The organism is Psychrobacter cibarius (genome assembly GCF_016107535.1).
Taxonomy (GTDB): Bacteria; Pseudomonadota; Gammaproteobacteria; order Pseudomonadales; family Moraxellaceae; genus Psychrobacter; species Psychrobacter cibarius.
Window position 1 is genome coordinate 1 of the sequence record NZ_JABASQ010000004.1, and the last position, 115343, is coordinate 115343.

Genomic DNA, 115343 nt, shown 5'->3' on the forward strand with positions numbered 1-115343 from the left:
TAATTTAGAGAGCCCTGTTTGAAATAGTCTCTTTATTTTAAAGCCTTTATACTTACTTTTACAGATTAGGGACACGCCCTAGTAACTGTGCATCAACTGGGCTTGTGAGTGTGAATGGACATAAGTAGTCCAAATCCTGCCATCAAAGTGACGATCGCAGTACCGCCATAGCTAATGAAGGGCAGAGGAACGCCAACGACGGGTAAAATACCACCAACCATACCCACATTAACGAACACATAAACAAAGAAAGACATGGCAATTGCACCCGCTAGTAATCTACTATATACATCAGGATGGGTGAAAGCGATGTATAAGGCGCGCAGGAGCAAACAGGAATAAATGAACATTAATAAAATCACGCCCAACAAACCAAACTCTTCTGAAAAAGCCGCGATAATAAAATCAGTATGACCTTCTGGTAAAAAATGTAAATGCGACTGCGTGCCCTCTAAATAGCCCTTACCAGTGAGCCCACCCGCACCGATAGCGGTTTTTGACTGAATGATATTCCATCCAGCCCCTTGTACATCGGCTTCTGGATTGAGCAGTGTTAAGACACGGGTACGCTGATAATCATGTAATAGAAAATTCCAAGCAATCGCAATAAGCGGTATCGCTAATATGGCAGCAGCTGAAATCAATCGCCAAGACAACCCTGCTAAAAAAAGCACAAAAATACCACTGGCTGCCACCAATAGCGACGTCCCAAGATCAGGCTCTTTTGCAATTAATAATACAGGGACGATGATTAAGGCTAAGGTAATGACGATGCTAGATAGAGAGGGCGGTAGATCACGCTTGGATAAAAACCAAGCACACATCATTGGCATCCCAAGTTTCATAAATTCTGAGGGTTGCACACTGCCAAACCCTGGTAAATTAATCCAGCGCTGAGCACCCATACGTACTTCACCGATAATATCTACCAATACCAATAAAATTAATCCCATTACATAAAAGATGGGTGTAAAAGTGCGATAAAGGCTAGGCGGTATCTGTGCCATGATAAACATAACCGTAAAGGCCACACCATAGCTGACCATTTGACGTAATACCATACCGACATCTTGACCGGCCGCACTATATAAAATTGTCAAACCAATGCAGCAAACCGTCAATAAGAGAAGGGTCAACCATGGATCGATATGTATACGCTGCCATAACGATGGTGCATGGCCTTGGCCTAAATGATGGCTCTGACGTGAAAAACGGTATTGTGGATTAGAAGACATAGGCAAAGTGTGTCTGGCAATTGAGGTAAGAGGGAAGTTTCAAATCAAATCAACATTTAAAGGTAATCGCACCATATCTATATCTATGCAAGTAAAATATCGTAGATAAAGTAACACATAAGAAATAAAGTCACATAATTATAAAAATTATAAGGATAAGTGTTAATTACCAATAACACGCCTCTGATTAGAGGCGATAGTTTAGCTTGCTTGCTGAAAATTTGATAGTATCGATAAAACGTTTTTAGCGGTAGCTTGTTGCAATGACCAATACAAAAAAATATCCTTATAGGCAGATTCACAAGCCTATGCTTGCACTACTCATGTGTGCCAGTAGCATCTCTGTTCATGCCGCTATTATCAGCGATAATAGTGAGCGCCGTATCCAAGTACGTCAGGGTAGTAGCAGTAACGCTCACATCAGACCTTCGACGAATACTACAAGCTATAATTCTGGCGTTACCATGCTGAGTGGCGATAGCATGCAAGGATTGATTGCTCAAAAGCAGCGTGATTTTGAGTTCGATGACAGTCTGTCTATTGAAGAAAATAAGCGCATGAATGTCAATCGGCGCGCGCCTGCTTATAATACAACTTACAGTAATAACAGCTACAGCACTGCGAATAATACTTACAATAGTACTTATACTGATTCTATTAGTATGGATTTTAACGCGTGGTTGAATAGCAATAGCTACCGTGCTAGGCAAGTAGCAGATTTTCAACGCTACCTAAATTCGCGGGTAGGGGTACACAATGTACCGCCTATGTCGCAGTTGCTCACAACAGCGCGAAGCTGGAGCAAATGTGGTTATGAGCCTTATCAGTTGCCACCGCAAGAGTTATGGGCAAATATCGTCCCAACATTACGTTTGTACGGCGAATTGAAGCATCAAGGAATTCTACCTATCAGTAGTGAAATACGCTCGGTATATCGCAGTCCTGGTCTTAATGACTGTGCAGGCGGCGCCGATAGTAGCAAGCATATGAATGCCAGTGCTATCGACATCTGGGTGCCAGAATATGAAGATAACTTATGGCGGCTCAGTACGATGCAAGATGGCTTATGCCAGTTTTGGCAATATCAAGGACAATCTCATAATTTCGGTTTAGGACTATATGCTACAGGTGCGATACATCTAGACACGGATGGTTATCGTAAATGGGGCTTTAATCATGCCAGTAGCTCATCTTCGTGCCGTTATTAAGTCATTTATGATCTATCAAAAAATCAAATAAATATGAGCCAGAGGTAATTAAAGTAGAGTAAAAGCGCTATAATAATACTGATGAAAGGCAGCGCTAAATGATAAATAGTTTAGCATTAAAAAACTATGGTTAATGATCATTTAGTTTATGAAATCACATAGCGTCTATTGTAAGTAGGATTTATGAAGAAGCGGTATTCAACGATGGTGAAAACACATAAGTCTGATAAGCCAAAAAAAGCGTTTTTGCAATCAAATAACACATATATGGCTTTGTTTGGTTCAATCTTGCTATCTCTTTTATTGATCAGTGCTTGTAGCCCAGAAACGTTTTCTGAACAAGGCTCTCTAACGGCCGAAGATTCCGCTACTGATCCTGACAGAAACTTACAGGACGTTGAAGATATTGAAGATAATATTAAGAACTCTTATGCTCGGCTGGCTTCAAAGCGCTCAGATATCTGTCCAAAACTTATACAAGAAGAGATAGGTAGTCAGGTCGTTGAGCGTACTGCAGAAGTGATGGTGAATAATCATTGTGATTATTTCTTATACCCACGCAGTGGTCAGCAGATCTCGGTTAGCATTAACGACAGTCAAATTGAAGCGCTACTGATAGTGCCAGCCCTGCATGACTTCGCCAATGGTGATTATAAAGTAGACTCTTATGACAAGCACGTGATTCGATTGACCTATAATGGTGCAACTTATAAGCCTGAAAATTTCATGTATGACGTGGCAGTGACTATTTCTGGTTAAGAGCATTATTTTTTTATATGGACAACTCACTATCGACTTTTATTACCACTCATAAACAGTGTTATTCATAATTTATTACTACTCATAAAGAGTGCCAATCTATAAAGAAATGCTGGGCAATACTAAGTAGTGTTGCCCAGCATTTCTTTGTGCGGCTATTTATTAGTCTTTTTCTCTTTCCAAGGATCCTCTTGTCCAACGGTGACAATTAAGAAATCATCAGGCTTAAGGGTATCTTGCATGGTTTGATTGACTTCTGATAGCTTTACTTGATCCACACGTTTGACATAATCAGTTAGATAGCTGTTTGGTAATTGATAAAAATTCATCATCCCAAGTAAGCCATTAATTCCTGCATTGCTCGCAAAACCCATCGGAAAGCTATTCTTAAGATTGTCCGTCGTTAAGCGCATCTCAGTGCTGGTGATACCTTTTTCTAAAGTGTCATTGATGACGGCTAAGCTGGCATCAATGGCCGCGCGCGCCTTGTCATTACGCGTTGAAAAACCGATTTGGTACGGTCCTCGTGCCAGCATGGGATTCATAGAGCCTGATATGCCATAAGTGTAGCCCAAGTTTTGTCTAATCTCAGTCATGAGTCGCGCATTAAAATCACCGCCCGCAAGTACCTCATTACCAACCGCAAAGTTGGTTTGCTTCTGCTGAGACTGGGGATCGGTGGCGCGCTTATCTCCCAATTGTCCCATAAGTACGGTGGTTTGAGTACTTGGAAAGGGGATATGAATGTGCTTGGCTTGGCTCAGTGGTTTTGGTTCAGGCAGCTCAGTTGCAGGCTGACCTTTCGGTAATTTGCTAGTGATATCTTCCGCAAGTTTTTTTGCCTGTTCTAGGGTTAGATTACCAGTGATGGCAACAGAGGCATTCGCTGCGACTAAGTAGCGGTTTTTGAAATCTATCAGTTGTTGCTTTTCGATAGTAGGAACGCTTTCAAGCGTACCCGCTGATGGATGGGCGTAAGGATGCTCGCCATACAATGCTTCGCTAAATGCGATGCTAGCAAGGCTGTTGGGATCTTGTTTTTGCTGCTGCAAACCAACCAATAATCGTGCTTTATTACGTGCTAGGATGCTGTCGTCAAAAGCGGGTTCGCTGAGCATCTGAGTCATTAAATCAACGGCTGGAAGTAGATGCTTATCATCAGATAAGCTACGTAGCGAGACAATAAACATGTCTTTATAAGCACTACTATTTAGATTGATGCCCAAGGTTTCGACAGCGCGAGTAAATTCATTTTCGTCTAAGCGTTTAGAGCCTTGCGTCAACATAGTGGCAGTCATATTAGCAATACCAAAGCCTGTGTTACTAATACTGCCATCACGGGCGCTACCAGCGTTAAAACGCAAGTCGATATCGACAATCGGTAAGGCTGTTGTCTGTACAAAACGTACGGGAACGCCTGCCTTGGTTTTGAACTGCTGAATTGTTGGGATAGTAACGGTTAACGGTTTATCATCGTCAAGGCTGGTTAGCTTTGATAATGCGGCAATCGGTGCGCTGGTATCCACTGCCGCAGAGCCACGATATTCTTCAGCATCTGTTGTGTTTGCTTGTGCTGTCATCGTCAACGTTGTTAGACCTAGCAAGATGCCAACACTAAGATGCGACAGTTTTTGCATGGTGGCGGTTGCTGATGGTATTGAGCTGCACGCTTTTTTTCTATTTTGCAACAAATCACTATTTTGAGTCATGGTTTTCTTCTTATAAATAAGGTCTTTATGATTGGCGCTTGTATCGAATAAAGAGCTAACACGGCACAATTATTTCTCTGTCGCTTCTTGGTCTTTAGGTGGGATGACATGCATCACTGTTAAATTATCCTTTACCAAATACTTTTTGCTAGCAGCCCGTATGTCAGCAATCGTCACGCTATCGAGTTTGGTGGGCAATTTGGCAAGCAGCGTATCGTCAAGACCGATAGACTGTAATGAGCCAATCATCTGCGCCTGACCTTCCATGCTGTCTTGCGCATAGACGAGCCCTGTGACCGTATTGGTTTTGGCACGCTCGATTTCATCAGCAGCGATGGGATCGGTTTTGAGCTTTTCTATTTCAGCCATAATGGCTTGTTGTGCTTGCTCTAAGCTGACACCTTCACGTGGAGTCGCTTGTATCAAAAACAGTCCATCGCCACGATCTAGCAAGTCATATGAAGTGCCCACCGTGGTAAGTAGACCTTGCTCGCGTATCAATCGACTCTCAAGGCGGGCAGAGAGACCACCGTCTAATACATCTTGAGCCAGTGAGAGCGCATAAGCTTGTTTTTCATTAGCTGCACCAGCAGTGACGAGACTGGGTACGTTATAACCCATTAATAATACTGGCACTTGTACGGCTTGCTCGGAGTCAACTTTCTGATAGCCACGGAAGCCTTTTTGACTGACGGCAGGACGTTTAGGTAGATCGCTTGGTGTTAGCTCACCAAAGTAACGTTTGACTTGAGCCAACACCTCTTGCGGTTTAACGTCGCCAACGATGACTAACGTTGCATTGTTTGGTGCGTACCATGTTTTATACCAGTCTTTTAAATCTGTAAGGGTAATGGATTCAAGCTCATCCATCGGACCAATAACGGATTCGCCTTTTGGACTATTCGGAAGCGCCAATAAGCGAAATGACTCATAAGCCTTGGCAAGTGGATTATCATCAGTGCGTTGGCGGCGCTCCTCCATGACAACTTGGTGCTCTTTGGTAAATTCCTGCTCATTAAACAGTAGGTTTTTCATACGATCCGCTTCTAGCTCTAATGCCAAAGGAAAGCGGTTGGCAGGGAATAGCTCGTAATAGCCCGTATAGTCGTAGCTAGTAAACGCATTATTGACGCCGCCAAATTTAGCAATCAAGCGCTCATAGTCGTCGCTCGAAACGTTAGTAGTGCCTTTAAACATCATATGCTCAAGCAAATGCGAGATGCCCCCTTTATCCAGTGGCTCATCTGCTGACCCAACTCGATACCAGATTTGAGTCATTACCACAGGTGCGCGATGGTCTTCTTTTACCACTACCTTTAGACCGTTTTCTAATTGATATTCGTGTCGACCTGACATATCCATGGTCAATGCTGATGAGGGCTGAATGTCTTGACCTGATTTAGCGGTATTTAGCCCATCTTTACCCAAGGTATTTTGAATGACTGGCTTCTGAGCAGTCGACAATGTGTTGGCGCTGATAGTACTGGTTTGGCAAGCAGCAAGAGTCGTTGCTATTGCTAAGGCACAGGCAAGACGTAGAGAGGCGGCAGGTAAGGGCGACGGTGATAAAGGCAGTGGCATGGTATATTCTACTTATATAAAATGGCAACTTGTAAATTGATCAGTGGTTAGAACACTCTCAATACTAGCGATAGATAGCAGGTTTTATAAAGATTTATGTGCCCCAACCATCACACTGGCTGTTGGCTTAAATTCTTGGGTGGTATTGCATCCTGTCGCAGATAGCACCAGTGTTGCTACTAATAAAGCTGCGCTGATGCTGATTGCTTTTTTACCGTACGTTTTGTCAGTATTAGATAGTGATGGCATAGATAATTCCTAAAAATGAGGGTTGAGTGAGCGATAGTGAAGTAGTTGTTAAGTTTTGGAATAAGGCTTGTTCTACAATAAACTCTGGTAGAGTAGGCGAAGTTTAGCATGTGTAAGGTCAGATTTTTGTTGCCAAATCTTAAGCGAAACTTTCTAAAGGGATGGTATGACTTGCCAGATTTGCAAAAATTGACGATAGGCTATGATGGTAAGGTCTGAGCACAACTCGAATTATGATAAACTAGGCTAAAAATTGACTGTCGTGGGTCATGGTCCATGACAAAAACATGACGATATACCAACCCATTTAAAATAATCAAATAACTGACCGTGATAACTTTTAGGGCAAGCTTATGAATAACTCCAATAATAGCAGTCGTGTAATCATTAATCTCGATGGCAATCTTGATGACTTAGATGACGATGATATTACCTTACCCAGTCTGCCTTCGCAATCTGTGCCCATTATCGATGAGAAAGAAGATGCAGGCTCCATCCAAGCGCCCAATGATCAAAGCATCGAAGATCAGCAACAAGACAGCACGATAAACAAAGATGTCTCAAGTGCTGGTGCGGCACAAAACATTGCTTTGGGTGCGCCAATTGTGAGGACAGAAGAGCAAAGCACGTCTAAGAACGCCTCTGAAAGCTTTATAAGCGCTTCCTCAACTGATAACGATAATAATAAAAATATTGATACTAAGCTTAGCACTATTTCTACTGCCCCAACCATGCCATTACAAGAGCAACTTGGCGATAGCCCAAACGTCAGTCCTGCGAGTAGTGCGGTACAAGCGACCACTCAAGCAGAAATCGAATCTACAGAGCTGCAAGAAAATAAGAAAAAAGGCAGCTGGTTTAACCGCATGAAAACGGGGCTAAGTAAGTCGCGTAAAAATCTTGCCGAAGGTATGGTCAGTATTTTGATCGGTAGCAAAGAGATTGATGATGAGCTATTGGAAGAAGTTGAAGACCAACTGTTGGTCGCCGATATCGGTGTCAACGCGACCAATCGTATTATCAAAAGTCTGACCGATCAGACAGACCGTGGTGATTTGATTTATGCGCATTCATTATATAAAGCGTTGCAAACTGAACTGGTTGATATTTTAACGCCAAAAGTCGCACCACTAATTATTGATACCAGCAAAAAACCTTTTGTGATTTTAGTTGTGGGTGTCAACGGTGTCGGTAAAACCACGACGATTGGTAAACTTGCCAAGCGCTTACAAGGTGAAGGCAAATCCGTCATGTTGGCGGCTGGTGATACCTTCCGCGCTGCCGCGACTGAACAGCTGCAAATTTGGGGTGAGCGTAATAATATTCCAGTCGTCGCTCAAGGTCATGGCTCTGATAGTGCTTCTGTTATCTTTGATGCCATGCAGTCTGCCAAAGCAAAAAATATCGATGTATTAATCGCTGATACTGCTGGGCGTTTGCAAAATAAAACCCACCTAATGGCAGAGCTTGAAAAAGTGGTACGCGTCATGCGTAAAGCTGATCCAAGCGCACCGCACGAAGGTATGATTGTCCTCGATGCTGGCACGGGTCAAAATGCGATTAATCAAGTAGAACTCTTTAACAAAGTCGTCCCATTAACGGGTATCACCATTACCAAACTAGATGGTACTGCGAAAGGTGGTGTGGTCTTTAATATTGCCGAAACGACGGATGTTCCTATTCGCTATATTGGTGTCGGTGAGTCGATTGATGATTTACGTGCCTTTAGTCCAAAACAATTTGTCGCCGCCTTATTTGAGACCGATGATAAAGAGTAGCGCTCGATAGGTCATTTTAATAGATCATTTTAGTCGATGAACGATTTTTGAAAATATCATCATTTGAAAGGAAGCATCATGATAGTCACCACAGCCACTTTTGGCGCACACCAGCTAACGTTAATTGCGAGTGTCAATGAGCATAGTAGCCCTAAGCTGGTAGAAGTCAACTGGCTGCTAGCAGGTGACTCTTGGCATAGCTCAAAATCTATTCCCAAACTTAAGAAACACTATGGGCTTGTCGATCAGAGCTTTACGTTTATCAATGAGGATAGCCTAAGCGGAAATGAGCCTGCCCAAGCGCTACTCATAGAGACTATAGCGCAATTAAAATCGTATTTTAAAGGTGATCGTCAGGCATTCGATTTGCCATTAGATATCAGCTTAGGAACCAATTTTCAACAACAAGTTTGGCAAGCGTTACAAGATATTGGCTATGGCGAAACAATAAGCTACGCGACACTGGCACAAAATGTCGCTAGTCCCAAAGGGTTTCGCGCGGTTGCTAATGCTAATAGTAAAAACCCTTTTAGCATTATTGTTCCGTGTCATCGTGTCATTGCTAGCGATGGTAAGCTTGGTGGCTATACAGGCGGACTAGATAAGAAAACATACTTGCTAGCTCTCGAAGGTGTCGAGTTTAAGTGTTAGTTCTTTTGATTATACAAGTTTGATATCGTTTTTCCGATATAAATTTCCGATGCAAATAGTATCAATAGCATGCGTGCAAAGGATAGGCTAAAAGTAGAATATTATGAATAATACGACCACTAAAATATCGGCTATGAAAATATTACAACCTATCACCATTGGTGGTGTCATCTTTAAAAACCGTACGATGTTTCCACCATTGACGACTGGCTATGAAGACAAAGACGGCAATATCAGCTCACAGAGCCGTGCCTTTTATACTCGTCTTGCCAAGGGTGGCACAGGCTATATCGTGTTAGGTGACGTCGCACCTGTCCGTAGTTTTGCGCCGACGCCTAAATTATTTGATGATAGCCAAATAGACAGTTTCCGGCTACTTGCTGATAATGTGCATGCTTACGGTGCCAAGCTTGGCGTGCAGATTTTTTATCCTGAGTATGACGTTAATGTCCTTAACGCCTTGTTTGCTGCTGGCGAGATGCACAAGGTACGCACCCAGCTCAATCATGACATGCAACATTTCGTTAATGAGGTGTCAGAAGACGCTTTGATGGATATTATCGACAAGATATGTGCCTGTGCAGTGCGTGCACAAAAAGCGGGGGTAGATGTCATTCAGGTGCATGGCGACAGACTGGTCGGCGCGCTATGCAGCACACAAATGAACACGCGCACGGATAAGTTTGGCGGCTCTCTTGAGAATCGTACACGCTTTGCTTTGATGTTAGTAGAGGCACTAAAAAAAGTCGTACCAGATATGATTATCGATTATAAATTATCGGTTGTCACACCTGAACGCGGTAAAGGTGGTGTTGATGAAATCGACGCGCCAGAGTTTGCACAGTGGCTTGAAGCAGCTAACGTGGATATGTTGCATGTTGGGCAAGCGAACCATACGGGCAGTATGGCAGACACGATCCCGCCGATGGGCGTGCAGCCTTACTGCTTCTTTGCTGATATCACAGGTGCCGTTAAGCAAGCGGTTTCCATCCCGGTTAGCACCTCAGGGCGTATTATCGATCCTGACATGGGTGAGGGTATACTGCAAAATGGCAAGGCTGATATGATTGGGATTGGTCGTGCGCTATTAGCGGATCCTGATTGGGCGAACAAGGTGGGCTCAGATAAAGCCACTGATATTGTTCGCTGTATATGCTGCAACGAAGGCTGCGTTGATAATGTCTTAAATCGCTCGTTTATTGCTTGCGTGGTCAATCCTGAAAATGGCTTTGAAGAAACGCGTTTTATTATGCCTGCTCAAATGAAGAAGAATGTTGTGGTCGTCGGTGGCGGTCCTGCAGGGTTGGAAGCTGCCCGTGTGGCTGCAAAGAAAGGTCATAGTGTAACCCTGTTTGAAACCGCTACTGAGCTGGGTGGGCAGTTGCACATCGCTGCCGTCCCGCCGCGTAAAAATGAAATACGCCGAGCCATAGAAGACTTGGTACATGCCGTACACACTCAGGGTATAACGCTAAAATTGGGTCAAACAGCGAATATTCAAAGCATACTAGCGCTAGAGCCTGATGCTGTTATCGTCGCAGTCGGTGCGTCAAGTTTTATACCGCCAATTCCAGGTATAGATGGCAAAAACGTCTATGATGCGTGGCAGGTGCTGGCAGGTAAGTATAAAGTATCTGGGCGCGTGGCGGTAATCGGTGGTGGTGTGGTCGGTTGTGAGACCGCTGAATATCTTGCTACACAAGGCTGCAAGGTATCGATAATAGAGATGCGTGATCAGATTGGTAGTGATATCAGCGTGACTGTTTTACCTAGCATGCTTGAAAATTATAAGACATACGGTGTAGAACAATATACTGGATATATGGTAACAAGCATTAACAGCGGTGAAGTAAGTTGCGAAGATAAAAATGGCAGTATTGCCCAAATTCCATACGACTATGTCGTTATCGCTAGTGGTGCGCGTCCCGTAGTCTTCGATACAGAGGCTTTGAGCGTTAAAGGTATTGAGGTCGTGCAGGTAGGTGATTGTTGTGAGGTTGCTGATATATCATATGCAACCAAGTCAGCATACGATGCAGCGAATGCGCTTTAGTAAATCCGATTTTTCATTATTAAATGGTTGTTATTGCATCATAGAAAATATTGAGTCATAAAACATCAAAAAGCCAAACGTTTTAAACGTTTGGCTTTTTGATGAGTGACACATAAAGGGTTGCTGGATAAAACTATTGCTCAAGCTGGGTCATTACGTCAGCAGAAAAGTTTACATTGCTATAAACCTCTTGCACATCATCGATATCTTCTAACATATCAATCATTTTCATGACTTTTAATGCATCATCGACATTGTCTATTTCAGCACTGGTAGACGGTGCCATGGTCACTTCAGCATTGTCAGAGACCAAACCTGCAGCATTAAGCGCATCTTTGACATGACCGAAATTTTCCCATTCAGTGATGACGAGTAAGCTGTCACCATCATTCTCGATATCAAGCGCGCCTGCATCTAATGCCACTAGCATGACTTCATCTTCTAGGCTTGTATCATTAAAGATGATTTCACCGCGCTTATTAAATAGATAAGCGACCGAGCCAGTAGTACCCAGATTGCCTTCATTTTTGGTAAAGGCGTGGCGTACTTCACTGACTGTTCGGTTAAGATTGTCAGTCAAGGTTTCGACAAGTACTGCGACGCCGCCGATGCCATAGCCTTCATAGCTTACTTCGTCCATATTGTCATTGTCATCACCGCCTGTACCACGAGCTACTGCACGGTTGATGGTATCTCGTGTCATATTGACAGATAGGGCTTTTTCAATGACAGCACGTAGGCGCGGATTCTTGTTAGGGTCAGGATCACCTTGCTTGGCAGCAGAGACAATTTCACGAATAATTTTAGTGAATACTTTACCTTTTACCGCATCCTGACGGGCTTTACGGTGTTTAATATTTGCCCATTTTGAATGGCCTGCCATATAACATCCTTAAGTTTTGCGTATTATTTATTGTGCTTAAAACAAGTTTTAATAACAATCTTTTACTATGAGTGTGTCATGAATAAGAGTATTTATACATTTTAAGATTTTTCAATCTGCATGATGACACACTTCAGATCACCTGTTTCTATGATATAGCTTGCACTATCTCTTTGAAGTAACGAAGCAACAGAGCTACCGACACGTTAACGATTTGTATTTTGTTGAGAGTGCTTTTTTGCTACACTGTGGCAACTTAGTGATTGTATTCACATATGACCTGTGAGCAATATTATAAACCAATTTTATCTATTTTGACTAACTTGGCCTTATCCAGCGTATTTTAAATCATTGGTTGCCATCAAGCCATTAATTTTATATCGCTACTGACTCGATACTACTGACTATATGAAGCAACCGACGGCTGAAGCCATTACCCACCTGCGCAACCGCATTCATATTATTATTGAAGGCACAGATACCCGTTTGGGTAAACTTTTTGATATTGTATTATTGATTGCGATTTTGACCAGTGTGGCTGTGGTCATGCTGGACAGTGTGCTATACATGCGTCTGCAATATGGCACTATATTCTTCTATGCTGAATGGTTTTTTACCATTTTATTCACGATAGAGTATGCGCTCAGGTTGTTTTCAGCACCAAACCGCGTGCGTTACGTCTTTAGTTTTTTTGGGGTAGTTGATTTATTGTCTGTGCTGCCAAGTTACCTAAGCCTCATGTTTGTGGGGGTACAGTATCTATTAGTGATACGGGTTTTGCGTATTTTACGTGTGTTTCGCGTACTCAAGCTCAAAGCTTATATGCAACAAGCGGGATTTTTGGCCTCGGCGCTTAAAACCAGTCAGCAAAAAATCACGGTATTCTTTTTGTCGCTGGTATTATTGGTCACGATTTTCGGCTCGATTATTTACGTGGTAGAAGGCCCTGAAAATGGCTTTACCAGTATTCCGCTGTCTATCTACTGGGCAGTCGTCACCATGACCACGGTCGGTTACGGTGATATGTCACCCAAAACGCCGTTAGGTCAAGCGATTGCGAGCATGGTCATGATTACGGGTTATTCGATCATTGCAGTGCCAACGGGGATTTTTACTTCTGAGCTGGCACGTAATATGCGTCCGCAACTCAATCCCGTCACCTGTCCTAATTGTGGCAAGTTCGGTCATGCCATTGCAGCAGAATTCTGTGATCGTTGTGGACACGCTTTGCATATTTAGCCGTGTTTGTGCGTTGTTTACTTTCTTAACACTCTATATTTTATATCGTTATACATCAATGTATTCACTAACGAGCGGTGATAAGTCAATCTCAACACCGAGGTTGACCAAGTTCCAGTATTGTCCTGACACTGTGCGATCTAGCATCATGGTGGTTGCAGAAGGTTGGAATTGACCAAAGTACTTCAACGACGTCCGCATTTGAGCAATGACTTCGTGATGAACCTGACTTTGACCAAAATCAAAAGCGCCTTGTTGATAAGGTTGAATAGACAGAGGCTTTAGCCCAATGGATAGCCATTTTTCATAAAACTCTCCGGGGATATTTTTATCGTCATCACGGCGAATATCAAGGGCGATGAGGTCCTGCTCAAGGGCAGTCACATCTCCTTTAATGGCATGCTTGGCAAAACGGCGGAACAATTGAACTTCGCTGTCACTATAGCTACGAATGCCGCCAAAATCATAAGCCACCACACTGCCGTCTTTGCGAAAGGCAAAGTTGCCGGGATGTGGGTCACAGTGCATACGGTATAAGCCAAATAGTTGTCCTGCGGTAAAGTGGAACAGGCGCTTGGCTATGTCTTGTTTGATGTCATTGTCCCAAGTCGCCGCGACCGTTAGGGTTTCTCCCATCTCTTCTGTTAAGGTTAAAACCCGTTTAGAAGAGTGGCTGCTAATGACTTTAGGAATAATAAGACCTTTGTCTTCTGCATGAAATGCGCCAAACACTCGCAAGTTATGCGCTTCTTTAATATAGTCCAATTCATCATGTAAACTTTGGCGAATCTCGTTGAATAGTTGCTCTTGCAACTGCTTGCTCATATTGAGCACACCCGCGATTTTTAGTGCCATGCGTACTTGTTTGAGGTCACTATCACAGTTTTCATCGACATCAGGATATTGAACTTTAACCACCACTTTTTGACCAGATGGCAAAACGGCTTTATGCACTTGACCGATGGAAGCCGCCGCAAACGGTGTTTCTTCAAATTCGCTAAATAATTCTGCCACAGGCGCTTTAAGCTCGCGCTCGATTTGTGCACGTATCTGCGCATAGGGCATGGGCGGCGCATCTTTTTGTAGCTTTTCTAACGCTGTCGCTACTTCTGGTGGGAACACGTCTTTATATTGCGAGGCAATTTGCCCGACCTTCATCACCGCGCCTTTCATTTCACCCAACGTTTCGGCTATCTGAATGCCCACATCTTGCATCAGCTCTGAGCGTGCTTGCAAACGTTTTTCTTCGTCACTTGAGAGGTGCTTAAATGAGTTTTTAGCTGCTTTGCCGGCAATGCTTGCTGTCATGCCAGCCAATTTCATAAAGCGCTTTCCAGACGATTTTGCCATTCATATCACCATATAGTGGGTTGTTTGCTCAGCCATAATTTTAGTATTTTAGTCAAACAATTGCTGTTTAACTCGTGTGCTATTGATAAAGTATAGTTAGACAATTCATGATTTTCGGTAATCAGGATTAAGCATTAAGCATTAATCGCTGATTGTGACAGAGTAGAGGCTATCAAGCCAGTAGGACAATGCCATTTGATAACCCAGATGCCCCAAACCACAAATAACACCGACGGCGACATCGCTTAGATAAGAATGATGACGAAAAGGCTCGCGCGCATGCACATTGGATAAGTGTACCTCGATAAACGGTTTTTGTGTGGCCAAGAGCGCATCACGTAATGCAACCGAGGTATGAGTAAAGGCGGCTGGGTTAATGATAATGGCATCTACTTGCAGCGCTGTCTCCGCTAAAAGTCCATGATATTGGATGTCATCTATCAGATTACCTTCATGATTGGATTGTATACATATTAATTCAATACCGTGCTGAGCTGCGCGTGCGATCAGACGTTCCTCGATATCTGCTAGTGTCGTATGACCATAAATCTTAGGTTCGCGCTTACCCAATAAATTCAAATTGACCCCATTAACCAGCAATAACTTATGAGTGAGTGTTTTATCGGCATTTTGCTTCGAAGGCGTGACGGTTGGTATAGACTGAGAAGGAGAGGTCATAATGGTCTCTATAACGATGAAACGAGGTTGAGGATTTATTATTTGTTATAAGGTTTAGATACTGTATAAGCATAAAATGGCATAAGCGTAAAATTGCACAGTTTAATCAAACCTTTCTCTTTATGATAACAGCTTGATGACGAGGTTATAAAAAAATTACATGAAAAATAAAGCTAAAGCCAAAAAATCATGTTAAAAGTCTTTATGTTGCTAAAAACCCGTGCTATGATATTTTTTATGCAATAATTATTGCAATTTTGTTGCTACTGCCGCAGTAGAGCAATCAGTAAGGCAGTCGTTATGTTTGTAAGTACTCACTGTGTTGCTACATACCATTATTTGCTATAGATGCGGTATGTAGGTGATAGTAGTGAGGATAGTACTCTTAAGTTTTTGATTTCATCATCTTAGATCCCGTTTATATGCAATGTTGCAAAGGAATTTGGGGCTAAGCGGACTTTTTTAGGAAGCAATATTATGTCAGCTCGTGAGCAAGGTATCGTTAAGTGGTTTAATGACTCAAAAGGCTTTGGCTTCATTCAACGTGACAGCGGAGAAGATATTTTTGTCCATTTCCGCGCGATTCAAGGTGATGGCTATCGTTCTCTAAAAGATGGCGAAAAGGTCGAATTCAGTGTGGTAGAAGGTGATAAAGGTCTTCAAGCTGAAGAAGTCAGAAAAGTAGAAGAGTAATCTATCCAGTCATTAGAGCGGTTTAGCTATAATGTCTGTAGACACTACTGATATACTACTGAGTCAAGCCCGTTTTATCTTACCCATGTTGAGTCAAAATCAGCATGTTTGGTGGGATTAGGCGTTAGGCTTGGCTTTTTTTATGCCCGTATCTCAGTCAGCTATATATAGATTTCATATTGTTGTTGCTGCTTAATTTAGACAGCAATATAACGGGTTATCATGAGCCTATTTATCATGAGTCTACTTATTATTAGTAATGAACAAGTGATTAATTTAAAAGGATATTTTTTTGAGTAATTTTACCACGTTTACTGATTTGCCACTTTCAGCACCGACCTTACGTGCCGTAAGCGATCTAGGTTTTACGGCATTGACGCCCATTCAAGCACAAATATTACCGCATACCTTGGCAAATCAAGATGCTATTGGACAGGCGCAGACGGGTACTGGCAAGACGGCAACCTTTCTATTGACTATTATGGAAGCCTTGCTTAAACGTCCTTTTACTAATGATGAAGAGCGTTATTTGGGTGAGCCACGCGCAGTGGTTATGGCACCCACTCGCGAGCTTGCTCAGCAAATATTTGATGATTGTATCGCTTTGACCAAATATACTTCGCTACACAGCGTTTGTATTATGGGTGGCACCAATTATGAGACTCAGCAGCATGAGCTTGAGCGTCAATATGTCGATATTTTAGTCGCGACACCTGGTCGTTTGATTGATCTTGCCAATAAGGGCATGGTTTATTTAGATCGAGTGGAAGTACTGGTGTTGGATGAAGCAGATCGCATGCTGGATATGGGTTTTATCCCTGACATCAAGCGTTTGGTCGGTCGGATGCCAGCCAATACAGACCGTCAAAGCTTACTGTTTTCTGCCACCTTTAACCAAGATGTGATGAATCTAGCCTATCGCTGGTTGCATGAGCCGCAGTTTGTTGAAATCGAGCCAGAACATAAAACTAGTGAGTTGGTCGATCAGCACTTTTACTTACTGACAGAAGATCAAAAATTAGAAGCGTTGCAGCGTATCATCAGTGATACGGCAGTGGATAAAGTGATTGTCTTTGCCAATCGTAAAGACCAAGTCAAGCGTCTCTATCATAAGCTGCGTCAAGCACATAAAATTGTGATGTTGTCAGGCGATGTCATTCAACAAAAACGCGAAAAGTATTTACAGCGTTTTAAAGATGGTCATGCTTCTATCTTGGTGGCAACTGATGTCGCAGGACGCGGTATCCATGTCGATGATGTTAGCCACGTGGTTAATTATACCTTGCCTGATCAGCCAGATGATTACGTGCATCGTATTGGTCGTACGGGTCGTGCTGGACAAACAGGCATCAGCATTAGTTTTGTGAGTGAAGATGATGCTTTTAATATACCAGCGCTAGAGAAGCATTTAGATACTAAGTTTACCCTTGAGCAGTGGCAAGAGTAGTGATTTATAAGCCGTCAGTTCTACTATAGTGTGCAGCTGTCGGAATCATAAAAGCCCTCAACATCATGGTTGATGTTGAGGGCTTTTTTATATGGCAGATTTTGATGTTAAATGATTTTATATTTTAACAATATCTATTATCGATGATTCTATTGAGCTTGTTCCATCATTTCAGAATGTTCATCGTGGTTCGTGTTGATCGCGCCGTCACTCATATCATGCATACTATGATCCATACCTTGGGGAGTTGTGCTGTTATCAGTTGGCATCATATTATGGCTGCTGTGATCCATATTTGTATCCATCGGCATATCCATCATTTCTGAATCGCTCATTTGCATATGATCGCCTTGCATATTGGACATATCATGCCCCCCATGCATGCTAGACATTGCTATAGGGACAAACACAACGGCTAAGCCAGATAATACCATGACAGCGCCATTAAGCTGTCTCAAGCGAAAACGTCCAATCTTGTCACGTAACCAACCAACGGTTTCGTGCGTGGCGACTAGCATCGGTACTGTTCCTAAGCCAAACACAAACATGAGTGCAGCACCGCTTAGTGGATTGTGAGCGACCACTGCAAGTAATAATGCACCATAAACCAATCCGCAAGGCAAAAATCCCCAAAGCAGTCCAGCCGTTAATGCTCGCGGAAAGGTATTGAGTGGAAATACTTTTTGACGAAGTGGGCTGAGATATTGCCAAAATCGCATACCAAAACGCTCAAGATTTTTTAAAAATGGTGCGCCAAGCATGGTCACGCCGACGAATACTAACACCAAGCCTAGCAAGATACGTGGCGTACTATTACCTTTCATTAAGGGCTCTAGTACAGTGGTGCCAATCAATCCTGCTATCAAACCCAAAAATGCGTAACTGGTCAAACGACCTAAATGGTAAGTTGCCACAAGAGCACGGCGTTTGGTAGGGCTGACGTCTTTCATCGATAGCCCAAATGCTGTCACCAGACCGCCACACATGCCTAAGCAATGCGGTGAACCAAAAAATCCCATCAGTAGTGCCGCAACAAGTAAAGCGGTGGTCATGGGGCGATTCTCCTAAAAAATGAAAAGCAAACCTACGCATACAATCGGCGTTTAACTAACACTTAACAGTAGGTTGCACAGATAGTACAAGCCTTGATAAGTGGTTATGGCATCCACCTTGTTCAATGTACTCAGTCGTAATATTTGCGCTCGGTTGCCATATATTCACACTTTTAATAGCTTCTACTATAGATAAAGTGGCTCAATGCTAGATTTTTGGCTGTTTATCAAGGTCAGCATGATCGATTGACTCTATATCAGGATGGCTCACCTTATCATCAGCGATTATATCAGTCGCTGTGGTATCGTCATTCTGTGAAATAGGCGCTGAGTAATCATGAGCCTGTATGGTTTGCCGTCGCTCTTGGCGATCATCCAATATGATGCGCTGTGATGCATTGTCCAAATCTTCAAACTGATTTGATTTGACCGCATAGCGTACCGCCCAAATGGCAACCACAAACAGCATGAGACTTAATGGAATTAACAAAAATATACTGAGCATGGTAACTCTCTTAAATAGCATTTTCTTTTATTATTATACACTCATCACAAGTATAGTGGATGACCGGTAGTGATTAGGGTAAGTTCTCAAAAGATATTGAATTGGCTACCTGCTTGTATTGAATTCTATTCGTCAGTTTTTTTTGCTGCGTTACCTCTAGGAGTTAACAGCTGCTGTGAGGTCACGTCGTTGGCATGACGACAATTCATTTGAGGACGTATCACATCGCGTAAATAAGCGGCAACTTCATAAACAGCGCGTCGAGAATGACTTAAGTTTTGCGCAGGTTTCATCCAGTCACGGCTCACTGGTAAAGGGGCGCTAAGTGGTGTGCTATTGATACCGTTTAAGGCAAACTGTCTACGAGCACGTGCCATATGGTAGCTGTCAGTAATGAGATACACATGACGAAGTGGAATACGTTTGGCAGTAAAACGCGCATTTTCGCAGGTATTCATACTGGCATTTTCGCTTATCAGCCCATCAATACCATGCTCAATGAGCCATTGACCAAGCCACGGCGCTTCAGCACCGCTTAGCACAATAGGTAGGGGTAAGTCGTGATAAGCGCTGGCAGCGGTACGGGCGCGGTTGAGGCTGTAGCTATTAAGAATAATTTGATTGTCATGATCATTGGTTAGTCCGCCGCCTAACACCACATAAGCGGTAGGCGGTGAACTCAAGGCAGCAGAGGGTAGGCTGGGCAATGGCAAAAGCGTAAATAGATAAACAATCGCTTGGGAGAACAGCGGCGTGAATAGGCTGATGAGTACTAAAATAACAGTCGTTGAACCAAGTAAAAAGGTAATATTGATAATGCGAAATAGCTTTATCATACGCTCAGCTGAACGCAAGTAATAACGCCATAGTCGCTTAGATAATAGCCGCTTAGACCACATGCTCATCATACCCAATAGAGCCGTCAGTATTTACCCAAACTGGCTCACGCGCTAACTGAATCGCAAATTTTTCATAAACCGTATCGACGATATGTCGTTGGGCATCTGCTACATCATCTTGAGTGGCGTAATAAGGGGCATGATTGGTCAGCACCAAGGCTTGCTGCTGATGGGTGACAATCGGTGCAATACCACCACCTTTCAAGCCTGTCTGTTCAATCAACCAGCCTGCTGCAACCTTTACCATGGCATCAGGCATAGCGTAGCCGACGATAGTAGGGTAGGTCGATTGTAAAGCAGTAAAGTGCGATTGAGGAATAATGGGGTTTTGAAAAAAGCTACCACAATTTGGCAGTTGTTTGGGATTAGGGAGTTTTTGTTGGCGAATATCGATAATCGCTTGCATGATATCCGCAGGCACTGGCTGCGTACGATCGTCTTGCTCGGCATAGCGTTGTGCAACAGTTTGCACATCACCATAGCTGGCTAGGATTTTGGTTGCATCGGTATGTAATCTGAATCCAACACAGCTGATTAGCCAGGTATTAGGCGCACGTTTAAAAATGCTGTCACGATAGCCAAACTCGCAGTTGGCAGCTGTGAGATGATGCCAAGTTTGAGTGGGTAAGTGATAGGCTCGTACATACTGTAAGCAGTCTTCTAGTTGGACACCATAGGCACCGATATTTTGTACGGGTGCCGCACCAGTTAGCCCTGGGATTAGTGCCAGATTTTCTAGCCCATACCAACCTTGACTGACCGTATATACCACCAAGTCATGCCAGTTTTCACCTGCCATTACTGCGATATCGACGTGGCTATCTGTCTGAGCGGTTAGGCTGATACCGCGCATTTGGGGCTGCAATACGATAGCATTCAGATGCGCTGGCAATAACACATTACTGCCGCCAGACAACACAAATAATGGCTTATTTTGCGCTATGTCTTTTGTATAATTTGCCATAAAATCGTCAAGCTGTGCTTCAGCCGTCAGTGTCACGACAGTATCCGCGACACAGGCTAAGGACATGGTATTACCATGTGACAAATCGACTAATTCACGGGTCAATAAGCTCGCTGGCAAATCAGTGGTCATGGCAAATTGAGTACTAGAATCCAAGTGTGAAACTGAGGTCATAACATAGCCCATGTGGCAGATAGATAATGGATTACACAGTGTTTATTATAAAGGATGAAAGACACAAAGGTGGCAGAAAGTTAGCTTTATCGTTAGCAAGCTTTCCAGCTTTCAATCCACGCTTGTGCGCTTGACTCAATACGCTCAATTACCTCTTCAAAGTCATCGCCATCGCCTTTATAAGGATCTGGCACATCGTCGCCGCCATAAGTAGGATCTTCTTCACTAAATAAAGCCAACTTGGCCAAATTATCTTCTGTCTCTATCAAGCTGTCTTTGATGGCTTGTAAATCAGCTAAATTCTGTGTATCCATCGCTAGAATTAAATCAAAATTACGAAAGTCATCGGCACTGACTTGGCGAGCGACCAGTTTATTGATTTTATAACCATGCGCTTTTGCATGGCGTTGCGAGCGAGTGTCGGGCGCATGACCAATATGCGAGTCACTCGTTCCTGCTGAATCTACTTTGATTGACAATCCAGCAATCGCTGCTTGCTGACGAAAGACTTCTTCAGCCGTTGGTGATCGGCAAATACTTCCCAAACAAACCAATAATACAGAAGACGGAGTACAGGTTTTCATCAGCATAATATGACCTTGTATAACAAAAAAACATGCTATAAGAGATCGGCATGTTAGTGCGGCTTTTATTAGCATGCAATTAATTAAGTAAATCGGCTGTCAGCGTAACGGTTAATGCCTTGAATGGCAAGAGTAGAAGCTAAACAATATGGTCATCTGTTCACGAATTTTCGATGATATTATTTATAATCTAAGGTCGCACTTTGACCAGCTTATTCTTGTTTGTGCTTAAAGCGTTGAAGGTCACGGCGCTCTTTTTTGTTGGGTTTATTATCAGGCCGTGCAAGATTGGCAAGTTTGCGCTGCTCAGCATGATAAGCGCGGCGCTCTTTGCTTTCTTCAGTCTCTGAATACAAGACTTCAGCAGCGAGCGCATTACCACGTTGCGCCGTTAGTGCTTCAACGACGACGGTCTTTTCAGTCATGGCAGTGGCTGAGCCTTGACGAATCTGTAGTTCATCGCCAATCATAATCTCTTTACTGGTCTTTACGCGGCTACCCGCATAATGTACCCGTCCGCTTTCGATGGCTTCTTTAGCAAGGTTGCGAGTGCGATAAAATCGTGCTGCCCACAACCACTTATCGAGACGCATACGCACGACATCAGGTTGGCTATGGTTAGGCTGATTGTGGTTTTTGTTGTGTTTACTCATCAAAACCTCATCGATATCCATAAAGTAAGATAATAATAATGGTGGCTTTTTTGCAAATTGAAAGAGCCCTGCGCTATCGAAATGTTTAAAAATAGATTTTTATGGTAAAGAGAGAAAGTCTCGTCTTAGCCATTATTCTGATTGGCAACTTTCATAGCCATTTCTGCCGCATCATTTGTCTTTAATTGCGATAAACCATTAATCACACCTGTGATATTTTCTACGGTTTTATTTTGGCTTAATTTAAATTGGGCTTGTATAGAATCGATGGCCAGCTTAAAGCCAATAATCCCTCGGCACATAGCATCGATATAAGTAGCAGGTGCCTCATCTAATGACCAAGGATGGTCGGATAGCACCTCTTGCTGCGCAGTCATGGTTGCTAATATCCATTTCAGCGTATCGGCGTCTTCAAGCAGCTCAATTTTGGATTGAATATGAACACTTTGATAGTTCCAAGTGGGCACTTCTTTATGGGTTTTCGCTTTGCTAGGATACCAGTTGGGGCTGATATAGTGTCCAGAATCTTGAAAAATAATTAACCACGCAGTATCTGGTAAGGTGTTTTGATAAATAGGATTTTTACGACCGAAATGACCGTAAAGACAGCCGTGCTGAGCATTAGAGTTAATATCAGAACCAACACCAATAGCAACACTAGCATCAGGCATAAAGTTATCGTTATGCCAGAAGAGCGGTATATGGCAGGCTTCGATGCCATCTTTGGTTTGAGCAACTAAGGTCGCTAAGGGGTTGGCTGCGATAAACCCAATGATGTTTTCTAGGTTTTCTTCGGAAAAAATAGCAGGAGTATGCATGCTGTTCTCAGTTTATATTTGATATAAAATCAGCGACACCACTGCTGCTCACATGGGATACCATCCATTTTGGTATTCGTGCAGTGTTGTACAAAGTAAGTGGCTTCTGCGCATGACGTCATCTGAGAGCAATGCTTTCTGCCATCACAGGTAAATCTCGATGCTGACGACGTGAGTACTGGTTTTACTGTCGAGACTGATGTTGACGTTGCATCTGAATCGACGTACGTTGGCGGTATGTCATCCAGATCAGTTGAGGTAAAAGCGGCGTCAATTGAAGTATCAGTCGCAACGTCAGCGATAGGGCTACTGGTCGTGTTTTTAGGTTGCAGCATCTTATAACCCAAAAGTGCTAAAACCAGTAATAATACAAAGATCAATATCTTTTGAGTCACGGTTTACCACCTCATCATGGTCGCTATGAATTAATGAAAGCTACCAATGCATAATCACTGTTCATTCATCAATGGCGGCTTTTTAGTGATTAACAAACAGCCATTGATGGATTGATAGTCTATTTTTATTTCAAAAATAATTGATAACCAATATTGTCATTGAGCATGGTGCAGTCATAGCCGATATCGAGTAACGCGTCTTGTAATTGACGAGAATTACCTTCAGACGCTTGTAAACCGACCAATACGCGACCTTCAGCAGCACCATGATTGCGATAATGAAACAAAGTGATATTAAAGTCATCACCCAGTTTTTCTAAAAACTTCAGCAATGCCCCTGGACGTTCAGGGAAAACCACACTTAATAATTGCTCGTTTGCAACATGCGCATGACCACCAATCAAATGGCGGATATGTGATTTGGCAATATCATCATCGGTCAAATCATGAGCTGTATAGCCATCAGCTGCCAATTGCGTACGAATGGTTTCGCGCTCTTTGTCGCCTTCTTTTAGCGCGATACCGACAAATATTGCTGCAGGTTCCATAGAGTCAGGTGATTTTTTACTATCTGCGCGGTAATTAAATTCAGTGATATTGCGTCCATGTAAGCTACGGCAGAAATTTAAAAAAGCGCCTGTCTGCTCAGGAATAGTCACACCAAAGATGGCTTCTTTTTTCTCACCAATCTCAGTACGCTCAGCGATATAACGTAGGCGGTCAAAGTTCATATTGGCACCGCAAATGATACCGACGCAGTTTTTACCTTGTAGATTATGGGCTTCGATATATTTTTTCATACCAGCAACGGGTAACGCGCCAGCAGGCTCAACGATACTGCGATTTTCTTCAAAGATGTCTTTAACCGCCGCGCATACTTCGTCATTGGTACAAGTCACGACTTCAGGCTCGACTAAAGGACCTGATTTATCACTCTTTTGCATACGGACAATTTCAAATGGCAATTCGCCGATTTGAGCAACTGCCACGCCATCGACGAACAGTCCAACTTGCTCAAGCTTAACGCGCTCATTGGCTTCAAGCGCCGCTTTAAGAGAAGCTGATTGCTCTGCTTCTACCGCAATCACTTTGACATGCGGCGCAACTTCACCTAAGAATGCCGCGACACCTGAGATGAGACCACCACCGCCAACCGCGACAAACACATAATCCATATTGCGCCATTGCTGAGTTAGCTCAAGACCAATGGTACCTTGTCCGGCAATCACCAATTCATCATCGTAAGGTGGAATAAAGGTCAGACCTTCTGTTTCAGCGCGATTGATTGCATAACGGTTGGCTTCATCGAAGCTATCACCATACAAATCGACATTGCCGCCCAGTGCTTTAACGGCATCGACTTTAATGTCAGGGGTGGTGGTCGGCATCACGATGATATTGTTTAGGGCAAGTTTACGGGCGGAGTAAGCAACCCCTTGTGCGTGATTACCTGCTGATGCACAAATGACGCCGCGTACTTTTTGCTCATCACTTAACTGACTAATTCGATTATAGGCACCACGCAATTTAAAGGATTTGACCGGTTGCAAGTCTTCGCGTTTAAAACGAATGTCATTAGCAAAACGTTGGGTCAGCTTGGGTGCCGCTTCAAGTGGTGTTTGAATTGCCACGTCATAGACGGTGGCTTGCAAGATGGCTCGTACCCAATGTGACAGCATAATGTTCCCTAATAAAAAGTGTGGATGAATAGAAAAATTAAATAGATTAGCCTATGCTGATTTTAACGGTCTTGCAAGACCCTATTGCAGTTTTTGCAGCGATTTCAATTTTTGATGAAAGATAGGGGGGGGTATCTCAATATTATTTAAATAAAATATTGAATTATTTCCATATGTCTGTATTATTGGAAATATGGAAATAACTAATGCTATCGCCAGCTTTGCTGCGCTCTCTCAAGATACTCGTCTCAAGGCCTTTAGGTTGCTCGTCAGCCAAGAGCCCGTTGGTCTGCCAGCAGGTGAAATTGCTCGTCAACTGTCTGTGCCACATAATACGATGTCAGCACATTTATCGGTGCTGGCTCGTGCAGGGTGGGTGGTGTCTCAACGGCATAGTCGGCAGATAATTTATCGCGCCTCACTGTCACATATGGAGGAGGTTATTCAGTTTCTATTGCAAGATTGTTGTGCAGGACATCCAGAATTATGTGCGTCTCTTATGGACAGTTTGAGCGGATGTGAGCGTGCTAAACCTGCTGATGCAGACAGTCTTTCAAACAATCAGTAAGCCCATACCTGATTTAATAAATCTCTTTACTACTAGGGCGTGTCCTCATTTTTAGCTCATTTAGTCAATTTTTTTAAGATTGAGGACATACCCTAAGAATATTCATAAATATAGGTAAAATTACTATGACATCACTAATTTTTCACAATCCAAAATGCGGTACGTCTCGCAATACATTGGCCATCATGAAAGCATCAGGCGAAAATCCAGAAGTGATTGAATATCTTAAAACCCCGCCAAGCCGTGATTATTTAGTTGAGCTGTTGGCAAAGATAAACCTTTCACCAAGAGAGCTGTTACGAAGCAAAGAGCCTGTCAATGATGAGCTAGGATTAGACAATTCTGAACTGTCTGACGATCAAATCATTGATGCGATGATTGCCCATCCCATTTTAATCAATCGTCCTATCGTGGTCACCAATAAAGGCGCGGCATTATGCCGCCCCTCAGAACGCGTATTTGAATTATTAGAGAATCCTGTCAGTAGCTTCACTAAAGAAGATGGGGAAGTGGTTTATCATGGCAAATAACACAGCAGATTTAGATGTAGTCGATTTGGGTGATTTGCCCAATATTGATGCAGACAGTATACAGCCTATCGATATTGAGTCTTTAATTGGTACACATGACCCGCGCCATGCGCCAAGAATATTGGTGCTATATGGCTCTCTACGCCAGCGCTCATTCTCTAAACTGGCCAGTGAAGAAGCGAGCCGTCTATTGCGTTGGTATGGTTGTGAGGTTCGAACTTTTGATCCGACGGGGTTACCATTGCCTGATGCTGCTGATGCCGATCATCCAAAAGTACAAGAGCTGCGAGAGTTGGCGCAGTGGTCAGAAGGTATGCTGTGGGTGAGCCCAGAGCGTCATGGCAGTATGACCAGTATTATGAAAGCACAAATTGACTGGATTCCATTATCATTAGGTGGTGTACGTCCAACCCAAGGCAAAACTTTGGCAGTGATGCAAGTCAGTGGTGGTAGCCAAAGCTTCAATACGGTCAACCAATTGCGCATTCTGGGTCGTTGGATGCGGATGATTACCATACCTAATCAGTCCTCTATTCCTAAGGCCTTTTTGGAATTTAACGACGATGATCGTATGGATAAGTCTCCTTTATATTTACGTCTCGTGGATGTTTGTGAGGAGTTAGTGAAATTCACGTGGTTGACTCGTGGACGCTCAGCTTATCTGACCGATCGCTACTCTGAACGGGTAGAAAGCACTGAAGAACTATCGAAACGCGTCAATCAAAAATCACTCTAATGTATCCTCTCATCATTCATTTTCTAATACTTGCTCTTACATAATTGTTCTTATAATAATTAAGCCTAAAAAGGTTACCCAATGCTGGCATTAACTATCTTTATCGTGACTTTGGTTTTAGTGATATGGCAGCCCAAAGGACTGGGTATTGGCTGGAGTGCAATGGGTGGTGCGTTGATAGCCTTGGCTTTTGGCGTGGTAAAGCTCTCCGATATTGGCATTGTGTGGGACATCGTTTGGGATGCGACTTTTACCTTTGTAGCGCTTATCATTATCTCGCTTATCTTAGATAAAGCAGGATTTTTTGGCTGGGCAGCATTGCATGTGGCTAGGCTAGGCAATGGGCAAGGACGTTTGCTGTTTCCTATGATTGTGATTTTAGGCGCGTTTATCTCGGCGTTTTTTGCCAATGATGGGGCAGCATTGCTACTGACACCGATTGTCATCGCTATCTTACTGCGTCTCAAATTCTCACCACCATCTGCTTTGGCTTTCATTATCGCAACAGGTTTCATTGCTGATACCGCAAGTCTGCCGTTAGTCACTTCTAATCTGGTCAATATTGTTAGTGCCAATTATTTTGACATTGGTTTTGGCCGTTATGCAGCAGTGATGATACCGGTCAATATTGTTTCTGTATTGGCGACGCTGGCCGTATTATGGGTGGTCTATGCGCGGCACATTCCAAAACACTACTCCATTGCTGATTTGAGTGCGCCCGAGTCTGCGATTGAAGATCCGCTGGTCTTTAAAGTGGCCTTTCCACTGCTCGCGTTGCTACTTATTGCCTACTTTACGACTGAGTCATTGGGCATTGCCATTTCCTTGGTGACAGGAGTGGCGGCGTTACTGTTAATGGCTATCGCAGGTCGCTGGTGGCAAGGGGGTCGTGATGCCATTGTTTCTGTATCCGATATCCTGCGTCAAGCACCTTGGCAAATAGTATTATTTTCCATCGGTATGTACTTGGTGGTTTATGGCTTGGGAAATGCAGGGTTAACAGCCTATGGTGCTCAAGTATTGAATTGGCTAGGGCAGCAGGGTACGGTCATCGCAACAGTAGGAACTGGATTCCTCTCTGCTATTGTAGCCTCTGTTATGAATAATATGCCGTCTACTTTGGTTGGTGCACTGGCGATTGATAGCGCGCAAGTACCTGCTGCCACTCGAGAGCTCATGATTTATGCCAATGTGATTGGTAATGATTTGGGGCCGAAATTCACACCTATCGGTAGCCTTGCGACTTTATTGTGGCTCCATGTATTGGCAGAAAAAGACTATAAAATCAGTTGGGGGCAGTATATGAAGATTGGACTGCTCATTACCCCGCCCGTACTATTGGTCACGCTACTGGCTTTGGTTGTTTGGTTGCCTTATCTGTCTTCATTTTAAAATTTGAATCAATGTCAGCGTAATAGCCACGCTAATCGCAAGACATTCATTAAACTCATCGGGTATAATGGCGGCGCATTTTACCTTTTTACCCTTTACTTTTTTTAAAGCGATACGTTTATTTTGCCAAGGATTTATGATGAGTGATCAGCAAGCACAAAAGCAAGCCGCAGCCAAAGCGGCTCTAAGTTATATCGAAGATGACATGATACTTGGAGTAGGTACAGGCAGTACGGTCAACTGTTTGATTGAATTATTGCCAACTGTAAAGCTTGCTGGCGCGGTGGCTAGCTCACAGGTCACTGAAGACAAACTTCGTGCCCTTGGTATTGAAATCGTTGATTTGAATTTTGCTGGTACGCTTGATATTTATATCGATGGGGCAGATGAGGTCAATGAGCATTTGCAATTGATAAAAGGCGGCGGCGGCGCGCTCACTCGTGAAAAAATCGTGGCAGCGGCTTCTAACAAATTTATATGTATGGTTGATGAGAGCAAAAGCGTTGAGGTGCTAGGTCGCGAGTTTCCTGTTCCGATTGAGGTACTGCCGCAAGCACGTTCTTATGTTGCACGGCAATTAGCCCGTATGGGCGGTGAGCCAGTTTACCGCGAAGATTTTGTGACTGATTATGGTAATGTTATCTTAGATACTTATGATTTGGATGTGAGTAATCCAATAGAGCTTGAAAAAGAGCTGAATAATATCGTGGGTGTGGTGTGTAATGGTATATTTGCAGCCAATCAAGCTGATGTATTGCTTAAAGCAGGTAGTAATGGTGTGACGACACTTATTCGTTAAAAAATACTTACTCGTTAAAAATCGGTTAAGCAATGGCTTGTTATTAATCAGAAACGAAAAAGGCAGACCACATTTAGTGTGGTCTGCCTTTTTCGTACTTACTCTTCCATAAATAGGTTATGGCTATATTGTTTAAAGTTTGATTTTGTCTTTTAACAAAAATTCCATCAAGGCTTTTTGCGCATGTAAGCGGTTCTCTGCTTCATCCCATACCACTGAGCGTGGGTCGTCAAGCATATCATGAGAGATCTCCTCACCACGATGCGCGGGCAGACAGTGCATAAATACCACTTCAGGATCGGCTTTGTCCAATAGCGATGGCGTTACTTGATAAGCGGCAAAACGGCGCGCACGAGTGTTTTGTTCAGACTCTTGTCCCATGCTTGCCCATACATCGGTGACAATTAAATTTGAATCTTTCGCGGCTTCTTGTACGTTTTCGACAATACTGACGCAATGCGAGAAGCGTTTCATCAGCTCAGGGTCAGGCTCAAACCCATAAGGCGCAGCAACGCGTAGCTCAAAGCCAAACTGATGGGCTGCTTGCATATACGATGCACACATATTATTGCCATCACCAACCCAAGTAACGATTTTATTTTCGATACTTCCACGGTGCTCATAATAGGTTTGCATATCAGCCAGTAGCTGGCAAGGATGAAATTCGTCAGTTAAAGCATTGATAATGGGCACACTTGAGTATTCAGCAAAGGTCTCAACTTTTTCGTGACCAAAGGTACGAATCATGATGATATCGACCATGCTCGATATGACACGAGCGGAGTCTTCTAGCGGCTCACCACGCCCAAGCTGGGTATCATTTGGCGACAAAAAGATAGCACTACCACCAAACTGACCCATACCCGTCTCAAATGAGATGCGCGTACGGGTTGAGGATTTTTCAAATATCATGCCAAGCGTACGACCAACAAACGGCTGATATATCTCGCCTGCGTGTTGCATCTTGCGCAATTCGCTAGCGCGTTTTATAAGGTTTTCTAGTTCTTGTTTGGTTAAATCAGATAAGGTCAAAAAATGGCGCAAACTCATAGTAATCCTAGCAGTCGATCGCAGTCAGTGAAACGTCATCAGTCTTTAATAGCATCGCGTCAGTGCGTATACTGGGGTGACAACAAACTTTTAGTATAGCGCAATTAGGCTTAATGTAAATGTCCAATTTGCCGTGATTTATAAGTCTGGCAAACAGACATTACATGAACAGTGACGAGGTCAGCATAATTATACTTGTATGCGATTTGGGCGAATGCTTAGGCGGCATAGTAGCTCATAGCTAATCGTACCTGCATGTGCGGCGACTTCATCGACGTGCGGGGCATCGCCCCACAGTATTACTTTGCTGTCTAACGCAATGTCTTTTGGCGCGGTACTGACATCAATGACAATCATATCCATTGCCACGCGTCCAATGACTGCGCATCGGTAGCTTTGATCGTTGGCAGTATCTATAACAGTGACATAGGCTTCATCGCTGATGACACGAGGGTAACCATCACCGTAGCCGACACTCACCAGCGCTGTTCTAGTGTCTTTCTGCGCTGTCCAACGACTGCCATAGCCAATAGCATTGTCTGCCTGAACTGTTTGCAGAGCGATAATTTGTGCGCTGAAATCCATCGCTGGCTGTAAGTCTAACTCATGCGCGCTTTTATCAATGACAGGGGCGCTACCATATAAAATAATGCCGGGACGTACCCAATCATAATGATGCTCTGGAAAATTGACGATACCGGATGAATTGCATAATGAGCCTTTGATATCGTTGCTAACAGTCTCTTGCAAAGTGCTTAATACATCTGAAAAACGTTGAATTTGCATTGAGTTTAATGGATGAGTGTTGTCATCGGCATTAGCAAAATGCGTGGTTAGTATCAGCTGATATCCCGCTTCATGCAGACGCTTAGCCGCTGCCATAACACCTTCAGCGTTGAAGCCTAGACGGTTCATACCAGTATTATATTTAAGCCAAACCACTCTGGTCGCACTATTAGCTGGTGGAATATTGTCGAGTGCCCACTGCAATTGCGGCGCATGGTGAATCACGCAGCTAATATCATGCTCAATGGCTTGCTGCCACTCATTATCGGTAAATGCCCCTTCAATCAAACCAATCGTTTTGTCCCAGCCTAACTGCCGAGCTTCTAACGCCTCAGTCAAGGTCGCAACACCAACACCGTCTGCTTGTTGCAATGCAGGCAATACCGCTGCCACGCCATGACCATAAGCATTGGACTTGACCATGGCCAGGACTTTAGAGTTTGGTGCCATTTTCTTAACTTGGTTTAAGTTGTGAGTAATGGCTTGTGGTTTGATTGTGATAGTACGCATAATTGGCTTCTTTATAAGTAGAATTATGAAATTATAAAGCCAGTACTGCATCAATTGGGCTAATGCAGCACTGGCTATTTTATTAAAAACTATTTGTTCGCTTATGATTAAGCTTTAGTCTTTATCAGGCTCAGCTTTATTAGGCTAAAATTTTATAAGATTGATTACTCGTCGTTCTCGAAACTAACGTTTTGATAGTATTCTGGTGTTAGGTTAATAAAGCGGGTAAATTGCCCTTCAAAGCCCAAACGTATGGTGCCGATAGGGCCGTTACGCTGCTTACCAATAATGATTTCAGCCACGCCTTTGTGGTCTGTATTCTCATTATAAACCTCATCACGATAGATGAACATAATCAAATCGGCATCCTGCTCAATCGCACCCGATTCCCGCAAATCCGACATGATAGGACGCTTGTTAGGGCGGTTTTCTAGACTACGGTTAAGCTGCGACAAAGCGATAACAGGGCATTCAAGCTCACGTGCTAAGGCTTTTAAACTACGAGAAATCTCAGAGATTTCCCCAACACGGTTGCCATCTAGGTTTGGCACTTTCATCAACTGGAGATAATCGACGACGATAGCGCCAAGCTTGCCATCATGATTTTTGGCGATACGGCGGCAGCGTGAACGCATCTCAGAGGGTGGCAGCGCTGTACTATCATCAATATAGAGATGCTTTGATTGCAAGTGCTGAATGGCGTTCATCATTTTTGCCCATTCATCTTCATTCATTTGCCCAGAACGCAGATGCGTCTGATTAATCGCGCCCCATGAGGACAGCAAACGCATGACGATAGACTCAGCAGGCATCTCCATCGAAAACACCACAACAGGCAGATCTTCGTTAAATAAAATCCCTTCTGCCAAGTTCATGGCAAAGGTGGTTTTACCCATAGAAGGACGGGCAGCCACGATGATTAAGTCACCTGCCTGCAAGCCTTGGGTTTTATTATTCAACTCAGCAAACGGCGTCTGTAAACCAATCATGCCATCGGGATTGGATTTTAGCTCTTGAATCTTATCAATAACGTTGGTCAAAACAGCAGTAATGCCCACAGGTCCACGCTGTTCAGCGCGTTTGTTATGCTGCTCATTGATGCTAAATATCTTACCCTCAACACTGTCTAAAATATCACTGACGCTCTGGTCTTTAGGATTATAGGCGAGCGTGAGCATCTCATTGCCAGTCGTAATCAGTTGGCGTAGAGTAGATAGTTCACGGACGCGCTGAGCATAGGCGGTCAGGTTAAACAAGGTCGCAGGGCTTTGGCTCAAAATATCTGCCAAGTAGCTATCGCCGCCTGCACTTTTAAGGAGTTTTTGTGCTTCTAGCCAGTCGTGTACCATGACCGTATCATAGGGTTCGTTGACTGCTGCTAAATGAGCAATAGCATCAAAAATATACTGATGTCGCCCTGCATAAAAATCATCTTTGGTAACGATATCAGCAATCTTGTCGTACGCCTCTTCGATACTCATTAAGGACGCGAGCAATGCCTTTTCAATGTCGATATTGTGCGGCGGTGTCTGATTGAGTAAGTCGTCGGTTTTTTCGTTGTCTGCCATGATTGCCTAATGTGTCAAAAGTCGATATAAAAGAGGGTATAAATGGGTATGTGACATCAGGGTTTCATTGGGTGCTGATACAGCAAATAAAACGCCACGTGCCACTATAATTGAAGTACCAAAACCTGAGCTCGGTTTTGACTGGTAAATGCTATAATGAAAAGCGAAAGTTTAACACATAATAGGCTTTTTTCGTCACCGATAGACAACTATCTATTCTAGATGACGGTTGTAATAAGTAAAAAATCATCTATACAATATAAGTGTCAGTACTTATTTTTCCCATAAAAAATACAATAAAACTCACGACTCAATATAAATATAAAGGCGTAGTTACAATGCAAGATATACAAAAAAAATTGCCATTATTAATCACAACTGGTGAGCCTGCTGGTATTGGGATGGATATCGTGCTGCTATTAGCGGCTGAGGGTAAATTGCAAGATTTTGAACGTCCAATTTGGGTCACTGCCGATAGCACCGCTATGACAAAGCGCGCAGATGAGTTGGTTGCAGCTGATGTATTGAAAAATCCTCCCATCTGGCAAACTATTGATATCGATATTGATATCGATGCCAATGACTTTAATCTTAACGTTGTAGAGCAGATGTCGCAGCCAGATACGGACGTGGATAGTTCTTTTATTCTGCTTAATATATCTTGTGCTGAGCCAGTTTTCTGCGGACAAATTAACACGCACAATTCAGCAATGGTCGCTAAGCAGTTAGACATTGCCCATCAGTTGGCAACCAACAAGATAGTGGCGGCTATCGTCACTGGACCATTGCAAAAGTCTGCATTGATAGAAGCTGATATTAAGCTATTAGATGGCACGATGTTTAGCGGTCATACAGAATTTTTTATGCAGCAAAGTGGCTGTGATAAAGTGGTTATGATGCTCGCCAATCAAGCCATGAAAGTGGCGCTTGTTACCACTCATTTACCGCTAAAAGATATCCCTGCTGCAATCACGTCTGACAATGTACGCCAGACCGTACAAATTGTCGTCGATGAGATGAAAGCAAAATTTGGCTTAACGCAGCCACGTATTTTAGTCTGTGGTCTTAATCCACATGCAGGCGAGGGTGGGCATTTAGGCGTCGAGGAGATTGAGATTATCAATCCAGTGTTGCAAGAGTTCATCGATGTAGGCGTCGATATATCAGAGGCGATGCCAGCGGATACTTTATTTACACCCAGACATCTAGCCAACTGTGATGCGGTGATTGCTATGTATCATGATCAGGGGTTGCCGGTGCTGAAATCACATGGTTTTGGTGATACCGTCAATCTTACTTTAGGACTGCCGTATATCCGTACCTCGGTTGATCACGGCACGGCACTAGACTTGGCAGGAAGCGGCGGGGCGAGTGCGACTAGCTTATATCAAGCACTATCAATGGCAAACGAGATGGCAGATAAATCGCTTATTAATAGACCGCTTGCATAAGTCGGTGCCTTAGCGACATTTATCACGCAGTATTTATTGGTTAGCTTTATCGTAAATAATGACCATTTATAAATCATTGAACATACCCTGATATAAGTGGTTCCATTATACAAAAATTCTATTACTCGTCATCCAAGCAAAGAAGATGGAGAAGGTTTTGGTAATTAGATCACTTATACTACTTTTGTTTCTTTGCTTAGCATCAGCTTGTAGTAGTGAAGTAGAACAACCATTCAGTTTGGATTACCTATACAGTGCAGATCCTACAGCTGATGCTCTGAAAGCTATTTCGAAGGGTGATTTACACGTTTATGCCACTTACAGTGGTGGTCCCTACACTCCCGAAATAAAGCGAGGGTGCGTTAGCGATGAAAATATTGTTCCAATAAGAGGAACGTCACATGGATATGAAACTTATAAGCAGCATCAATTCAATACTTCAGTGGATTTATACGCTAAATATTATAATTTTCAAATTAAAGCTTATCTCATTAGAAACGGAGATAAATGTTTGAGCTGGACAGACTAAGGTTAATGAGACCATCCCATATTCTGTGTAACAGCCATTTAGATTAAATGCTTACTAATACGCTCATCAAATATAATCACTCTTATATGAATAAGGGCGGTTGTTTAGTGAGGACTTGAACTTTATCCTGTAGACTAATAGTATCAATGGTTTAAGAACAAAAAAGGCTCTGCGTCGGTTGCGCTAATGTATGGGTGGTTTAACAATAAAATATCTCAAAAATACAGCAAATTTACGAGCTGTGGTATAATTCGTATTACAAAACGAGCCAATAAAAGCGCATATAAAACCAGCACATTGCTGCCATAGCGCTATAGCCCATTTATCTTTTACCCATTAAGACTTTTTTATGTCCAAAATTTCGTTTGATGCCCAGTCTATTACCAACAGCCTACGCGCTGCCAAACACCAACCGCGTAAGCGCTTTGGTCAAAACTTCTTACATGATCGCAGTGTCATCCGTGAGATTGTTGAGAGCATTCGCTTAGAGCGCGATGACAATTTGATTGAGATTGGGCCAGGGATGGGCGCACTGACTGAGCCATTATTGGCAGAAGTAGATGCGATGACTGTGGTCGAGCTGGATCGTGATTTGGCAGATAGCCTGCGTATTCGTATCGGTGCCAACAGCCATCCAAACTTTACGATCATCAAAGACAATGCCATGCATGTCGACTATCGCGAGCTGTATAGCGATGAGCGTGGCAAGCTCCGTGTGGTTGGTAATCTGCCGTATAATATTTCTACGCCTATCTTATTTCATTTGCTCAGTTATGCCGATGTGATTCAAGACATGCACTTTATGCTGCAAAAAGAAGTGGTCGAGCGTATTACGGCGGATGTCGGTAGCAAAACTTATGGTCGCCTATCTGTCATTATGCAGTATCACTGCCATACCGATTATCTACTGACCGTACCACGTGGTGCTTTTAATCCGCCACCAAAAGTAACCAGTGCGGTTTTTCGTTTGACGCCGCATATCATTAAGCCAGTCGTCGCGGAGGACGAAGAGTATTTCGCGCTTGTGGTACGTGAAACCTTTAACCATCGTCGTAAGACGCTACGTGCCATCTTTAAAAAATCAACGTTGCTACCGACATTGAGCGAAGAAGATTTTGCAGCGTGTAGCATCGACCCACAAGCACGTCCTGAAGTCTTAAGTGTGAAGGATTTTGTGAATTTGAGTAATCAAGCGCGTAAAGTAGAGGTTTAAATCGAGTTACTGCCGATTCGTCGTCAAAGACATTTATATGGAAATGACGATATAAGATTTTCACATATAACTATCACGTAAAGACACTGAGGATTTATGAGATTTCGCCATCAGTATGTCATCGGTGACCTGCAAGGTTGCTATGCGGCATACCTTCATTTACTTGAAATATTGGATTTTGATCCTGCACAAGACAAGCTATGGTTTGCAGGGGACTTGGTGGCACGTGGTGAAGACTCGTTAAGTACCTTGCGTCATGTCAAAGCACTTTGCGAGCAAGGGGCAGCCGCGACAGTACTCGGCAATCATGATATCAATTTGATCGCTGTCTGGCGCGGTGCGGCAAAGATTAAAAAAAAGGATCAGACAGCGCCTATTTTTGCTGCCGATGATTGTGATGAACTGCTTGAATGGCTACGTCATCAGCCAGTATTGGCTTTTCCTGATGAGCAGACGGTATTGGTTCATGCTGGCATTCCACCGCATTGGACGGTTGAGGCGGCCGCAAATCACGCGCAGCAGTTAGAGTCACAATTGCAAAGTAGTTTAAAACAGCTGGATCGTCTATTGCCGAATTTATATAGCAAGACTGCTGATGACTGGCATCCAGATATTAGCGGCTTTACCAAAATGCGTGCAATTGCCAATTATTTCACTCGCATGCGGCTGTGCAAACCAGATGGCACGTTAGAATTTAGCTTTGCAGCAGGGTTAGAAGCGTCTATGCCAGAGGGTTTTTTGCCTTGGTTTGAATGGCAAGTACCGCGGACTCGCAAGGTATTATTTGGGCATTGGGCAGCGCTGAAAGGTGAGGTAGACTTACCGTATGCGCGTGCACTTGACGGCGGCTGCGTTTGGGGTAATGATCTATTGGCTTATCGCTTGAGTGATGGAAAAATCATCAGGTCAAGTGCGCACTGCTTACAGCCAGAAACATAATATTAGGGCATGGGCTCATTTCTATCTCCGTTTTTAAGATGAGGGCACGCCGCAACTATTTGGCTTATCCAAACGATTTGTTAAACCACCAAAACCTTCCCATTAGCTGGGTAGGTTCGGTGGTTTTTTGGGTTTAGGTAGTGAGGTTTTAGCATCGCCTGTGGCCTTATTTTCAGGGTTGCTGTTATCGTTTTCAAGATGGGCAGTCGTCTCATTACCCTCAGTAAAGGCGTTATGCGCTTTATCATATTGAATATCACTACTATAAGGAACGCTATTGAGCTCCTCATCTATCAGCCCATCATCGAGCTCAATGGTTTTTTTGGTACTGATATGATTGGTGGTGCTGTGTGTTTCCCGACTTTTTAGCGCAGCGTCAGTGTCAGCATTTGAGATGTTATTATCGTAATCTATATCTGTGATAGCCTGTTCATTTTGCATGCTTTTTTGCTTGGATTTAGGTAGGATTTTTACATCAGACAAACGGCGCACGACATAATTATTGGGAATAGTTTGTCCTCCTTTATGAGCGCTGGTATCGTCAAAAATCATATGTCCTTGGCTGTCGATACGAGCATACTTCATTGGCTTATCACGTGGCCAGAAAAAGTCTGAAGGATGGGTAAGCATATGGCTGAAAAGCTGCTTGGTTAAACGGCTCCATTCCATGAATTTGACTTCTTTAGAGCGTAGTGCCACAAATAAGGCGAGCGAAAAGCTGACCATGAGGTTCACCATGCCGATAAGGGCAACGCCTAAAATAGAGATAAACACAATCTGCCAATCCCACTGGTTGGCAGATATATTAAACAGTCCATGCGCCAAATTCGCCGAGGCAAACGCAATGTGGCGAATATCAATCGGTAAGCCAAATAAATAGCCAATTGTTGCAGTACTACCTAAGAACACCCCGAACAAGAAATTGCCCATAATGGCGCCAAGGTTGGCTTCTATAAAACCGCCTAAACGCTGTAACCAACTTTTTGGTAGTAGGTATTGAAGTAGCTTGTGGCGCTGAATACGGGCACCGATTTGGTTGTAGACTGCCAAGTTATCGTAGTAACCAGCAATAAGACCCGATAAAAATAAATAGACGCCAGCAATGGCCGCGTGGGGCAATGCCAGTGAGTGAAAGGGGTCAAGATCATGCAGTAAGTGTGCAGCCTTATCGGTATTGATCATCGGCGCACCAGTATATTGTAGCCATGCAAAAGAGATAATCAGAGCGACTGGTATCGCTAGCATGATATTACCCATAATCGCCACAAATTGGGTACGTAAAATATCGACCACCAATTCTGATAGTTTATTTAACTGGTGTGACTTTTTGCCAGAACCGTCCGAGATAGTAGAGGCGATTGCCGCCGCCGTCATAGCAGGCTGCTTGGTAGCAACCGTACCATGAACGATATGGATAAAGACAAAACCCAATCCATAAATCATACTATTTACAAAGGCGCGTCCCATCGGTGCGAGGGCTAGGTTATAGGCTAATATCTTAAGCGTTGCCATAAAAGCAATAATAAAACCACCGATAGAGGCTTTCTTGAACATTTTTTGGTAACCCGATTTATCGGTACTAATATAATGTTCACCCACGCGGCTGGCATTTTCAGTGACTTTGCGCGACAGCAGCTTGGTATTATTGTCAATTAAGTATCCAATACTATAACGGCGGCTCGCAGTGGTAATCAGCGCTTGAATCAACTCAATGAGCGCCTGATCGCGCTTATCATAATTATCTGCTACCAGTTCAGTTAAGATGCGCATACGCTGCAAGCTTTGGTCTAAACGCAGCATCATGTTGGTCAGGCGAATAGAGATTCCCGTTTTATAAATGCGCTTGCGTATGGTGGCAACGATATCTTCGCATTGTTCAATCATGACCAGTAACGGCGCAGGATCTACCGCTTTTTCGGGCGTGATATCCGTTAAAGTATCAAGCTCATGCGCTTCTCGGTACTGATTGACGTATAAGACCGCCTCTTGATTTTGTGCCACAAATGACGCTGAATAATTCAGCATTTGCGGATAAAATTCCATCAAATCTGGATGCAAGCCAATACCGCTGATACGGTATGACAAAATGATAATCGCGTTCAAAATACTGTTTTTTGCTGTCGCAACTAAGTTTAAATGCTGCTCATCGACTTTGAGTAGCTCAACCAGTTCATCCCATTTGTCTTTTTTAATATTGGCAAGCCAGCGCTCATCAGAGCGTTTATCAAATAAATAACCGACCAATTCTACGACAGAATCTTCTTGTGGCAATAGCGGTAAAAAACGGTGCCCGATAAGGCGACGTAGACTATTAAAAAAGCCCTGATCCGACATGATGCCGGTATCGGTATATAAAGCAATTTGGCGATATTCAATAATCAGTTTTAAGACGAAACTTGACAGTCCATCTGCATATTCTGGATGTTGACGTAAAATGTCAATCAGCTCTTGAATGTTTTGATTGGCTAATGTGGGCTCTTTATCACTCACTCGTAGCTCATCGATTAGGCGCTTGAGTACCGCAGGATCTGGCACATCACTTAAGGCTGTAATCTGTTGTAAAATGTGTTTTATTTCTGACACATTGCATCCCTTGTGGTGGTTATTTCAATCATTGTTATTATTGAGTATGAGCAAAGATATAAGTGCTTTGAATGGCTATATTGGCTATCAATGTCGCGATATCTAGCACTATTGATGATTAGGTTTCTAATTTACAGCTCACTAATTTGGAAGTTATTGGTTCAGAGCTTATTGGTTTAGGCGTTAAAGATATTTGTACCAATCTTAATGTTGTGACTTTGCGTTATTTTAATCGTAACAATGCCTGAGCGGTTAATTATTTTGTTAGCAGTTATTTTGTGGCGCTCATTATATCGATTGTGGAAACCATCGCTGTGATGATATTTTTGGCAAAAAAAGGGACAGTAGCGTGACTGTCCCCTTATCGTAGTGCGGTATTGCCTACTTTATTATAAAAGTAAGAAATTAGCTAGCAGGTACATCAAAGTAACTAAGATCAAAGTTCATCATTGGATCACTACCAGCTTTAACCATTTGTGCATGAGCATCAATGCGTGGCAAAATACGCCCGACGAAATAATCGGCAAGCTTGGCTTTATTGGTATAAAACTCACCTTCTTTACCGTTAGCGGCTTCTACCATCAACGCAAACATGTACGAATAAGCGAGGTAACCAAAGGCATGCATGTAGTCAACGGCACAGCCATTGACTTCGTTTTTACGCTCGCCAATGTTGCTAAGCACAGTGTTGGTCAATGCTTCAATCGTGTCAGCAGCATCTAGCGTTGCTTGCTTGATACCATGATCTGCTTGCATGTTATTGACGAAATCACGAATTTCACCTAAGAAATGGGTAACGTATTTGCCGTTATTTTTCGCCACTTTACGACCCAGCAAGTCAAGTGCTTGAATACCGTTGGTGCCTTCATAAATCTGGGCAATACGGGTATCACGAACGATTTGCTCCATACCCCATTCGCGGATATAGCCATGACCGCCAAATACTTGCTGGCAATCAATAGTGGCTTCTAGTGCTTTGTCAGTCAAGAACGCTTTAGCAACTGGCGTTAGTAGCGCAACGCGTGCAGCGGCAGCTTGAGCAGCTTCTGGATCGGTACTAAACTTCTCTTCGTCAAGATTTTTAGCCACATACATGGCAAAGCAACGTGAGGCTTCAGTATTGGCTTTGGCATTTAATAGCATACGGCGTACATCGGCATGATGAATGATGGCATCCGCTGGCTTTTCTGGGCTTTGTAGTTGGGTATCGCTACGACCTTGACCACGATCATTGGCGTATAGCGCTGCGTTTTGGTAAGCAAGCTCAGAACCACCAAGGCCTTGCAGACCCATGGTGACACGCTCATAGTTCATCATGATAAACATTGATGACAGACCCGTGTTTTCGGCACCAACCATCCAGCCTTTAGCGCTGTCAAAGTTCATGACACAAGTGGCTGAGGCTTTGATGCCCATTTTGTGCTCGATAGAGCCGACTGCTAAAGTGTTACGCTCGCCTAAGCTGCCATCTGCATTGACCAAAAATTTTGGTACGACAAATAGCGAAATACCTTTTGAGCCTTCTGGCGCGTTAGGGGTTTTTGCCAATACCAAATGAATGATGTTTTCGGTTAAGTCATGCTCGCCGCCAGTGATAAAGATTTTGGTACCAGAGATATCATAGCTACCGTCATCATTAGGGATAGCTTTGGTTTTGATGATACCCAAGTCGGTACCAGCATGTGGCTCTGTCAAGCACATGGTGCCAGCCCATTCGCCGTTGTACATTTTTTCTAAGTAAGTTTGCTTTTGCTCTTCAGAGGCAGCCGCGTTTAGGCACAGTGTTGCACCAACGGTCAGGTTAGGGTAGAGAGCGAATGATTGGTTGGCAGTGAATACCATTTCTTCAGTCAACATGGTCACCATTTTTGGGAAACCTTGACCACCGTATTCAGAATTACCGCTTAAGCCAACCCAACCTGATTCAGCATACTGTTTATACGCTTCTTTAAATCCAGTAGGAGTCGTGACGACGCCATTACCTTCAAAGGTTGCACCTTCTTCATCGCCGCTGCGGTTGATTGGCAAAAGAATGTTTTTTGACAGTTTTGCCATTTCTTCCAAAATCATATCGACTGTTTCCATATCGACATGAGCTAAGTTTTCGTTGTTTTGCCAAAATTTAGGCGCGTTAAATACATCATTTAAGATAAAGCGCATGTCATTCAGAGGGGCATTATAAACAGCCATAAACATTCCTTTGGTTCAAATAAATAAAATTAAAGTTGTTAAAGATATCAATTGTTCTTTTGGTCTAACCTTAGCGGTTAATAATCAAAGTTTAGCAAATAAGCTTGCGCACGGGTGTGTTTCTTCGTGAATTGTGCGTACACCAAAAGTATTGATAAAGGATAGCCTTTATAAAAATAAGGATAGATTTTTAGAAAAGGTTAGATTTCTTGAAAGTGTTGACTCTACTCGTTATTAATTTTAATAGCGCTAAGAAAATCGGCAACACACCTGAGTATGTTGCCGATAAAAATACAGTATTAGCAGTATTTAACGTCTAATTAAAAAGCGAACTGATCAACGTCCATGCTCATGTATGGTTCAACACCAGTGCTGATACGCTGTACGTGAGTGGTGGTACGTGGCAATAGCTTAGCAAAGTAGAACTGCGCGGTTTTTACTTTCGCGTCGTAGAAGGCTTGTTCGCTAGTACCGTTAGCAAGTTCAGTTTGTGCTACTAATGCCATGCGTGCCCATAAGTAGGCTAGCGTCACATAACCGCTGAAATACATGTAATCAACCGCAGCACCGCCAACCGCATCTGGGTTTTCAGTGGCTTGCATGCCGATGCGTGCAGTCAAGTCGGCCCATTCTTTAAGGTGTTTGGAAAGTGGGCGAATAAACTGACCCATCTCGTCATTTTCTTTGTTTTCTTCACAGAATGTTTGGATGATTTTGACGAAGTTTGCAAGCAGTTTGCCTTGTGAGCCCAATACTTTACGACCTAGTAGATCGAGTGCTTGGATTTCAGTGGTACCTTCGTATAAGCAAGCAATGCGTGTATCACGCACGTTTTGCTCCATGCCCCATTCGCTGATAAAGCCATGACCACCATAAACCTGTACGCCATGGTTAGCCGCTTCTAGACCAGTTTCAGTTAAGAACGCTTTAGCAATAGGTGTCAATAGTGACAACATTTGATCAGCAAATTTAAGCGCATCGCCTTCGCCTTTTGCGACGGTATCGGCAAAATGTGAGAGGTAGTAGACTAAAGCACGACCACCTTCAGCAAAGGCTTTTTCAGTCAACAGCATGTTACGAACCGCTGGATGTACAATGATAGGGTCAGCGACTTTTTCAGGGGCTTTAACACCAGATAATGAACGCATTGCTAGACGATCTTTGGCATATGTTAATGAGCCTTGGAACGCATATTCTGCTGCTGTTAAACCTTGCACTGCGGTACCAATACGCGCCACGTTCATAAAGGTAAACATGCACTGTAGACCACGGTTTTCTGGGCCAATTAGATAACCTGTTGCGCCATCAAAGTTCATCACGCAAGTGGCTGAAGCTTTGATACCCATTTTGTGTTCGATAGAGCCACAAACGACGTTGTTGTTTTCACCTAGGCTACCATCTCCGTTGACCGTTACCTTAGGAACGATAAATAGTGAGATGCCTTTTGTGCCAGCAGGCGCGCCTGGTAGACGAGCCAATACAATGTGAATAATATTGTCCGTTAAGTCATGCTCACCAGCTGAAATGAAGATTTTTTGACCAGTGATGCTATAGCTGCCGTCTTCTTTAGGCTCGGCTTTGGTGCGGATAATACCCAGATCAGAACCTGCATGTGCTTCAGTCAAGCACATGGTGCCTGACCATTCGCCGCTGACCATTTTTTCTAGGTAGGTTTGTTTTTGCTCGTCCGTACCGTGATGCTCGATGGTTTGAATGGCACCATGCGATAAACCAGGGTACATAGAAAATGACCAGTTAGCCGTACCAACCATTTCATTAATGACGGTTGATAATGAGAACGGCATGTTTTGACCACCGAAGTCTTCTTCAGCAGACAACGCTGGGAAGCCAAGCTCACAATACGCTTTGTATGCTTCTTTAAAGCCTTTTGGCGTAGTGACTTGACCATTGTTAAACTGGCAACCTTCAGCGTCACCACTTTGATTCAATGGTGATAGCTCATTTTCAGCAAAGCTTGCAGCCATCTCAAACAGGCTATCCATTAGCTCGCGATCCGCTTCTTGGAATGCTGGCAGGGTTTTATAATGGCTTTCGCTGTCGAGTAACTCATGCATCACGAATTGAATGTCACGTAAGGGCGCTTTGTATTGCATAACTTCCTGTCCTTTTGAGAATATAACCAATCATCATCAAGGGTAGGCACATGACTGCACTGTTACTTAGTGCACAAGTCCAGCCCATATTAATCTAACGAGCCCAAATAAATGCTAGGCAATAATGCAGATTGACGATGTTGTCGGCTATATAAAATAGTATTGAAAAGAATGGCGATGGTCAGAGTAAGCTTGAAACTTAATAAGCTCTAACAAATTCACTATAAAAGATAGGCTTTCAGAGGGGATTATACAAGTTTGGTGACAGCACTGATAAGTCATGAACCTATCTTGCATCGGTTATACAATCGACGTTAGGCGTTAAGAGGAAACGCGAATAACCATATGAAAATACTAATGATACTGGATAAATAAACATCCGTTAAATGGGGTTTATTTGGCGGCGTACTGCTGAATCAACATCTCAGTCGCAGCCTCTGCTGGCACTGGTTTGCCAAACCAATAGCCTTGTCCCTGTTGACAGCCCATTTTTAGCAACACATCTCGCTGTTGTTCGGTTTCGATACCTTCGGCGACTACCTGCATATCAAGTGCCATCGCCAAGTCTAAAATAGCTTTTACAATGGCATGTTGGGTACGATCGGTGTCGATGTTGGATATAAAACTTTTGTCAATTTTAATGAAATCAAACGGATATTCTTGTAAGTAACTCAAAGAGGCATAACCAGTGCCAAAGTCATCCAATGCCAGACAAATTCCCAGCTCTTTGAGCAGAGTAAGCTGTTTTTTGACATTTGAATGTCGCTGAATTAAGGATGATTCGGTGACTTCAATATGTAGCTGATGCGCAGAAATATGGTGTTGCACCAGTAAACTGCTCACCATCTCAGAAAACTCAGGGTGGCTAAATTCGGCGGCATCTGCATTGATACAGATATGTTGACAAAATCCTTGCTGTTGCCAAGTCGATAACTGCTTAGCAATTTGAACCGCCATGTGCGAGAACAGCTCAAACGACAGTTTATGAGTGATAATGGCATTGATAAAATGTATCGGCTTTAGCAGTCCGCGAGTCGGGTGTTGCCAACGTACCAGCGCTTCAAAACCAATAATGATGCCAGTAGCCAACTCAAACTTTGGTTGATAATAAGGAACAAATTGATTTTCAGTGGTGGCGGCTCTAAGTTCTGCCTCTAACTGCAAGCTACCCGCAGTGGCTTCGTCAATGGCCGTATCATACCAGCAAATGTCATCACCGCCTTGCTGCTTGACATAATGCAGGGCTTTTTCAGCCTTGGTCAATAATCCTGTCACTTCGTCGTCGTTAGTGGGAAAGTAACTGACCCCGACGGAAATATGACAATAAATCTTGGCATCTATCGCAGTGTTTTCATCTAAGGAGAAGGGGCGTTCACACATTTGCATCAAGCTATCTAGCTGATGACGTACCATATTAGCGTCATTGGATTCGAATAATAATGCAAAATCATCGCCGCCAAAATGGGAAAAACACTGTAAATTATCGAGCTTAAGGTTCTTCAGGCGTGTGACAAAGTTCTTTACCAAGGTGTTGATGCCGTCAGGGCCAAGCAAGCTTGCTAGATTGCGATAACGGTCAATATTAAAGCGCACAATCACGACTTCTTGATAGCTGTCCAACAATAGGTCGCTTGTCTGACTCAAGAAAACTTTACGGTTTGGTAACCCAGTCAATTGATCATAATTGAGTAAATGAGCCACCTGCTTTTGATCTTTGACGACCGCGGACATATCACGCACCATACCGATATAGTAAGTTCTATGATTGACACAGATTTTGCGATAAGTCATGTGACAGTCAAGTATTTGTCCATAACGGTTCAGCATCGAAAAGTCGTTTTCATAAAAACCATTGCAGTCTAGATGGTCAGTGATATCTGCTAAAACGGCCCTTTCTTCATCTGATAAAAATTCTGCTGCATAAACACCAAGTGGTCTGCCAAGCAAAAATGATTCACTGTAGCCAATGATAATCTCATAACTGGCATTGATCGATAGATAACGTAAATGGGCATCCAAGATGAATATGGCATCATCAAGTTGCTCGCATAACTCGACCAGCAGTTGCTGCTTGTCTGCGATTGGAATAGGGGCGAAAGCAGTCATAGTTGGACTCATCATATCGAAATATTGCAGCAGTTAGGATTACGCATAGGGTATTTACCCATAATAGCTCAAAGCATGCAGAGTCGCCAACGCCACCACGGGTGCGGTCTCGGTGCGTAAGATTCTTGAGCCAATTTGCCAAGGTTCAAAACCAGCTTTGGCTGCTTGCTGGCATTCATCAGCACTCAGACCACCTTCAGGGCCTATTAGCAGCTCAATATAAGGAGACTGTTGCGTTAAGACTGTTGGTAGCGACCTAGGCATTGCTGGTTGTCCTGCAGCTGGTACGCTCAGTTGCAGACGCAAATCTGCTGGTTGTTGTAATATTTGATAATAAGGGTCTTGGCTAAGGGTTGTGACAATAGTACTGGTAGTAGGAGGGCGCACGTCCATTTGCGCATCGGAAGAGTGGGTCGCTGACTTTTGTAACCAGTCATTTATGGACACAGGCGCAATAATAAGCGGTGGACGGTTAAGACCGCATTGTTCACACGCGGCAATGGCAACTTGCTGCCAATGTGCCAGTTTTTTTTCTACTTGGGCAGGCTTTAGATTGACCTCGCCATGATGGCTACTTAGCAATTGAATGGCAGTGACACCAAGCTCGGTGGATTTTTGAATCGCATAGTCCATGCGTTCACCGCGGCTCATCACTAGACCGATTTTAGTGAAGACAGCGGCACTTCGGTCAATATCTACATGTGCTAATAATGTCACAGTGGCGTGTTTTTTACTGATGGTATCGAGCTGCACCTGATACTCGCCGCCAAAGCCATCGAATAATATGCCTTGATCGCCAATATTGGCACGCAATACACGGCACCAATGATGGACGATACTCTCTGTTAATTCGGCACTATCTCCAATAGCCAAGGTGCTAAGTTGAGGATGGAGTGAGCTTCTTTCATCACTGATGTCATTGCTGGTGTCATAAAAAAAACGTCGCACAGTTGCTTAGTCCTATTGTTTGAATAATATTTTCAAATATCTTAGCAGAATATCGTTTGAGAGGGTAAAGGGATTATCTTTAGTAGAATTTGCATTAGTGCAATTCTTATACCAAAAAGACTGGCGCTCCTAGGAACGCCAGTCTTTAAAAAATACATTCGATAAATACGATGAGCAATTAAGCTAAGCCGAGTGCTTCAACCAAGCGCTTGTTTGGCTCAACCTTATTCATGCTATAAAAATGCATGGCAGGTACGCCCTCAGCAATTAAGCGCTCGCATAAACGATAGACGACATCAAAACCAAATTCACGAATGGCTTTGCGGTCATCGCCAAAGTCAGACAACTGCTTACGTACATAACGCGGAATATCAGCGCCACAGCTATCGGCAAAGCGTACCAAATTACTTGAGTTAGTAATTGGCATGATACCAGCGATTAAAGGCTGAGCAACCGTATCGATACCACGCTTCTCTAAGGTATCACGCAAATATAAGTAACTATCAGCGTTATAGAAAAACTGAGTAATCGATGCATTAGCACCCGCTTGGTATTTATTGACCAAGTTGTCAACATCAAACGCAAAGCTACGCGCTTGTGGATGCATTTCAGGATACGCTGCGACCTCGATATGGAAATGATCGCCTGAATATTCACGGATAAACTTCACCAAGTCTAACGCAAACGGCAGCTCGCCCATACCGACTTGACCTGATGGTAAATCACCACGCAGGGCGACTAAGCGCTTGATACCCAAATCTTTATACAGATCGAGCAATTCAGCGATTTCCGCCTTATCATCACCGATACAAGATATATGCGGCGCAATATCAGTATCGCCGCGTGCGCATAGTGCTTGGACGATATCTAAAGTGCGATTTCGGGTTGAGCCGCCAGCACCGTAAGTCACCGAAAAATACGCAGGTGATAGCTTATTCAACTCATCATAAGTACTGAGTAGTTTTTCATGACCTAGCTCGGTTTTGGCAGGGAAAAACTCAAAGGAGAAAGCAGGCTTAGTCACAGTCTGGCTCCTTTTAGTATTTGTAAGCGTCAGGCTTAAATGGACCTTCGACAGGCACACCCAAATACTCTGCTTGTTTTTCAGTTAGCTTCGTTAGAGTACCGTTAAAACCAGCAACCATCGCCGCAGCGACTTCTTCATCGAGCTTCTTAGGCAGTACTTTTACATATAAGCTGTCAGTACGTGCGTCGGCTGGCAAGTCTGCGAATTTCTCGTCAAACAAATACATTTGAGCCAATACTTGGTTGGCAAATGAGCCGTCCATCACGCGCGATGGGTGACCAGTGGCATTACCAAGGTTAACCAAACGACCTTCAGCAAGCAAAATCAAATAATCATTTTCGTCGTCCGAGCGGAAAATTTGATGCACTTGTGGCTTAATCTCAACCCAGCGCCAGTTATCACGCATGAATTGGGTGTCGATCTCAGTATCAAAGTGACCGATGTTACAAACAACCGCACCAGGCTTAAGGGCTGCTAGCATATGTCTGTCACAAACATGGTAGTTACCAGTAGTAGTAACAATCATGTCAGTGTCTTCAAGCAGACGGGTGTTGATGTTTTCTGCGCCGCCAGTGTTATCACCATTGATGTAAGGTGACAATACTTCAAAACCGTCCATACATGCCTGCATGGCACAGATAGGATCAACTTCTGAGACACGTACGATCATGCCTTCTTGACGTAAGCTTTGTGTAGAGCCTTTACCCACATCGCCATAACCGATGACCAAAGCGCGACGACCAGCAAGGAACATGTCAGTTGCACGTTTGATAGCATCATTTAAACTATGACGGCAGCCGTATTTGTTGTCGTTTTTAGACTTAGTAACCGCATCGTTAACGTTGATAGCGGGAACTTTAAGTGTGCCTTTATTTAGCATTTCGACTAAGCGATGGACGCCAGTAGTGGTTTCTTCTGAGATACCATGGATGCTGTCAAGAAGCTCGGCATAATCATTATGAATCAATGCAGTTAAATCACCACCATCATCTAAGATTAAGTTGGCATCCCAAAGCTGACCTGACTCTTCGCCGCCAACGTGGATTTGTTGACGTAAGCACCATTCGTACTCTTCTTCAGTTTCGCCTTTCCAAGCATAAACAGAGATGCCAGCAGCAGCAATAGCCGCAGCAGCATGGTCTTGGGTTGAGAAGATATTACATGAGGTCCAACGTACTTCAGCACCTAGCGCGACGAGTGTCTCGATAAGAACGGCAGTCTGGATGGTCATGTGGATACAGCCAGCGATTTTTGCGCCTTTAAGCGGCTGATCGGCTTCGTAGCGACGACGCAAACCCATTAGGGCAGGCATTTCAGCTTCGGCAAGGGTAATTTCACGGCGACCGTAGTCAGCAAGACTGATGTCGGCGACTTTATAGTCAGTGAAAGAGGGGTCGATCGTATGGGCAGATGGGGTGTTAGACACTGCGTCCATAATATGCTCCTATCAGTGGTTAAGGTATGATAAAAAGAATAAAAACGCAGGTGTCGTTATTTGCGCTGTGAGCGACCAAAATAGGGCGATCGACAGTTAACCGAGCCTAACATAATGATTGATTAACATGGCTTTGAAGCCTAGATGCAATAATCAATTATTATGGCGCAACACCTCTCGGAGGGTGTCATTGTAATAGATGACAGATAAAATGTCACCCATAAAAAAAGACCATCAATAGATGGTCTCTTTTAATAACAGAACGAATAACTCTAGTACCAGTTATAAGTTAATGAGGTGAAGAAGTTAGTGCCGTCAGTATTATAACCAGGGGCTGTTACATATTTTTCATTGAACACGTTATTTAAACGTGCAGTCATAGATAGGTTGTCAGTCAGTTTGTAATTACTACTAATATTTACTAAATTATAACTCTCAACTTTCGTATCATTAGTAGCGTCATAATAATAATCATCCACGTACTGGTATTCAGCACGGATATCTAGATCTGATAATTGATAGCCGACATAGACCAAGCCTTTATGTTCAGGACGAATAGCTAGTAAGTTACCATCATTACCAAGTCCACTATCATTTTCGGCTTTCTGGTAATCATAGCTTAAGCCAAATAAGTAATTATCAATATTCCAGTCAGTGCTTAAAGTAGCACCTCTTATTTTTGCTGATTCAATATTTTCATTTTGTGAACCAGACCAAGAGATAAGGTCATCAACTGTATTATGATAGCCTGTCAAGCGCGTAGATTGAAGCAAAGTATCATACTCAATAAAAGCTTCATAGTTGTCACTGGTTTCAGGCTTTAAGTTTGGATTACTTCCCCAACTAGCTGGACCAAATAATTGGGTAAAAGATGGTACGCGATAACCTTTAGCATAATTCGCTCCGACACGTAATTCAGGAGTGAAGTGATAAGCAGCGCCTAAGTTATAGGTGGTTTCACTATCAAAATCAGAATAATCATCATGTCTAACATTAGCCTGAGCGTCTATATTATCTTTAGATAGAATATATCCTAGATAACCACCAGTAACTTTACGGTCATCAGCTTCATAAACACTAGAGTCTAACTCTTGTTTTAGGTGCTCAATACCATAAACAGCAGTACCAATAGGTAACTTATAATCACCTGTTAAGGTGATCTGCTGTTGAGTGGTATCATATTTATCTGGATTGCCCACTTTGGATTCATATTCATAGGTAGAAGAGTCGGCAACACTGTATCCATAAGCTAGCTTAGCTGTTTTTTCAGCATCTTTGTACTGGATATAGGCGCTAGCAACCCCGTTTTTTTGATTGACATAAGCGTCATGTAGAGCTGTTTCTAGCTTTTCATAGGGAGATTCCCAGTTATACTGATCTGCTGAATCAATATCTGTGGTTGAGTCAGTATATAAGCCACTAATACCTACCGTGACCGCTTCATTCACCTTTTGGTTAAGATTCAAACTATAGTTATTGCTCTTAAATCCATCATCGTCTTTATTATAACCATAGCCATCGGGAGCAACGGCGCTAAAACCCTTGGTTTCATTACGGCTAGCAGAGAGACTTAGGCTCGTACCTTGATCGTTTCTGAACTGTGCAGTAGCACCATATAGGTAATGGTCGTGAGAGCCTGCTCCTGCAGTTACAGAAAATTGATTTTTTTCAATATTAGAGCCTTTTGTGAATATTTGAATCACGCCACCCATGGCATCAGCACCATACATACTTGAGCCTGAAGCACCGTATAATATTTCGATACGTTCAATTTGCTCAGCAGGCAATAAACTTAATGCTGCACCGCCATCATCAACAGAGCTATAACGTATCCCATCAACTAAAACTAAAATCTGTCTTTTGTCATAACCACGAATGTAGAAGTTGCCAGTAGTTCCCATGCCACCGTTAGAAAAGTTACTAAAACCTGGTTGCCGAGAGATTATATCTTGCACGGTTTGACCTTGATAACGCTGTAATTCTTCGCTATCAATAACCCTTGTTTGGGCAATGGTATTGCTGATTTTGGTAGGGGTGCGGGTAGCTGTTACAACGATTTCATCGAGTTCAACTTGTGGTAGCTCGCTATCGCTAATAGTAGCAACGTCAGGTGTCACTGCCATTGCTGTGTTAACCGCAAGTAAACCTAGTGCGCTTAAGATACTCAAACGAAGGTAGGTACGTGAAGATGAACGTGATAAAGACATAGTCAATTCCAAAATAATCATATTAGAAAATGCAGCGAAAAAGTAACCATATTGACGTTAATATGGCTAAAAATTACAAAAAACAGTGGACAAGCAAAACTGCGTTCATTATCTACAAAACAGACCGCTTTATAAACCACTTTAACCTAATGTTTATTCACGGTAAGCTGAGGAGTTTTCATGATAGATTGCGGTTTATTCATTTAATGATTATCACTCTTATTCATAGTAGACATCGACAAGGAGTGTCGTGAAAGGTGATAAAAAATTAGCAGCCATAAGCAAAGGTGAGAGCAGATAATTCACATAGATGACCATAAAAACGTGTAATCAAAAGCACTGCTGTTATAAATAATTGCTATTATAGGGAAGCACTCATTTGTTCTTCGTTGTACCATTCATAATGCTAAGAGGTTTGTTTTGTCTATTAAGTGTCGCCTGATTCCTATAATTCCCAGTCCCGAGTTGTCTTCACCATACTCAATCATCAAAATGCCACTAATGGCAATTTTGTTTTTTCTTGTGATGCTGTTGAGTGCGTTGTTGCCCAATAATGCATTTGCTGCTGAAGCCAGCGCATTGGGGATGGGTGGCAGTACCAGTGAGGAGTCGGCAAGTACGCCGATACCAGATTCATTCGGACGCGATACTCCGCGCCATACCGTACAGGGCTTCATCAGTGCGTTAGGTGAAAATGACTATCTGCTGGCGAGTAATTATTTAAACCTATCAAAGTCTGACAATCCAACCACAATCGTTCGTCAATTCAAGCAAGCGCTGGATGCAGGCGGGCGTTTTCAGCCTGATTTGCAGATTAATAATACGCCTGAGGGCAACCTAACTGATCAGCTACCGCCAAGCCAAGAAAACGTCGGTGCGATTAATGTGGGTGAAAAAAGTGTGCCACTGATACTTGAAAGAGTGGTGTCTAAGCAAGGAGAGCAGTACTGGCAGTTTTCTACGGATACGCTCAGCTCAGTACCAGAAGTCATAGAAAATACCGAACCAACGTTAGTGTCTCGCTATACTTTTGATTCCTTAGAAGGCAAAAAGCTGTTTGGTTATCAAGTGGCGGATTTAGCCGCAGCGTTAATGATGACTGTCGGCAGCTTTGTGTTTACTTATATCATGGTATGGCTGCTGTACCATCTATTACGAATCGTCTATCCTCGTGTACGCGGCGTACCATTGCCATTACCTGATAAGGTCGTATTGCCACTGGCAGTGGTCATTATGGCGCTGATACTGTCAGAAGTGATGGTGTATGCAGGCGTGTCGGTGACGCTACGTGAACCGATCAATCGTTTTACTGAGATTGCATCTTGGCTTGCATTAACTTGGTTGCTGTTACGAGTCATCGATGCCATATTCACTCGTGCGGTAAATTTAAGTTATAAGAAAAATTATACTGAACGTGTCTCAATCTTGGGGCTGCTACGCAAAGTGGTCAAAGCGTTGCTGCTGATCTTTGCCGTGATTGTTATCTTCGGTAATTTGGGTTTTGATTTGACCACGGGTATTGCCGCCTTGGGTGTGGGTGGTTTGGCATTAGCACTGGGTGCGCAAAAAACCATCGAAAACCTTGTTGGTAGTGTCGTGGTCGTGGCGGATTCGCCCGTACGTATTGGTGATTATTGTAAGTTTGGCACTTATGAAGGCACAGTCATTGATATTGGTATTCGCTCATCACGTGTGCGCACCTTGACGCGCACTGTTGTGACTGTACCAAATGGTGATTTCTCATCGATGCAGATTGAAAACTTTACGTCCCGCGATATGTTTCGCTTCTTCCATCAGTTATATATTAAACGCACTGCTGATATTGATGTAGTCTTTAAGATGGTCAAGGATTTGGATGAGTTTATAGATGAGCATTATTTGACCAACCAAGAATGGAATCAGGTCAATATTTTAGAGCTACGTCAAGACTGCTACATTATTCAATTACAGGCGTATGTTAATGCTAATGGCGTGACTGAGTTCTATGACAAACAGAACGTTTTGTTTGTTGATTTATTGAACCAAGTGGCGAAATATGATGTCGAGCATGCCTTGCCAACGCAGCAGCTTATTGTCAATAAAACTGAGCTTGAACATCACATAGAAAATGAAATGGAAAATAAGAATAAGGAAGACAACGTCGCCGAAACGACAAAAGACATGTCAAACGATGACCATGCTGATGATGATGCTAGCGACAATAAGGATAACAGCAACGATGATAAGCATGCCGTGGACTTGAGTAAAGGTAAAGATAACGTCAAGACAGATGAAAAAGGCAGCCAGCGAACCTCTAAATCAGTCAAGAGCAAAAAAGACAATGCGTTAAAGACATTGAGAAATAAAAGCCGTATGATAAAGAAAATCAAGTTCAAGTACGCAAAAAGAAAATCTGGCTTTTCTATATGGAATCAGCCATAAAGTTATGGATTAAAAACGGTATAAGATAAGCACTTGAGGTAAGTATCAAGCGTTCATCTTATACCATTCACAAAAATTAGAACAGCAAAGAAAACGAGTGCTAGGGCGTGTCTTCATTTCAAAAATGGTGATAAAAATGAGATAAATTGCCGTCAAACAAGGAAAATAGCTGGTTAATATCGGGATATTAACCAGCTATTTGACGATGTTTGGCAAGATTTAGCCATTTTTAGCCCATTTAGAGGACTATCGAGTGAATTGAAGACACGCCCTAGACTAAGCTTAAGCTAATCGAGTTTGACATAATGAATCGTCACTTGGATGTTTGGCATTATAAAGGGACAGCGGTTTGATTACGTAATAAGCCGTAGTATGACCATAGCAACAGACTGGCAGCGCTGCGATGTGGTGACCAATCTTGAGTTAGATTCTTTAACTGTTTCGGCGTTGGGCGTTCCGTTAAGTCTAATAACGCCATCGCCGCTACTTTAATCGCTAGATCATCGACCGCAAGTACGTCTGCACGTTTCAGAGAGAATAATAAATACATCTCAGCCGTCCAGCGGCCAATACCAGTAACGGCCGTCAGCACTTCTATTGTTTCTTCATCAGGCAAAATTTCTAACGCAGCAAAGTCTATATTATGATCGATTAATGAGCGAATATAACGGGTTTTTTGTTTAGATAACCCTTGCGCTCTTAAGTCTTCATCTGTTGCTTTGATAATTGCCTGTGGATTCGTTAAGGCGGCATCAAGTAATTTTTGCCAAATACTGGCTGCTGCTGTCACAGACAGCTGTTGACCAACCATTGCTCGCATCAACTGCTCAAACCCACCGATATTATGCCGTAGACTGGGCATACCAACCTGTTCATAGATAGACAAAAATCTTGGCTCGATAACAATCAAAGCCATGATATGTTCATGTAGCTGTTGCGTGTTCTGAATGGTCTGTATGCTCATAAATACTTATCCTGATTTATGTAAATACCGCTATCGCTAGATGTTAAATATAGTGTCTGTAGTAGATAAGAATTAAATAGTGATTTTAAAATGAGCATAACAAAAAGGACTGCCAATAAGCAGTCCTTTTGATTCTTCATACTAACTCTAACACTAAAAACTATTCACCATCAGCTTTAGATTTTTTGAGCAGTACCAATACTGCACCGTTACCACCATCTTTTGGCGGCGCAGAGCAAAATGCCAATACTTCTGGTAATTGACGTAGCCAACCGTTGACGCAGGTTTTTAAAATGGCCTCAGAGCCTTTACCATGGACGATTTTTACCATGGTTTCGTTTTTCTGTTTTGCTTGGCTTAGGAGTTGAGTCATTGCCACGCGTGCCTCTTCGATGGTACAACCATGAATATCTACGGCGTCATACCAACGTAGCTTGCCTTTTTTAAGCTGATCAAAGATTTTATTCTGCAAAGTCGGCTGTTTGTAAGATAAATAGGCTTCAGCAGCGACAGGGTTGAGTAGTGCTTGCATATCTGACAAGCCAGCTCCCAAATCACTCGCTTCACTACCTTGCGCAGCAGCACGTTTAGACAAGGTGGTCGCATCAGGTTTGCCCGCTTTGCTAGCATTGGCAGGTGAGCGTACGTTTTTGTCTTCAAGCTGATTGACGCCATGCATTGCTTGCATAAACAGCACTTTGTCATCGTCAATATGCTCGCTAGCCATTTGCTTGACAGTCTTGTTTACTTGCTTTTGCGTGGGCAATGATACAGGCTCAGTAGGCTTTTGGTTTTCATTTTCAGGCGAATTGGTATCGCGACCTTTGCTAAGCTGGCCTTTTAGCTCTTTGAGCTGGTCTTGCATTTCTTTTGAAAATAGAGAGTTTGACATAGAAGTTAACGTATCGTTGGTTGATGAATGATGGATTTATTTAAACTGTTCAATAGACTTAAGCCACTTTACCCGTCTGCTGCGACGCCTGCAAGTAAGGATTGTAACGCTTGTCCAGGATGGTCAGTCTTCATGAACTGTTCACCGATTAAGAAGTGCTGAATGTCATTATCTAACATCAAACGAATATCAGCGCTATTATGAATGCCACTTTCGGTGACGATAAGCGGTTTAAGCGTGCTATCCACATCAGCTGCCAGTGCGTCGATTAAAATATTTTTTAGATCCAGCGTGGTTTGCAAGTCGACATCGAAAGTATTCAAATCACGATTATTAATGCCGTAAATATTATGCGCTGAGCGCGGTAGCTGTAGTGCACGTTCAAGTTCGGCTTTAGTATGGACTTCTATCAATACATCCATACCCAATTCGATACTTAGCGCATGCAGCTCTTGTACTTGGATGTCGTCAAGGCAGGCCATAATGAGTAGAATACAGTCAGCGCCCATCAGATAAGATTGATAGATCTGGTACACATCTATCATAAAATCTTTACGCAGTATGGGTAAGCTTACCGCATTAGCTGCTTGAATAAGATAGCTATCATCACCTTGGAAATAATCGCGATCAGTCAATACAGACAGACAGCTGGCGCCCGCTTGCTCGTATTGTTTGGCAAATAGGGCAGGCGCGAAGTTGTGATTGATAACGCCTTTAGAAGGAGAGGCTTTTTTAATCTCAGCGATGATACCAATATCATGCTCTTTAGTGCTAGCCGCCCGCAGCGCCGCCGCGAAGCCACGACGTGGTTTGTTATCTGCCGCGACTTGCGCTTGTAAATCTTCAAGATATAATACCTCGCGTGCGGCATTTACTTCTTCCACTTTAGTGGCGACAATGCGTTGCAATACGGAAGGAATATCTGTCTTGGTTTCTGTATGAGTCATGCGGGTATCCGAATATCGTTAAATGTAAATAGACAAAATAGCTAGAGTGCACAGTAATGGTGCTTAGCCGTTAAGCAGGAGTTACCAGTTGCTGCGTATATGTGGCGAGAGACTCAAGCTTGAGTAGAGCATCACCATTCTGAATGACTGTTTGTGCCCGGCTCACACCATTAGCATAGTTGCTTGCAAGTCCTGCGGTATATATGGCCGCGCCTGCATTTAGTGCAATCATATCACGTGCTTTAAGAACAGCACGGTCTTGAGAGTTTTCTCCTGATAGAGCCGCGCGAATCAGCTCAAGACTTTGCGCTGGAGAATCTACATCGAGACCGATAAGGGTTTGTGACTCAATACCTGCATCTTCTGGCATCATCTCATAAACAGATATCTCACCGTCTTTTAATTCAGCGACAGTGGTTGAGGTAGCGAGACTGATTTCATCCAAACCGTCTTTTGCGCCCACAACCATGACATGACGTGCGCCTAAATTTTTCATGACTTTAGCGATAGGCTCGCACAGCTGAGCGGTAAAGACACCGATTACCAGATTGGGTGTGCCAGCAGGGTTGGTTAATGGTCCTAAAATATTAAAGATGGTACGAGCTTTGAGCTCGCGGCGTACTGGATTGGCATAACGCATCGCACTGTGATGATTGGGCGCAAACAAAAAACCGATACCTTGGTTTTCGATACATTCTTTAGATTGCTCAGGGGTAAGCGCCAGACTGATACCTGCTTGCTCAAGCAAATCTGAGCTGCCAGAGTTGGTGGAGACGCCGCGGTTACCATGTTTGGCCACTTGCGCACCAGCAGCGGCAGCAACCAATGCTGATGCAGTAGAAACGTTGAATAAATTGGCACCATCACCGCCAGTTCCGACGATATCGACTAAGTAATCACAGCCCCGTGGTTCGATATTGGCTGCTAACGCACGCATCGCACTGGCAGAGGCAGTAATCTCATCGATGGACTCACCTTTCATACGCAGACCAGTCAAAATAGCACCCATCATGGCGTCGCTACATCTGCCTTGCATGATAATCAGCATCACCTGATACATCTCATCAAAGGTTAAATCAATGTGCTGAAAAATTCGCCCCAAAGCAGTCGTCAGTAGCGTATGTGTCTCTTCATCAGACAGTTGAGTAATGTTAGTTGGGGTAGGGCTTTCATTTGTTTTTGTCGTACTCATTATGATCTCTCTTAATATTTTTATCCGTTAATCTTAAATTATCAATAGAATAGTTTTGATTTTAATTTTGTTATTAACGGCTTTTTTAGAACATACTTTAATAAACTGTTAGCCGACTTGTGGTAGTTCATCTGAGGTTAGTGCTGACAAATGATGCGTTTGCAAAAAATTGTTGAGCAGCTGATAACCTGCTTCGCTTAAGATAGACTCGGGATGGAATTGTACCCCTTCTATCGCAAACGTTTTATGATGGATACCCATGATTTCTTCAATACTGCCATCACTGTTTTGTGTCCATGCGGTCAGCTCAAGACAGTCGGGCAGGCTGGTTTTATCAATGACAAGCGAATGATAGCGCGTGACTTGTACGGGATTAGGTAAGCCTACAAAGACACCCTGGTCAGTATGATAGACAGCGGATAAGCGGCCGTGCATGACTTCACCAGCCTTGACCACTTGTCCACCAAATGCTTGTCCAATTGCCTGATGTCCTAGGCAAATACCTAGTATCGGTATCACGCCCTGAAAAGTCTTGATAGCTTCTAGAGAGATACCAGCTTGATCGGGATCGCAGGGACCGGGGCCAATGACGATCGCATCTGGCGCAAGGGTTCTAATATTTTCAATAGTGGTTTGATCGTTACGCCAGACGGTGATGTCCTGCTGTAATTCACCGAAGTACTGTACAATATTGTACGTAAAGCTGTCGTAATTATCGATCATCAGAATCATTAGCGTTCTACTTATTGAGTTCTACTTATGGAGATGGTTATATAACGCTGTTATCTTACCACTATTTTGCAGTCTATCAAATGTAGGGTGCAGGCGACCCAAATAAGTGGTGAATAACAATACATTTTGCTTGTTGGATGACATTCGTTAACATCTCGAACGCACTAAAAAAGCACATGATTTTTTATTTATACATATAATATGCACTAATTTAGTGCATAAATGCGTTATTAATGACTCTGGATAAATAATTTGTATGACCCCACTGACGATAAATCTACGGCTGAAATAGTTTCAAAGGTACTATAAGTTGCTGTAATTATTGTTAATAACTATCTTTTTATCCTCTATATTTTCATCGTTATAAAAAGCTGGCATAGCCTTTGCAGTATTACTGTTAAGATTATCTTTGGTGATAAAGTGGTTCAATAATTATTATTAACGAGTGCCTGAAGAGTTCAGCATAATGAGTGATATGTTGTTAGAATAATATCGAACCAAAACACTGGCGGGTCTTATTAAGCGCATAACTTAGATGACTATCTTGATTAATAATATTGACAGTGTTGAGAATAAGCATAATATTAAACAGGATATTTAGCGCTAAACGCAGCGCTGACTGTTATCAAACCAGAGATTTTTAACCAACAGATTGTACCTATAATTTTAAATCGCAATAATCTAATCAACACAACGGAGACTATTTATGTCGAACAAACTACTAGATCTTATCCAATCCTCTAATGCTAAATGGGTTGATTTTCGCTTCACTGATACACGTGGTAAAGAGCAACATATCAGCTTTCCAGCGCATAGCGTTGATGAAGAAGTGATGGAAGATGGCAAGATGTTTGATGGCTCATCTATTGCTGGTTGGAAAGGTATCGAAGCGTCAGATATGATCTTGCGTCCTGATCCAGAGACGGCTTTTCTTGACCCGTTCTTTGATTCACTTACCGTAGTTGTTACTTGCGATATCATCGAGCCATCAACGCTACAAGGTTATGATCGTGACCCACGTTCTATTGCGCGCCGCGCCGAAGAGTACTTGAAGTCAACGGGCATTGGCGATACTGCTTATTTTGGTCCTGAGCCTGAGTTTTTTATATTTGATGATGTGAAATGGTCAATTGATATGTCTGGCGTTAGCCATAAGATCACAGCCGAAGAAGCGGCATGGTCGACTAACAATGACTATGAGTGGGGCAACATGGGACATCGTCCACGTGTTAAAGGCGCTTACTTCCCAGTACCACCAATCGATAGCTCGCAAGACATGCGCTCTGTTATGTGTGAGCGTTTAGAAGAAATCATCGGTGAAGGCTGTGTCGAAGTTCATCACCATGAAGTTGCGCCTTGCCAGTCAGAAATTGGTGTCGCTTTCAATACGCTAGTCAAAAAAGCCGATGAAGTACAACAGTTGAAGTATGTTGTGCATAATGTTGCGCATCAGTTTGGCAAAACGGCTACCTTTATGCCAAAACCAATCGTTGGTGACAATGGTTCAGGCATGCATGTGCATATGTCAATCTCCAAAGATGGTGTCAATACTTTCTCAGGTGATGAGTATGCGGGTCTTTCTGAATCTGCACTGTATTTTATCGGTGGTATTATCAAGCATGCGCGTGCGTTGAATGCGATTACCAACCCATCGACTAATAGCTATAAGCGCCTAGTACCGCATTATGAAGCGCCTATCAAACTTGCGTACTCAGCGTCTAACCGCTCAGCGTCTATCCGTATTCCACATGTTAGCAGCCCAAAAGCGGTACGTGTTGAAGCACGTTTCCCTGATCCAGCAGCCAACCCATACTTAACATTTGCAGCGTTACTAATGGCAGGTCTTGATGGTATTCAAAATAAAATACATCCAGGTGAAGCGGCTGACAAAAACTTGTATGACTTACCACCAGAAGAAGAAGCGCTCATCCCAACCGTTGCGGAGAGCTTAGAAGTTGCATTACAAGCCCTGCGTGATGATCATGAGTTCTTGTTAAAAGGTGATGTATTCACTGAAGACATGCTAGAGGCGTTCATCGCTTTGAAAGAAGAAGAAGTGCAACGTGTCAATGTAACCGTGCATCCCGTTGAGTTTGACTTATACTACAGTTGCTAATTTATAGCTAATACGCTCATAGCAAGCTCAATTCATAAAACCAGTTAAGGCAATCTTAGCTGGTTTTTTTACGTCTCAATAATAATTTGCTAAATCAACGGATCTGTCTTCTTTGAAATTATTACTGATTTAACACCCAAAATATCGCATAATAGATATTCATAATATTAGGTACTCATTAGGTTGACTGACTATGACTTCATTATCAAAACCGGTTTTTTCAAACAGTAAGTTAGGGTTGGCACTGATTGCTGCTACGATGATTAGTATGGCGACTCTCTACGCCCCTTTGGCAAATGCTGCGCCTATTTATAAAGTTATTGACGAAAAAACTGGTCAAGTCACCTTTACCGATCGCCCGCAAAATTATGAGCAGCAGGCAGGTAAACAAATCAGCCAGACGGGTGTCATGACGAAAGAAAGTCGCGTCAGCTCAAGTAACAGTGATAACACGAGTAGTCCACCTCCTTCTAGTAATGTTAATACTACTACGCAAAATACGGCTGCTAAAAATAGCCCTGTCGCCAAACCAGCCGTCAATTACCAGCTTGCTATTGCTGAACCAAGCGCAGAGCGTGCATATCGTCGTCCAGCCCAAAGCATTGATATCAATGTGCAAGTGAAGCCGGAGTTACAAGCAGGTGATAGTGTTAGTATTTATTTGGATGGTAATGAAGTCGCGCAAGGTCTTAGCGCCTCGATTGCAACGGTAGATGTTTTACCAGGATCGCACAAGATAAAAGTCGTGTTAAAAAATGAGAAAGGTCAAACACTCAAACAAGTAGAGCGTACGGTGTATGTGATTCAAAACAATACAACATTGCAAAATAATAAGAAAATCGCGCAACAGCTTTTAGCTTATCAGAATCTACCTTGGTATCAAAAAGTACTGTTAAAAATGCGTCAAGAGGGCAAACAACCGAATATGCAATCATTTACTAAGCCTATAGTGGACAAACCCATGACGCTTGAGCAACCGGTGATAAATTAACTTGTAGGCAATGTGTCAATCATGGATAAGTATAAGAACCCATACAAAATAGAGTAACTTTATAAGTTGATTTCTTCTATATAAACATAAAGGCAAGCGCTGATTGCAGCGCTTGCCTTTATGTTTATCAGGATATTTATCAATTCTATATATTTATAACTTATTTAGTCAATTCAATCGTACCATTAGCAGTCACTGAGATAGTACTATTGCCAGATTCAAAACTTTGGCTAGGTACTGACTCGTCTGCTGCGCCTGATTTCATGCTCATAGCACTATACATCGGACGTGGGTAGTTGCTACCTGTATTTAGATTCACATTGACGACACGATAGCTACGAGCATCCCAAGCGCGTGTTAGGTTTTTAGCTTGTTGCTGAAAGGCACGAGACGCATTGGTCATCAGCTTTTGCTCAAGCGCATCCTTCTTGGTATCTGAGACACCAAAGTTCAGATTGTCCATCACCAGCGTTTCTTGTAGGTCAGCGATGAGTTGGCTGGTGGCTGCAAAGTCGGTACTTTTTAAATCGATGTTTGCTTGTCCTGTCCAGCCAATGATTTTGTCATTTTTATCATAGCGAGGGTAGGTGCGCTGTTGTCCGGTGCTCACGGTAACCGTTGGATAGCGCTTAGCAATTTTCATGGCATTATTAATTGAGGTGTTGAGCGTTGTCGCTAGAGTTTTAGAATCCGTTGCCTGCGCTTTTTTATATAAGCTGGCTCGTACTTCATCATTCTGGATTTCTTCTTTTACTTCTGTCTGAAAAGTAAGCTGATCGTAGCCTGTTGGTTCTGCATGCGCGCTACCCATCATAGCTGTGAGTAGAAATGCAGTACCAGTCGTTAGAGCAGCTTGATTAAGTAAAGTGGTTTTCACAATGATCTCCTGAGTGAGTTATATCAATAGTATTTAGGTGAGCCATACCATAGGTAAGACTCGCCTTTATATGAGAAGCTGTCCATTTTAGTTATTAGTTGATACCGAGTATGCTCAGCTTCCTCAACTAAAATAGCAAAATTTAACAGGCTTGCTGTGAGAATTTTGTCACCTAAGTTACAGGGCGTTTTGAGGTCATAGAAAGAGTTTTACGATAGGGGTTGTAATATTTAAAAATTCTTGTATAATTTGTAGCTGGTGGCTCCATTGGTAGCCTCGCAACATTGTTCTATGAACCCCGCCAGGACCGGAAGGTAGCAACGGTAATAGTCACAGTGTGTGCCGAGGATTTGCTTTTGGAGTCGCTTTTTTTTGTCTAAAATTTGATAACTGTTTTGATATTTAATTAGAAATGCTCATTTGATCTATTAAGCCCTTCATTGTAAAGGGCTTTTTTTCGACCTTTTTTTGTCCGATTTTGACCTTTGATTGATTAATATGGGTTAAAATACAATGTATTAACTTTTATTAACATTCTGGACACTTTAGGGTTTTCTTATGAAGATGTTTGTTTGGTTGTTCATTGCCTTCGTGCTACTAGCGATTGTGTTTGGCGTATCTATATTTAATAAGTTGGTACGCGCTCGCAACCAAGCGAAAAATGGTTTTGCCCAAATAGATGTACAACTGAAGCGCCGTCATGATTTGATTCCAAATTTGGTTGAAACCGCTAAACGCTATCTAACGCATGAAGAAGAGACGCTGACCCGTGTGATTAGTGCACGTAATCATGCCCAGAGCTTGCAAGACTCCAATACACATCAGCCAGACTCGCTTGAGCATATGGCGCTATTTGCCAAAGCTGAGAGTATGCTGTCTAAAGCGTTAGGGCAGTTTTCAGCGGTTGTGGAAGCTTACCCTGAGCTAAAGGCGGACAGCATGATTAAAGAGTTGATGGATGAGCTGACCAATACTGAGAACCGCATTGGCTTCGCCCGTCAGCACTATAATGACAGCGTGATGTTCTACAACAATGACCGCGAGGTATTTCCCAACAATCTTATTAGTACGACTTTTGGCTTTCGTCCGTTAAGCCCGCTAGTATTTGAAGACAGAAAGGCGATCGCTCAAGCACCTGTCGTCAATATGGGCTGATATTGCATTATATTCATATGTTCAGATGCGTTTAGCTATTTTTGAGTCAGGCATATAGATGGATTTTTTTGGTGAACAGCGCACCCGTACCCAGCGAAGTCTGTTGCTCTATGGGCTATTTTTTCTCATTGTCTTTGCCCATCTGGCAGTAGCACTGGGTATCATGGCGCTGCTGCTAACGATATTTACTGGTGGCATTTATCATTGGGTGTTGATACTGGTTGCTATCTGGACAATCGGTAGCTTTGTGATCGGTAGTTTTTTAGAGTACAGACGTTTAGAAGCGGGTGGTCGCGCTATTGCTCAGCGTGTGGGCGGGGTTCGGCTTTTTATCGACCACAGCCAAGATGCGTGGGAGCATAGTCAAGGGGTTTCCCATCAGCATGAGCCTATACCAAAGGTTCGTTTCAGCGCCCACCATATCGCCGTGCGTGATGAGCGAGATTTCCCGCCTGTCTACCGTCGTTACTACGAGATTGCCCAGCAGCTAGCCATTGCTTCGGGTGTACGTATGCCGATTCTCTATATACTGCCTGATGAGCAAGGCATTAATGGCTTCGTCGCTGGCCGTCATAGTCAAGATATGGTATTGGTCGTCACTCAAGGCGCGCTTGATAAGCTGTCCGATGAGGGGCTGTATGGGCTGATAGGGCATGAATATGGTCATATCTTGCATGGTGATGCGACGTTTAACTTACAGCTCATGGTGGTGCTGGCAGGCTTGCAATTACTCTATGACTGGAGTGATTCTATTAATAATTTTGGCACTGGTAATCAACGCAGTCATCAGAATAGCCATCACAATTATTTTGATGATGCGGTCAATCGACGCAATCCTCTGTCACAAAAAGTCGTCGATAATCATGCGCGTAGCACTGAATCTCAAACCGCCAATTTTACCACCCATAGTGAATGGGTAAGCTATTGGCAAAAGCAGTCCCAAAGCCAATCCCATAAAAATCAGTCGTCAGCTAAAAGCCAGTCACGATGGCTACAAAATAATAATAAGTTCGATAGTCAAGCACCGCGCAATATTTGGACGTTGTTAATACATGGATTGAGTTTTTCGAGTATGGCCAGTGCGCAACTGATTAAACACAGCTTTAATCGCCAGCGTGAATTGCTTGCCGATGCGACCAGCGTGCAGCTGACACGCTCGCCGGCTATTATGGAAACCTTACAAGCCATTCATCAAGATTCGCTTGGTTCGCGCTTAACCAGTATCGCCGATATCAATGGTCTTAGTCATTTCTTCTTTGCCAGTAGTGGTGCTGATTTGGGTGACGTCTCTTGGTTTGCCACCCATCCGAGCTTGGCTGAGCGAATGAGTGCCATTAATGCCCACGCTTATCATGATTTTGCGGTAAAAGTGGCTAAAGAAAAGCGCATAAATCAACAGAAAATAAAAGAGATATATGAGCAGCGGCGATTAGGGGATTGGGGCATCATAAAAGCAAATAGCCTAAGCAAAAATAAACAAGAAAAAAATACCCAGTCATCAATATTTGAAACTCAATCAGCGTTAAATAACAATAAAAGCCTTACTAATAACAGCAATGATGTTATAGACAAAAAAATTACTGCTTTTCCTGCAAATGAAATAAAGAATGAGTTGGACGAAGATAAGGGGCTAGAGTTTGTTATCGAGAAAGATGTCGTTGTTGCAGGACGTTTACAGGTTCAAGCGCAAAATACCGGTATTCATCAGTTGCTCAAGCCATGGCAAGCAAAACCTGATAGCGATTTTCCATCGGATACATTGATTGGTATCGACGATAGACAAAAAGTTTCACTGCCGCAGTATATACTCAATCACAGTTATCACTCGCTCGGGGCGCAAGCTTTGATTGAAGCAGTTATGTTGTGCCATCAAGGTTGTATATTAGCAACGACTGAGAGTTATGACTTGAGTGATATCTGGCTTGGACTTGCTAACGATAAAACGTCTGCTACTGAAATCAATAATAACGCTAGCGCTAATATTAGCAGCAACCCCCAATTTTTAGCGCATACGATAGATCATAAATTATTAGCGGCAGTGGCACATCTTGATAGGCGTTTAGACAACGCATTGATTGCATTGGCAATAAAGCAACTGAGTCAGCATGACCTGTCAGAAACTGTTATCAATGAATCACGCTTCAGATATGAAGCGAGTCATAGCAATCAAGATCATCAACATTATGTGCAGCAAAAAAAGTGTCGTACAATGCTGACGCGCTATCAACAGGGTATCATTGAGCTATTTGAACACTATCTAACGGCAGATTTAAGTCAACATTTCGCTGATAACATAGCCAGTGAAGATGGTGCTATGGATAAAATTACGCCAGTATCAACGCACTCAGGAAAAATCGACTCTCGGTTGCCACCGATTTTATCATTATGGCAAGCGCTACAGTTGCAGCAATTATTACCTATAATGTCTACTGTATTGAACGAGAAACACGTGCATGCTCAGCCTCAGCTATTATGGTTATGGCAGCAAACATTGCAAGCGGGTAGAGATGATATTTATGACCAGCTTGACCCTTCAGGACAGGTATTTGATGGTCTCGATGTTGCCGCGAAAGCAATGCTTATTTTATTGGCTTATCGCCTATCAAAAGATGTCAAGGGTCAGGTCGTATCAGCACTAGATAGCTCAGTACACATTTCAGCACCTACTTCAGTACTCGGCTATAATAATGACAGTGTTGCTCACTATCTTGTGGATTTGCGGCGTCATGCACGTTTGATTGATATTGACTTAGCCGCTGTTAGTGATGCAAATTTGCAATGGCTACTATTGACTGCGCAAAATATAAATAGTGTCCAATTATTGGCAGTGATAGAAGCGGTGCCTATTTTTATAGCGCCTGCCAGTCAGTCGTCTGCATCAGAAGCCAAAGGTAATGATAATTATCGACAGAGGCAACAGGGCAGCGATCAAATAGATTATAATGCTCATAGACAAGACGGCAATGCAGATAGTGTAGATAAGGCGGGCAATGATAGTCTGCGCCATTCTTTTGCTTATCATACTTACCAGCAATGGCTGAGCACATTGCATACGGTGATGTTACACGATACGATAGTCAGTCAAGATGAATATGATTGCTTGACCGAGCTTGCCAATCATTGGCTCGGCGTTCGGCAGCTTTTTTGAACAATATCATTGACGGCATTTGAGTAAGTATTTTGCTAGGAAGGAACTTTATATTAAGGGAATTGGTATTGAAGGAAATGTATTTTCTTAATCCTTTTTTTAATATGTTTATTTTCCTTGCCATTAAAAGTCAGTAAATCCATTTTAGATAAGTAGGATAGTAAATAAGCATGAGTGATATCCAAGACCCGCTAATTATATTGCAGCATCGTATGCAGCAGCGCCAGATTTTAGCGATGATGGGTATCACTCAGTGGGTGCAGCCGAGCTCTGAGACCCTGAGTATCGCAGATATTTCTGCGCCTACTCTGCCTGATCCGGCTACCACTCACTCGACTATCGTTAATACCAGCACGGCCTCTATTTCTGCTGCTGCGACCACTGAACAGCCAAGTGTTGAGTCTCCCAATGGTGAAGATATAAGCGTTGGGGTGTCGCATTCAGCATCTGCTGATTCGCTATCAGGTATAGTGGATGATGAGTCTGCTAATCACTATTATGATGATGCTAATGAGATAGGTTTAAACCATTCTGACCAGCAAAGCCCTGTTACCTATAGTTTTGACTCGACTACTCCTAATGCCCTTAATATAGCTAAGCCAGCCGTTACCTCCTTTGTAGATACTGTTGTACAGCAAACTTCTATTGCTGATATAAATGACGCTTCGAGCTTTGGAAATGGCAGTTTTAAAGAAGAGGGCTTTCAAGAGGAAAGCTTTAAAAAGGTAGCACCCTTTGATTTGCAAGGTGGTCGCTATGGCGATTGGGTGATTTTGGTGGACATCCAAGCCCTTAATCATGACAGCCAAAAACTGTGGCAAAATATCACCCAAGCCTTATCCATCAGTTGTGAGACGACCTCATTCCCTATTTGTGAAGGTATGGATACAGCGGAGCTTGCTAATGCCAGCCTTGCTGGATATGTCTTTAAAATTGGTCGCAGCGAAGAGATACAGGTAGTGACATTGACCGCACTTCCTGAAGGTTTGGAACATCCTAACCTGAAGACTGCACCCACGTTGGATGAAATGCTTACTGATAGTAATCTCAAACGTCAGCTTTGGGAGCTGTTATCGAGTCAGAGTTAAAGGCTTACCACTTACTATGATAGAGATTAAAAAATAACGATAAAATTCACCTTCAACATTTAACCTTTAATAACCACGATGACTTCATCATATTTAGGATATTGATTATGACCACTAAAGCCGCTCCTAACCGCGTACCCAATTTTTCAGCGGGACCTGCTACTATACCGACGGCCGTATTATCACGCGCTCAAGAAGAGTTGCTTGATTGGCAGGGACGCGGCATGTCGGTCATGGAAGTGAGTCACCGTAGTAAAGAATACATCGCCATTACCGAAAAAGCCGAAGCCAAATTGCGCTCGTTGATGGAGATTCCAGATAACTATAAAGTGCTGTTTTTACAAGGTGGCGCTAGCTTACAGTTTTCAGCGATTCCATTAAACTTGCTAAATGGTGGGCGCGCAGACTATCTAACGACGGGTGCATGGTCTGGTAAAGCGGTCAAAGAAGCACAGCGCTATGAAAAGCTTGGTCTTGGTGAAGTGAATCAGGTCGCAACGGGTAAAGACAGTAGCTTTACTGACGTACCAGCCCAAAGCGAATGGAACCTGAGCGAAGATGCCGCCTATTTCCATTACTGCGCTAACGAAACCATTCATGGTTTGCAAATATTTGAGCCGCCACAAGTCGATGCACCAATTGTCGTCGATATGTCTTCTTGTATTTTGTCACAGCCCATTGATGTCTCTAAATTTGGCATGATTTACGCAGGTGCGCAAAAAAATATCGGGCCAGCAGGTCTGATTATCGTGATTATCCGTGAAGACCTATTGGGTCAAGCGAGTGAATGGTGCCCACTGCTGATGAACTATGAGCACCAAGCTGAAAAAGAATCCATGTCAAACACACCAGCGACGTATTCTTGGTATTTAGCAGGACTAGTGTTTGATTGGTTAGAGGAGCAGGGCGGCGTTGCTGCTATTGGCAAAATCAACCAACAAAAAGCCGATTTACTCTATAAAACGATTGATGATGGCAGCTTTTATAGCAATCCAGTTGACCCCAAATATCGCTCTATCATGAATGTGCCTTTTACCTTAGCCGACAGCAGCCTTGATAAAGCATTCCTAGAAGAGTCGGAAGCGGCAGGCTTGATGAATCTAAAAGGTCACCGCGATGTGGGCGGTATGCGTGCCAGCATTTACAATGCCGTATCGTTAGATTGGGTACAGCAATTGGTCGATTTTATGATTGCGTTTGAAAAAAAGCACGCATAAATTATGCATAGACTTTAAAATAAAAGACGCAACTTTTATAAGCTGCGTCTTTTATTTTACGCGTTAGTATTCTTTTAAGATAAATGATGCATCATGTAGCGACTCTAACGCTGCAAAGCATTAGGTTAAAAAACCTAAGTTTGTTATGATAAAATTTTGCGGCACTTACTGCTTTACATTATAGAGCAGCACTTCAGTCAATTATCATCATATTCATTGGGCTAGCACAAGGGTTTGTTATAACTTTATTATGATAAAAAACACCATGCTAAAAGTCATCTTGTTAGTGGCAACACTAGGAGCAATGGCGAGCTGGATACCTGTTAGTATCGCAGCGCCAATCACCACGACTGCGCTTGGGCATAATAGTACCACTGAGTATATCGATGTGCCTTTTATGCCTTATGCCAACCCAAAGGCGCCCAAAGGTGGTACGTTATCGCTCGATGCGCGCGGCACCTTTAATGCGGCCAACAAGTGGATGGCCACAGGTGTGGCGATGGTTGGCACCGATTATCTATATGACACCTTGATGACAGGCTCATTAAATGAAGCCTTTACCATGTATCCGCAGCTGGCAACCAAAGTAACTTATGATCCTGATGACACCAGTTGGATTATCTATCATATTAATCCTGCTGCGCGCTTTTGGGATGGAACGCCAGTCACCAGTAGTGATGTCAAAGCGACTTATGATGCGCTGTTAAATAAAGGGCCAATGTATATCCGTAGTTATTTGGGTGATATTAAAGACATTCAGATTATTAATGACCAACAAGTGAAGTTTATCTTTGCCTCTGCTGACAATAAAGAGATTTTATTAACCGTCGGACAGTTTCCTATTTTTGCTAAGTCCTCAATCGATACGGATTTTGAAAAAATAACCTTGACGCCATTGATGGGCAGTGGGCCTTATAAGTTAGGGCGTGTTGATGCAGGGCGCTCGGTCAGCTATCTACGTGATCCCAATTATTGGGGTCGTGATTTGATGGTCAATCGCGGTCGTTATAATTTTGATATGATTAAGTTTGTTTATTATCAAAGCGATGATATTGCCTTTGAAGGTTTTAAGTCTGGTCAATATCGTTTTCGTCCGGAGAATAAAGCCTCTAATTGGGCAACAGGTTACAATTTTCCCGCCGTCAAGGCAGGTTTGATTCGTAAAGAAACCATCAGTAGCGAAAATCCCGTGCCAATGCAAGGTCTGGTCATGAATATGCGACGTCCCATCTTTCAAGATATTCGCGTTCGCCAAGCACTGAGCAAGGCTTATGACTTTGAGTGGATGAATAAGACCTTGTTTCATGGGCAGTATGAACGTTTGCAAAGTTTCTTTCATGGCTCCGAGCTTGCTGCAACAGGGATGCCATCTGCTGAAGAGATGCAGGTGCTTACGCCTTTATTACCTAAGCTTGAACCGCTGCAACGTCAAGCCGTATTAACGGAGTGGCAATTGCCAACCAGTGATGGTAGCGGCTTTAATCGTACAGAATTATTAAAAGCAAGGCAGCTATTGCTAGATGCTGGGTTTTATTATAACGATATGAAACTATATCAGCCCAATGGACAACTTGCTCAGATTGAGATATTGATGACAGGCGATACCATGGGTCGGGTGTTGCTGCCATATATTCGAAATCTAAAGCGCTTGGGCTTTGATGCCACGTTACGTCAAGTTGACGGACCACAATATTATGAGCGGGTACGCCGTTTTGACTACGACATGATAGTTGATAAATTTGCTCAGAGTTTATCCCCTGGTGCGGAACAAGTTGGTTTTTGGGGTAGCTCAGCGGCCGACCAAGCGGGCAATAGAAATACTATCGGCATCAAAAACCCAGAGATTGACACGGTGATAGAGCAGCTTGGTAATGCTAAAACTCGCGACGATACTATATTATATACTCAGGTGCTCGATCGCCTACTACGTGCTGGTCATTATTTAGTGCCTTTATACGGTAAATCAGCGACCAATGTCGCCTATTGGGATCAATATCGTCATACTGAAAAACTGCCCTCTAATGCCATCGGTATTGACTACTGGTGGACGGACAAAGAAGCAGAAGCACGTGTTAATCAGTACTTGAAGCAATAATTTAGAACAATAAAGGAAATAACGCTTCATCTTAAAATTTTATTTCGTTTAAAAAATCAATAAAAGACATCAGCAATAAAGATAACTACTGGTAAGGATTTAATATGACTATCCGCATTCACCCAATCAAAGCGTTTAATGACAATTATATTTGGACACTGATTAATGAAAATAATAAACAGGTGATCGTTATTGATCCTGGTCAAGCTGAGCCTGTCATGAGTTATTTGGAAGAAAATAAATTAGAGCTGACGTCTATCTGGACGACTCATCATCATCATGACCATATCGGCGGTGTCGCAGAACTGCAAGAGTCTTATCCGATGACGCATCTGGTTGCGCATACTGAGCATAATGTCGATGAAGATCAAACCATCAAAGATGGCAGTACCGTCAGTGCGTGGGGCTGTGCAGCACAAGTATGGGATGTGTCCGGTCATACTGCTAGCCACGTGGCGTATATTTTGGATATTGACGGGCTTAAACATTGCTTTTGTGGCGATACTTTATTTAGTGCTGGATGCGGACGGGTCTTTACCGGCACGATTGAGCAATTACACAACAGCTTTAAGCGTTTAAATGGTTTGCCAGCTGACACGCTGCTATATCCTGCGCATGAATACACTGCCAGTAATCTGCGCTTTGGACTATCTATTGAACCTACTAATGAAGCAATGCAGCAAGCACTGATTCAAGCAGAAGAAAAAACCGCCCAAGGTATTCCGACGTTGCCAGTCACTCTAGAACATGAGCGTGCGATCAATGTATTTTTACGGACGCAAGAGCCGAGTGTGATAGCAGGGGTGAAGTCTAAAACCACTATCGATGATGATAAATCTTTGGCTGTATTTGCTGCGTTACGTGAGCTTAAAAATAGCTTTTGAACCATAACGGGCGCTTCGACTGACGTTTTGATAGTTATTAGCTGCGTATTATTTCTGCCGTCATATTTATTATCTTAGGAAGCCACCGTTATGGGTCGTTATATCTTGAAAAGGTTACTGCTGATATTACCGACGCTTTTTTTGATATTGCTCGCAAACTTTGTGATTGTACAAGCAGCGCCTGGTGGTCCTGTCGAGCAGCAGCTGGCGCTTATCGAGCAAGGGGCAAAAGACAATGCGCTTGGCGGTAATATTGGCGCGGGTAGTGCGGGAAATAACAGTACCTATCAAGGTACGCGTGGCTTATCTGAGGAAATGGTTGCAGCGATTAATGCCCAATACGGCTTTGATAAATCGGCACCTGAGCGCTTTTGGCTCATGTTAAAGAATTACGCTCAGCTAGATTTTGGCGAGTCTTTTTTTAAAGGGCAGTCGGTAACGGATTTGATTATCGAGAAATTACCCGTTTCTATCTCGCTTGGGCTTTGGAGCACGCTGCTGATTTATATGATAGCGATTCCATTAGGTATCTATAAAGCCATGCATCATGGCTCGGGGATTGATAAAGCCACTGCCATGCTACTGGCTATCGGGCATGCGATACCTGTTTTCGTATTTGCCGTTATATTACTGGTATTTTTTGCTGGTGGTAGCTACTGGAATATCTTTCCACTGCAAGGCTTGACCTCTGAGAACTTCGATCAATTAAGCGCGCTGGGCAAAATCAAAGATTACTTTTGGCATTTAGCGCTACCACTGCTGGCAAGTACGATTGGCGGTTTTGCGGGCTTGACCTATTTGACTAAGTTTAGCTTTTTAGAAGAGCTGGGTAAGCAATATGTGCTCACCGCCCGTGCTAAAGGCTTGGGTGAGCGTCAAGTGTTATACGGGCATGTGTTTCGTAATGCCATGCTGATTATTATCGCGGGTATTCCAGCGGCTATCGTTGGTATTTTCTTTGCTGGTAATTTTTTGATTGAGATTATCTTTAAGCTTGATGGTTTGGGTCTCTTAGGTTTCGAAGCCATCCAACAGCGCGATTATCCGGTGATATTCGGTACGTTGTTTATTTTTACCTTGGTCGGACTATTATTACAGTTAATCAGTGATTTAAGTTATCACTTAATTGATCCTCGTATTGATTTTGAGGGACGATAATGTCAGATAAAATATCAAATCATCCATTACCTTCAACGCCTTCATCTGCATCTCCTGTCTCTATGCCAAAAAAACGTCGCCTAAATCCTATTTGGCAGGCACGCCTAAACCGTTTTCGCCAAAATCGTCTTGGCGTCGTATCATTATTCATTTTTGCGCTGATATTTGTCATTTGTATGGCAGCCAATGTGATTGCCAATGACAAGCCGCTACTGGTGCAGTATCAAGGCGATTATTACTTTCCTGTCCTAAAAGCCTATCCTGAAACGGCTTTTGGTGGGGTGTTTGAGACTGAAGCCAATTATAAAGACCCTGCGGTACAGACGCTGATTGATGAGCAGGGTTTTTACATTATGCCGCCCATTCCATTTGCTGATCAGACACCAAACGTTGAGCTGGGTATTTCATATCCAGCAGCGCCCAATAGCCAGAACTGGCTTGGTACTGATGACTTAGGCCGCGATGTGTTGGCACGGATACTTTATGGCATGCGCGTGTCGTTATTGTTCGGTTTAGCATTGACACTTGCTGGGGCAGTGATTGGTATTATCGTCGGTGCAATACAAGGTTATTACGGTGGTTGGATAGATTTGGCAGGGCAGCGCTTCATGGAAGTGTGGGGCGGTATGCCGCAGCTGTTTATGATTATTATTTTGGTCAGCTTGTTTAGCCCTAGCATTACTATGCTATTTGCGATGATGCTATTATTCGGTTGGATGGGGCTGGTTGGTTTGGTACGGGCAGAGTTTTTGCGCGCGCGTAACTTTGATTATGTGCGCGCTGCTCGTAATCTTGGGGTATCGGACAGTCAAATCATGCTAAGGCATATCTTGCCCAATGCCCTAGCGTCAAGCTTGTCACAGCTGCCATTTATATTGACAGCTAATATTATCGCTTTAACCGCACTAGACTTTTTAGGTTATGGCTTGCCGCCTGGGTCACCGTCTCTCGGCGAGCTGATGGTACAAGGGAAAAATAACCTCGATGCACCATGGCTTGCGCTATCTGGGTTCTTTAGTTTAACCTTTATTTTATCACTGCTAATATTCGTTGGCGAAGCGCTACGTGATGCCTTTGATCCGAGGCGTTCTTAAGATGACCATGATTGATACGCAAACTGACAGCCTAAACGAAAATCATAGCAATAGCCAAAATAAGCTTATGCTGAGCGTCGATAAACTTAGCATCGTCACGGACGCAGGCAGCGTTCTGGTCGATAAACTATCGTATGAGCTGCGGCAAGGACAAACTCTTGCTATCGTAGGTGAATCAGGCTCTGGCAAATCTATTGCAAGTCTCGCGCTATTAGGCTTATTGCCAGACAGTTTGACCGTTAGCGGTGAGGTGAAGCTGGCAGGGTCAGCAGGGTTGACTGTGCTACCGATAGCCAGTGCCAATGTTAGTGTTAGTGCTAAGGCACGTAACGCTGCGCTGCGCTCTATTCGTGGGCAGCGCATCGGCATGGTGTTTCAAGAACCGATGACGGCGCTCAATCCACTACATACAGTTGCCAAACAAATTGCTGAATCACTACGTCTAGTTGGTGTGCCCAAGAAACAATGGCAAAGTCAAACAATCGATTTACTAAATGATGTCAATATTACCAATCCGATTGATAAGCTGAACCGCTATCCACATGAGCTATCAGGTGGTCAGCGTCAGCGCGTTATGATTGCCATGGCATTGGCACAGCAGCCTGATATTTTAATCGCTGATGAGCCGACCACCGCGCTTGATGTGACTCTCCAACATGAGATTCTCGCTCTATTAGATGATCTCAAACGTCAGCATAATATGGCGATGGTGCTTATTAGCCATGACCTCAATCTGGTCAGGCGCTACAGTGATGAAGTAATCGTCATGCACCAAGGTAAAACGATTGAGCAGGGGCAAACCATAAGTGTGTTCAATCAGCCCAAAGCCGAATATACCCGCTCGCTAATCAAACAAGACTTTGGCCAAGCACTGAACTTCTCTAATGATGATAAAATTCAGCAATCAAGCGTATTGCAAGTCAGCAATTTACAAGTACAGTTTCCCATTGAAAAAAGTCTGTTTGGTGGTACTAAGCGCTGGTTTGATGCGGTAAAAAATGTTGATATGACGCTACAGAAAGGGTGGGCGTTAGGCATTGTTGGTGAGTCAGGCTCTGGAAAAACCACCATCGCCCTCGCACTCAGTCAATTACTGAGCAATCAAGCGCGTGTGGGTGGCGAAATAATGGTCAATGGACAAGATATTTCAGTATTGTCCAAACGTGATTTGCGCACCTTTCGCTCGCAAATTCAAATGGTGTTTCAAGACCCCTTTGCCAGTATCAATCCGCGCATGACAGTGATGCAAATCGTTGAAGAAGGATTGCTCGTACAAGGCGTTGATAAGGCAGTACGGCAGCAGGCAGTGATGGATAGCCTTGCTACCGTGCATCTGCCAGCTGAGTTTGCGCATCGTTATCCGCATGAGCTATCAGGTGGTCAACGTCAACGGGTAGCACTTGCGCGCGCACTCATTATGCAGCCGAGTCTATTGATATTAGATGAGCCGACGTCCGCGCTTGATAGTACTACGCAGGTCACTGTCGTTAATTTACTACGTGAAATTCAACAGAAATTGCAAATAAGTTATGTATTTATTAGTCATGACTTAAAAGTAGTGCGCGCCTTATGTCAGCATATTATGGTGCTTAAAGATGGCATATGTATTGAGTACGGACGTACTGAAGATATTTTTAATAGCCCACAGCATCCCTATGCGCAGCAGTTGCTGCAGGCGAGTATGATTTAGCTTAGCCAAAAAGAGTTAAGCAGATATAGCCAAATAAGTAGAACATGGCAGTTCATACTAATTGCGATATCCTAAAAATAGCAGTGATACAATAAGTTAAACAGACGTTCACTTTAGTTAGAGGCTTAAATTTGTTTAATTTTTAGTTAAATAGCCGTTTAAATTGCTGCTTTAAAGGATTGTCATCGCTATTGTTACCATCATTAAAAAGGATTTTTACTCATGAAAAAACAAAATAGTATTGCTAAATTAGTAAATAACAAGTTAGTAAATACCAATGGATTGCAGAATGTTGGTTATTTAGCCGTTGCTAAAACACGCGCTAAAGTCTTAAAAGCGTTCGCTTATGTTGTTCCAATTAGAAGACCAATGCTATTTGTTGGTGAGAGCTCTTGTGAAGAGCTATGTGATATGGCTATCAACGAAGGCAGCACCAATGTATTTATCGTCACTGATGCCGTGCTTAATAAGCTAGGTATCCCAGCCAAAGTGACTGATTATCTAGATAGCAAAAATATCAGCTATACCGTTTATGACGGCATTACCCCAGACCCTACTTTTAAGGTTGTCGAAGAAGGACTGCGCAAATCTATCGATGCTAAGTGCGATTCGATTATTGCCATCGGCGGCGGCTCTGTGATTGATGCGGCTAAGATGATTGCGATGTCACAAGGCAATAGCTGCAAGCCGCAACAGCTTATCGGCATTCTTAAAGCCAGAAAGCCTTCTATGCCGCTTTATTGTATTCCTACCACAGCGGGCACAGGTTCAGAAGCAACCCTTGGTGCAGTAGTATCAGACGATAAAACGCATCAAAAAGCGCTGTCTATTGACCCAAGAATGGTGCCATTAGCAGCGGCTATTGACCCTGTTATTATGAAAGGCATGCCGGCTCATATCACAGCGGATACAGGTATCGATGTATTGACTCATGCGCTTGAAGCTTGGATGAGTGCCAATGCCAGCGTCGAGACCGACTATTATGCGGCTTCTGCGGTCAAATCTGTGATGCAAAACCTACCGCTGGTCTATAAAGACGGCGGCAATCTTAAAGCCAGAGAAGCAATGGGTATTGCCGCTCATTACGGCGGTATCGCCTTTAATAAAGCGGGTCTTGGTTACGTCCATGCTATCGCCCACCAGTTGGGGGCGTATTATAGTATTCCTCACGGTCGTGCCAATGCCATCGTGCTGCCGTATGTGCTTGATGTCAATCGTCAAGGAAGTAAAAAAAGACTGGCAGAGTTGGCTAGAAAAACAGGTATGGTAAAATCGGGACAAGCTAGCAAGAGTGATGCTGAGATTGCCGACCACCTCATCGCGCAAGTACGCAAACTGATTGCTACTTTGAATATAGATCCAACGGTGAAAGGCATGCAAAGCAGTGATTTTGATAAAATTGCCAAAGCAGCAGCAAAAGAAGTCAGTGATACCTATGCCGTACCAACGTATCTATCAGCGTCTGAAATCAAGGCTATTTTAACCAAGATTCAGCAAGCCAGTGATGAGCATACTGCTGGAAAATAAAAGAGTAACTAAGCTACATAAGCTGCCTAAGATATATTGATATAATATAAAAGAGCACACTACGCTGTCCGTAATGTGCTCTTTTTTTAATTATTGTACTTTGTAGCAAACTTATCTTATTAAGAAATTGGGTATAATTCAAGATTATACTGTTTAATTATATTAAATAATATCTAATTACTGTTAAATTTTTATCACAATGTAGGTGTAGTTTAGTGAGGTCAAAGAGTTATCATAGTTATATTATATTACTTTTAGGAGGTATCGATGAATCATAAATTAAAGACGGGCGCTATTTCGATGGCTGTAGCAGCCATCAGTATGGTTTTCGTTGGCTGTGCTGCCACCGAAAATACGCCCGCTGTAAAAAATACTGCCATCGATAATCCTTATGCGCCAACGGACCCAAATCTCGCAGTCGCTACGGTCGCTGGCGGTTGTTTTTGGTGCGTGGAAGCGGGTTATGAAAAAATACCTGGCGTTGTAGAAGTGGTCTCTGGCTATACCGGCGGTCAATCGACCAATCCAACTTATAGCACTGTATCAGCAGGCGGCACAGGGCATACTGAAGCTGCGCAGGTCTATTATGACCCGACGAAAATCACCTATAATGGTATCGTTCAAGCGTTATGGCGAATTGGGGATCCTACCGATGATAAAGGTCAGTTTGTAGACCGTGGTACTCAGTATCGTCCTGCTATTTTTTATAATAATGCACAAGAAAAGCAGATAGCAGAAGCGGCTAAGCAATCACTGCAAGACTCTGGTATCTATAGCAAACCAGTTGTGATTGAAATTGTTGCTGCTAGCAAGTTTTACCCTGCTGAAGAGTATCATCAAGATTATTATAAGAAAAACCCAATCCGCTATAAGGCCTATACCTTTAATTCTGGTCGCTATCAGTTTATCGAAAGTGTCTATGGTAAAGACTACGAGCTGGATTTTAGCCAGTTTAAACCTACGGCGGCAGATAGCGTACAGGCAACATCAAACAATGCGTCAGCTACTAAAGCTAGTACAGGATTCAATCCAGATACCTTTGTGAAGCCTGCACAGGATGAGCTAAAGCAGTCACTCAGTGACATTCAATATAAAGTCACTCAAAAAGACGGCACCGAACGCGCTTTTGATAATGAATATTGGGATAATAAAGCGCCTGGGCTGTATGTCGATGTGATATCGGGAGAGCCACTATATTCCTCTCGTGATCAATACAAATCTGGCACTGGCTGGCCAAGCTTTACCCGTCCATTGAGCACGGATATGGTCGTTGAGAAGGAAGACCGAGGGATATTCGGAAGCCGTACCGAAATCCGTAGCCGCTATGCTGATTCACACGTCGGTCATGTATTTGACGATGGCCCAGCACCGACAGGCAAGCGCTACTGTATGAATTCAGCGGCAATGCGTTTTATTCCATTGGCGCAGATGGAAGCAGAAGGTTATGGCAATTGGATTGATGACGTAAAATAGGTTAGTTAAGCCTCGTTATATTGCAATTAATGGTTGATTGCTAATTATTAATGATAGCTATCTTGAAAGGACGCATTAAAAAAGGATACTTAAGTATCCTTTTTTTATTATCTATTATTACTTGAAGCGTTAGAATGCAGGCTGACGTCTAGGGATCGCACTCAAAAACTCATTGCGCGCTTGATTGTCATGTACGTACTCACCCAACATCGATGTTGTACGTGTGGTGGAGTGCTGCTTATTTACGCCGCGCATCATCATACACATATGTGCTGCATCCATCACTACTGCTACGCCGCGACAGCCAGTGACATCCATGATAGTTTGTGCCACTTGCTCGCTTAAATTTTCTTGAACTTGCAAGCGACGGGCGAACATGTCGACGATACGGGCAAATTTTGATAAGCCCAGTACTTGACCATTGGGTAGATAGCCTACATGAGCGATACCATGAAAAGGTAGCATATGATGTTCGCACAATGAATAAAATTCAATATTTTGTACCAATACCAGCTCGCGATTGCTCGATGGAAACAGGGCGTCGTTGACGACTTCATCCAAGCTTTGATGATAACCTTGGGTTAAATGTGCAAAAGCTTTTGCGGCACGCATCGGCGTTTCTTCAAGACCGGGACGCTGTAAGTCCTCGCCAGTTGAGAGAATAAGTTGACGATAAGACTCAACGCTTTCTTGGTAATTTGATGCTATTGTTGGGGTGTTACTCATAAGTTTGGCAGCCATCCAAAATGTGGGTGTAGCTTAACGCTAAATCCCTAATTACGAACAGTTACAAATAACTATTGTAAAGGATTTTTATAAAAATTGTGCAAGCTGGGAAGGGCTGTGATTATACTTGAAATCTACTTAACTTCATACTGCTGTGGCGAGCAGTTGGGCGTTTAATCGATATTAGACGACATTATAAGGGAATACAGTTTACGACTGTTTACTTAAATTAATTCGTGTATAATGACTTATTTTATAATTTGTACTTTTTATGCTGTGATATTCATCGTATCTAATCACTCTAAATAACTTAATATGATTAAACAATTTTGATCGACCCAAAAGGAAATATTATGCTACTACAAGGACAACGATTTGTCGTGACAGGCATTGCGAGCAAACTGTCTATCGCTTGGGCTATCGCTGAGGCACTGCACCGTGAAGGTGCCTCATTAATTCTCACTTATCCTAATGATAAGATCAAAAAGCGTGTCGATATGGCAGCGGAGAAATTCGAAGCAGATTTGGTACTTGAGTGTGATGTGGCGTCTGATGAGTCTATCGCTGCCTGCTTTGAGCAAGTCACTGCCCATTGGGGTGATGGAATCGATGGTGTGGTACATGCGATTGGCTTTGCGCCGATGGATCAGCTTGATGGCGATTTTGTTAAGGCGACGACCCGTGAAGGTAGTCAAATTGCCCATGATATCTCAAGCTATAGTTTTGTGGCATTAGCCAAAGAAGCCCGTGCTTTATTGGCCATGCGTCACGGTTCGATGCTGACATTGACGTATGAAGGTAGTATCTCGGTATTGCCAAACTACAACGTCATGGGTATGGCAAAGGCCAGCCTTGAAGCCAGTGTTCGCTATTTGGCTACTTCGATGGGCGGTGAAGGCATTCGTGTCAATGCAATCTCAGCAGGTCCTATTCGCACGCTTGCTGCCAGTGGCATCAAATCATTCCGTAAAATGCTCGATATCAGCGAAAAAATCGCGCCGCTACAACGTAATATCACACAAACCGAAGTCGGTAATGCGGCGCTTTTCTTGCTATCACCTTGGGCATCTGGTATTACCGGCGAGATTATGTTTGTTGACGCAGGTTTTAATACCGTTGCTATCAGTGAGCAATTAATGATGCTTGATGAGCCGAAATAATGCTTTTCAATAGTCGGTTGTAGGGTTTTATACATCAGGAAGGCAGCCAATCGGTTGCTTTTTTTGGTTATAATAGATGCTTTTTGGTGATAAGCCATTAGGCGGCGAATATGATAACCAAATTACCAAAGTGGATATTGTGGGGCGGGGCAGTACTGGCATTCAGTGCTGGCTGTGTTAACACTGCTGCGTTAATGGGGTTTACCAATCTATCGGTTTCTCACGTCACTGGCAACGTAAGCTTATTTGCAGCAGCTATTGCTTACTTGGATGTGCGTAGTATCTTGTATATTGGCGCGCTGCTATTGTCCTTTTTGGCAGGTGCGATACTGAGTGGTTATGTGATTGGGCAGACATCATTAAAGTTAGGTAGGCGCTATGGTAGTGCGCTATATATCGAGGCGGCACTGTTAATGGCCAGCTACTGGTTGTATCAGCAGCATGATTATTTAGGACAGTTGGCAGCGGCAATGGCATGCGGATTACAGAATGCCATGGTAGCGACTTATAGCGGTGCGGTTATTCGTACCACCCATTTGACAGGTTTGACATCAGATATGGGCGCAGCGATTGGCAACTGGTTGGCGGGCCGATCGATTAGCAAACCGACATTAGGGTTTCAAGCCATTATTTGGTATTGCTTTTGCGGTGGCAGCGCCGTTGGAGCATTTTTATTCGCCAAGGTTGGCTACGAAGCGCTATTTGTACCCATTGCTATCGTCTTGACGGCAGCATTTATATATAACTATGTCTCAGATCGCCTGCCAGAAAAAAGAGAGCCAAAAAATAAAAGGCACTCATCATAACGATCAGTACCTTTTATTTTTTGCTTTGAGGCAATAATAAAGCTGTGATTTAGTTTTTACCTTCTTCCTTATGGTCTTCATGTTCATGCAACCCTTGCATCATATCGAGTGCAGAGTCGTCGGTACGCTGCTGATCTTTTTTAGCCAAACCGTCTTGATTGATATCTCTTGGTGACATTTTAGTGGTTGAGTCTGTTTTATTTGCATCTGTCATAAAGTGCTCCTATTTATTGTTATTCATTTTCCGATATAAATACTAATAAAAAATAGTTGTTAAGCTATTACTGGTATTAGAAATTTATTTTGACTTATTTAGTATGAGATAGCACCATACGCTTGTACATACTAAGTGTACGCTTGTTTAGTGACGATGTGTAACCGCACATCACAAGGCTTGCTGTTTAATGAAAAGTAATTACTTGGTTATAAGTTGCTCTCACTCACTCTCGGCGTTTGGTTCAAAAATAAAAAACTCATGAGATAAATGTCATCTCTATAAAGTACCGTTTTAAAGTACCTTTCCTAAAACGCATTAAAGTAATTCTTTACCTATGAAATAACCATATTTATTGCAAATTTTATAGGGGCTTTTTTATAAAGGCTTTGTTGTATCAGATTTTTGTTATATATCTGTTATGATAACGGCGTATTTTTTGCGGTTGCTGGTTGAATAACCATTAATCGCTAACATGCGTTTTTATTTTAGCGTCTTTTTACACTGTCTTTGGGAAAATAAGGACATTTTATGTCAGAGCAAAAATTAGATAGCCATCTTCCTGATGATGGCAATGAGTATTTATTTACCGATACCTTTCCAAAGGGTACTGGTAAAGGGTTGATAGTGGTCGCTATTGCGGCGGTTATCAGTATGATTATTTATAATGTATTGCCATTCGATATCAATGCCAATAAGGGTCTTGCCTTATTGTTCTTCATCGGCGTATTGTGGCTAACGGAAGCGTTGCACGTCACGATTACGGCACTATTGGTAGTCGTGGTTGGTGCCCTAGTTGGTATACCAGAATTCGATGCCGAAATAGGCTTACAAAGCTTTGCCAATCCGACCATTTATTTGTTTTTTGGTGGTTTTGCTTTAGCGGCAGCCTTGCATGTGCAGCAATTGGATAAAAAAATCGCTTTAAAGATACTGTCTATGTCAGGTGGCAAATTAAGCACGGCGGTATTTTTGATATTTGGCGTGACCGCATTTTTGTCGATGTGGATATCGAATACTGCGACGGCGGCGATGATGTTGCCATTAGCGCTGGGTATTTTAACGCAAGTTGACCGTGAAAAAGACCGAGGTACTTTTGTATTTGTACTATTAGGTATCGCTTATTCAGCAAGCCTTGGTGGTCTAGGTACGATCGTTGGTTCGCCACCAAATGCTATCGCTGCAAAGGCGCTCAGTATTGCCTTTGTGGACTGGATGAAGTTTGGTGTGCCGATGATGCTGGTATTATTGCCGCTATTGTTAGGTGCGATGTATGTGTTTTTGAAGCCCAACCTGAATCGTAAAATTGTACTGGTTGAAGATGAGCCTATTGTATGGAATAAACCTCGCGTAGTGACGATTATCGTCTTTATTGTCACCGCATTGAGCTGGATTTTCTCCAAAAAGATTGGGGCTGCGCTTGATATTACAGATACTGACGCGGTTATTGCCTTATCAGCTGCCGCCGCTGTGGTCAGCTTAGGCTTGGTATCGTGGAAGCAAGTGTCTGATAATACAGATTGGGGTGTACTTATGCTGTTCGGTGGTGGTATTGCCCTGTCGACGATTCTGAAAGTGTCAGGTGCGTCCTTGGTGTTGGGGGAGACGGTCGCTAATGCGTTGTCTTCTGCACCGCTTATCGTGGTGATGATTGCGGTATCAGCATTTATTATTTTCTTAACGGAGTTTGCTTCTAATACCGCCTCTGCCGCCCTGCTGGTTCCCGTATTTGCTGCCATTGCAGAGCAGATGGGTTTACCGCACGAAGTGCTGGTATTGGTCATCGGTATTGGCGCATCTTGTGCCTTTATGCTACCCGTTGCGACACCGCCAAATGCGATTGTCTTTGGTACGGGGTTGATTAAACAGAGCGAAATGATCCGTACGGGTGTCATTCTTAATATCATTGCTACCTTTGTCGTCGGATTGTGGGCTTATTTCTTCTTAATATAGTTTATCAATTACATTAATCATAATTCATGAAACCCAATGTCTCAATAATCACGAGCCATTGGGTTTTTTGTTTCTCTTTTCTGTTCCTTTTTATGGTTAGTCGATGTATAACATAGTGATTTGTTAGGAAAATAAATAAGATGGCGCACTCTAACTCCAACTCTAATAACAAGCATTTAAATACTATCGCGGCTATTTCTGACATTCATAGTAATGTCTTCGCGCTTGAAGCTGTGTTGACTGATATTAAACAGCGTAATATTGATCAAATTGTTAATCTGGGCGATATTTTATACGGACCGATAGCCCCCAAAGATACCTATGCGCTCTTAATGGCACAGCAGAACGATATCATTACTATTCGAGGTAATCAGGATAGACAGATTTATGAAGCGACAACGGCGGAGATTGGCAACAACGCAACCATGGCTTTTATCATAGAGGACTTGCCAAAAGCAGCGGTTAATTGGCTACAGAATTTGCCATTTGATTGTCATCTGAGTGAAGATGTTTATCTGTGCCATGGGTCACCAACCGATGACATGGTATATTTGTTAGAAAATATCGAGACGGGTCAGCCGACCTTACGTGATAATCTAGACATTTTGGCACAGCTTAACGGTATTGGCAGTTCAGTGATCGTATGTGGTCATACTCATATTCCACGTACAGTCACGCTATCGACAGGTCAGATAATCATCAATACAGGTAGCGTGGGTTACCCTGCCTATGAAGATGACTTGCCTGTTTTGCATAAGATGCAAACCTATTCGCCCCATGCCAGTTATGCGCTTATCAAATGTGCTGATACTGAACAGGGCAAATACTGGCAAACTGAGCATATCAAAGTGCCTTATGATTATGAAGCTGCGGCTAAATTGGCTTCTATGAACGGTCGTGAAGACTGGGCGTTTGCACTGAGAACAGGGCGAGTATTGCCTTGATGAGCAATTAAATATATAAGTATCAGGATTTTACCTATTTTTAGCATGATTTACTAAGTTGCAAGCTATTATATGCATCAATATCTCTATGACCACACCAAACCTCTTTCAATGCGGGTAGCGCTTGAATATCTATTTGCCTAAAAAAACCGTCTACATTAAGCTGTCGATAATTTGGTCCTCGCTCCATTAGTTGATTAGAAAATAAAGAAAAGCTTGAAACTGGCGTCTCAGAATAGCTATAGATATGAATACTAATAACATTAGCTCCCTCTTTGCCGCCTAGACCTTTACGCCAAAAACCATGGCTTTGGCTGTTTATCTCATCGACTATGGCTTGCATTTTTTCAGGCTGATGCTTTGCGTCGTAAGATAGTAGAATAGGGTTTGAATAAGGGTTTTCAATTTCAACTTTGCTGATGTCATGATAAGTAGCTCTTGATGTTGAGCTTGATTCTTTATTTGTACAGGAAGTTAAACACAACACTATCGGTAAAAATATAGTCGCTATAAACGTCAGCTTAATAGCTATCAAAATGCCCATATTGATCCTTTTTATATGATTCATCTAACATCACACATTTTACTCAGAAGTTATTAACGTACAAGGTAATTCTTTATGCCAACACTCTTTGAACCGCCCCGTGATTGTCGGAGACCTAACTTTCTGAGAGAATACGACAATGAAAACACGAAACTACACACCCGAAATTAAAGAACGCGCCGTTCGCATGCTGATTGAAGCAGTAAATGACTATCCCTCCACATGGTCAGCGATTCAAGCCATTGCCCCTAAGATTGGCTGCACGCCTGAAACCCTGCGATCCTGGCATAAAAAGCACATCGATAAAACCATACCAGCTAATATTCAAGCTCAAGATCAAGCTGCACGTATTAAAGAGCTTGAACGCGAGAACAAAGAGCTCAAGCAAGCCAATGAGATCATCAGGAAGGCTGCGGCTTTTTTCGCCCAGGCGGAGCTCGGTCGCCCACACAAGTAATGGTCAACTTCATTGACGACTATAGAGGTAGTTATGGGGTCGAGCTGATCTGTAGAGTCCTACCGATTGCCCCGTCAACTTATTATCGTGCTCAAGACTTAAGCGACAACCCACACAAGCGTTCACTACGCAGACAGCATGACGACTATTATCTCAGTGAGATTAAACGTATTTGGCAGGACAGCAAATGCCGCTATGGTGTGCGTAAAGTCTGGCAGCAGATGAAATCTGACGGGTTAAAGATTGCTCGTTGTACCGTAGAGCGTTTAATGAGACAGCATGACCTACAAGGCGTCTGGCGTGGTAAAGGCAAGATTACCACCAACAGCCGTGACGACCAAAAACGCGCTGATGATCTAGTCAATCGTAACTTTAGCGCTCATCGCCCTAACCAGCTGTGGGTGGCGGACTTTACCTATATCAAGACGACAAGCGGCTGGGTCTATACTGCTTTTATCATTGATGTGTTTGCCCGCGCTATTGTGGGCTGGAAAGTATCGAATCGCATGAATATCGATATGGTGATGGCAGCGCTCAACCAAGCGATAGCAGACAGAAACAATCCCAAAGATGTCATTCATCACAGCGATCGAGGGGTTCAGTACTTATCTATTCGCTATACCGATAAGATGACGGGCTCTGGCGTGATTGCTTCTGTTGGTACAACAGGCGATTCATACGACAATGCGTTGGCTGAAACGGTCAATGGGCTGTATAAGTCTGAGGTCATTCATTATTTGAAAGAGAGCTGGACTGGCGTTAATGATGTTGAATTGGCAACCCTTGAGTGGGTGGACTGGTTTAATAAAACCCGTTTACATAGCACGATTGGATATGTGTCGCCCTTTGAGTTTGAAAAGCGGTATTATGATAATTTAAACTTGTCAGGCATCGCTGCCTGACTCAAGTAAATCAACCTCCGATAAAGTCGGGGCGGTTCACTTTATGGTACAGCTTGGTGGTCGCCCCAAAGGTCGTTTGATTGAGCAGCACGATATTTTCTTCGGTGTAGCCAATCAGGTAAGCGAGCTAATAGACGATATCAATAATCATTGGCCGGAAGTCAACAATAAATGGCATATTGATTCATACAGAGCGATTACCAAAGTGGGAAACCATACTGTTAAATTGATTGAGTCAGATAACCAAGCTGCGAATGATAACGTTTTAAAACTGTTCTTTATTAATTTAGGCGGCTATCAGCAGGGGAGTTTTGAAGAGTTTCATCATAAGCTACTTATCGTCGCTGCTACTCAAGCAGAGGCTATTAAACAAGCAAAGCAAAGTGAGTTTTATCAGCAATTCACTTATAAAGATAAAGACACACCTTTTAATGCCGCATCGCACATTGATGATAAATTCGAGGTAGATATTGATGATATATACAACGTGAACGACCTTGTCTCAAACATACAGATTTTAATTGAGCCTAGGATTCATAATAGTCACGAACTTGCAAATGCTGATGAAGATAAAGAGTATGTTGGTTATCTAAGTATTAAGAATTTAAGGAAGTTACTTTAGGCTTGTTCTCAATTGAGGAGACTAGAGTTTAATGGACTAAAAGCGGTTATATCTCAATCATGCTTTGCAAGTTTTTAGATAATATATTTACATTTTCTGCGAAACCTCCTTTGACTGACAAGAATTCATTTCATTTTTAGTCTCATTATTTAATTAAGGACACACCCTAATATGGCTTTAAATATGTACTATAAAAATGGCATGATTCGCAAATCGCGTTGCCAACTCTCTGATGAGCTATTACCGACCCTTTATCAGATTCATGATAATGCTAAGTTTCCAAAACTCACTTGGTTGATTGATAATGTGTATGAAAATCCTCAGATTCAACCTGATGTCGCACAAGCATTAGCTGATGAAATGGTAGCGTTTGAGAGGTTAATACTTTCGCTGCATCTGCCTTTTCCTAGGCTGCCATTGCAAAAGTTGCAGAATTTCTTTACGGGGGCTGCCATTCGTCAACAGATTATTTATACAAGTAGCGTTTGAGCTGACAAATAATTTATTCATAAAAATAAAATAGGACTGGCAGGTTTGAAAAATTTGATAAGAGGATTTCTTAAGTGGGTTATCGCAGGTATTGGTCTTGGGATAGGACTTTTTATTGTCCTAGTGGCTATAACACTTTGGGATAAAAAGGATAAAAAAGACACATCGGACGACACTACAGCTGTACTGAATAACGATACTGACAATGCTCGAAAAGAGAATGATGAGTCGTTAAACCTCCAGTTTACGGTCGAAGATCAAGACGTACCAGCAGGGTATAAGTTGACTGAGGATGGAAGCCTCATGTTGGATGCGCCTATTATGGGAATGGAGTGGGAGAGTATAGTGGACGAGAATGTCACTACTGAACCACGAATTTACGAACCTTTTATGATCTATCAGTGCATCACAGAAGAGGGTGAGCATTTACGTTTGGATGTGATTAATAGCGATATTGGTTATATGCTGAAGTATTATTTCGCTACCCAAGGCAATCGTTTAAGATTAGAGGCGCAGCAAGCTACTGAGGATACCTATTATACGACTCTTTCTAATGGTACTAATCTCGTTATGCGGGATCCGAATAATTACTATGAGCTGACACAGTTTGAAGATAGCGATACTTCTTTTTATATTATTAATGCCATCACTGGTCAGGAGATGAATCATTTTTTATGTGAGGATAACTCAATTGAAAAGGATCAGTATGCTTTGATTGCTCAAATGGAGCCAGAGCATTTTAAATTTAAGCCTATGACTAATGAGCTTAGAAATATTTTGACTGAGCGTTTTGAAAATAGATAATAGTCTGCATAGTTGCCAACCAAACACTATAACCACCTTGAATCACGCCCAAATTACCCTCATAATCTAACCACTTCCAAACAATAAATAGCCTAAGTAAATATGCCGAATACTTCTAAGAGCACCTCAGATATGCCGACTGGAAACAATACCAATGGATTTAAATCCGATGAATTAAGTAAATTAACAAACCCAAGTGACGATGATTTAAATATTACGGCAAACAGTAATGAAGCGTCTTCACAACCTGATATGGTTGTTGATTTACCAGTACTCGCTAAAGACAGTTATTATTTAAGTCGTCTTGAGCGTGAACTGGCAAGGGCTGCCGTGGCTAAAAATAAAAAAGTTTCTGACGATAAAGCGGATGATGGGCTAACTAAAAAACGTGCGCAGTATGAAAAAATCAAGACCCGCTCACAGCAAGCGGTGCAGGCACGTATGGATAGTATTCCAGACAAACTGGCAGAAAAACTGAATCTTGATTTGCCCGTGAGTCAACGTGCAGAAGATTTAGTACAGGCAATTATTGATCACCAAGTCATTATTGTTGCAGGGGAGACGGGTTCTGGTAAGACGACGCAATTGCCTAAGCTGGCAATGCTGGCAGGTCGCGGTATCACTGGGCAGATAGGGCATACCCAGCCTCGACGATTGGCCGCGCGCAGTGTGGCAAACCGTATCGCTGAAGAATTGGGCGAGCAGCTCGGTAATACTGTCAGCTTCAAGATTCGCTTTAATGAGCAGGGTACGGCGCAATCTGTTGTTAAGCTGATGACCGATGGTATCTTACTGGCTGAATTAGGTCACGATAGATTCTTGAGTAAATACGATACCATCATTATTGATGAGGCGCATGAACGTAGCTTAAACATTGATTTCATTATGGGTTATCTGAAAAAGCTACTGCCCAAACGTCCTGATTTAAAAGTGATTATTACCTCAGCAACACTTGATACCAAACGCTTTAGTGAATACTTTAGCCGCTATGATAATAAGCTCAAGCGCAACGTACCTGCACCTATTTTCAATGTCGAAGGTCGTAGTTTTCCTGTTGAAGTTCGTTACCGTCCCCTCACTGATGAGCCAGTGAACAGCTCCGATGATGACAGCTACGATGACTTTGAAGAAAATCTGCCACGTGCGGTTGTGGCCGCCGTCGAAGAATGCTTTGGCGATGCACAAAATAAAGGTCATGCTGACCAAGCAGACATTTTGATATTTGCCGCCACAGAAGCTGAGATTCGTGAGCTCCAAGAGGTGCTTGAGCATCATGGGCCAAAGCATACGGAAGTGCTGCCATTATTTGCACGGCAGACTTATGAAGAGCAGCAGCGTATCTTTCAGCCGTCAGGTCGTGGCAGGCGTATCGTTATCGCGACCAACGTTGCCGAGACTGCATTGACCGTACCGGGTATCCGCTATGTGATTGATTTAGGGTTTGCGCGGATTTCTCGTTATTCGTATCGCTCACGCGTACAGCGTTTACCGATTGAGGCGATCTCGCAAGCGGCTGCCAATCAGCGTAAAGGTCGTTGTGGTCGTGTCGCACCGGGTGTTTGTATTCGTCTTTATTCTGAGGAGGACTTTACTGGTCGTCCGGAGTTTACCGAACCTGAAATTTTGCGAACTAACTTAGCCTCGGTTATTTTACAAATGGCCAATCTTCGTTTAGGTAGCGTTGATGATTTTGCCTTTATTGAGCCGCCTGACAGTCGCTTGGTTACGGATGGTCATAAATTGCTCGATGAATTGGGTGCCATTACCTCGAAAAGCGAAGCAACTGCTGCTCATCAAACCAATAAGCCAAAACCAAAAAAAGGTCTCGATCATTTAAGCCTGACGCCCACTGGGCAAAAAATGGCACGCATGCCAATCGATCCAAGACTGGCACGTATGTTGGTTGCGGGCAGTGATTTTGATTGTATCCGTGAAATGCTGATTGTAGTAGCGGCTCTTGCTGTACAGGATCCACGCGAGCGTCCTGCCAATAAACGCCAGCAAGCCGATCAAAAGCATGCGGAATTTCGTCAAGATGATTCTGACTTTTTATTCTATCTAAGTCTGTGGAAAGCGCTATTTGAAAAAGATGAAGACGGCAATAAGTTGTCTGGTAATCAGCGTAAGCAGTTTACGAAGAAAAACTATCTGAGCTTCCCGCGTGTACGTGAGTGGAGTCAAACCCATCGTCAGTTAGTACAAATGGTCACAGACCTTAAGCTGACGGATGTTAAAGAGGCAAAAGCTTCGGATAAAGGTACTGATAAAAATGCTTCGTTAGAAAATATGACCAGTGATCCTACCGCGATCGAAGATGAAGACCTCAAGGCCGTTAAATATGCCAATTTACACCGCGCATTATTGACAGGTCTATTGTCTACGATTGCGCATAAAACCGAAAATCGCGGTGAATATCTAGCGGCGCGCCAGCAAAAAGCCAAAATATTCCCAGCCAGTACGGTATTTAAACAAGTACCGCCTTGGGTCATGGCTTTTGAAGTGGTCGAAACCTCGCAAGTCTTTATGCGCACTGTTGCCAAAATTGAACCAGAATGGATTATCTCAGCGGCAGGTGACTTATTAAAGTACCATTACTTTGAGCCGCATTGGTCGAAGAAGACTGGACGAGTGAAAGCCTATGCGCAGATTAGCTTATTTGGGCTGATTATTATTAGTAAGCAGCTAACCAATTATGAGCAAGTGAACTTAGTTGAGTCACGAGAAATCTTCATTCGTGATGGTCTGGTGACTGGTAATTTGGGGCGTCAAGCGCCATTTTTACAGCATAATATGGATAAAATTGCCGACATTGAACGTATTGAAGATAAGTTACGCCGCCGTGATCTGTTGGTTGACGAAGAAGCACTGTATCAGTTTTATGATAAAAAAATACCTGAGCATATTGCCAGTCGCAAAGCCTTTGAAGATTGGCGTGCCGAGGTCGAAAAAACTGATGCCAAATATCTATTCTTTACCGATGATGACGTGCTCAATAGCCAAGCACCGACCACAGGCGATTTCCCAGAAGTGTGGAAATTGGGTGATTTAAAACTACCGTTACGTTATGTCTTTGATCCGTCCAGCGATGATGATGGCGTGACCATTCGTGTGCCACTTGCCGCGCTACCGCAGCTTGATGCGATCGAACTATTGTGGGGCGTACCCGGTTGGCGTTATGAGCTAGTATTGCAATTGCTCAAGTCACTACCAAAGGATATTCGCCGTCAAATTGTACCGATTCCTGATACAGCCGATAGCTTGTTTGATGAACTGCAACCCGCTGGTGGACAAGGATTGCTTAAACAGCTTTGCCAAGCGCTCAACCGTCGCGGCGTTATGTCAGTGACGCCTGATAGCTTTAATCCCTCTAGCATTGATCGCTATTTGCAGCCGCAAATCTGTGTGGTCGATGACGAAAACCGCATTATCGAAAAGGGTCGTGACCTGCAAACCCTACAGATTCGTCATGCTCAAGAGACCCGCCAAGCGGTGAATGAGCAGCAAGGCACACATACCGAGTTCCCTGAGCATTTCGCCTTTAGCAAAAATCATCATAGTGCAGGAGTGGTGATGAAGCAGTTTGCTGCTTTGGTTGCAGATGCGTCAGGTGAAGCGGTATCTATCCATCAATATACCGATGTCAATGCAGCATTACAGGCACACCGTATCGGAGTTTTGACCTTGATAAAAGGTAAGCTTGGCGCGAAGAAAAAACAGCTGACCAGCCAAATTGATAAAATATTCAAATTGGCATTCGCGCCACTTGGTGATATGGAGAAGCTAAAAACCATCGTCATCGATGCGGCATTGGACGCGTCGCTTGAAGAGCATTATGTGTTATTTGACCACAGTGCTGATTTGCCTGAAAGCGCTGATGATACTGCCGTAGCGCTTGCTGAAGAATTACCCTTTACGCCAGAAGAGTACGAGAAAACCTTGGAAGTGGTGTCGGGTAACTTTCTATTGACAGGTCAAAACGTCATAAAAATTCTTAAAAATGTTTATACTCGTTGGCAGCGTATCCGTCAGAGTTTACTCATGCTTGATAGAGAGGTATTTGGTGAGTCTATCGAAGATATCGAAGACCAGTTAGAAGATTTGCACTTGGCTGATTTTGTTTATCGCATGGATTATAGCCAATGGCAGCAGTATCCGCGCTATCTAGAGGCGCTTGAAATTCGTATCGAACGGCTTGAGCACAATCTCGAATCCGATCTCGACAGTGTCTATGCCCTTGATGAGCATATGGAGCGGTTGGCAAATCGTGCCAATGATAAAGCCATTAGTGAGTATCGCTGGATGGTCGAGGAGTATCGTATTCAGCTATTCGCGCAACCGATGAAAACCCGCATGGCGGTGTCACCGAAGCGCCTAAGCAAGATGTGGGATAAAATGAGTTAGGATAGCGTTAGATTTTTAAAACTTGCTAATTGACAGCATATGATAATTGTCTTGTATAGCTCTTTGATTTAGTCGATAATATTTGATTAAATCAAAGAGCTATTATTTTTTATACCAGAGTTTTTTGGTCGTTACTTAATATATTGATGTAGGTTTTTGAGCAGGATAAAAAATAATGATTAAAGGTAGATTGATAATATTAGGATTTGCATCAACTATATTTATGAGTACGGGCTGTGATGAGACACAAGCCAGTAATAATGAAAATGTGAAGGTATTCGCGCCAACAAGCGTAGAAAAAGAAGTGCAGTTACGTGGTAAGTTTAAAAGAAGCTTTGAGGTTCATGAGTTCGTTTCTGATAACATCATTTACTATGTATCAGATCCACAGCAGTTATTGATTGAAAATTCGAAAAGTCTCAATCAAAAAGGTTATTACAAATATTTCGAAACTTGCGTCATTGGTAACATTAGCCCCATCGGTCAATACGGGCCTCTAGGCAAATATCAAAATCAAATAACTATTCGTGAAATTTGCTCGTAGCTTTGATAGAGTAGGTTATCGTATGGATATCCTACTGATTTTAAGTAATTAACCCTCACTCACTATCGATAAAAAGGCTGGATTAGCAATTGCTAACTCAGCCTTTTTTTTGAGTGTCATTGTTTTTTTTGCGACGGATAAATCTTTTATGAAACAAAAAAGCAAAGGTAGCGTCATGAGACCTTTGCGCTAAAATTTAGAACCTGAGTAAAATTAGTGGCTGATCTTTTCTGTCAGCACACCCATACTATAAAGCACGAATGCTATAACGGTCAGTGCTACAATAAATGGCGTGAGTATCCAAATCACCACGTTGATCAATAATGAGGGCAATAATCCGTTAAATAATACCGTGTTTGGTGTAAAAAAGTCCGTCATAACATCGACTGAACGCTTAGCTACGGGGAATAACAAAGTGCTTAGTGCCAGCATATAAATATACTTGCTAAAACCAGGGTCGCTCATGACCACCATAAAATAAAACACCAAAAAGTAAGTGACACCCAATGCCCAGCATTTGAGAGTATAGCTTAGACGAATCATGTTAGTGCCTCCCGAAATATTCTGACGATCACACGTAGCAAAATTATTATAATAGTTGCTAAATTATGAATATATAATATATGTTATAATATGAATATATAGGCCAAGTCAACTGTTTTTTTTCTTGAGTAAGATATTTCGTCGTTTGTTCGGCTGGAAAGAGGGAGGGTGTAGGAATCTGCTAAACAGATAATTACGTTATGTACGCAGTTACTTATGAAGCTATCAAGGCGCAGAGGAATTGCCCTAGTCAGAAACCATTATAGTAGGGGCATTATGGTAGAAGCCTCATGCTAGATATTTAACTCACTGCTTGGACTTACTCCAAATAGCCGCTTATATTCACGGCTAAATTGGCTGGGACTCTCATAGCCTACTTGCATGGTGATTTGCGATACTTGTGCCTCGCCGAGTTGAATGAGCTGCCGCGCTTTCATCAATCGTAGGCTTTTTTGATATTGAAGCGGGCTTAGTTGAGTGATTTCTTTAAAATGTTGATGAAATCCCGACACACTCATACCGCATCGACTGGCCAAATCTTCTATGATGACGGGCTCTTCTAAATGCGCTTTTAGCCAATCGGTAGCTTGGGCAATACGGTGGGTGTGACTGCCATTAACCACCAGTTGCCGAAGTTTATGACCTTGCTGTGCTGAGAGCAGCCGATAATAAATCTCTTGCTGAATTAAAGGTGATAAAAATTCTATATCATTTGGATAATTAAGCAAGTCTATCAGCCGCTCGAATGCAGTTAATATGGTGTCTTCTAATGGCCATTTTATCCCTTGATGCTCATAATCGGCATTTTTCTGAGGTGGTATTTGTGCCATGACTTCACGAATGAGCGCCAGATTTAATTTCATAGATAATACGATGACAGGCTGCTCTACAGTGGCGTGTTTGATATGCATGCTTATAGGAATATTGACAGGGCAGAACATCAGACTGCTGTCATCAAATTTCTGGCAATCTGTACCTAAGTAAATTTCACGCGTGCCTTGTAAGACGATACATATACTAGGTTCTTGGATATAGCTGATAGTCTTTCTTGGTCTGTCGGCACAATAAAAAAACAAGCCTGAAATGTCTGATTCGATGGTTTGGTTTTTGGGTAATATACTAAATAGCTGCTCTACCGTTTTTGTTTTCATGATTTATGCTTACTTTATAATTTGCCTAATGATATAAATATTTATAGGATTAGGCAAGGATTCTGGAGTAATGCTCTACCGGATTAGCGTGCTCACTTCTATAATGATGGCATCAAAACGCAGTAAGCTTGATTTGTAGCGTATTGCACAATACCAATAATATGCCAATCCATAAGGAATATATGATGAAAATTTTCTATAAAACGCGCGCAACGGCAACCGGTGGTCGTTCTGGTCACACAGGTCTTGACGATGGTTCGCTAGGTTTTGACCTGGTCTCTTTTCAAGAAACAGACAAGGAAGGTGTCAATCCAGAGCAGCTTTTTGCAATGGGTTATGCGGCTTGTTTTGATAGTGCTTTAAATCTGACCGCCCAGCAAATGAAACTGCCAATCACTGCCTCAAAAACCTCGACCCAAGTGGGTATTGGTATGAAAGCCGATGGTAGCTATAACCTAGACATAGATTTGTATGTTGAAGTGTCGGGCATTGATGAGGCTCAAGCGCAAACACTGGTCGAAACAGCTCACCAAGTTTGCCCATACTCTAATGCTACTCGCGGTAATGTCGATGCACGTTTGCATGTGACCGTGGTTTAACGGTCAGCAGTAGTCAATACCTAACGACTGATTCAACAGCTGTTCTAATAACTATAAACAAATATAAAAACGACATGACTTTCAACTGCTTGGGTATATAAAGTATTCAGGCAGTTTTTTATTGAGTGATTCAACGTTGATCATTAAGATTAAATTATCAGGCATGAAAAGTTAAGCACAAAAAAGAGCCAGTAGTTTGACTACTGGCTCTTTCGTTTTCAATAGATTCGAATAAAAACATAGGTTTTATTCAAATAACCACCACGTATTATTTACGCTTGTTTCTAGGGTTATTATAGTTGGCAGTTCACTTGGTATTGTTGACCATTGTCTGATGTGATGGTCATGATGCCGTAATCCGCTTTGGTGTGCCAATCGTAAGTGGTTTTAGGGTTAACATTATTCACATAACGAGCGCCAGAACCTGATACCGCTTGCTCCATGGTGATTTTTGCATTGGTTAAGCCAACTTTAGGCAAGGTCACGTTTAGGTTAGCAGTCTGACCGTTAGCAGTGTAGGCAGCAGTGAGTTGACCGTTGTCTTCACAAGTGAATGATTGGACGACTGGCTGAGTATTGGTCTCTGGGGTCGTAGTAATTGGTGCATTAGTGGCGCAGGCAGACAATAATAGAGCAAAAGGTGCTACGGCTAATAATTTTTTCATAATATGCCTCAAAAGTATCGGTAAAAGTAGGTTGTTACTTCAAGCAACATGATACCGTAGAGAATGTAACTTCATGTTGTTTTTGAGAGCTATGGTAGTAATCTTATCTGTCTTTTTTATCACTAAGCCTCTATTAGCCTATTAGTTTTAAATAACGAATGAGGATATTTCACGTAGGGGCTTTTTCTCTATTTAAAATAAATACCAATACTGCACCCAAGATAACCGAGCTTGCTATAATGAATGGCATGGTCAATTGCTCAGATAAAAACACCACGCCTAATATCGCAGCGAGTATAGGGACACACAATTGTACAACTGCTGCTTGGGTGTTTTTTAACAAAGGCATGGCCATATACCAGATGCTATAGCCTATACCAGATGCGATCGCTCCTGATGCACAGGCCAAAAGTACTCCCTTGATAGTAATGTCACCTAAATTGATGTTTTCCAAGCCTATATTGTCTAGATAAGTCATGCTTATCATTAACAGTATGGGCGCTGCTATCAGACTCCGAATGAAATTAAAACCTGTGGCTCGCAGCGGCGACACGCATGATTTGCCGCGTATGCTATATATGCCCCAAGCGGCACCACTGATTGCCATAAGCACCGCCGCTAGTAACGAAGGCACCGCTGCTGACGGTAGCATCAAATAGACAAACCCTGCTACCGCTACGATAAATGCCAGCCATTGTAAGCCGCTCAATTGCTCTTTTTTATAGATGCCCCAACCAATCATCGTCAGCTGAACCGCTGAAAATAGAATCAGCGCTCCTGTACCAGTATCCAACTCTACATAAGCAATCGAAAAGCATAGCGCATAAATCACTAAGCTCACGCTACTTAACCAGCTACCTTTACCGTTTAAAATAGCAGCGTGAGCAATACTGTCAGACTCTCGCGCGTGCTGTCGTAACCGATAAGCATGAATGGTCATGATAATACCTAGGCAGACAGCAGCGCTCAGCAGGCGCAAAATGGTAAAGCTCCAAGCATCTATATGACCCTCTGCTAACGCCATCCGGCAAAAGAGAGAGTTTGCAGCAAAGGCGATTAATGCAATAACGGTGTACAAGGTGGCTTTCAAAAATAATTCCTACAATAAAGAAGCTGGTTTTTTAATAAAATAGGCAAATTCGACTTTTAGGGATGTTGTTAACACTGTTTTACCAGCAAAAATAATGGCAAAAGTGACAAAAATTAGTTGCTAGTTGGAAAGTGTCTTACAACAGAGCATATTTTATTGCACTCGCAGGCGAAAGTGTTTTTTAAATTGGACTGATGATAGTTGAATTAACAATAAAGGCCGACTACAAAAGTGGTGTGATGTGGATCAAGCGCATACTCAGAACGATTGCTGAAGTTAATCGTCATAAATCAAATAAAAACAATAGATAGGAAAAAGTAATATGGATTGGGCAAGTATTTTTATTCATGACACTACTTGGGCATTTGCGCTTGAGATATTGGTGCGTGTCAGCGTCATGTTTGTGCTGATTATCTCGTTTTTGCGTTTGACGGGCAAACGCGGCGTCCGTCAGCTGTCAATCTTTGAGTTGACCATTATTTTATCATTGGGCTCTATCGCAGGTGACCCTATGTTTAACGAGGATTTGCCGATTATTCAGGCAGTACTGGTCATGAGCATCGTTATCGTGCTTTATCGATTATGCACGTGGATCATGATGGAATTCCAACCTTTTGAAGATTTATTAGAAGGGAAGTCGCTCTATATTGTAGAAGATGGGATGCTGGTACTCGATAAGATTAAAAAGGGTAAAATGTCTCATGATGAGTTTTTTACTGAAATGCGCCAACAAGGGGTTGAGCATTTGGGTCAAGTGCGTACAGGCTTGCTAGAGACGGACGGTAATTTTAGTATATTGTTATATCCGCCTGAAAACACCGGCTATGGTATGCCGCTTTTCCCTAAGCAGTATCAACCTGTCGAAGAGATAGAGTCAGAAACATATTACGCATGTATGCATTGCGGCTATGTCGATCATATATCTGACCCAAATCAGCTCTGTGAACGCTGTGAGAATGGATGTCGAGACTGGGCAAAGGCCTTGAATAGTGAGATCATTAGATGATAATAAATGAGATGATAGCTATATGAATTATCTATGAGTAGATCGAGCGGTCTTATGTTGGCAGACTTAATAATAGCCAATTATACCAACGTAAGACAGCCCTAGACTAAACGTTTTTAACATACCTTAATTGAGTTAGGCAATTTTATACCAATCAATTTTACGGGTCATGACCATCACGCAAGCGAGCAGCACAAAACAGAAGACAGCACCAAGCAATAAATTCATATCTTCGGTGGTTAATATGCCGAAAAACGCCGCATAAAATCCTGCCAATGTGACAGTGAAAATCGCTGCTCGCTTGACGCCGCCCAGTACATAATAAGTATACCAACCAATGAGTCCAACACAGGCGCTGGCAGCAATGGCATACGCTTTCCAAAAGACAATTTGCTCAGCAAGTGGTAATAGTAAGACATAAAACACAAACAGCGCGCAACCGACCAACAGATATTGAATAGGGTGAATACGGCTGGATTTGATCACTTCAAATAAAAAGAAAGTGCCGAATGATACTAAGATTAATAATAAGGCATATTTCATCGTTCGTTCAGTTTGTAAATACACATCATTAGGCTCAGCAAAACTCACACCAAAGCTGTTCAGGCGCACGTTTCGATAGCTATCAGGTATGGTGGTAGCTTCTGCTGTAGCAGCGCCTTCCATTGCTATAAGCGCATCACCAGAAGCCATTGACTGGCTGTTGTTATCAAGAGTGGCTTGACTGGTGACGACACATCGGTTGTTGGCGATGCTGACACATTGCGACAAATCTTGATTGTTGGCTATAGTGTATTAAATACAAAAATGTTATAAGTTAAAATAACTCAACAGATATCCTCAATTATCATGACTTACTCCCTAGACTATCGCAAACAAGTTCTTAAAAGCTTAGCAGATGGCATGACCTTTGCCGAGGCAGCCTCTTTTTATGACATTAGTCCAACCACCATTCAAAAGTGGAAGAAACGGCTGCATAGTAAGAGCACTCGCAATGTTACGCCATCAAAAATACCGGATGATGCCCTACGCAAAGACGTTGAGCGTTACCCTGATGACTATCACTATGAGAGAGCAAGACGGTTCAACTGTACTGCCCCAGCCATTTGTGAGGCTTTAAAACGTCTTGGCATCAGTCAAAAAAAAGACCTTAGAGCATCCAAAAGCTTGCCCAATAAAGAGAGCGGAGTATCAGAGTAAGCTTGATAACTTTAAACAGCAAGGCTATCCCATTGTCTATATGGACGAAAGTGGCTTTGAGGCTGAAACCATTCGTCCTTATGGCTATGCACCGATAGGTAAACCCTGTATCGACAGCTACAACTGGCAGGCAAAAAAGCGAACCAACGTCATTGGTGCTCTATATAAAAAGATGCTGTTTGCGCTGGATTACTTTGAGCAGAACATTAACAGTAATATATTCTATCAGTGGTTCAAACAGACACTAATCCCAAGTCTTAAAACCAAATGCGTGATTGTGATGGATAACGCCAGATTTCATAAGAGCAAGCGCATTCAAAAACTACTGAACAGGCATGGTCATCGTATTCTATGGCTGCCGCCGTACAGCCCAGACTTAAACCCTATCGAGAAGAAGTGGGCTCAAGTGAAGTTTTTACGCCAAGGCTGGATGGAAAATGACTTATCTAAATTGTTTTATGATATTTGTTCTAGCCATAACACTTTTGCTTTGAACTGACTATATTGTTAAATACTGATTTTGCCAACTGGCTTCAAAACCTTTAGCGGTAAGTTTCTTGGCATTGGGGAGCGCCTTACCAATAAAGTTTGGCGCATGCCAATTACTGCGCATCGTTAAGTTAAAGTTTTGTCCCGTCGGTACAGTGTTTACATTGCTAATACCAGCTAACGGTAAATCAATGACGATTTCTGTACTGGTCAATGACTCGCTAGTACCGTTCGTAGCAAGGGCGTTATTGCCATTCTGTTGGCTCGTTATATTTTTTACTGAACGTTGTAATATATCTTGCGGAATATCTACTTCTACATAGGTCAGGTTTTTCAGCAGCGCTGTCTGAGGGTAGGTCGCTTTTATCGGTTTTTTATCAATGGTCACCGTTGGTAGCGTCGCCACGCCGCGCAGATCTGATACTGGAATAATCAATTTTGCTGCATTCCAGTGGATGATGGTTTTTTCGGGCTGGGCGTTATTTTTATTGGCGGGTGTGTTGATGGAGCCTTGTGCGTCACTAGTTTTGCTCGTAGTTTCATATAAGCTGCTGATGGCTTGATCAAATGTATAGCGCTGGTCAAATGTCAACGCACCATCATAACTGGTCGCATGATAGATGCCACGTTTGTAGGTATCAGTGCTGACTTCAAGATCTTGTATGGCTTGGGTCTGACTGGCAAAGACAATTTCATTTTTTGAGTAAGATGGTGCACATTTGCTGGTTTTTTCAGGTGCTGTAATCTGACATTCAGGTGTAATTGTGGTAGGGATGATGATAAATGGGGTGATGACTTCTTGCGGATTGACGTGCTGCTGGGCAATTTCTTTAACCACCGACGCGGCATAATTTTGTCGTTCGTAGATGACTGAGCCAATCATACCGAGACCGATGGCAAAAATAATACAAAGCCCGGCGATGATGGACAATTTCGTCAATAGTGTTTTTTGCATGAAAGCTCCTCATATGAATCTTTAGTCCAAAACTGTGCATATAAAAGTCAGTAGGTTCAAAGAAGATCATAGAGGAGAGATGAAGAAAAAATATGTAAGAACGATGGAGAGTGTGTGGAAAAATAAGCCTTAGTGTTTTCTGATACCAGTATTTTTTGATACTAGTATCTTCTGGCATCAGTGTTTTTTAGTATCACCAACCACTTTATCCATAATAGCAAATAATAAACCAGACAACACAAAAGTCATGTGAATGATGACTTTCCACATGAGTTTGTCCGCTTCACCCTCACTCAATTCATTAGGAATATCCATAAATGACTTTAATAGATCAATCGCAGAAATAGCGACGATGGCACCGATAACTTTTAGTTTTAGACCAGAAAAATCTACTTTGCCCATCCAACTAGGTCGATCAACGTGATCACCAGTATCAATTTTTGAGACAAATATTTCATAGCCACTAAATATGATGATTAATAATAAACTGGCTACTAAAGAGAGGTCGACCAACACTAATATATTAACAATGACATCTGATACAGAAGCGCTAAATACAGTATTGAACATCATGACTGTTTTTTGAATGAATTTTATAAATAATAAAATAATCCCTAAGACCAGCCCTAAATAAAAAGGCGCCAATATCCAGCGGCTGTTAAAGATGGTTTTTTCTAGGTATCGTTCAATGTTTTTTAGCATGGATATCTCTTAAGGCTCTTAAAGGTAAGGTTGTAGGTCATTTACTGATAACGTGGTATAGATGGATTTAAGAAAGCCATTCAAGCACTTGTTGTACCCGCTCATCTCTATCACCACCTATGCGATGAAATGGCTTTTGGTGACGGGTCAGCTGACTTTCAAAATAAGCACTGATTTCATCACGTTGATGTGGGCTATCACGCAAATCATCGGCGACCCACGGAATATCAACTTCGGTTAATAGAATCAAATCATAATGATGCGTTAACGCCGCATTGGTGAGCGCTTTAGGGCAATCACCATAATACCAGTTGGCATAAACCATTAGCTCAAATAAACTGGTGTCACAAAACAAGTAGCTGCTATCAGAATTTTGCGCGGCTTGTGCGGCGAGTTTATTTTCTAACTCAATTTGACCTTGTGCAATAGGGAGTAAATCATCCCAAGTGCAAGTGAGGTGTTCCTTATCCCATTTCGCTTGTAGATAGGTGCGCATGTATTCTGGCACCCAAGGGCAACCAAAATGCGCTGCCAAGTCGCGACATAGCGTGGTCTTACCAGTGCTCTCTGCCCCTAGGATAGCGACATTGATGACCGATTTAGGCGTATGCTGCTTTAGGTTGCAAGCGGTAACGTCGTTGCCATTCATAGTAAGCCCAAATTGCGATAAGAGTGAAGACTACGTATTGTAGCGCAGTAAAAGTGAGACCTTTATAAAAGTATAGCGGGACTGAAATAGCATCGGCGATTATCCAGAGTATCCAATGCTCAATTTTGCGCCGCGCCATCAGCCACATCGCCATCAAAAACAGCGCGGTGGTCAGCATGTCGGTGTAATCAACCCACGTAAATAAATGCAAACCTAATACCGCGCCATCAAAACTAAAGTTATTATTGATGACTGGTCTGAAGTAATACACCAACGCGACAAAGGCAATAGTCGCCGAGGCTAGTAAGGCGAGTATTGGCACATCTTTTTTATCGAGATGTTCTACTTGAATAGCATTCTGGGCGTTAGTCCTTGCTAACGACTCATTTTGCTGCTGACCAGTAGGGTTGATATAATCTTGCTGTTTTTTGATTGCTGTGTTTTTCTTACTCTGTGTCCAATTGATCCAGCCATATAGACTCATCACCGTATAATAGGCATTGATAAACATATCGCCAAATAACTGCCATTTCCACAACAGATAGACAAAGATTGCGGTGCTGACGAGACCAATGGGGAAGACTAGAATATTGGTTCTGCTGGCGAGTAAGACACTTGCTACCCCAAATATGACGGCAATCAATTCAAGAGCAATAAAGACGGTGGGATAGTCAGCGTACTGTCCAAATAACCAGTTAAAAATTTCTACCATGAGTATTTCCAAATATGAGCGGGTTTATGTCTCGCAGTTTTATGAGCTCGAACTGTGAACGCGTCGCTAGCAAAATGCGCCAATTATAACGTAGCTGCTCCAAAATGAAGTCAGGACTTTGCTTATTTTTCGCAACAAACAGATTATTTGTAACAAAGTATTAGAAAAATAATTATATTCAGGCATAATAAAGGCTCTGATTTTAAGTTTACAGTTATTCACTGAAATCAAACGACTGTTATTTTTCCACTTTTATGCTTATCCCAAGCCCTATAGTAGTAGACAAGGAAGCTTATCATGACGACTTGTATCACAGGCACTGGCCTGTATATTCCGCCTTATAGCATCAGTAATGAAGAGCTAGTAGATTCATTTAATAAGTATGTTGAGAATTATAATGCAAAGCATGCTGACGAGATAGCAGCAGGAACTTTGACTGCCCTAGAGCCTTCTTCAGCGGCCTTTATCGAAAAAGTATCTGGTATCAAATCACGTTATGTGATGGAAAAGGATGGTATTTTAGATCCTGAAATCATGGCACCAGTGATTCCTTATCGTCATTTAGGTGAAGAGCTGTCTATCATGGCAGAAATGGGTACTGCGGCTTTGAAAGACGCGCTAGCAGATGCGGGTCTTGAGGCGAATGACCTAGATGGTATTATCCTTGCCTGTTCAAACTTCCAGCGTACTTATCCTGCGGTCGCTATCGAGATTCAAAATGCAATCGGTATGATTGGTGGTTTTGCTTATGATATGAACGTCGCTTGTAGTGCCGCGACTTTTGGTCTATCGCAAGCACACGGCTCTATCGTTTCTGGTCTGGCTAAGCGCATCGCTGTGGTCAACGTTGAGATTACCTCAGCGCATCTAAACTGGCGTAACCGTGACAGCCACTTTATCTTTGGCGATGTCGCAACAGCATCTATCGTCGAAGAGCTAGACACGCCAAAAGGTTATGAGATTCTTAACTCTAAGCTATTCACCCAGTTTTCGACCAATATCAAAAACGAATACGGCTTTATGGATCGCTCAGAGTTCTTAGCGGCACAGACTGAGATGTATCCAGACATTAAAGAGCCAGTCACCGACAAGCTATTCTTACAAAATGGTCGAAAAGTGTTCCGTGAAGTCTGTCCAAAGGTTTCAGAGGTCATCACTGAGCATTTGCAAGAAAACGATATCGCAACGTCTGATGTTAAAATGATGTGGCTGCACCAAGCCAACGCCAATATGTTGGATTTAATCCTACGTACTGTGATTGGTAAAGAAGCAGATAAAGCGATTGTGCCAAGTGTCATTGCTGAATTTGCTAACACCAGTTCAGCCAGTCCGATGATTGTTTTCCATCGCTATAAAGATGAGCTGGCATCAGGTGATTTGGGTGTTATCTGTTCATTTGGTGCTGGTTACTCTATCGGTTCAGTGTTGGTGCGTAAGGTTTAATTTTTAAAGTAAAATCTGTTACTAATAAAAAATAGCTAAGAACAACCTTAGCTATTTTTTTTGTCTGTTATTTTTGTTATGAGCACTTAATCACATTATTTAAGCAATATATTATTCAAGAATGAGGCGCTATTTGAGAATATAACGGGAAGAATGCTTAGAATATCGACAAGAATGCGTAGAGGTTTTAATTTACCCCGAAAAATTTGCTATAATCACGGTCTTATTCCTCTCATCCAATTAAAAGTCCTTTTATGAAAGAATCCTTACGCCTGCGTTTAGACCAGATGGTAGACCGTTATGAAGAGGTCACCGCCTTATTATCAGATCCTAGTATCATCAGCGATAATAATAAATTCCGTGAATTGTCTGTCGAGCACAGCGACTTGATGGATATCACCACTTTATGGCAGAACTATGTGCGTGCAGAAACGGATCAGGCTGATGCAGAGGCTATGCTGGCTGATGCATCAGATCCTGACATGAAAGAGATGATGATCGATGAGATTGATAACGCCCGCGAGACCATCGTAGAGATGGAAGAGGCGCTCAATGTCATGATGCTACCAAAAGATCCGAATGATAAAGTGCCTGCTTTCTTGGAAATTCGTGCGGGTACAGGTGGTGATGAAGCCGCGATTTTCTCTGGTGACTTGTTCCGAATGTACCAAAAATACGCGCAGACACAAGGCTGGACAGTGGAAGTATTGTCGGCAAGTGAAGGCGAGCATGGCGGTTATAAAGAAATCATCACTCGCGTATCAGGCAACAGCGTGTATGGTCGCTTAAAGTTTGAATCTGGCGTACACCGTGTGCAGCGTGTGCCTGAAACCGAAAGCCAAGGTCGCGTGCATACCTCAGCTTGTACCGTGGCGGTGATGCCTGAGGTTGAGATTGATGATACAGTGGATCTGAACCCAGCCGATATCCGCTTTGACACTTTCCGTTCAAGCGGTGCGGGTGGTCAGCACGTTAACACCACTGACTCAGCCGTACGTTTGACCCACATTCCAACGGGTACCGTGGTAGAGTGTCAGCAAGAGCGTAGCCAACATAAAAACCGTGCGCAAGCGATGAAAATGCTGATTTCAAAGATCCAGCAAGTCAAAGTACAGGCGCAAGTTGATGCAGCAGATACCATACGCCGTGATTTGGTGGGTAGTGGCGATCGCTCAGAACGCATTCGCACTTATAATTTCCCACAAGGTCGCATGACCGATCACCGTATCAACCTGACGTTATACAAGCTTGATGCCATTATGGAAGGCGACTTGGATGAGATTCTTGATGCACTGTTGCGTGAGCATCAGGCTGATTTGATGGCCAGTATCGGCGGTGGTGATTAGTAACCATCAGGATATTAATGACTAGAGGCTCAATAGCTGGTCGTGAATCCATTAATTCATAAAAGCGTGACACTGTCTAGATGACAGTGTCTGTTTGTTTATAGCTGTTTTTTTACGGCTATCAACTATGATAATAAGTATAGATTTAATTTTGCAGTTTTCGTTTATTCCATTTAATTACCTAACAATATTGAGAGTGTTATGTCAAAGCACAACAATCAGAATCAAGAGCAAGCCCCAGAAGACGCTAACGAGCTAATTGCTCAGCTGCAAGCCAAGCTAGACGATATCAGTGCTTCAGGCAAACAGCCGTATCCAAATACATTTAAACGTACTGATTATGCGCAAGATTTGCAAACTGCTTTTGACGGCGTCTCAAAACAAGAAATTGAAGAAAAAGCGGCGAATGGCGAAAAAACACAGGTCAACGTGGCAGGTCGCGTCATGCTGAACCGTGGTGCCTTTATTGTTATTCAAGACATGACGGGTCGCATTCAGTTATATGTTGCACGCAAAGAGTTGGATCCAGAGACGTTAGCGGCCATTAAATCACTAGATTTGGGTGATATTGTTGGCGTATCAGGCTACATCGGTCGCTCAGGCAAAGGCGACTTATATGTGCATATCGAAGAGTTTCAGTTATTGACTAAAGCGCTACGTCCAATGCCAAACAAGTTTCATGGTTTAGCTGATGTCGAAGCGCGCTATCGTAATCGTCATCTTGATTTGATGACCAATGAGACGACTCGTGATACCTTTATGATTCGCAGTCAAGTCATTAGCGGCATTCGCAAGTTTATGTTAAATGAGCGTTTCATGGAAGTTGAGACGCCGATGATGCATCCTATCCCAGGTGGTGCGGTGGCGCGTCCATTTGTGACTCATCATAACGCTCTAGATATGCCTTTATATCTGCGTATCGCGCCTGAGCTTTACTTGAAGCGCTTAGTCGTTGGTGGTTTTGAAAGGGTGTTCGAGATTAACCGCAGCTTCCGTAACGAAGGTGTATCAACTCGCCATAATCCTGAATTTACCATGATTGAATTTTATCAAGCTTATGCTGATTATCATGACTTGATGGATTTGACCGAACGCTTATTTAATGAATTGGCGATGGATATTTTGGGCACGACTGAGATTACTTATCAAGAAGAAGCCATCAGTCTAAAAGCGCCATTTATACGTTTATCTATGTGTGATGCAATTGCAAAATATGCCGAAAATTTCGATATGGCACGTATCAATGACCGTGAATATCTGGCAGAGTATGCCTCGACAACGCTTAAACAGCAAGTGAAAGAGGTGTTTGGTGTGGGCAAACTACAGACCATCATCTTTGAAGAAACCGCTGAACACCAATTGCGTCAGCCAACTTTCATCACTGAATATCCAGCGGAAACTTCACCACTGGCACGCCGTAGTGATGACAATCCTGAAATCACCGATCGTTTTGAGCTATTCATCGGGGGTCGTGAACTGGCAAACGGCTTTAGCGAGCTTAATGATCCTGCTGATCAGGCAGAACGCTTCCGTGGACAAGTCGCTGAAAAAGACGCTGGTGATGATGAAGCGATGCATTTTGATGAAGAATACATCGAAGCGCTGTCTTATGGCTTACCACCAACCGCAGGTGAAGGTATCGGTATTGACCGTTTAGTGATGTTGTTTACCGATTCGGCTAGTATCCGTGATGTGATTTTGTTCCCGCATATGCGCCGCAAGTTAGAAAGCTAAAACTAGTTTACTTGCCATAAATCCATGCTGGGACTAAACTGAACATAAGAAAGCTCTTTTGCTTTCAATGGAATGGTCCCAGATTCTTTATGAGACCTCATTTATAGGGACATCATGGATAATCAGCACGCGTCACCCTCACTTTGGCAACAAATGATTCAACAAAGTTTCTTATCTTTGTATGAGTTACCAGCAGATAAAACAACCAATCCTGAGCAGTTTCAAGGTTATGATTTCGTTTTTGAGTTTTCTGGCGCTATCATTTATTTGATAGTCAATGATGTGGTGATGCAAGCGAGTAGGCAAAAAGTAGACAGCGCTCAAGTTCGTGAGTGGAGAAAAGAAGTCGTCAACCAACTAATTAAGCGTCACGCTCAGCTTTATCTAAAAAACGATAAGTCGATGGCAGAAAGTAATACCTCGGCAGCTGGTAAGAATGTTTATTTCATTGGTTTGACGTCACTGTCTGTCACGCATCAAGATGATAAACCACAAGCATCCTCGCATACGGTTGATTATGAATATGGTAGTCAGTTTTTTGCTGAAGACTGTGTTTTAGATCTGGATGATGAGCAGAGTGTCTTACAGGTATTTAGCCATCAAAACTTTGTCGATACCATCAGCCAATTGGTTACGCCAAGCGATTTGTCCGCATTTTTAGACTTTCATCGCAGCCAGCTGACAGGGTTTGAGTCATTCCAAGACGAATCGACATTACTTACCCAGTTTTTACAGTCGCCTGACTTTCATCAAAGAGCGATTAGGGTGCAAGATCAATTGATTGACAATCAGTTGATCGATCAGATTGAGCAACGCTTGCTCAAAGCTACAGAACCAGATCAGGCAGTCTTTGCCAAAGCACTCATGGCTGAGATTCAGAAAAATACTCGAATGTGGTACAAGCTGTTTAATAGTTTGATCAAAAATTATTATGAGGCAGGTCAACCACTACCAAAAGAGCCAGTCGATATTTTGGTCGATGAGTCAATGTATACTTACGCTTGTTTGGTTGAAAAAATCTTAGCTTACAAAACGATGGATCAAGACTCTCGCTGGAATGGTTATGTCTGTCATGAGCACTCTTATCACGTGTTTGGACGCCATTATCTGATGGTTTTCTATGCGCAAGATGATAATAGTTCGCTGAGTGCTGACAAGGTGCGCACGTCTCAACAAGATTTGTTGTTGGAGCTCAATGCTCAAATGCAGGATCCAGTGATGGATGATTTATTTTTGATTGGCGTAGAGTTTAGACCTTGTGATGATAGCGTCAATACAGAGGTGCATTTGGATGCCTTTTATCAAAAAGGCTCAGTGATTGACGCCAATACTCAGCGCTTATACGAACGTTTAGCACAACTTCAAGCGCAGTTATAATCTAAACCTAATATAGCTTACTGGTTTGACACTCCATCTATATTTGTATTATTCACATTGGCATTTATTATGACGCAGCAATATCAAGTTTTAGCGCGCAAATACCGTCCAAAAAACTTTCACGAGTTGATTGGGCAAACGCATGTTTCTCAAGCACTGATTAATGCGATTGATTATAACCGTTTGCATCATGCTTACCTCTTTACGGGCACACGCGGTGTGGGTAAGACCACGATCGCGCGTATCTTATCTAAATGTTTGAACTGCGATACGGGTATCACTAGTACGCCTTGCGGTGTGTGTGATAACTGCGTGGCAATCGATCAAGGGCGATTTATCGATCTTATCGAGATTGATGCGGCATCCCGTACCAAAGTAGAAGACACACGAGAGTTGCTGGATAATGTGCCGTATGCGCCAAGTCAGGGGCGTTATAAAGTATACCTGATTGATGAAGTGCATATGTTGTCCACACACAGTTTTAATGCGCTTCTTAAAACTTTGGAAGAACCCCCTGAGCATGTAAAATTCTTACTTGCCACGACTGATCCGCAAAAATTGCCGATTACCATTATTTCGCGCTGTTTGCAGTTTGTGCTACGTCCGCTACCGCAAACGTTACTCAGCGAGCATTTGGCAAATGTTCTTACCCAAGAGCAGGTGGGTTATACGCAGCCTGCACTCTGGCAATTGGCCAGCGCCGCCAAAGGCTCGGTACGTGATGCGTTGTCATTGACCGATCAGGCCATTGCTTTTGGTCAAGGTGCGCTCGATGATGTCACTGTAAACGCCATGCTTGGCTTAATTGATGCGGCTGATTTGGTCAGTCTGATTACAGATATTTATAACCATGACAAGTCTGCTGTTGCTGCACATATCGAGCAAATGCGCGCGCAAATGGTTGATGCGACGAGTATGTTTGATGGTCTTACTGAATTACTGCATCAATTGGCGTTGACCCAGCTGCTTCCTGAAGTGGCATTAAATGTGAATGAGGCGCAGGCGCAAGATATCAACACGCTTGCGCAGCATATGAGTCCAGATGTTCTGCAACTGTATTATGAGATTGTCGTGCAAGCACGTGAAGGTGTTAAGCTTGCGAGCACACCAATGCAAGCGCTGGAAATGTGCATTTTACGCCTGCTGGCATTTCGTCCGTTGCCAGTCGATGAGATATTAAATCATACTTATGCTGGCTCTGTAGCACATGAAGTACCAGCTATAGAAGATGGGACATCTACACCTTCTACACAGTCATTGAATAAGTCATCAAATAGCCAATCGGCTTCTGCACCGCCATTACAGTCTTATGGCGTTGATTATCAAGCACGAAATAATGATGATTTGCAAGTCGAGACCTATGACAATATTGAGCCAAGTTTGGCTCAAAATTCTGAGCAAAATCATGATGTATTAGTCACTAACCCTGAACCCGTTGTTGAGCCTGAACCCGTTGTTGAACCTGAACCCGTTGTTGAACCTGAACCCGTTGTTGAACCTGAACCCGTTGTTGAACCTGAACCCGTTGTTGAACCTGAACCCGTTGTTGAACCTGAACCCGTTGTTGAACCTGAACCCGTTGTTGAACCTGAACCCGTTGTTGAACCTGAACCCGTTGTTGAACCTGATGCAAATAATTCTCAGTTAACAACGCAACTGGATGATCCTCGTACTTTGCTGCGTTGCTCACCGCAAGAACTGCTAGGTGAGTGGACACCAGAAAAATGGGATTATTGGCTACAAACGGCTCGTGAAGCGGAGATATTGGCTCAAGACGAATTGGCACTTGCGCGTCAAGGCATGATGACGGGCTTATGCGATGGCAAGGCAATATTTATAACAAGTGTAGATAGTCGGCATTTACAAACCACTTTTCAGCAATTAGCGGCTAAACTGCAACAGCAGTTCACCCAAGCAGAAATTGACTTGCAAATCGATGGCAGTGTCATGCAAGCAGAGGATAAGACGCCTGAGCGTCGCCAACAAAAGCGCTTGGTGCAAGCCAAAACGGTTGCAGAAGCAAGACTGCTTGCTACGCCTGTGATGCAGTATTTGAATGAGCGCGGTGAAGGAAAAATGGGTAAGGTTCAGTTGTATTAAACAGTCAGAAAAACTGTTGTTAAAATTATTTAAAAGTCTATATAGTTATTAAATACAACTTTCATATAAAATATCAAGGCGATGTTGTACTATCGCCTTGATATTTTTGTTTTTATTGCGAATTAAATGGGCTTTTTTAAACAAGAGAGAAATATTTAATAACGATAAAATAAATTAAGATTCGCTATAATGGTTAAGTTATATTAAAAACTGAAATGAAGTTTAGGTGAGAATATGTTGGATAATTTACGCGGTATGGCTGTGTTCGCCAGTGTGGTTGGACATGGCTCTTTTAGTGGCTCTGCTCGTGAGCTTGGCATTACAACCAGTGCAGTCAGTCAGCAAATCCGCTCATTAGAAAATGAGCTGGGCGTCGTGCTATTACACCGCTCAACTCGTAAGCTGAGCTTAACAGAAGCTGGCGAAAGTTTTTATGAAGCCGCAAAGGATGTGGTAAGTGCTGCTGAGCAAGGGCGGATTAAGGTCAATCAGTTACGTGATGAGTTGGCAGGCAGCTTACGAGTGGCGACAACACCGGAGCTTGGCGTTAATCACATCTTGCCGGCACTCTCTACGTGGATGGCGGCACATGATGATCTTAGCATTACCTATCTAGCAGACAACCACTATATTGACATGATTGATGAGCGGATCGATATTGCGATTCGTATGAGTCCATCGATTAATGACTCGAGCCTCAGCAGTCATCCATTGACCGATGTGCGCCAAATGTTGGTTGCTTCACCGCAGTACCTACGCCAACATACCAAACTGCAGACGCCTAAAGATTTGGCTGACCATCAGCTGATTTGTATTGAAATCATGAAAGATGCCAATCAAATTGATCTCATTCAGACAGAAACGGGTAAAAAGACGCGTACGAAAATGAATTCACGCATTTATACCAATAATGTCTTTATGGCGACCACCTTGGCAAAAGAAGGTCATGGCTTGGTTAGAATGATGGAAATGGACATCAAAAAAGAGCTTGAAAATGGTGACTTGGTCGAAGTGTTGACCGGTTATCAATTACCAAGTTTTGTACTATATGCCGTCACCTTAAACCGTGATCAACAGCCAGCCAAAATCACTCGCTGTTTAGAGGTGTTAAAAAAGTACTTTCATGCCAATTAAGTGACGTTTGAATAACGCACCATAGAGAGTAGTTTAAAACCTCCAAAAGCAAAAAGCCTATAGACATATTATCTATAGGCTTTTTTAGTGTTAGCGTTTAGTGTGACCAATCATTTAAAATGATGGTTTTAGCAAGTCAATCAAACGCTCAGCCACTTGTGTGCTCTCATCGCGGCTCATATTAAGCGGCGGTAGCAAGCGCACAACATGCCCACCAGTGACATTGATGATTAGCTTTTGCTCATCACGCGCACGATCAACCAACTGACTACAGTCCATGTCTTCAGGCAAAGCGATACCAATCATCATACCTGCACCACGACTGCTGACGCCGTATTGTCCTAGTGTATCGACCAGCGTCTCACGAATAAACAGCCCTTCGGTTACGGCATTGGTCATGATATCACTGTTAGCCAATACGTCATATACGCTATGTACCACACGACTGGCTAGCGGCGTGCCGCCATAAGTAGAGCCATGGCTACCAGCACCAAACAGACCATTAGCGCGGCCACGTACCATACATGCGCCTACTGGAAAACCGTTACCCAAGCCCTTAGCTGTCGTCAATACATCAGGACGCGCATTACTATGTTGATAAGCGAAGTATTTACCCGTACGGCCATTACCTGTTTGCACTTCATCCAGCATAAATAACCAGTTATGGGCTTCACACTCTGCTTGTAGTTCTTCAAGATACGTAAATCCGTTGGCAGCAGTATTTAAACCCCCTTCACCTTGAATAGGCTCTACAAAGATGGCGCAAATTTCATCATGATCTTGCGCAGCTTGCTTAATCGCGGCAATATCACCAAAGGGCACACGGATAAAATCATCATCTAATGTATAAAACCCTTCACGGGCTTTTGGATTGGCGGTGGCTGACAGTGATAGTAAGGTACGACCATGGAATGATTGCTCCATAACGATGACTTTTGGGCGTTTAAAACCTTGTTGATGTGCATACAACCGTGCAAGTTTGAGCGCTGCTTCGTTTGCTTCGGCACCGCTATTGGCAAAGAACACACTGTCCATTTGGGCAGCTGTACATAGTACTTCACCCGCACGCTCTTGCCAGTCGATACCGAATAAGTTACTGGTATGTACTAAAGTCGCTGCTTGCTGTTGAATGGCATCAGTTACTTGCGGGTGGCAATGCCCTAAGCCGCATACGGCAATACCAGTCAGTGCATCTAAATAAGGCGTCTCATCTTTGGTGTATAGCCAACTGCCTGAACCGCGTGTAAAGCTGATTGGCTGACGGTTATAAGTGGGCATAAGATAAGTAGCAGACATATAAAACATCCTTAAGATGATAAATTAGTTAAAAGAGAAGGTGTTGATTATAGCTCGTCAGAAAAAGGCGTGGTTTCAGCAGGCAAGGTATAGTCTTCATTTGCCCATGCACCTAAGTCAATAAGTTTACATTGACTGCTACAAAACGGTTTGTACTTATTGTCTTGCCATGCTGTTTTAGTGCCACAACGTGGGCAAGGATAGGTTTTAGGAGAAGTATTGGGGGTAGATTCAGTCATGATAAGGGTGAGAGTATCCTTGATTTATTTGTATGATTAATCTCATTAGCGAGCGGCAGTCGTTAAGTGGTCTATTTTCTTCTCATATGCGCTTGATAGACTACGATAGCGCGTTACTCGCAGTCGCTATATTACTATTGAAGTGGATTGGCTATATAATAGCATGCGCCCGAATAATGGCAAAAGACAAATACTTTAAGGATAGTAGATGACGGACAATATTGAACTTACGCATCAGCAACTGCGTGCATTTCAACCAGAAAAGCTTTCGGCACCACGTGATTTTATTGTGCCAAACCTCATTCACGACAATAAAAATAATATACCTTTGGTATTAGAAATCGGTGCAGGGAAGGGCAAGCATGCGCTTGGCTTTGCCGCGAAGAATACTGATAAGCATTTGATTGCGATTGAACGTACGCGTAATAAATTTGATGCTTTTGCCAAACTGGCAGTGCTACAAGATTCACCGAACTTAACTGCCATTCATGCTGATGCGATCGCATGGATTGTGTATGCCATTAAACCCAATAGTGTCAGTAAAATCTTCATACTGTACCCCAATCCTGAACAGCACAATCCCAACCAGCAATGGCTAAACATGCCTTTCTTCGAGTTTCTATTGTCACGCTTACAAGTAGGTGGAGAGGTGGTACTAGTAACCAACATCGAAGCCTATATCAATAATGCAGAGCAGCAAGCAACGGAGATATGGTCGTTGCCTAATGAGCGCTATCAAGTCGCTGATGACAGTCAGCGCACGCATTTT

Annotated in this window: 97 protein-coding genes, 1 other RNA gene, 1 pseudogene and 1 other annotated feature (1 of these 100 running past the window's edge); of the genes and pseudogenes, 52 read left to right on the top strand and 47 right to left on the bottom strand. The window is 42.9% G+C overall.

The window, feature by feature from the left end:
• Positions 1 to 92: 92 nt before the first annotated feature.
• Entirely contained in the window at positions 93 to 1235 is a 1143-nt protein-coding gene (rodA, locus tag JFC08_RS04260) for a rod shape-determining protein RodA (protein WP_055124925.1), read from the bottom strand.
• Positions 1236 to 1498: 263 nt separating this feature from the next.
• Between rodA and JFC08_RS04265 the strand changes: the two genes are divergently transcribed.
• Both JFC08_RS04265 and JFC08_RS04270 read left to right on the top strand, forming a co-directional pair.
• On the top strand, positions 1499 to 2443 hold the full coding sequence (locus tag JFC08_RS04265; RefSeq protein WP_198329832.1) for a D-Ala-D-Ala carboxypeptidase family metallohydrolase: 945 nt from the start codon (positions 1499 to 1501) through the stop codon (positions 2441 to 2443).
• A 183-nt stretch (positions 2444 to 2626) separates the two neighbouring features.
• Positions 2627 to 3202, top strand: coding sequence for a hypothetical protein (locus JFC08_RS04270; protein WP_198329833.1), 576 nt, complete (start codon positions 2627 to 2629; stop codon positions 3200 to 3202).
• A 155-nt stretch (positions 3203 to 3357) separates the two neighbouring features.
• Here the strand turns inward: JFC08_RS04270 and JFC08_RS04275 are convergent, their stop codons facing one another.
• The 3 genes from JFC08_RS04275 to JFC08_RS04285 form a co-directional block, all read right to left on the bottom strand.
• Complete coding sequence (locus tag JFC08_RS04275; RefSeq protein WP_198329834.1) at positions 3358 to 4911, bottom strand: M16 family metallopeptidase; 1554 nt, start codon at positions 4909 to 4911, stop codon at positions 3358 to 3360.
• A gap of 69 nt (positions 4912 to 4980) precedes the next feature.
• Positions 4981 to 6492, bottom strand: a complete 1512-nt coding sequence (locus tag JFC08_RS04280; protein ID WP_198329835.1) for a M16 family metallopeptidase — start codon at positions 6490 to 6492, stop codon at positions 4981 to 4983.
• A gap of 84 nt (positions 6493 to 6576) precedes the next feature.
• Entirely contained in the window at positions 6577 to 6741 is a 165-nt protein-coding gene (locus JFC08_RS04285) for a hypothetical protein (protein WP_157908393.1), read from the bottom strand.
• Positions 6742 to 7607: 866 nt separating this feature from the next.
• On the opposite strand from JFC08_RS04285, the gene ftsY reads away from it, so the two are divergent.
• From ftsY to bilR, 3 genes are all read left to right on the top strand, one after another.
• Positions 7608 to 8519 carry a signal recognition particle-docking protein FtsY gene (gene ftsY / locus JFC08_RS13875; RefSeq protein ID WP_244656498.1) on the top strand — a complete coding sequence of 304 codons (912 nt, stop codon included), beginning with the start codon at positions 7608 to 7610 and terminating at the stop codon, positions 8517 to 8519.
• A 78-nt stretch (positions 8520 to 8597) separates the two neighbouring features.
• Positions 8598 to 9170, top strand: coding sequence for a methylated-DNA--[protein]-cysteine S-methyltransferase (locus JFC08_RS04295; RefSeq protein ID WP_198329837.1), 573 nt, complete (start codon positions 8598 to 8600; stop codon positions 9168 to 9170).
• Positions 9171 to 9273: 103 nt separating this feature from the next.
• Positions 9274 to 11223, top strand: coding sequence for a bilirubin reductase, long form (gene bilR / locus JFC08_RS04300; RefSeq protein WP_244656496.1), 1950 nt, complete (start codon positions 9274 to 9276; stop codon positions 11221 to 11223).
• 133 nt (positions 11224 to 11356) lie between these two features.
• Here the strand turns inward: bilR and JFC08_RS04305 are convergent, their stop codons facing one another.
• Entirely contained in the window at positions 11357 to 12106 is a 750-nt protein-coding gene (locus JFC08_RS04305) for a YebC/PmpR family DNA-binding transcriptional regulator (protein WP_060491175.1), read from the bottom strand.
• 408 nt (positions 12107 to 12514) lie between these two features.
• Between JFC08_RS04305 and JFC08_RS04310 the strand changes: the two genes are divergently transcribed.
• Complete coding sequence (locus JFC08_RS04310; protein ID WP_045446426.1) at positions 12515 to 13345, top strand: ion transporter; 831 nt, start codon at positions 12515 to 12517, stop codon at positions 13343 to 13345.
• A 48-nt stretch (positions 13346 to 13393) separates the two neighbouring features.
• Here the strand turns inward: JFC08_RS04310 and JFC08_RS04315 are convergent, their stop codons facing one another.
• Positions 13394 to 14695, bottom strand: coding sequence for an ABC1 kinase family protein (locus JFC08_RS04315; RefSeq protein ID WP_198329838.1), 1302 nt, complete (start codon positions 14693 to 14695; stop codon positions 13394 to 13396).
• Positions 14696 to 14836: 141 nt separating this feature from the next.
• Positions 14837 to 15373: a type II 3-dehydroquinate dehydratase gene (aroQ, locus tag JFC08_RS04320; protein WP_198329839.1), complete on the bottom strand. Its 537-nt coding sequence runs from the start codon at positions 15371 to 15373 to the stop codon at positions 14837 to 14839.
• Positions 15374 to 15850: 477 nt separating this feature from the next.
• Here aroQ and JFC08_RS04325 point away from each other — a divergent pair, with 477 nt between their 5' ends.
• Complete coding sequence (locus JFC08_RS04325) at positions 15851 to 16066, top strand: cold-shock protein (protein WP_011513806.1); 216 nt, start codon at positions 15851 to 15853, stop codon at positions 16064 to 16066.
• 292 nt (positions 16067 to 16358) lie between these two features.
• Positions 16359 to 17513: a DEAD/DEAH box helicase gene (locus JFC08_RS04330; RefSeq protein ID WP_045452864.1), complete on the top strand. Its 1155-nt coding sequence runs from the start codon at positions 16359 to 16361 to the stop codon at positions 17511 to 17513.
• 149 nt (positions 17514 to 17662) lie between these two features.
• On the opposite strand, the gene JFC08_RS04335 is transcribed toward JFC08_RS04330, so the two are convergent.
• The 9 genes and pseudogenes from JFC08_RS04335 to ilvA all read right to left on the bottom strand — a co-directional run bounded on the left by JFC08_RS04335 (position 17663) and on the right by ilvA (position 25236).
• Entirely contained in the window at positions 17663 to 18565 is a 903-nt protein-coding gene (locus JFC08_RS04335; RefSeq protein WP_198329840.1) for a sulfite exporter TauE/SafE family protein, read from the bottom strand.
• Between the two features lie 208 nt (positions 18566 to 18773).
• Positions 18774 to 19070, bottom strand: a complete 297-nt coding sequence (gene ccoS / locus JFC08_RS04340; RefSeq protein ID WP_198329841.1) for a cbb3-type cytochrome oxidase assembly protein CcoS — start codon at positions 19068 to 19070, stop codon at positions 18774 to 18776.
• A 125-nt stretch (positions 19071 to 19195) separates the two neighbouring features.
• Positions 19196 to 19969 (bottom strand): YdcF family protein, encoded by a 774-nt coding sequence (locus JFC08_RS04345; RefSeq protein ID WP_198329842.1) that lies wholly within the window; start codon positions 19967 to 19969, stop codon positions 19196 to 19198.
• Positions 19959 to 21065, bottom strand: coding sequence for a UDP-N-acetylmuramate dehydrogenase (gene murB, locus JFC08_RS04350; protein WP_198329955.1), 1107 nt, complete (start codon positions 21063 to 21065; stop codon positions 19959 to 19961). Before murB ends, JFC08_RS04345 begins: the two co-directional genes overlap by 11 nt.
• Before the next feature lie 134 nt (positions 21066 to 21199).
• Positions 21200 to 21697, bottom strand: coding sequence for a low molecular weight protein-tyrosine-phosphatase (locus JFC08_RS04355; protein ID WP_198329843.1), 498 nt, complete (start codon positions 21695 to 21697; stop codon positions 21200 to 21202).
• A 206-nt stretch (positions 21698 to 21903) separates the two neighbouring features.
• The gene (locus tag JFC08_RS04360; protein WP_198329844.1) at positions 21904 to 22344 is read right to left on the bottom strand and encodes an RNA-binding S4 domain-containing protein; all 441 of its coding nucleotides are present in this window, start codon (positions 22342 to 22344) and stop codon (positions 21904 to 21906) included.
• 125 nt (positions 22345 to 22469) lie between these two features.
• Positions 22470 to 23162, bottom strand: a complete 693-nt coding sequence (locus JFC08_RS04365) for an FMN-binding negative transcriptional regulator (RefSeq protein ID WP_198329845.1) — start codon at positions 23160 to 23162, stop codon at positions 22470 to 22472.
• 29 nt (positions 23163 to 23191) lie between these two features.
• Positions 23192 to 23329: pseudogene (locus tag JFC08_RS13985) on the bottom strand (cold shock domain-containing protein); the annotation flags it as partial.
• A 353-nt stretch (positions 23330 to 23682) separates the two neighbouring features.
• Positions 23683 to 25236 (bottom strand): threonine ammonia-lyase, biosynthetic, encoded by a 1554-nt coding sequence (gene ilvA / locus JFC08_RS04375; protein WP_198329846.1) that lies wholly within the window; start codon positions 25234 to 25236, stop codon positions 23683 to 23685.
• Between the two features lie 193 nt (positions 25237 to 25429).
• Between ilvA and JFC08_RS04380 the strand changes: the two genes are divergently transcribed.
• The 5 genes from JFC08_RS04380 to rpiA all read left to right on the top strand — a co-directional run bounded on the left by JFC08_RS04380 (position 25430) and on the right by rpiA (position 29261).
• On the top strand, positions 25430 to 25804 hold the full coding sequence (locus tag JFC08_RS04380) for an ArsR/SmtB family transcription factor (RefSeq protein ID WP_198329847.1): 375 nt from the start codon (positions 25430 to 25432) through the stop codon (positions 25802 to 25804).
• A gap of 125 nt (positions 25805 to 25929) precedes the next feature.
• Positions 25930 to 26334, top strand: a complete 405-nt coding sequence (gene arsC / locus JFC08_RS04385) for an arsenate reductase (glutaredoxin) (RefSeq protein WP_198329848.1) — start codon at positions 25930 to 25932, stop codon at positions 26332 to 26334.
• Positions 26324 to 27070: an arsenical resistance protein ArsH gene (gene arsH / locus JFC08_RS04390; protein ID WP_198329849.1), complete on the top strand. Its 747-nt coding sequence runs from the start codon at positions 26324 to 26326 to the stop codon at positions 27068 to 27070. Before arsC ends, arsH begins: the two co-directional genes overlap by 11 nt.
• Before the next feature lie 81 nt (positions 27071 to 27151).
• Entirely contained in the window at positions 27152 to 28462 is a 1311-nt protein-coding gene (locus JFC08_RS04395) for an arsenic transporter (protein ID WP_198329850.1), read from the top strand.
• 139 nt (positions 28463 to 28601) lie between these two features.
• Positions 28602 to 29261 carry a ribose-5-phosphate isomerase RpiA gene (gene rpiA / locus JFC08_RS04400; protein ID WP_198329851.1) on the top strand — a complete coding sequence of 220 codons (660 nt, stop codon included), beginning with the start codon at positions 28602 to 28604 and terminating at the stop codon, positions 29259 to 29261.
• A gap of 132 nt (positions 29262 to 29393) precedes the next feature.
• Here rpiA and argF read toward each other — a convergent pair whose 3' ends face one another.
• The 3 genes from argF to dnaB all read right to left on the bottom strand — a co-directional run bounded on the left by argF (position 29394) and on the right by dnaB (position 33175).
• On the bottom strand, positions 29394 to 30311 hold the full coding sequence (gene argF, locus JFC08_RS04405; RefSeq protein ID WP_055124903.1) for an ornithine carbamoyltransferase: 918 nt from the start codon (positions 30309 to 30311) through the stop codon (positions 29394 to 29396).
• 189 nt (positions 30312 to 30500) lie between these two features.
• A complete protein-coding gene (alr, locus tag JFC08_RS04410; protein ID WP_198329852.1) occupies positions 30501 to 31607 on the bottom strand; it encodes an alanine racemase in 1107 nt (368 codons plus the stop codon).
• A gap of 164 nt (positions 31608 to 31771) precedes the next feature.
• Entirely contained in the window at positions 31772 to 33175 is a 1404-nt protein-coding gene (dnaB, locus tag JFC08_RS04415; protein WP_087815967.1) for a replicative DNA helicase, read from the bottom strand.
• Positions 33176 to 33522: 347 nt separating this feature from the next.
• On the opposite strand from dnaB, the gene pdxA reads away from it, so the two are divergent.
• The 3 genes from pdxA to JFC08_RS04430 all read left to right on the top strand — a co-directional run bounded on the left by pdxA (position 33523) and on the right by JFC08_RS04430 (position 37307).
• Positions 33523 to 34626: a 4-hydroxythreonine-4-phosphate dehydrogenase PdxA gene (gene pdxA / locus JFC08_RS04420; RefSeq protein ID WP_198329957.1), complete on the top strand. Its 1104-nt coding sequence runs from the start codon at positions 33523 to 33525 to the stop codon at positions 34624 to 34626.
• Between the two features lie 878 nt (positions 34627 to 35504).
• Complete coding sequence (gene rsmA / locus JFC08_RS04425) at positions 35505 to 36368, top strand: 16S rRNA (adenine(1518)-N(6)/adenine(1519)-N(6))-dimethyltransferase RsmA (protein ID WP_060491043.1); 864 nt, start codon at positions 35505 to 35507, stop codon at positions 36366 to 36368.
• 96 nt (positions 36369 to 36464) lie between these two features.
• Positions 36465 to 37307: a symmetrical bis(5'-nucleosyl)-tetraphosphatase gene (locus JFC08_RS04430; RefSeq protein ID WP_198329853.1), complete on the top strand. Its 843-nt coding sequence runs from the start codon at positions 36465 to 36467 to the stop codon at positions 37305 to 37307.
• 102 nt (positions 37308 to 37409) lie between these two features.
• Here the strand turns inward: JFC08_RS04430 and JFC08_RS04435 are convergent, their stop codons facing one another.
• From JFC08_RS04435 to JFC08_RS04470, 8 genes are all read right to left on the bottom strand, one after another.
• Positions 37410 to 39890, bottom strand: a complete 2481-nt coding sequence (locus tag JFC08_RS04435; RefSeq protein WP_198329854.1) for a site-specific recombinase — start codon at positions 39888 to 39890, stop codon at positions 37410 to 37412.
• Between the two features lie 405 nt (positions 39891 to 40295).
• Entirely contained in the window at positions 40296 to 42080 is a 1785-nt protein-coding gene (locus tag JFC08_RS04440; protein ID WP_060491046.1) for an acyl-CoA dehydrogenase C-terminal domain-containing protein, read from the bottom strand.
• Positions 42081 to 42400: 320 nt separating this feature from the next.
• Entirely contained in the window at positions 42401 to 44194 is a 1794-nt protein-coding gene (locus tag JFC08_RS04445; RefSeq protein WP_198329855.1) for an acyl-CoA dehydrogenase C-terminal domain-containing protein, read from the bottom strand.
• Positions 44195 to 44587: 393 nt separating this feature from the next.
• Positions 44588 to 46300, bottom strand: coding sequence for a putative bifunctional diguanylate cyclase/phosphodiesterase (locus JFC08_RS04450; protein WP_198329856.1), 1713 nt, complete (start codon positions 46298 to 46300; stop codon positions 44588 to 44590).
• A gap of 54 nt (positions 46301 to 46354) precedes the next feature.
• A complete protein-coding gene (locus JFC08_RS04455; protein ID WP_198329857.1) occupies positions 46355 to 47248 on the bottom strand; it encodes a 16S rRNA (uracil(1498)-N(3))-methyltransferase in 894 nt (297 codons plus the stop codon).
• A gap of 178 nt (positions 47249 to 47426) precedes the next feature.
• Positions 47427 to 48272, bottom strand: coding sequence for a methylenetetrahydrofolate reductase (locus JFC08_RS04460; RefSeq protein WP_198329858.1), 846 nt, complete (start codon positions 48270 to 48272; stop codon positions 47427 to 47429).
• Between the two features lie 13 nt (positions 48273 to 48285).
• Positions 48286 to 49710, bottom strand: coding sequence for an adenosylhomocysteinase (gene ahcY / locus JFC08_RS04465; RefSeq protein WP_198329859.1), 1425 nt, complete (start codon positions 49708 to 49710; stop codon positions 48286 to 48288).
• Between the two features lie 272 nt (positions 49711 to 49982).
• Positions 49983 to 51917, bottom strand: coding sequence for a TonB-dependent receptor plug domain-containing protein (locus JFC08_RS04470; RefSeq protein WP_198329860.1), 1935 nt, complete (start codon positions 51915 to 51917; stop codon positions 49983 to 49985).
• A 501-nt stretch (positions 51918 to 52418) separates the two neighbouring features.
• Between JFC08_RS04470 and JFC08_RS04475 the strand changes: the two genes are divergently transcribed.
• Positions 52419 to 54338 carry a mechanosensitive ion channel family protein gene (locus JFC08_RS04475; protein ID WP_227697645.1) on the top strand — a complete coding sequence of 640 codons (1920 nt, stop codon included), beginning with the start codon at positions 52419 to 52421 and terminating at the stop codon, positions 54336 to 54338.
• A 331-nt stretch (positions 54339 to 54669) separates the two neighbouring features.
• Here the strand turns inward: JFC08_RS04475 and JFC08_RS04480 are convergent, their stop codons facing one another.
• From JFC08_RS04480 to JFC08_RS04500, 5 genes are all read right to left on the bottom strand, one after another.
• Entirely contained in the window at positions 54670 to 55302 is a 633-nt protein-coding gene (locus JFC08_RS04480) for a DNA-3-methyladenine glycosylase family protein (RefSeq protein ID WP_198329861.1), read from the bottom strand.
• A gap of 160 nt (positions 55303 to 55462) precedes the next feature.
• The gene (locus JFC08_RS04485; RefSeq protein ID WP_198329862.1) at positions 55463 to 56194 is read right to left on the bottom strand and encodes a Smr/MutS family protein; all 732 of its coding nucleotides are present in this window, start codon (positions 56192 to 56194) and stop codon (positions 55463 to 55465) included.
• Between the two features lie 68 nt (positions 56195 to 56262).
• Positions 56263 to 57141, bottom strand: a complete 879-nt coding sequence (gene trpC, locus JFC08_RS04490; protein ID WP_198329863.1) for an indole-3-glycerol phosphate synthase TrpC — start codon at positions 57139 to 57141, stop codon at positions 56263 to 56265.
• A gap of 70 nt (positions 57142 to 57211) precedes the next feature.
• On the bottom strand, positions 57212 to 58333 hold the full coding sequence (trpD, locus tag JFC08_RS04495) for an anthranilate phosphoribosyltransferase (protein WP_198329864.1): 1122 nt from the start codon (positions 58331 to 58333) through the stop codon (positions 57212 to 57214).
• A gap of 108 nt (positions 58334 to 58441) precedes the next feature.
• Positions 58442 to 59065, bottom strand: a complete 624-nt coding sequence (locus JFC08_RS04500) for an anthranilate synthase component II (protein ID WP_198329865.1) — start codon at positions 59063 to 59065, stop codon at positions 58442 to 58444.
• 706 nt (positions 59066 to 59771) lie between these two features.
• On the opposite strand from JFC08_RS04500, the gene glnA reads away from it, so the two are divergent.
• On the top strand, positions 59772 to 61181 hold the full coding sequence (gene glnA, locus JFC08_RS04505; protein ID WP_055124883.1) for a type I glutamate--ammonia ligase: 1410 nt from the start codon (positions 59772 to 59774) through the stop codon (positions 61179 to 61181).
• 193 nt (positions 61182 to 61374) lie between these two features.
• Positions 61375 to 62172, top strand: a complete 798-nt coding sequence (locus JFC08_RS04510; protein ID WP_198329866.1) for a DUF4124 domain-containing protein — start codon at positions 61375 to 61377, stop codon at positions 62170 to 62172.
• Positions 62173 to 62332: 160 nt separating this feature from the next.
• Here the strand turns inward: JFC08_RS04510 and JFC08_RS04515 are convergent, their stop codons facing one another.
• Entirely contained in the window at positions 62333 to 62986 is a 654-nt protein-coding gene (locus JFC08_RS04515) for an SIMPL domain-containing protein (RefSeq protein WP_420825207.1), read from the bottom strand.
• A 328-nt stretch (positions 62987 to 63314) separates the two neighbouring features.
• Here JFC08_RS04515 and ffs point away from each other — a divergent pair.
• From ffs to msrB, 12 genes are all read left to right on the top strand, one after another.
• An RNA gene (gene ffs, locus JFC08_RS04520) (signal recognition particle sRNA small type) lies at positions 63315 to 63411 on the top strand.
• Between the two features lie 196 nt (positions 63412 to 63607).
• The gene (locus JFC08_RS04525; protein WP_198329868.1) at positions 63608 to 64204 is read left to right on the top strand and encodes a LemA family protein; all 597 of its coding nucleotides are present in this window, start codon (positions 63608 to 63610) and stop codon (positions 64202 to 64204) included.
• A 58-nt stretch (positions 64205 to 64262) separates the two neighbouring features.
• Positions 64263 to 67352, top strand: a complete 3090-nt coding sequence (locus JFC08_RS04530; protein WP_198329869.1) for a M48 family metalloprotease — start codon at positions 64263 to 64265, stop codon at positions 67350 to 67352.
• Between the two features lie 170 nt (positions 67353 to 67522).
• Positions 67523 to 68440 carry a hypothetical protein gene (locus JFC08_RS04535; protein WP_198329870.1) on the top strand — a complete coding sequence of 306 codons (918 nt, stop codon included), beginning with the start codon at positions 67523 to 67525 and terminating at the stop codon, positions 68438 to 68440.
• 107 nt (positions 68441 to 68547) lie between these two features.
• Positions 68548 to 69657 (top strand): 3-phosphoserine/phosphohydroxythreonine transaminase, encoded by a 1110-nt coding sequence (serC, locus tag JFC08_RS04540; RefSeq protein WP_198329871.1) that lies wholly within the window; start codon positions 68548 to 68550, stop codon positions 69655 to 69657.
• 250 nt (positions 69658 to 69907) lie between these two features.
• Entirely contained in the window at positions 69908 to 71752 is a 1845-nt protein-coding gene (locus JFC08_RS04545) for an extracellular solute-binding protein (RefSeq protein ID WP_198329872.1), read from the top strand.
• Positions 71753 to 71856: 104 nt separating this feature from the next.
• Complete coding sequence (gloB, locus tag JFC08_RS04550) at positions 71857 to 72636, top strand: hydroxyacylglutathione hydrolase (protein ID WP_198329873.1); 780 nt, start codon at positions 71857 to 71859, stop codon at positions 72634 to 72636.
• A 90-nt stretch (positions 72637 to 72726) separates the two neighbouring features.
• Positions 72727 to 73794, top strand: a complete 1068-nt coding sequence (locus JFC08_RS04555; protein ID WP_198329874.1) for a microcin C ABC transporter permease YejB — start codon at positions 72727 to 72729, stop codon at positions 73792 to 73794.
• Between the two features lie 62 nt (positions 73795 to 73856).
• On the top strand, positions 73857 to 74888 hold the full coding sequence (locus JFC08_RS04560; protein WP_198329959.1) for an ABC transporter permease: 1032 nt from the start codon (positions 73857 to 73859) through the stop codon (positions 74886 to 74888).
• A 7-nt stretch (positions 74889 to 74895) separates the two neighbouring features.
• Positions 74896 to 76578, top strand: coding sequence for an ABC transporter ATP-binding protein (locus JFC08_RS04565; protein ID WP_244656497.1), 1683 nt, complete (start codon positions 74896 to 74898; stop codon positions 76576 to 76578).
• Positions 76579 to 76800: 222 nt separating this feature from the next.
• Positions 76801 to 78105 carry an iron-containing alcohol dehydrogenase gene (locus tag JFC08_RS04570; RefSeq protein WP_198329876.1) on the top strand — a complete coding sequence of 435 codons (1305 nt, stop codon included), beginning with the start codon at positions 76801 to 76803 and terminating at the stop codon, positions 78103 to 78105.
• Positions 78106 to 78372: 267 nt separating this feature from the next.
• Positions 78373 to 79578, top strand: coding sequence for a peptide-methionine (R)-S-oxide reductase MsrB (msrB, locus tag JFC08_RS04575; protein ID WP_198329877.1), 1206 nt, complete (start codon positions 78373 to 78375; stop codon positions 79576 to 79578).
• Between the two features lie 129 nt (positions 79579 to 79707).
• Here msrB and folE read toward each other — a convergent pair whose 3' ends face one another.
• Positions 79708 to 80304, bottom strand: coding sequence for a GTP cyclohydrolase I FolE (gene folE / locus JFC08_RS04580; protein ID WP_193008042.1), 597 nt, complete (start codon positions 80302 to 80304; stop codon positions 79708 to 79710).
• A gap of 353 nt (positions 80305 to 80657) precedes the next feature.
• Between folE and JFC08_RS04585 the strand changes: the two genes are divergently transcribed.
• Both JFC08_RS04585 and JFC08_RS04590 read left to right on the top strand, forming a co-directional pair.
• Positions 80658 to 81464: an enoyl-ACP reductase FabI gene (locus tag JFC08_RS04585; RefSeq protein WP_060491067.1), complete on the top strand. Its 807-nt coding sequence runs from the start codon at positions 80658 to 80660 to the stop codon at positions 81462 to 81464.
• Between the two features lie 110 nt (positions 81465 to 81574).
• The gene (locus JFC08_RS04590; RefSeq protein WP_198329879.1) at positions 81575 to 82270 is read left to right on the top strand and encodes a YoaK family protein; all 696 of its coding nucleotides are present in this window, start codon (positions 81575 to 81577) and stop codon (positions 82268 to 82270) included.
• A gap of 49 nt (positions 82271 to 82319) precedes the next feature.
• On the opposite strand, the gene JFC08_RS04595 is transcribed toward JFC08_RS04590, so the two are convergent.
• Positions 82320 to 82484, bottom strand: a complete 165-nt coding sequence (locus tag JFC08_RS04595; RefSeq protein WP_198329880.1) for a hypothetical protein — start codon at positions 82482 to 82484, stop codon at positions 82320 to 82322.
• A 531-nt stretch (positions 82485 to 83015) separates the two neighbouring features.
• On the opposite strand from JFC08_RS04595, the gene JFC08_RS04600 reads away from it, so the two are divergent.
• Together JFC08_RS04600 and JFC08_RS04605 are read left to right on the top strand one after the other, a co-directional pair.
• Positions 83016 to 84437: an SLC13 family permease gene (locus tag JFC08_RS04600; protein ID WP_198329881.1), complete on the top strand. Its 1422-nt coding sequence runs from the start codon at positions 83016 to 83018 to the stop codon at positions 84435 to 84437.
• A gap of 140 nt (positions 84438 to 84577) precedes the next feature.
• A complete protein-coding gene (locus JFC08_RS04605; protein WP_198329882.1) occupies positions 84578 to 85381 on the top strand; it encodes a metallophosphoesterase family protein in 804 nt (267 codons plus the stop codon).
• Between the two features lie 40 nt (positions 85382 to 85421).
• Here the strand turns inward: JFC08_RS04605 and JFC08_RS04610 are convergent, their stop codons facing one another.
• Positions 85422 to 85925, bottom strand: coding sequence for a hypothetical protein (locus tag JFC08_RS04610; RefSeq protein WP_198329883.1), 504 nt, complete (start codon positions 85923 to 85925; stop codon positions 85422 to 85424).
• A gap of 139 nt (positions 85926 to 86064) precedes the next feature.
• Here JFC08_RS04610 and JFC08_RS04615 point away from each other — a divergent pair.
• The 6 genes from JFC08_RS04615 to JFC08_RS04640 all read left to right on the top strand — a co-directional run bounded on the left by JFC08_RS04615 (position 86065) and on the right by JFC08_RS04640 (position 94144).
• Positions 86065 to 87284, top strand: a protein-coding gene (locus JFC08_RS04615) for an IS3 family transposase (protein ID WP_420825206.1) whose coding sequence is annotated in 2 segments (ribosomal slippage) — positions 86065 to 86341 and positions 86341 to 87284 — 1221 coding nt in all. Because the reading frame shifts where the segments join, the coding sequence is not laid out codon by codon here.
• Positions 86340 to 86456, top strand: a sequence feature (AL1L pseudoknot). Its footprint overlaps the gene before it by 117 nt.
• Positions 87285 to 87327: 43 nt before the next feature.
• Complete coding sequence (locus JFC08_RS04620) at positions 87328 to 87906, top strand: DUF1543 domain-containing protein (RefSeq protein WP_198329885.1); 579 nt, start codon at positions 87328 to 87330, stop codon at positions 87904 to 87906.
• 171 nt (positions 87907 to 88077) lie between these two features.
• On the top strand, positions 88078 to 88395 hold the full coding sequence (locus JFC08_RS04625; protein WP_060491072.1) for a hypothetical protein: 318 nt from the start codon (positions 88078 to 88080) through the stop codon (positions 88393 to 88395).
• 45 nt (positions 88396 to 88440) lie between these two features.
• A complete protein-coding gene (locus JFC08_RS04630; protein ID WP_198329886.1) occupies positions 88441 to 89199 on the top strand; it encodes a hypothetical protein in 759 nt (252 codons plus the stop codon).
• Between the two features lie 252 nt (positions 89200 to 89451).
• The gene (gene hrpA / locus JFC08_RS04635) at positions 89452 to 93600 is read left to right on the top strand and encodes an ATP-dependent RNA helicase HrpA (protein WP_198329960.1); all 4149 of its coding nucleotides are present in this window, start codon (positions 89452 to 89454) and stop codon (positions 93598 to 93600) included.
• A gap of 175 nt (positions 93601 to 93775) precedes the next feature.
• Positions 93776 to 94144, top strand: coding sequence for a hypothetical protein (locus tag JFC08_RS04640; protein WP_045447416.1), 369 nt, complete (start codon positions 93776 to 93778; stop codon positions 94142 to 94144).
• 213 nt (positions 94145 to 94357) lie between these two features.
• On the opposite strand, the gene JFC08_RS04645 is transcribed toward JFC08_RS04640, so the two are convergent.
• Positions 94358 to 94687 carry a hypothetical protein gene (locus tag JFC08_RS04645; RefSeq protein ID WP_045447417.1) on the bottom strand — a complete coding sequence of 110 codons (330 nt, stop codon included), beginning with the start codon at positions 94685 to 94687 and terminating at the stop codon, positions 94358 to 94360.
• Positions 94688 to 94980: 293 nt separating this feature from the next.
• Complete coding sequence (locus tag JFC08_RS04650) at positions 94981 to 95838, bottom strand: AraC family transcriptional regulator (protein WP_198329887.1); 858 nt, start codon at positions 95836 to 95838, stop codon at positions 94981 to 94983.
• A gap of 185 nt (positions 95839 to 96023) precedes the next feature.
• Between JFC08_RS04650 and JFC08_RS04655 the strand changes: the two genes are divergently transcribed.
• Positions 96024 to 96437 (top strand): organic hydroperoxide resistance protein, encoded by a 414-nt coding sequence (locus JFC08_RS04655; protein WP_198329888.1) that lies wholly within the window; start codon positions 96024 to 96026, stop codon positions 96435 to 96437.
• A gap of 293 nt (positions 96438 to 96730) precedes the next feature.
• On the opposite strand, the gene JFC08_RS04660 is transcribed toward JFC08_RS04655, so the two are convergent.
• Together JFC08_RS04660 and JFC08_RS04665 are read right to left on the bottom strand one after the other, a co-directional pair.
• Complete coding sequence (locus JFC08_RS04660; RefSeq protein WP_060491077.1) at positions 96731 to 97102, bottom strand: MliC family protein; 372 nt, start codon at positions 97100 to 97102, stop codon at positions 96731 to 96733.
• A gap of 169 nt (positions 97103 to 97271) precedes the next feature.
• Positions 97272 to 98192, bottom strand: coding sequence for a DMT family transporter (locus JFC08_RS04665; protein WP_198329889.1), 921 nt, complete (start codon positions 98190 to 98192; stop codon positions 97272 to 97274).
• A gap of 322 nt (positions 98193 to 98514) precedes the next feature.
• On the opposite strand from JFC08_RS04665, the gene JFC08_RS04670 reads away from it, so the two are divergent.
• Positions 98515 to 99198 (top strand): DUF421 domain-containing protein, encoded by a 684-nt coding sequence (locus JFC08_RS04670; protein WP_198329890.1) that lies wholly within the window; start codon positions 98515 to 98517, stop codon positions 99196 to 99198.
• Between the two features lie 135 nt (positions 99199 to 99333).
• Here the strand turns inward: JFC08_RS04670 and JFC08_RS04675 are convergent, their stop codons facing one another.
• Complete coding sequence (locus JFC08_RS04675) at positions 99334 to 99969, bottom strand: inner membrane CreD family protein (protein WP_198329891.1); 636 nt, start codon at positions 99967 to 99969, stop codon at positions 99334 to 99336.
• 78 nt (positions 99970 to 100047) lie between these two features.
• On the opposite strand from JFC08_RS04675, the gene JFC08_RS04680 reads away from it, so the two are divergent.
• Together JFC08_RS04680 and JFC08_RS04685 are read left to right on the top strand one after the other, a co-directional pair.
• Positions 100048 to 100398 carry an IS630 transposase-related protein gene (locus JFC08_RS04680; protein WP_068406626.1) on the top strand — a complete coding sequence of 117 codons (351 nt, stop codon included), beginning with the start codon at positions 100048 to 100050 and terminating at the stop codon, positions 100396 to 100398.
• Positions 100325 to 100897 carry an IS630 family transposase gene (locus tag JFC08_RS04685; RefSeq protein ID WP_198329892.1) on the top strand — a complete coding sequence of 191 codons (573 nt, stop codon included), beginning with the start codon at positions 100325 to 100327 and terminating at the stop codon, positions 100895 to 100897. The genes JFC08_RS04680 and JFC08_RS04685 overlap by 74 nt, the downstream gene beginning before the upstream one ends.
• Here JFC08_RS04685 and JFC08_RS04690 read toward each other — a convergent pair whose 3' ends face one another.
• The 4 genes from JFC08_RS04690 to pnuC form a co-directional block, all read right to left on the bottom strand.
• Complete coding sequence (locus JFC08_RS04690; RefSeq protein ID WP_198329893.1) at positions 100898 to 101842, bottom strand: inner membrane CreD family protein; 945 nt, start codon at positions 101840 to 101842, stop codon at positions 100898 to 100900.
• 177 nt (positions 101843 to 102019) lie between these two features.
• On the bottom strand, positions 102020 to 102544 hold the full coding sequence (locus tag JFC08_RS04695; protein ID WP_045447433.1) for a TIGR00645 family protein: 525 nt from the start codon (positions 102542 to 102544) through the stop codon (positions 102020 to 102022).
• A 67-nt stretch (positions 102545 to 102611) separates the two neighbouring features.
• On the bottom strand, positions 102612 to 103193 hold the full coding sequence (locus JFC08_RS04700; RefSeq protein ID WP_198329894.1) for an AAA family ATPase: 582 nt from the start codon (positions 103191 to 103193) through the stop codon (positions 102612 to 102614).
• Entirely contained in the window at positions 103144 to 103905 is a 762-nt protein-coding gene (gene pnuC / locus JFC08_RS04705; RefSeq protein ID WP_045447439.1) for a nicotinamide riboside transporter PnuC, read from the bottom strand. The genes JFC08_RS04700 and pnuC overlap by 50 nt, the downstream gene beginning before the upstream one ends.
• 297 nt (positions 103906 to 104202) lie before the next feature.
• Here pnuC and JFC08_RS04710 point away from each other — a divergent pair, with 297 nt between their 5' ends.
• From JFC08_RS04710 to JFC08_RS04735, 6 genes are all read left to right on the top strand, one after another.
• A complete protein-coding gene (locus tag JFC08_RS04710) occupies positions 104203 to 105348 on the top strand; it encodes a beta-ketoacyl-ACP synthase III (RefSeq protein ID WP_060491083.1) in 1146 nt (381 codons plus the stop codon).
• A 254-nt stretch (positions 105349 to 105602) separates the two neighbouring features.
• Positions 105603 to 106694 (top strand): peptide chain release factor 1, encoded by a 1092-nt coding sequence (gene prfA / locus JFC08_RS04715; protein ID WP_060491084.1) that lies wholly within the window; start codon positions 105603 to 105605, stop codon positions 106692 to 106694.
• 201 nt (positions 106695 to 106895) lie between these two features.
• Entirely contained in the window at positions 106896 to 108428 is a 1533-nt protein-coding gene (gene lysS, locus JFC08_RS04720; protein ID WP_198329895.1) for a lysine--tRNA ligase, read from the top strand.
• A 114-nt stretch (positions 108429 to 108542) separates the two neighbouring features.
• The gene (locus tag JFC08_RS04725; protein ID WP_198329896.1) at positions 108543 to 109805 is read left to right on the top strand and encodes a hypothetical protein; all 1263 of its coding nucleotides are present in this window, start codon (positions 108543 to 108545) and stop codon (positions 109803 to 109805) included.
• 69 nt (positions 109806 to 109874) lie between these two features.
• Positions 109875 to 111905, top strand: coding sequence for a DNA polymerase III subunit gamma/tau (gene dnaX, locus JFC08_RS04730; RefSeq protein WP_198329897.1), 2031 nt, complete (start codon positions 109875 to 109877; stop codon positions 111903 to 111905).
• 234 nt (positions 111906 to 112139) lie between these two features.
• On the top strand, positions 112140 to 113039 hold the full coding sequence (locus tag JFC08_RS04735; RefSeq protein ID WP_045448120.1) for a LysR family transcriptional regulator: 900 nt from the start codon (positions 112140 to 112142) through the stop codon (positions 113037 to 113039).
• 114 nt (positions 113040 to 113153) lie between these two features.
• Here JFC08_RS04735 and JFC08_RS04740 read toward each other — a convergent pair whose 3' ends face one another.
• Positions 113154 to 114335 (bottom strand): aspartate aminotransferase family protein, encoded by a 1182-nt coding sequence (locus tag JFC08_RS04740; protein ID WP_198329898.1) that lies wholly within the window; start codon positions 114333 to 114335, stop codon positions 113154 to 113156.
• 47 nt (positions 114336 to 114382) lie between these two features.
• Positions 114383 to 114574 carry a DNA gyrase inhibitor YacG gene (locus tag JFC08_RS04745; RefSeq protein ID WP_193013089.1) on the bottom strand — a complete coding sequence of 64 codons (192 nt, stop codon included), beginning with the start codon at positions 114572 to 114574 and terminating at the stop codon, positions 114383 to 114385.
• 208 nt (positions 114575 to 114782) lie between these two features.
• Here JFC08_RS04745 and JFC08_RS04750 point away from each other — a divergent pair, with 208 nt between their 5' ends.
• A protein-coding gene (locus JFC08_RS04750) for a class I SAM-dependent methyltransferase (RefSeq protein WP_198329899.1) crosses the window boundary here: on the top strand, positions 114783 to 115343 show its 5' portion. It continues 117 nt past the right edge of the window; the window shows 561 of its 678 coding nt (coding positions 1-561); the start codon lies at positions 114783 to 114785; its stop codon lies beyond the right edge, outside the window.

Bases quoted from the DNA above. Each gene is read 5' to 3' on its own strand.
- rodA (WP_055124925.1), bottom strand. From the start codon at position 1,235: ATGTCTTCTAATCCACAATACCGTTTTTCACGTCAGAGCCATCATTTA.
- JFC08_RS04265 (WP_198329832.1), top strand. From the start codon at position 1,499: ATGACCAATACAAAAAAATATCCTTATAGGCAGATTCACAAGCCTATG.
- JFC08_RS04270 (WP_198329833.1), top strand. From the start codon at position 2,627: ATGAAGAAGCGGTATTCAACGATGGTGAAAACACATAAGTCTGATAAG.
- JFC08_RS04275 (WP_198329834.1), bottom strand. From the start codon at position 4,911: ATGACTCAAAATAGTGATTTGTTGCAAAATAGAAAAAAAGCGTGCAGC.
- JFC08_RS04280 (WP_198329835.1), bottom strand. From the start codon at position 6,492: ATGCCACTGCCTTTATCACCGTCGCCCTTACCTGCCGCCTCTCTACGT.
- JFC08_RS04285 (WP_157908393.1), bottom strand. From the start codon at position 6,741: ATGCCATCACTATCTAATACTGACAAAACGTACGGTAAAAAAGCAATC.
- ftsY (WP_244656498.1), top strand. From the start codon at position 7,608: ATGAAAACGGGGCTAAGTAAGTCGCGTAAAAATCTTGCCGAAGGTATG.
- JFC08_RS04295 (WP_198329837.1), top strand. From the start codon at position 8,598: ATGATAGTCACCACAGCCACTTTTGGCGCACACCAGCTAACGTTAATT.
- bilR (WP_244656496.1), top strand. From the start codon at position 9,274: ATGAATAATACGACCACTAAAATATCGGCTATGAAAATATTACAACCT.
- JFC08_RS04305 (WP_060491175.1), bottom strand. From the start codon at position 12,106: ATGGCAGGCCATTCAAAATGGGCAAATATTAAACACCGTAAAGCCCGT.
- JFC08_RS04310 (WP_045446426.1), top strand. From the start codon at position 12,515: ATGAAGCAACCGACGGCTGAAGCCATTACCCACCTGCGCAACCGCATT.
- JFC08_RS04315 (WP_198329838.1), bottom strand. From the start codon at position 14,695: ATGGCAAAATCGTCTGGAAAGCGCTTTATGAAATTGGCTGGCATGACA.
- aroQ (WP_198329839.1), bottom strand. From the start codon at position 15,373: ATGACCTCTCCTTCTCAGTCTATACCAACCGTCACGCCTTCGAAGCAA.
- JFC08_RS04325 (WP_011513806.1), top strand. From the start codon at position 15,851: ATGTCAGCTCGTGAGCAAGGTATCGTTAAGTGGTTTAATGACTCAAAA.
- JFC08_RS04335 (WP_198329840.1), bottom strand. From the start codon at position 18,565: ATGACCACCGCTTTACTTGTTGCGGCACTACTGATGGGATTTTTTGGT.
- ccoS (WP_198329841.1), bottom strand. From the start codon at position 19,070: ATGCTCAGTATATTTTTGTTAATTCCATTAAGTCTCATGCTGTTTGTG.
- JFC08_RS04345 (WP_198329842.1), bottom strand. From the start codon at position 19,969: ATGTGGTCTAAGCGGCTATTATCTAAGCGACTATGGCGTTATTACTTG.
- murB (WP_198329955.1), bottom strand. From the start codon at position 21,065: ATGACCACTGATTTGCCAGCGAGCTTATTGACCCGTGAATTAGTCGAT.
- JFC08_RS04355 (WP_198329843.1), bottom strand. From the start codon at position 21,697: ATGCTGATGAAAACCTGTACTCCGTCTTCTGTATTATTGGTTTGTTTG.
- JFC08_RS04360 (WP_198329844.1), bottom strand. From the start codon at position 22,344: ATGAGTAAACACAACAAAAACCACAATCAGCCTAACCATAGCCAACCT.
- JFC08_RS04365 (WP_198329845.1), bottom strand. From the start codon at position 23,162: ATGCATACTCCTGCTATTTTTTCCGAAGAAAACCTAGAAAACATCATT.
- ilvA (WP_198329846.1), bottom strand. From the start codon at position 25,236: ATGCTGTCACATTGGGTACGAGCCATCTTGCAAGCCACCGTCTATGAC.
- JFC08_RS04380 (WP_198329847.1), top strand. From the start codon at position 25,430: ATGGAAATAACTAATGCTATCGCCAGCTTTGCTGCGCTCTCTCAAGAT.
- arsC (WP_198329848.1), top strand. From the start codon at position 25,930: ATGACATCACTAATTTTTCACAATCCAAAATGCGGTACGTCTCGCAAT.
- arsH (WP_198329849.1), top strand. From the start codon at position 26,324: ATGGCAAATAACACAGCAGATTTAGATGTAGTCGATTTGGGTGATTTG.
- JFC08_RS04395 (WP_198329850.1), top strand. From the start codon at position 27,152: ATGCTGGCATTAACTATCTTTATCGTGACTTTGGTTTTAGTGATATGG.
- rpiA (WP_198329851.1), top strand. From the start codon at position 28,602: ATGAGTGATCAGCAAGCACAAAAGCAAGCCGCAGCCAAAGCGGCTCTA.
- argF (WP_055124903.1), bottom strand. From the start codon at position 30,311: ATGAGTTTGCGCCATTTTTTGACCTTATCTGATTTAACCAAACAAGAA.
- alr (WP_198329852.1), bottom strand. From the start codon at position 31,607: ATGCGTACTATCACAATCAAACCACAAGCCATTACTCACAACTTAAAC.
- dnaB (WP_087815967.1), bottom strand. From the start codon at position 33,175: ATGGCAGACAACGAAAAAACCGACGACTTACTCAATCAGACACCGCCG.
- rsmA (WP_060491043.1), top strand. From the start codon at position 35,505: ATGTCCAAAATTTCGTTTGATGCCCAGTCTATTACCAACAGCCTACGC.
- JFC08_RS04430 (WP_198329853.1), top strand. From the start codon at position 36,465: ATGAGATTTCGCCATCAGTATGTCATCGGTGACCTGCAAGGTTGCTAT.
- JFC08_RS04440 (WP_060491046.1), bottom strand. From the start codon at position 42,080: ATGGCTGTTTATAATGCCCCTCTGAATGACATGCGCTTTATCTTAAAT.
- JFC08_RS04445 (WP_198329855.1), bottom strand. From the start codon at position 44,194: ATGCAATACAAAGCGCCCTTACGTGACATTCAATTCGTGATGCATGAG.
- JFC08_RS04450 (WP_198329856.1), bottom strand. From the start codon at position 46,300: ATGACTGCTTTCGCCCCTATTCCAATCGCAGACAAGCAGCAACTGCTG.
- ahcY (WP_198329859.1), bottom strand. From the start codon at position 49,710: ATGGACGCAGTGTCTAACACCCCATCTGCCCATACGATCGACCCCTCT.
- JFC08_RS04470 (WP_198329860.1), bottom strand. From the start codon at position 51,917: ATGTCTTTATCACGTTCATCTTCACGTACCTACCTTCGTTTGAGTATC.
- JFC08_RS04475 (WP_227697645.1), top strand. From the start codon at position 52,419: ATGGCAATTTTGTTTTTTCTTGTGATGCTGTTGAGTGCGTTGTTGCCC.
- JFC08_RS04480 (WP_198329861.1), bottom strand. From the start codon at position 55,302: ATGAGCATACAGACCATTCAGAACACGCAACAGCTACATGAACATATC.
- JFC08_RS04485 (WP_198329862.1), bottom strand. From the start codon at position 56,194: ATGTCAAACTCTCTATTTTCAAAAGAAATGCAAGACCAGCTCAAAGAG.
- trpC (WP_198329863.1), bottom strand. From the start codon at position 57,141: ATGACTCATACAGAAACCAAGACAGATATTCCTTCCGTATTGCAACGC.
- trpD (WP_198329864.1), bottom strand. From the start codon at position 58,333: ATGAGTACGACAAAAACAAATGAAAGCCCTACCCCAACTAACATTACT.
- JFC08_RS04500 (WP_198329865.1), bottom strand. From the start codon at position 59,065: ATGATTCTGATGATCGATAATTACGACAGCTTTACGTACAATATTGTA.
- glnA (WP_055124883.1), top strand. From the start codon at position 59,772: ATGTCGAACAAACTACTAGATCTTATCCAATCCTCTAATGCTAAATGG.
- JFC08_RS04510 (WP_198329866.1), top strand. From the start codon at position 61,375: ATGACTTCATTATCAAAACCGGTTTTTTCAAACAGTAAGTTAGGGTTG.
- JFC08_RS04515 (WP_420825207.1), bottom strand. From the start codon at position 62,986: ATGATGGGTAGCGCGCATGCAGAACCAACAGGCTACGATCAGCTTACT.
- JFC08_RS04525 (WP_198329868.1), top strand. From the start codon at position 63,608: ATGAAGATGTTTGTTTGGTTGTTCATTGCCTTCGTGCTACTAGCGATT.
- JFC08_RS04530 (WP_198329869.1), top strand. From the start codon at position 64,263: ATGGATTTTTTTGGTGAACAGCGCACCCGTACCCAGCGAAGTCTGTTG.
- JFC08_RS04535 (WP_198329870.1), top strand. From the start codon at position 67,523: ATGAGTGATATCCAAGACCCGCTAATTATATTGCAGCATCGTATGCAG.
- serC (WP_198329871.1), top strand. From the start codon at position 68,548: ATGACCACTAAAGCCGCTCCTAACCGCGTACCCAATTTTTCAGCGGGA.
- JFC08_RS04545 (WP_198329872.1), top strand. From the start codon at position 69,908: ATGATAAAAAACACCATGCTAAAAGTCATCTTGTTAGTGGCAACACTA.
- gloB (WP_198329873.1), top strand. From the start codon at position 71,857: ATGACTATCCGCATTCACCCAATCAAAGCGTTTAATGACAATTATATT.
- JFC08_RS04555 (WP_198329874.1), top strand. From the start codon at position 72,727: ATGGGTCGTTATATCTTGAAAAGGTTACTGCTGATATTACCGACGCTT.
- JFC08_RS04560 (WP_198329959.1), top strand. From the start codon at position 73,857: ATGCCAAAAAAACGTCGCCTAAATCCTATTTGGCAGGCACGCCTAAAC.
- JFC08_RS04565 (WP_244656497.1), top strand. From the start codon at position 74,896: ATGATTGATACGCAAACTGACAGCCTAAACGAAAATCATAGCAATAGC.
- JFC08_RS04570 (WP_198329876.1), top strand. From the start codon at position 76,801: ATGAAAAAACAAAATAGTATTGCTAAATTAGTAAATAACAAGTTAGTA.
- msrB (WP_198329877.1), top strand. From the start codon at position 78,373: ATGAATCATAAATTAAAGACGGGCGCTATTTCGATGGCTGTAGCAGCC.
- folE (WP_193008042.1), bottom strand. From the start codon at position 80,304: ATGAGTAACACCCCAACAATAGCATCAAATTACCAAGAAAGCGTTGAG.
- JFC08_RS04585 (WP_060491067.1), top strand. From the start codon at position 80,658: ATGCTACTACAAGGACAACGATTTGTCGTGACAGGCATTGCGAGCAAA.
- JFC08_RS04590 (WP_198329879.1), top strand. From the start codon at position 81,575: ATGATAACCAAATTACCAAAGTGGATATTGTGGGGCGGGGCAGTACTG.
- JFC08_RS04595 (WP_198329880.1), bottom strand. From the start codon at position 82,484: ATGACAGATGCAAATAAAACAGACTCAACCACTAAAATGTCACCAAGA.
- JFC08_RS04600 (WP_198329881.1), top strand. From the start codon at position 83,016: ATGTCAGAGCAAAAATTAGATAGCCATCTTCCTGATGATGGCAATGAG.
- JFC08_RS04605 (WP_198329882.1), top strand. From the start codon at position 84,578: ATGGCGCACTCTAACTCCAACTCTAATAACAAGCATTTAAATACTATC.
- JFC08_RS04610 (WP_198329883.1), bottom strand. From the start codon at position 85,925: ATGGGCATTTTGATAGCTATTAAGCTGACGTTTATAGCGACTATATTT.
- JFC08_RS04620 (WP_198329885.1), top strand. From the start codon at position 87,328: ATGGTACAGCTTGGTGGTCGCCCCAAAGGTCGTTTGATTGAGCAGCAC.
- JFC08_RS04625 (WP_060491072.1), top strand. From the start codon at position 88,078: ATGGCTTTAAATATGTACTATAAAAATGGCATGATTCGCAAATCGCGT.
- hrpA (WP_198329960.1), top strand. From the start codon at position 89,452: ATGGTTGTTGATTTACCAGTACTCGCTAAAGACAGTTATTATTTAAGT.
- JFC08_RS04640 (WP_045447416.1), top strand. From the start codon at position 93,776: ATGATTAAAGGTAGATTGATAATATTAGGATTTGCATCAACTATATTT.
- JFC08_RS04645 (WP_045447417.1), bottom strand. From the start codon at position 94,687: ATGATTCGTCTAAGCTATACTCTCAAATGCTGGGCATTGGGTGTCACT.
- JFC08_RS04650 (WP_198329887.1), bottom strand. From the start codon at position 95,838: ATGAAAACAAAAACGGTAGAGCAGCTATTTAGTATATTACCCAAAAAC.
- JFC08_RS04655 (WP_198329888.1), top strand. From the start codon at position 96,024: ATGAAAATTTTCTATAAAACGCGCGCAACGGCAACCGGTGGTCGTTCT.
- JFC08_RS04660 (WP_060491077.1), bottom strand. From the start codon at position 97,102: ATGAAAAAATTATTAGCCGTAGCACCTTTTGCTCTATTATTGTCTGCC.
- JFC08_RS04670 (WP_198329890.1), top strand. From the start codon at position 98,515: ATGGATTGGGCAAGTATTTTTATTCATGACACTACTTGGGCATTTGCG.
- JFC08_RS04680 (WP_068406626.1), top strand. From the start codon at position 100,048: ATGACTTACTCCCTAGACTATCGCAAACAAGTTCTTAAAAGCTTAGCA.
- JFC08_RS04690 (WP_198329893.1), bottom strand. From the start codon at position 101,842: ATGCAAAAAACACTATTGACGAAATTGTCCATCATCGCCGGGCTTTGT.
- JFC08_RS04695 (WP_045447433.1), bottom strand. From the start codon at position 102,544: ATGCTAAAAAACATTGAACGATACCTAGAAAAAACCATCTTTAACAGC.
- JFC08_RS04700 (WP_198329894.1), bottom strand. From the start codon at position 103,193: ATGAATGGCAACGACGTTACCGCTTGCAACCTAAAGCAGCATACGCCT.
- pnuC (WP_045447439.1), bottom strand. From the start codon at position 103,905: ATGGTAGAAATTTTTAACTGGTTATTTGGACAGTACGCTGACTATCCC.
- JFC08_RS04710 (WP_060491083.1), top strand. From the start codon at position 104,203: ATGACGACTTGTATCACAGGCACTGGCCTGTATATTCCGCCTTATAGC.
- prfA (WP_060491084.1), top strand. From the start codon at position 105,603: ATGAAAGAATCCTTACGCCTGCGTTTAGACCAGATGGTAGACCGTTAT.
- lysS (WP_198329895.1), top strand. From the start codon at position 106,896: ATGTCAAAGCACAACAATCAGAATCAAGAGCAAGCCCCAGAAGACGCT.
- JFC08_RS04725 (WP_198329896.1), top strand. From the start codon at position 108,543: ATGGATAATCAGCACGCGTCACCCTCACTTTGGCAACAAATGATTCAA.
- dnaX (WP_198329897.1), top strand. From the start codon at position 109,875: ATGACGCAGCAATATCAAGTTTTAGCGCGCAAATACCGTCCAAAAAAC.
- JFC08_RS04735 (WP_045448120.1), top strand. From the start codon at position 112,140: ATGTTGGATAATTTACGCGGTATGGCTGTGTTCGCCAGTGTGGTTGGA.
- JFC08_RS04740 (WP_198329898.1), bottom strand. From the start codon at position 114,335: ATGTCTGCTACTTATCTTATGCCCACTTATAACCGTCAGCCAATCAGC.
- JFC08_RS04745 (WP_193013089.1), bottom strand. From the start codon at position 114,574: ATGACTGAATCTACCCCCAATACTTCTCCTAAAACCTATCCTTGCCCA.